The sequence below is a fragment of the Xanthomonas sp. 10-10 genome (genome assembly GCF_040182365.1).
GTDB classification, from domain to species: Bacteria; Pseudomonadota; Gammaproteobacteria; order Xanthomonadales; family Xanthomonadaceae; genus Xanthomonas; species Xanthomonas arboricola_F.
In genome coordinates this window covers 1038087-1153429 of the sequence record NZ_CP144460.1, presented here as the reverse complement: position 1 = coordinate 1153429, position 115343 = coordinate 1038087, and the positions used below count along the sequence as shown (strand labels likewise).

Annotated in this window: 94 protein-coding genes, 1 other RNA gene, 1 pseudogene and 1 riboswitch (2 of these 97 cut by a window edge); of the genes and pseudogenes, 20 read left to right on the top strand and 76 right to left on the bottom strand. The window is 66.3% G+C overall.

What is annotated here, in order from left to right:
• A protein-coding gene (locus VZ068_RS04795; protein WP_259154495.1) for a DUF2058 domain-containing protein crosses the window boundary here: on the bottom strand, positions 1-413 show its 5' portion. It extends 133 nt beyond the left edge of the window; 413 of the gene's 546 nt are visible here — the first part of the coding sequence; it begins with the start codon at positions 411-413; its stop codon lies beyond the left edge, outside the window.
• Positions 414-582: 169 nt separating this feature from the next.
• Here VZ068_RS04795 and VZ068_RS04790 point away from each other — a divergent pair, with 169 nt between their 5' ends.
• The 3 genes from VZ068_RS04790 (at position 583) to VZ068_RS04780 (ending at position 5454) form a co-directional block, all read left to right on the top strand.
• On the top strand, positions 583-1221 hold the full coding sequence (locus VZ068_RS04790) for a hypothetical protein (RefSeq protein WP_349657056.1): 639 nt from the start codon (positions 583-585) through the stop codon (positions 1219-1221).
• 575 nt (positions 1222-1796) lie between these two features.
• Positions 1797-3167, top strand: a complete 1371-nt coding sequence (locus tag VZ068_RS04785; protein WP_349657654.1) for an alpha-amylase family protein — start codon at positions 1797-1799, stop codon at positions 3165-3167.
• 616 nt (positions 3168-3783) lie between these two features.
• Positions 3784-5454, top strand: coding sequence for a histidine phosphatase family protein (locus VZ068_RS04780; RefSeq protein ID WP_349657055.1), 1671 nt, complete (start codon positions 3784-3786; stop codon positions 5452-5454).
• 144 nt (positions 5455-5598) lie between these two features.
• Here VZ068_RS04780 and VZ068_RS04775 read toward each other — a convergent pair whose 3' ends face one another.
• The gene (locus tag VZ068_RS04775) at positions 5599-6534 is read right to left on the bottom strand and encodes a Gfo/Idh/MocA family oxidoreductase (RefSeq protein WP_259168207.1); all 936 of its coding nucleotides are present in this window, start codon (positions 6532-6534) and stop codon (positions 5599-5601) included.
• A gap of 370 nt (positions 6535-6904) precedes the next feature.
• On the opposite strand from VZ068_RS04775, the gene VZ068_RS04770 reads away from it, so the two are divergent.
• A complete protein-coding gene (locus VZ068_RS04770; protein WP_349657054.1) occupies positions 6905-7303 on the top strand; it encodes a VOC family protein in 399 nt (132 codons plus the stop codon).
• A gap of 67 nt (positions 7304-7370) precedes the next feature.
• Here VZ068_RS04770 and VZ068_RS04765 read toward each other — a convergent pair whose 3' ends face one another.
• From VZ068_RS04765 to VZ068_RS04755, 3 genes are all read right to left on the bottom strand, one after another.
• The gene (locus tag VZ068_RS04765) at positions 7371-9020 is read right to left on the bottom strand and encodes a S53 family peptidase (protein WP_349657653.1); all 1650 of its coding nucleotides are present in this window, start codon (positions 9018-9020) and stop codon (positions 7371-7373) included.
• A 477-nt stretch (positions 9021-9497) separates the two neighbouring features.
• Positions 9498-10475 carry an NAD(P)H-quinone oxidoreductase gene (locus VZ068_RS04760; RefSeq protein WP_259168203.1) on the bottom strand — a complete coding sequence of 326 codons (978 nt, stop codon included), beginning with the start codon at positions 10473-10475 and terminating at the stop codon, positions 9498-9500.
• 243 nt (positions 10476-10718) lie between these two features.
• A complete protein-coding gene (locus VZ068_RS04755) occupies positions 10719-10847 on the bottom strand; it encodes a hypothetical protein (RefSeq protein ID WP_349657053.1) in 129 nt (42 codons plus the stop codon).
• Between the two features lie 203 nt (positions 10848-11050).
• On the opposite strand from VZ068_RS04755, the gene metF reads away from it, so the two are divergent.
• Both metF and VZ068_RS04745 read left to right on the top strand, forming a co-directional pair.
• Positions 11051-11878: a methylenetetrahydrofolate reductase [NAD(P)H] gene (metF, locus tag VZ068_RS04750; protein WP_259168198.1), complete on the top strand. Its 828-nt coding sequence runs from the start codon at positions 11051-11053 to the stop codon at positions 11876-11878.
• A 143-nt stretch (positions 11879-12021) separates the two neighbouring features.
• On the top strand, positions 12022-12609 hold the full coding sequence (locus VZ068_RS04745) for a hypothetical protein (protein WP_349657052.1): 588 nt from the start codon (positions 12022-12024) through the stop codon (positions 12607-12609).
• Between the two features lie 126 nt (positions 12610-12735).
• Here the strand turns inward: VZ068_RS04745 and VZ068_RS04740 are convergent, their stop codons facing one another.
• From VZ068_RS04740 to VZ068_RS04720, 5 genes are all read right to left on the bottom strand, one after another.
• Positions 12736-13140, bottom strand: coding sequence for a tetratricopeptide repeat protein (locus VZ068_RS04740; protein WP_349657051.1), 405 nt, complete (start codon positions 13138-13140; stop codon positions 12736-12738).
• 290 nt (positions 13141-13430) lie between these two features.
• Positions 13431-14378: a Nudix family hydrolase gene (locus tag VZ068_RS04735; RefSeq protein ID WP_349657050.1), complete on the bottom strand. Its 948-nt coding sequence runs from the start codon at positions 14376-14378 to the stop codon at positions 13431-13433.
• A 157-nt stretch (positions 14379-14535) separates the two neighbouring features.
• Positions 14536-14904, bottom strand: coding sequence for a VOC family protein (locus VZ068_RS04730; protein ID WP_259154527.1), 369 nt, complete (start codon positions 14902-14904; stop codon positions 14536-14538).
• A gap of 471 nt (positions 14905-15375) precedes the next feature.
• Positions 15376-18114, bottom strand: a complete 2739-nt coding sequence (gene secA / locus VZ068_RS04725) for a preprotein translocase subunit SecA (RefSeq protein WP_259154529.1) — start codon at positions 18112-18114, stop codon at positions 15376-15378.
• Positions 18115-18279: 165 nt separating this feature from the next.
• Positions 18280-19224, bottom strand: a complete 945-nt coding sequence (locus VZ068_RS04720) for a M23 family metallopeptidase (RefSeq protein WP_259154531.1) — start codon at positions 19222-19224, stop codon at positions 18280-18282.
• Here VZ068_RS04720 and VZ068_RS04715 point away from each other — a divergent pair, their 5' ends adjacent.
• A complete protein-coding gene (locus VZ068_RS04715; RefSeq protein ID WP_259154532.1) occupies positions 19225-19671 on the top strand; it encodes a DUF721 domain-containing protein in 447 nt (148 codons plus the stop codon).
• Between the two features lie 317 nt (positions 19672-19988).
• Here VZ068_RS04715 and lpxC read toward each other — a convergent pair whose 3' ends face one another.
• From lpxC to mraZ, 15 genes are all read right to left on the bottom strand, one after another.
• Positions 19989-20900, bottom strand: coding sequence for a UDP-3-O-acyl-N-acetylglucosamine deacetylase (gene lpxC, locus VZ068_RS04710; protein ID WP_259154535.1), 912 nt, complete (start codon positions 20898-20900; stop codon positions 19989-19991).
• 230 nt (positions 20901-21130) lie between these two features.
• Complete coding sequence (ftsZ, locus tag VZ068_RS04705; RefSeq protein WP_259154542.1) at positions 21131-22366, bottom strand: cell division protein FtsZ; 1236 nt, start codon at positions 22364-22366, stop codon at positions 21131-21133.
• 285 nt (positions 22367-22651) lie between these two features.
• Complete coding sequence (ftsA, locus tag VZ068_RS04700; RefSeq protein WP_003485272.1) at positions 22652-23887, bottom strand: cell division protein FtsA; 1236 nt, start codon at positions 23885-23887, stop codon at positions 22652-22654.
• Complete coding sequence (locus VZ068_RS04695) at positions 23884-24720, bottom strand: cell division protein FtsQ/DivIB (protein ID WP_349657049.1); 837 nt, start codon at positions 24718-24720, stop codon at positions 23884-23886. The genes ftsA and VZ068_RS04695 overlap by 4 nt, the downstream gene beginning before the upstream one ends.
• Positions 24721-24901: 181 nt before the next feature.
• Positions 24902-25858 carry a D-alanine--D-alanine ligase gene (locus tag VZ068_RS04690; RefSeq protein WP_259154621.1) on the bottom strand — a complete coding sequence of 319 codons (957 nt, stop codon included), beginning with the start codon at positions 25856-25858 and terminating at the stop codon, positions 24902-24904.
• Entirely contained in the window at positions 25855-27288 is a 1434-nt protein-coding gene (gene murC, locus VZ068_RS04685; protein WP_046962612.1) for a UDP-N-acetylmuramate--L-alanine ligase, read from the bottom strand. The genes VZ068_RS04690 and murC overlap by 4 nt, the downstream gene beginning before the upstream one ends.
• Entirely contained in the window at positions 27285-28565 is a 1281-nt protein-coding gene (murG, locus tag VZ068_RS04680) for an undecaprenyldiphospho-muramoylpentapeptide beta-N-acetylglucosaminyltransferase (protein ID WP_349657048.1), read from the bottom strand. Before murG ends, murC begins: the two co-directional genes overlap by 4 nt.
• Positions 28562-29941, bottom strand: coding sequence for a putative lipid II flippase FtsW (gene ftsW, locus VZ068_RS04675; protein WP_349657047.1), 1380 nt, complete (start codon positions 29939-29941; stop codon positions 28562-28564). The genes murG and ftsW overlap by 4 nt, the downstream gene beginning before the upstream one ends.
• Complete coding sequence (mraY, locus tag VZ068_RS04670; protein ID WP_259154630.1) at positions 29941-31026, bottom strand: phospho-N-acetylmuramoyl-pentapeptide-transferase; 1086 nt, start codon at positions 31024-31026, stop codon at positions 29941-29943. Before mraY ends, ftsW begins: the two co-directional genes overlap by 1 nt.
• Positions 31016-32509, bottom strand: a complete 1494-nt coding sequence (murF, locus tag VZ068_RS04665) for a UDP-N-acetylmuramoyl-tripeptide--D-alanyl-D-alanine ligase (protein ID WP_349657046.1) — start codon at positions 32507-32509, stop codon at positions 31016-31018. Before murF ends, mraY begins: the two co-directional genes overlap by 11 nt.
• Positions 32506-33981 carry a UDP-N-acetylmuramoyl-L-alanyl-D-glutamate--2,6-diaminopimelate ligase gene (locus VZ068_RS04660; RefSeq protein WP_349657652.1) on the bottom strand — a complete coding sequence of 492 codons (1476 nt, stop codon included), beginning with the start codon at positions 33979-33981 and terminating at the stop codon, positions 32506-32508. The genes murF and VZ068_RS04660 overlap by 4 nt, the downstream gene beginning before the upstream one ends.
• An 8-nt stretch (positions 33982-33989) precedes the next feature.
• Positions 33990-35858: a penicillin-binding protein 2 gene (locus VZ068_RS04655; RefSeq protein ID WP_349657045.1), complete on the bottom strand. Its 1869-nt coding sequence runs from the start codon at positions 35856-35858 to the stop codon at positions 33990-33992.
• Between the two features lie 142 nt (positions 35859-36000).
• Entirely contained in the window at positions 36001-36264 is a 264-nt protein-coding gene (gene ftsL / locus VZ068_RS04650) for a cell division protein FtsL (RefSeq protein ID WP_005991913.1), read from the bottom strand.
• A complete protein-coding gene (gene rsmH, locus VZ068_RS04645; protein WP_349657651.1) occupies positions 36261-37319 on the bottom strand; it encodes a 16S rRNA (cytosine(1402)-N(4))-methyltransferase RsmH in 1059 nt (352 codons plus the stop codon). Before rsmH ends, ftsL begins: the two co-directional genes overlap by 4 nt.
• 14 nt (positions 37320-37333) lie before the next feature.
• Positions 37334-37789, bottom strand: coding sequence for a division/cell wall cluster transcriptional repressor MraZ (gene mraZ / locus VZ068_RS04640; protein ID WP_259154633.1), 456 nt, complete (start codon positions 37787-37789; stop codon positions 37334-37336).
• Between the two features lie 314 nt (positions 37790-38103).
• Between mraZ and VZ068_RS04635 the strand changes: the two genes are divergently transcribed.
• Positions 38104-38871, top strand: coding sequence for an NRDE family protein (locus VZ068_RS04635; RefSeq protein WP_349657044.1), 768 nt, complete (start codon positions 38104-38106; stop codon positions 38869-38871).
• Positions 38872-39138: 267 nt separating this feature from the next.
• Here the strand turns inward: VZ068_RS04635 and rnpB are convergent.
• Positions 39139-39488: RNase P RNA component class A (gene rnpB / locus VZ068_RS04630), an RNA gene on the bottom strand.
• Positions 39489-39631: 143 nt separating this feature from the next.
• Positions 39632-40453, bottom strand: a complete 822-nt coding sequence (gene rsmI / locus VZ068_RS04625) for a 16S rRNA (cytidine(1402)-2'-O)-methyltransferase (RefSeq protein WP_259168179.1) — start codon at positions 40451-40453, stop codon at positions 39632-39634.
• Positions 40454-40535: 82 nt separating this feature from the next.
• Here rsmI and VZ068_RS04620 point away from each other — a divergent pair, with 82 nt between their 5' ends.
• The 4 genes from VZ068_RS04620 to VZ068_RS04605 are packed head-to-tail and all read left to right on the top strand — an operon-like array spanning position 40536 to position 44591.
• On the top strand, positions 40536-42266 hold the full coding sequence (locus VZ068_RS04620) for a penicillin-binding protein activator (RefSeq protein ID WP_349657043.1): 1731 nt from the start codon (positions 40536-40538) through the stop codon (positions 42264-42266).
• Positions 42267-42270: 4 nt separating this feature from the next.
• On the top strand, positions 42271-42639 hold the full coding sequence (locus VZ068_RS04615; RefSeq protein WP_349657042.1) for a YraN family protein: 369 nt from the start codon (positions 42271-42273) through the stop codon (positions 42637-42639).
• A 30-nt stretch (positions 42640-42669) separates the two neighbouring features.
• A complete protein-coding gene (locus VZ068_RS04610) occupies positions 42670-43209 on the top strand; it encodes a metal-dependent hydrolase (RefSeq protein WP_349657041.1) in 540 nt (179 codons plus the stop codon).
• A complete protein-coding gene (locus VZ068_RS04605; protein WP_349657040.1) occupies positions 43206-44591 on the top strand; it encodes an FAD-linked oxidase C-terminal domain-containing protein in 1386 nt (461 codons plus the stop codon). Before VZ068_RS04610 ends, VZ068_RS04605 begins: the two co-directional genes overlap by 4 nt.
• A 13-nt stretch (positions 44592-44604) precedes the next feature.
• Here the strand turns inward: VZ068_RS04605 and VZ068_RS04600 are convergent, their stop codons facing one another.
• The 14 genes and pseudogenes from VZ068_RS04600 to VZ068_RS04535 all read right to left on the bottom strand — a co-directional run bounded on the left by VZ068_RS04600 (position 44605) and on the right by VZ068_RS04535 (position 61038).
• Positions 44605-45321: a response regulator transcription factor gene (locus VZ068_RS04600; RefSeq protein WP_349657039.1), complete on the bottom strand. Its 717-nt coding sequence runs from the start codon at positions 45319-45321 to the stop codon at positions 44605-44607.
• Positions 45311-47971, bottom strand: a complete 2661-nt coding sequence (locus tag VZ068_RS04595) for a sensor histidine kinase KdpD (RefSeq protein ID WP_349657038.1) — start codon at positions 47969-47971, stop codon at positions 45311-45313. The genes VZ068_RS04600 and VZ068_RS04595 overlap by 11 nt, the downstream gene beginning before the upstream one ends.
• Before the next feature lie 55 nt (positions 47972-48026).
• Positions 48027-48656 carry a potassium-transporting ATPase subunit KdpC gene (kdpC, locus tag VZ068_RS04590; protein WP_349657650.1) on the bottom strand — a complete coding sequence of 210 codons (630 nt, stop codon included), beginning with the start codon at positions 48654-48656 and terminating at the stop codon, positions 48027-48029.
• A gap of 30 nt (positions 48657-48686) precedes the next feature.
• Positions 48687-50735 carry a potassium-transporting ATPase subunit KdpB gene (gene kdpB / locus VZ068_RS04585; protein WP_259154694.1) on the bottom strand — a complete coding sequence of 683 codons (2049 nt, stop codon included), beginning with the start codon at positions 50733-50735 and terminating at the stop codon, positions 48687-48689.
• 10 nt (positions 50736-50745) lie between these two features.
• Positions 50746-52560 carry a potassium-transporting ATPase subunit KdpA gene (kdpA, locus tag VZ068_RS04580; protein WP_349657037.1) on the bottom strand — a complete coding sequence of 605 codons (1815 nt, stop codon included), beginning with the start codon at positions 52558-52560 and terminating at the stop codon, positions 50746-50748.
• 15 nt (positions 52561-52575) lie between these two features.
• Entirely contained in the window at positions 52576-52668 is a 93-nt protein-coding gene (locus VZ068_RS04575) for a potassium-transporting ATPase subunit F (RefSeq protein ID WP_006452907.1), read from the bottom strand.
• A 981-nt stretch (positions 52669-53649) separates the two neighbouring features.
• A pseudogene (locus VZ068_RS04570) lies at positions 53650-53869 on the bottom strand (hypothetical protein).
• A gap of 423 nt (positions 53870-54292) precedes the next feature.
• On the bottom strand, positions 54293-55873 hold the full coding sequence (locus tag VZ068_RS04565) for a CocE/NonD family hydrolase (RefSeq protein WP_349657036.1): 1581 nt from the start codon (positions 55871-55873) through the stop codon (positions 54293-54295).
• Between the two features lie 594 nt (positions 55874-56467).
• On the bottom strand, positions 56468-57442 hold the full coding sequence (thiL, locus tag VZ068_RS04560; RefSeq protein WP_349657035.1) for a thiamine-phosphate kinase: 975 nt from the start codon (positions 57440-57442) through the stop codon (positions 56468-56470).
• A 110-nt stretch (positions 57443-57552) separates the two neighbouring features.
• Positions 57553-58032, bottom strand: coding sequence for a transcription antitermination factor NusB (gene nusB / locus VZ068_RS04555; protein WP_228862505.1), 480 nt, complete (start codon positions 58030-58032; stop codon positions 57553-57555).
• Complete coding sequence (gene ribH, locus VZ068_RS04550) at positions 58029-58493, bottom strand: 6,7-dimethyl-8-ribityllumazine synthase (RefSeq protein WP_003490334.1); 465 nt, start codon at positions 58491-58493, stop codon at positions 58029-58031. The genes nusB and ribH overlap by 4 nt, the downstream gene beginning before the upstream one ends.
• A 246-nt stretch (positions 58494-58739) precedes the next feature.
• Entirely contained in the window at positions 58740-59879 is a 1140-nt protein-coding gene (gene ribB / locus VZ068_RS04545; protein WP_349657034.1) for a 3,4-dihydroxy-2-butanone-4-phosphate synthase, read from the bottom strand.
• Positions 59876-60478: a riboflavin synthase gene (locus tag VZ068_RS04540; RefSeq protein ID WP_259167698.1), complete on the bottom strand. Its 603-nt coding sequence runs from the start codon at positions 60476-60478 to the stop codon at positions 59876-59878. The genes ribB and VZ068_RS04540 overlap by 4 nt, the downstream gene beginning before the upstream one ends.
• Before the next feature lie 167 nt (positions 60479-60645).
• Positions 60646-60819, bottom strand: a riboswitch (FMN riboswitch).
• Between the two features lie 48 nt (positions 60820-60867).
• Positions 60868-61038 (bottom strand): hypothetical protein, encoded by a 171-nt coding sequence (locus VZ068_RS04535; protein WP_349657033.1) that lies wholly within the window; start codon positions 61036-61038, stop codon positions 60868-60870.
• On the opposite strand from VZ068_RS04535, the gene VZ068_RS04530 reads away from it, so the two are divergent.
• On the top strand, positions 61037-61663 hold the full coding sequence (locus VZ068_RS04530) for a hypothetical protein (protein WP_259167735.1): 627 nt from the start codon (positions 61037-61039) through the stop codon (positions 61661-61663). The two genes, VZ068_RS04535 and VZ068_RS04530, sit on opposite strands and share 2 nt — an antisense overlap.
• Positions 61664-61994: 331 nt before the next feature.
• Here VZ068_RS04530 and VZ068_RS04525 read toward each other — a convergent pair whose 3' ends face one another.
• The 7 genes from VZ068_RS04525 to VZ068_RS04495 form a co-directional block, all read right to left on the bottom strand.
• Positions 61995-62186 (bottom strand): isoprenylcysteine carboxylmethyltransferase family protein, encoded by a 192-nt coding sequence (locus VZ068_RS04525; protein WP_349657032.1) that lies wholly within the window; start codon positions 62184-62186, stop codon positions 61995-61997.
• A gap of 334 nt (positions 62187-62520) precedes the next feature.
• Positions 62521-62913: a hypothetical protein gene (locus tag VZ068_RS04520; protein ID WP_349657031.1), complete on the bottom strand. Its 393-nt coding sequence runs from the start codon at positions 62911-62913 to the stop codon at positions 62521-62523.
• A 232-nt stretch (positions 62914-63145) separates the two neighbouring features.
• Complete coding sequence (gene ribD / locus VZ068_RS04515; protein ID WP_349657030.1) at positions 63146-64240, bottom strand: bifunctional diaminohydroxyphosphoribosylaminopyrimidine deaminase/5-amino-6-(5-phosphoribosylamino)uracil reductase RibD; 1095 nt, start codon at positions 64238-64240, stop codon at positions 63146-63148.
• Entirely contained in the window at positions 64237-64713 is a 477-nt protein-coding gene (locus VZ068_RS04510; protein WP_349657029.1) for a GNAT family N-acetyltransferase, read from the bottom strand. Before VZ068_RS04510 ends, ribD begins: the two co-directional genes overlap by 4 nt.
• A 4-nt stretch (positions 64714-64717) precedes the next feature.
• The gene (nrdR, locus tag VZ068_RS04505) at positions 64718-65242 is read right to left on the bottom strand and encodes a transcriptional regulator NrdR (RefSeq protein ID WP_005997276.1); all 525 of its coding nucleotides are present in this window, start codon (positions 65240-65242) and stop codon (positions 64718-64720) included.
• 101 nt (positions 65243-65343) lie between these two features.
• Entirely contained in the window at positions 65344-66597 is a 1254-nt protein-coding gene (gene glyA / locus VZ068_RS04500; RefSeq protein ID WP_349657028.1) for a serine hydroxymethyltransferase, read from the bottom strand.
• Positions 66598-66786: 189 nt separating this feature from the next.
• Positions 66787-67302, bottom strand: a complete 516-nt coding sequence (locus VZ068_RS04495; RefSeq protein WP_349657027.1) for an RcnB family protein — start codon at positions 67300-67302, stop codon at positions 66787-66789.
• Positions 67303-67527: 225 nt separating this feature from the next.
• Between VZ068_RS04495 and ettA the strand changes: the two genes are divergently transcribed.
• A complete protein-coding gene (gene ettA / locus VZ068_RS04490) occupies positions 67528-69189 on the top strand; it encodes an energy-dependent translational throttle protein EttA (protein WP_005997279.1) in 1662 nt (553 codons plus the stop codon).
• Positions 69190-69295: 106 nt separating this feature from the next.
• On the opposite strand, the gene def is transcribed toward ettA, so the two are convergent.
• Both def and arsC read right to left on the bottom strand, forming a co-directional pair.
• A complete protein-coding gene (def, locus tag VZ068_RS04485; RefSeq protein ID WP_046963719.1) occupies positions 69296-69811 on the bottom strand; it encodes a peptide deformylase in 516 nt (171 codons plus the stop codon).
• A 338-nt stretch (positions 69812-70149) separates the two neighbouring features.
• Positions 70150-70572 carry an arsenate reductase (glutaredoxin) gene (gene arsC / locus VZ068_RS04480; protein WP_259154891.1) on the bottom strand — a complete coding sequence of 141 codons (423 nt, stop codon included), beginning with the start codon at positions 70570-70572 and terminating at the stop codon, positions 70150-70152.
• A gap of 635 nt (positions 70573-71207) precedes the next feature.
• Between arsC and VZ068_RS04475 the strand changes: the two genes are divergently transcribed.
• Both VZ068_RS04475 and VZ068_RS04470 read left to right on the top strand, forming a co-directional pair.
• Entirely contained in the window at positions 71208-71621 is a 414-nt protein-coding gene (locus VZ068_RS04475; RefSeq protein ID WP_259154894.1) for a hypothetical protein, read from the top strand.
• A complete protein-coding gene (locus tag VZ068_RS04470; RefSeq protein ID WP_349657026.1) occupies positions 71614-73272 on the top strand; it encodes a PA domain-containing protein in 1659 nt (552 codons plus the stop codon). The genes VZ068_RS04475 and VZ068_RS04470 overlap by 8 nt, the downstream gene beginning before the upstream one ends.
• A gap of 212 nt (positions 73273-73484) precedes the next feature.
• Here VZ068_RS04470 and VZ068_RS04465 read toward each other — a convergent pair whose 3' ends face one another.
• The 12 genes from VZ068_RS04465 to VZ068_RS04410 all read right to left on the bottom strand — a co-directional run bounded on the left by VZ068_RS04465 (position 73485) and on the right by VZ068_RS04410 (position 92635).
• Entirely contained in the window at positions 73485-78014 is a 4530-nt protein-coding gene (locus VZ068_RS04465) for a cellulose synthase subunit BcsC-related outer membrane protein (RefSeq protein ID WP_349657025.1), read from the bottom strand.
• The gene (gene bcsZ / locus VZ068_RS04460) at positions 77996-79177 is read right to left on the bottom strand and encodes a cellulose synthase complex periplasmic endoglucanase BcsZ (RefSeq protein ID WP_349657024.1); all 1182 of its coding nucleotides are present in this window, start codon (positions 79175-79177) and stop codon (positions 77996-77998) included. Before bcsZ ends, VZ068_RS04465 begins: the two co-directional genes overlap by 19 nt.
• Positions 79174-81489: a cellulose biosynthesis cyclic di-GMP-binding regulatory protein BcsB gene (bcsB, locus tag VZ068_RS04455; protein WP_349657023.1), complete on the bottom strand. Its 2316-nt coding sequence runs from the start codon at positions 81487-81489 to the stop codon at positions 79174-79176. Before bcsB ends, bcsZ begins: the two co-directional genes overlap by 4 nt.
• Before the next feature lie 44 nt (positions 81490-81533).
• Entirely contained in the window at positions 81534-83678 is a 2145-nt protein-coding gene (gene bcsA, locus VZ068_RS04450; RefSeq protein ID WP_259167684.1) for a UDP-forming cellulose synthase catalytic subunit, read from the bottom strand.
• 85 nt (positions 83679-83763) lie between these two features.
• On the bottom strand, positions 83764-84261 hold the full coding sequence (locus tag VZ068_RS04445) for a hypothetical protein (RefSeq protein WP_349657022.1): 498 nt from the start codon (positions 84259-84261) through the stop codon (positions 83764-83766).
• 28 nt (positions 84262-84289) lie between these two features.
• Positions 84290-84745, bottom strand: coding sequence for a hypothetical protein (locus VZ068_RS04440; RefSeq protein ID WP_349657021.1), 456 nt, complete (start codon positions 84743-84745; stop codon positions 84290-84292).
• A gap of 190 nt (positions 84746-84935) precedes the next feature.
• Positions 84936-86117, bottom strand: a complete 1182-nt coding sequence (gene pncB, locus VZ068_RS04435; protein ID WP_349657020.1) for a nicotinate phosphoribosyltransferase — start codon at positions 86115-86117, stop codon at positions 84936-84938.
• 303 nt (positions 86118-86420) lie between these two features.
• A complete protein-coding gene (locus tag VZ068_RS04430; protein WP_349657019.1) occupies positions 86421-87389 on the bottom strand; it encodes a glycosidase-like protein in 969 nt (322 codons plus the stop codon).
• On the bottom strand, positions 87371-88663 hold the full coding sequence (locus VZ068_RS04425) for a hypothetical protein (protein ID WP_349657649.1): 1293 nt from the start codon (positions 88661-88663) through the stop codon (positions 87371-87373). The genes VZ068_RS04430 and VZ068_RS04425 overlap by 19 nt, the downstream gene beginning before the upstream one ends.
• A 46-nt stretch (positions 88664-88709) precedes the next feature.
• Entirely contained in the window at positions 88710-90617 is a 1908-nt protein-coding gene (locus tag VZ068_RS04420; protein WP_259154937.1) for a glycosyltransferase family 2 protein, read from the bottom strand.
• Positions 90618-90630: 13 nt separating this feature from the next.
• Complete coding sequence (locus tag VZ068_RS04415; protein ID WP_349657018.1) at positions 90631-91665, bottom strand: hypothetical protein; 1035 nt, start codon at positions 91663-91665, stop codon at positions 90631-90633.
• Between the two features lie 130 nt (positions 91666-91795).
• Positions 91796-92635: a glycosyltransferase family 2 protein gene (locus tag VZ068_RS04410; protein ID WP_259154940.1), complete on the bottom strand. Its 840-nt coding sequence runs from the start codon at positions 92633-92635 to the stop codon at positions 91796-91798.
• A gap of 355 nt (positions 92636-92990) precedes the next feature.
• On the opposite strand from VZ068_RS04410, the gene VZ068_RS04405 reads away from it, so the two are divergent.
• The 4 genes from VZ068_RS04405 to VZ068_RS04390 all read left to right on the top strand — a co-directional run bounded on the left by VZ068_RS04405 (position 92991) and on the right by VZ068_RS04390 (position 98041).
• The gene (locus tag VZ068_RS04405; protein ID WP_259154948.1) at positions 92991-94148 is read left to right on the top strand and encodes an aminoglycoside phosphotransferase family protein; all 1158 of its coding nucleotides are present in this window, start codon (positions 92991-92993) and stop codon (positions 94146-94148) included.
• A 45-nt stretch (positions 94149-94193) separates the two neighbouring features.
• Positions 94194-96365 carry a TonB-dependent receptor gene (locus VZ068_RS04400; RefSeq protein ID WP_349657017.1) on the top strand — a complete coding sequence of 724 codons (2172 nt, stop codon included), beginning with the start codon at positions 94194-94196 and terminating at the stop codon, positions 96363-96365.
• A 266-nt stretch (positions 96366-96631) separates the two neighbouring features.
• Positions 96632-97207 (top strand): nicotinamide riboside transporter PnuC, encoded by a 576-nt coding sequence (pnuC, locus tag VZ068_RS04395; RefSeq protein ID WP_259167675.1) that lies wholly within the window; start codon positions 96632-96634, stop codon positions 97205-97207.
• A gap of 105 nt (positions 97208-97312) precedes the next feature.
• Positions 97313-98041 carry a UTRA domain-containing protein gene (locus tag VZ068_RS04390; RefSeq protein WP_205392446.1) on the top strand — a complete coding sequence of 243 codons (729 nt, stop codon included), beginning with the start codon at positions 97313-97315 and terminating at the stop codon, positions 98039-98041.
• 293 nt (positions 98042-98334) lie between these two features.
• Here the strand turns inward: VZ068_RS04390 and VZ068_RS04385 are convergent, their stop codons facing one another.
• From VZ068_RS04385 to VZ068_RS04320, 14 genes are all read right to left on the bottom strand, one after another.
• On the bottom strand, positions 98335-99174 hold the full coding sequence (locus VZ068_RS04385) for a glycosyltransferase (RefSeq protein WP_205392447.1): 840 nt from the start codon (positions 99172-99174) through the stop codon (positions 98335-98337).
• Positions 99171-101495 carry a type II secretion system secretin GspD gene (gene gspD / locus VZ068_RS04380; protein WP_259167669.1) on the bottom strand — a complete coding sequence of 775 codons (2325 nt, stop codon included), beginning with the start codon at positions 101493-101495 and terminating at the stop codon, positions 99171-99173. Before gspD ends, VZ068_RS04385 begins: the two co-directional genes overlap by 4 nt.
• Positions 101492-102283, bottom strand: coding sequence for a type II secretion system protein XpsN (gene xpsN / locus VZ068_RS04375; RefSeq protein ID WP_349657016.1), 792 nt, complete (start codon positions 102281-102283; stop codon positions 101492-101494). The genes gspD and xpsN overlap by 4 nt, the downstream gene beginning before the upstream one ends.
• Positions 102273-102923, bottom strand: coding sequence for a type II secretion system protein GspM (gspM, locus tag VZ068_RS04370; RefSeq protein WP_349657015.1), 651 nt, complete (start codon positions 102921-102923; stop codon positions 102273-102275). The genes xpsN and gspM overlap by 11 nt, the downstream gene beginning before the upstream one ends.
• Entirely contained in the window at positions 102907-104028 is a 1122-nt protein-coding gene (locus VZ068_RS04365) for a PilN domain-containing protein (protein ID WP_259154961.1), read from the bottom strand. Before VZ068_RS04365 ends, gspM begins: the two co-directional genes overlap by 17 nt.
• Complete coding sequence (locus VZ068_RS04360) at positions 104025-104876, bottom strand: type II secretion system protein GspK (RefSeq protein WP_259167668.1); 852 nt, start codon at positions 104874-104876, stop codon at positions 104025-104027. The genes VZ068_RS04365 and VZ068_RS04360 overlap by 4 nt, the downstream gene beginning before the upstream one ends.
• Entirely contained in the window at positions 104873-105508 is a 636-nt protein-coding gene (locus VZ068_RS04355; protein WP_259154963.1) for a type II secretion system protein J, read from the bottom strand. The genes VZ068_RS04360 and VZ068_RS04355 overlap by 4 nt, the downstream gene beginning before the upstream one ends.
• Entirely contained in the window at positions 105505-105921 is a 417-nt protein-coding gene (locus VZ068_RS04350; RefSeq protein WP_259154964.1) for a prepilin-type N-terminal cleavage/methylation domain-containing protein, read from the bottom strand. Before VZ068_RS04350 ends, VZ068_RS04355 begins: the two co-directional genes overlap by 4 nt.
• Positions 105918-106424 (bottom strand): GspH/FimT family pseudopilin, encoded by a 507-nt coding sequence (locus VZ068_RS04345; protein WP_259154965.1) that lies wholly within the window; start codon positions 106422-106424, stop codon positions 105918-105920. Before VZ068_RS04345 ends, VZ068_RS04350 begins: the two co-directional genes overlap by 4 nt.
• 9 nt (positions 106425-106433) lie before the next feature.
• Positions 106434-106865 carry a type II secretion system major pseudopilin GspG gene (gene gspG, locus VZ068_RS04340; RefSeq protein ID WP_039426219.1) on the bottom strand — a complete coding sequence of 144 codons (432 nt, stop codon included), beginning with the start codon at positions 106863-106865 and terminating at the stop codon, positions 106434-106436.
• Between the two features lie 225 nt (positions 106866-107090).
• Positions 107091-108308 carry a type II secretion system F family protein gene (locus VZ068_RS04335; RefSeq protein ID WP_005988200.1) on the bottom strand — a complete coding sequence of 406 codons (1218 nt, stop codon included), beginning with the start codon at positions 108306-108308 and terminating at the stop codon, positions 107091-107093.
• A gap of 175 nt (positions 108309-108483) precedes the next feature.
• On the bottom strand, positions 108484-110211 hold the full coding sequence (gspE, locus tag VZ068_RS04330) for a type II secretion system ATPase GspE (protein WP_259154982.1): 1728 nt from the start codon (positions 110209-110211) through the stop codon (positions 108484-108486).
• Positions 110212-110340: 129 nt separating this feature from the next.
• Positions 110341-112224, bottom strand: coding sequence for a diffusible signal factor-reguated S8 family serine peptidase (locus VZ068_RS04325; RefSeq protein WP_259155962.1), 1884 nt, complete (start codon positions 112222-112224; stop codon positions 110341-110343).
• Positions 112225-112441: 217 nt separating this feature from the next.
• A protein-coding gene (locus VZ068_RS04320; protein WP_349657014.1) for an ESPR-type extended signal peptide-containing protein crosses the window boundary here: on the bottom strand, positions 112442-115343 show its end. It continues 3599 nt past the right edge of the window; only the last 2902 of its 6501 coding nucleotides appear in the window; the start codon falls outside the window, past its right edge; it ends in the stop codon at positions 112442-112444.

Sequence of the window (115343 nt, the reverse complement as noted above, 5' to 3'; positions counted from 1 at the left end):
GCAGCGCGCGGGATCAGCTCGAATCCCTCGCCATGCCGCACGATCACCAGCGCGCCGCTGGCCAGCTGGCTGCGCAAGATGGAATTGACCAATACGCTGCGAATGACGCTGCCATCGTTGAACCGATAGTCGATCTCGCCTTCCCGCTTGACCTTGCTGGTCTCCACGATCTGCCGCACCTGCGCCAGCACTTCCTGCTTGCGCAGCTGCGCGTTGCGCTCCTCGGCCAGCGCACGATCGCGCTCGGCACGCTCGGCCTGCAGCCGCGCCGCATCCACCTTGTCCGCATCGGCAGGCGTTACCGCCCCGCCCTTGGCATGCCGCTGCTTGACCTGCTCGCGCGCAATCTTGTCCACCTGGGCTTTTTTGACCAGGCCAGCCTTGAGCAGCTGTTCTTGCAGTGGATTACGCATGGGAGACATCGGCAGTGGACCAGCGTCTAGTTTAACGCGACAGCCGCCAGGCACCTTTGCCGCCGGTCCGGGACGCCGCGCATCCGTCGCCGCGGAGCGCCCGGGCAGGTGCGCCACCGGCCACGCAGCGCTTATGATGCGCCACTTCCATACAGTTCAAGGACGAATGATGATCATATGGGGATCGGGCGGCGACGCCATCGCACTCGGAGCCGCCGACGGCGCGCAGTGCGACCAATGCGCGCAACAGCGCAGTTTTCGCAATGTCCTGCATTACCGCTATGCGCACCTTTGGTACATCTTCAGCTGGGTCACCAAGAAGCAGTATCTGCGCGTGTGCGACGGCTGCAACCACAGCACCCCGCTGGACACCAAAACCTTCGAAGCGTCCCGGGGCAAGCCGCCGATTCCTGCCTACCGCCGGTTTGGCGGCCTGGTGCTGCTGGGGCTGATTGCGCTGCTGGTGCTGTTTGGCGCCTATAGCGCATCGCAGGCATCCAAGCAGGACAACGCGCTGCTGGCGCAGCCTGCGGCAGGAGACCTGTACACCGTGGACCTGCAGACGTTAGCGCCCGGCGCCTACGATGGGCATGCCTACGGTGTGGTGCGGGTACACAGCGTCAATGGCGACACCATCAGCTTGGCGCTGCCGCAAAAGGGCTTCAGCAAGTGGAAAGGCGCCGAGCGCGATGCCGGCGGCAGCGCCGCCAAGCAGCCGGCGTACTACACCGACGAGCACATCGACCTACCGCTGACCAAGCTGCAGGAATTGCATACCCGCGATGAGCTCCGCCACGCGTATCGCTGAGCGCTGGCGGCCAGCCGGTGCGGCGTAGGCTGCACCGGCGCAGTGCGTGGCAGCCGCTGTTGCCTGCGACGTTTCTCCTTGAGGCTGGTGCATAGACCGCTCAAGGCAGCTTCAAAACGCGTAGCAAGGTCGAGCGCGCGCTCGTTGCATGGCGAACATCGACAGGGCGCTGCCTGTCGCATTCCAGTCCTGCCACGGCCCTCGTCGATGGCAATACGTCGCTGACCACGCGCGTTAGCCGCCCAAACGCGCCAGCCCGATGCCCTGCGCTCCAGCCGCAGCGGATGCGGCGCAAGTTGTGCGACCCATCGCGCTGTTGCCGTCGAACCCCGCACGCAGTTTGGCGGTCCGGCGCATTGAATACGTATGCACAACACCGATGTTGCGGCGCGATGCGCGCTTAGCATCGCCACGCGCTGCACGCCGTGCGCGCGCTTTCCGGAACAGGGGCCGGAGGCCTTGATGCGGGCATCGCGGACTGCGCGGATGCTCGCGCTTACCGACTGGAGAATCATCCGATGCATAGCACGCCTGCTCATGCTCCACCCTCGCTTACGCAGCGATGCGGCCGCCTGCTGCTGACGGCGGCGGTCTTGCTGCTGACCACCGCCAACGTGCAGGCCGATGTCATCCTGCATGCCTTCAACTGGCCCTATGCCACCGTGGAAGCACGCGCCAAGCAGATCGCCGATGCCGGCTATCGCAAGATTCTGGTGGCGCCGGCCACTCGTTCGCAAGGCAGCGCGTGGTGGGCACGCTATCAACCGCAAGATTTGCGCGTGATCGACGGCCCGCTTGGCGACACGGCCGCGTTCTCGCGCATGGTAAAGGCACTGGCCAACAACGGCGTGGAAACCTATGCCGACGTGGTGCTCAACCACATGGCCAACGAAGCGGCGACCCGCCCGGACCTCAACTACCCAGGCAGTGCGGTGTTGTCGCAGTACGCAGCCAACCCGGGACGTTACGATTCGCTGCGCCTGTTCGGCACCTTGCAGTCGAACTTCCTGAGCGCCAGCGACTTCGGCCCGGCGCAGTGCATCACCAACTACAACGATGCCTTCCAGGTGCGCAATTATCGTATCTGCGGCGGCGGCAGCGACCCGGGCTTGCCGGATCTGGTCGGTAACGACTGGGTGGTGCAACAGCAGCGCGCCTATCTGCAGGCGCTCAAGGGCCTGGGCGTGACCGGCTTCCGCGTGGATGCGGCCAAGCACATGACCTTCGATCATCTGAACCGCGTCTTCGATGCCGGCATCCGCTCCGGTGTCTATGTGTTCGGCGAAGTGATCACCGGCGGCGGCACCGGCAATGGCGATTACGACCAGTTCCTTGCGCCGTATCTGCAATCCACGCCGCATGCTGCATACGATTTTCCGTTGTTCAACGCAGTGCGCAACGCCTTTGCCGTGGGTGCCAGCATGCAGCAGCTGGTGGACCCGGCCAGTACCGGGCAGGCGTTGCCAGGCAATCGCGCGGTGACCTTCGCCATCACGCACGACATCCCCAACAACGCCGGCTTCCGCTACGCCATTCTCGACCCGGTCGACGAAACCCTGGCCTATGCCTATCTGATCGGTCGAAACGGCGGCATGCCGATGGTCTATACCGACAATAACGAGAGCGGCGACAACCGCTGGGTCAACGCCTACCAGCGCGACGACCTGCGCCGCATGATCGGCTTCCACAACGGCGTGCAGGGCACCGACATGCAGGTGCTGTCGTCCAGTTCCTGCCACATCCTGTTCCGTCGCGGCAGCCTGGGCATCGTGGGCATAAACAAATGCGGCAACCCGGTCACCACCACCGTGGGAATGAACAACAGTGTGCTGTACTGGAACGCAGACTACGTGGACGCGCTGGGCTCGGGCAACGTGGTGCGCATCACCAGCGGCTCTTACACGTTCACCCTGCCGGCACGTGGCACGCGGATGTGGCGGCGCTGATCCCGAGCGCAGCAATGCACCCCATCGGCACTGACAGCATGAGCAGGTAATGTAAATCGCACCTGCACACCAGGCAGTGCCCGGATCTCGCACGCACGCCGCCAACACCACACCGGCGTGATCGCCACGCGTGTTGACCGCATCAGTCAACGCCTGCGCCGCATGTAGCGTGCGCAGGCGTCGTGCGTGTGCGCGCGGCGAAATCGCCGCGCTTGACGCAACCACACGGTGCGCATGCGATCACGCGCGGACATGATGCACCCGGATGCGATCGATACATTCTTGGCCCGCGAATGAATCGATCGACAGAAACAGCGCGCGCGTCGCAACGAAATGCTCGGTTTGCCGGACCTACTGGCAACCGGCTGCATGCGGGTCCATTTTCCTGGCATGCAGCCGGCTGACCGCGAGCCGATGGCATCGCCGCCTGAGCAATGATCGACCCAACGTCGCGCGCAACCGTCCAGCGGGATGACGGGGCGAGGCACCGACGGATCCGCGGCCCATACCGCATCCATCGGTGCTCGCCTGACAGCTGCGCAGGCGCCGTGTCGGCAACTCGTGTTGCGGCGCTGTCGGTCTCACCGACCAGTGGTGCATTACCGGAGCACAGCCGATGCCTTTGTACTTCGTCCGTCATGGCGAGTCGCTCGCAAACGAACAGAACTATTTTGCAGGCGCGCAGAATTCGCCGCTCACTCCGCTGGGCCGTCGCCAGGCGCGTCAGGCAGCCGACTACGTCCGCCAACGCGGGCTGCACTTCGATCAGGTCCACGTGTCCACGCTCGAACGGGCGCAGGCAACCGCAGCCATCATCCTGGAAGGCGTCACCGCAACACCGCAGATGATCTCCAGCGCCGCATTGGTGGAACGCGATTTCGGCATCTTCGCCGGCAAGAACAAAACGCTGATCAAGAAGTCGATCGGCCATCGCCTCTACGACGCCTGCTTCCACGATGCCGACGGCGCACCACCCGATGGCGAACACTGGATGGACATGTACGCCCGCTGCAAGCATTACTACGACACCGTGCTTGCGCCGCTGGACCGGCAAGGCAAGCAGGTACTGGTGGTGGCGCACAAATACATCGTCGAGGTATTTGCGCTGATCGCCTCCGGCCTGCCACCTGCCGACTATATCGACTTCCGGCTGCCCAATTCCCGGCCGCTGTCGTGGGACGAGCTCAGGCAGATGACGGCGCGCAGTTCCTCGCGCATGAACTACCTGGGCGAGCAGACCGAAATCCATCTCCTGCAATGGATGCTGATCGCCGCGCTAGGCGGCTTCGCGCTGGCGTGCGCGGGCGTGCGCTTGCCGCATATTGCCAGCACCACGGCCATCGTCGTATTGCTGGCAGTCAATGCGTTCTTCCTGTCGGTACGCATCGAGGCCGGCGCCTTGCGCCTGACCCAGGGGCCGGAAAACATTGCGCTGTGCGTGATCAGCGTGGCACGCGCGTTCTGCGCCATGCTGTTGCTCACACAGTTCCAGAACGAATGGATCCACGTGATCGGCCTGTTGCTGATCGTGCCGCCGGCATTGTCGGTGCCGACCTTGTCGCTCGCGCGCGGCGGCGATTATTTCTTCGCAGCGCGCTACACACTCGTCTTGTCGGTGCTATTGCCGCTGCTCCTGCTGGCGTTGTTTGTGGATCACCGCGCGCTGCTGGGAAGCGCGCATGCGTTGGAGCGGTTCTTCGTGGTGCTGCTGCTTGCATTGGCGCTGCCCTCGCTGGCCGCACAGGGGTGGCGGCGGGCGCGCCCGATCGCGGCTGGCAAGCTCGCGACCAACTGGGGCTGGGTGGGCGCATTGACGATGGTGCCGATGGCCTTGCTGGTCGGGCTACGCACCGAAGGAACCGCGCTCGTCCACGCGTTGACGCATGGCGGTTGGCAGGCCTGGGGAGCGCTGCTGCTGCCGTTCACGCTGCTGCTGGCTTGCCGCGTGGGCAGCGCCGTGTACTTACGCGCACACCAGAGCGTGACCGGCAAGCGTATCGATGCCGGCATCGCGGCGGACATTCACCTGCTGCAGACCTCGCCCAACATCTTCCTGTGGCTCAGTCTGTTGTTGCCGGGCACGTTCACGCATGCGCCCACACTGGTCGCCGGCACCTTGCTGGGCTTCTTCGCGTTTGCCCTGCTCGATGAGACGTGGGTGGTCAGGCGCTTCCGCGCGCAGATCGCCCCAGCGTTGCGCAGGCCGGCGAATCCAAGCATGCCGGCGACGGATGTGCGCAATGCCGAAAACATCGAGCAAGACGACGTGGCACTGGAAAGCCGTTGATCGGCATCGTCGGCAGCCAGGCTGCCGACGAACGTGTAACACCATGGCGCTGCGGCAACCGTGCAGACACGCGATTGCGGCAAGACAACACCGTCCGATGGCCGGTGTTGTTCGTCATCCCGGCTGCCGGGATAGTGCCATCGATTACCAGGCGAACGGAGCGGTGACCGTGCGTGCCCCGAGCAGGAACGCATCGGCGACATGCACGAACGGAGCGACATCCACCTCCGATTCGCCGGCACGCACCAGCTGTACAAACCGCCGGTACAGGCCATCGTACTCGCTGGACGCGGGCACGGCCTGCGCCTGCCCGTCGATATGCAGCTTGGCGCCGCCTTCGCTGAGCATGAGCACGCCCTGGGTGGTTTCCACTTCGATATCCCAGCGCTGATGGCCGGTCTGCAGGAAGTCGAATTCGGCCGTCACCGGCACGCCGGCGGTATCGACAAACGCAAGCCTGGCGTATAGCGGCGCCTGGCGGTTTTGCGGCGTGTGCAGCTCGGCCTCGCGCAGTGCGAAGCTGCGCGGCAGCAGGTGGGTGGCAATGGACAACGCATTGATGCCGGGATCGAACACGCCCATGCCGCCGGGTTCGAGAATCCAGTCCTGTCCCGGATGCCAATGGCGGATGTCTTCCTTCCAGGTGATATGCGCACGCACGACCTGCTTGTCGGCCAACCATGCGCGCGCGGGTTCCACGCCGGCCGCGCAACGCGAATGCCAACTGGTGAACAGGCTGCGCTGTGCGTGCTGCGCCACCTTGCGCAGGTCGTCGATCTCGGCAAGCGTGGCGGCTGGAGGCTTTTCCAGAAAGACATGCCGGCCAGCGTTCAATGCCGCCTGCGCCAATGCATGCCGTCCCACCGGTGGCGTGCACAGCGCGACGGCTTCAAGTTCCGGATGCGCGGCGAATGCCTCATCCAGGGTGTGATACGCCGGGACGCCGTCGACCGTGCCATGCCGGCTCACCGTGGCCACCAACTGCACGTCCGCACGCGCGGCGATGGTCGGCACGTGCTGGTCGCGGGCGATCTTGCCGATACCGACAAGGGCAATGCGCAATGCGTCTGGATGCTTCATCGAAACCTTCGTGCTGGTGAGGAGGGGCGTGCCCGCCGCCTGCGCTGCCTGCGGCAAAGGCGTCGGGCCGACGCAACGTGTAGCCAGACCTGCGACCACACACCTGCGACGGCGCAGTGTACGGTCAGGCCATGGCCCGCTGCGAGACATCGCTCCTGCTTGTTTTGCTATACCTGCACGGGCGCCATGCAGCGGTTCCGCCAGCGCTGCGCAGCTGCAATGCCTGCCGGCCGCTGCGATACAGGCCGCCATGCCGATTGCGACGCGCGTCTTGACGGGCCGCGCCCACGGCAACGATTGACGCACGGCATGCGCACGGCCCAGGATCGCCGGCCGGCACGCAAGTGCTCCTCGTCGCAGGACTGCATCGATGCTGCATCACGTATCCATTGGCGTTGGCAACATCGCGGCCTCGGCCGCGTTTTACGACGCCGTGCTTGGCGCACTCGGCTATGTGCGGGTGTGGTCGGACCTGGAACCGGGAACGCACGATCAGGCCGTCGGCTACGGCCACCCCGGCGGCGAAGACTGCCTGGCACTGAAACAGCAACAGGCGACGCAATGCGCACCGGGCCGCGGATTCCATCTAGCATTCGCAGCCAGCACTGCTGCTGCAGTGGACGCCTTTCATCTGGCCGCACTGCAGCACGGCGGTCTCAGCAACGGCGCGCCCGGTTTACGACCCGACTACGGCGATGGGTATTACGCCGCATTCGTCATCGACCCCGACGGCCACCACATCGAAGCGTTGCTCGACACCACGATGTGACCGCTGGCAGTCGCCTATCGTGCGACACCGATCATGCCGGCGCCGCACACCATGGCAATGCCCAGGATCAGGGTGAGGCGTGGGCCAGGAAACGGTCGAAGTCGGCAATATCCAGGCTGCCCCAACCCGAAGCGAAATCCCAGCCGCTTGCGGCCACATATCCATCGCCATACAGGCCATTGGTCCCTTCCAGCACATCATGTCTGCGCTGCGCAGCGCCGTGCTGGCTCGCATAGCGATAGAGCTGCGGACCGATGAAACCCAGATTCGGGTGCGACTGCAATACCCGCGCGACATAGCCGGCGAAGGTCGGCGTGGCGGCGCTGGTGCCCCAGACGTACCCACGGAATTCGCGACCTTGTGCATCGGTCAGCAGGATCTCTGCGCCGCTGGAAAAAGCGCCGTTGAAACTGACATCCGGTACGGCGCGGCGTCCGGAACCTACCTGTGCGGGGATCGCGGCCTTCTGCCACTGCGGCGCGTCGGCACCCCGGCTCAGGCCGCCCTGGCTGATCTGGCGGCCCACGCCGGTGTTCCAGACGCGCTCGGCCGCATAGGTGCCGGCGCTTCCGGTCCTGGTCTGCAGCTCTGTGGCACCGACCGCGATTGCGTACGGGTCCGATGCGGGAAACGCGACCTGGCGTTGGTCCTGATGACCCAGCAGGCTGTCGTAATACGGCGCACTCGCACGCGCGCTCAAGGGTTGATAGATCCCGTCGTCGCCGCTGCAGATCAGGATGTTCTGCCCCTGCCTGACCGCCTTGGAAACGCTGGCATCGATGGCCTGGAAGATCGTGTCGTTCACTTCGGCTTCCGGTGCGTAGATCGACATGCTGACCACACGCGCAAGGTTGTCGTCGGCCGCACGCGCCAACCCATCGGTCATGCTCTTCCAGGAAAAGTCCGGGATGTTGTAGATGATCAACTGCCTCAGTCCGCCGGCACTGCCGACCAGCAGTTGCGTGTCCATGTCCCACTCGGTTTCGTTGTTCTTGCTATCTGCCGTGGAGCGGAAACCCGGCGCTGCCGGGTCGCCCACCGTCACCACCGTGACCGGCGTATGCAGGCCGTGCAGCGTCTGGAAATGCTGCAGACGTGACAGCGTCTGTTCCAGATTGCCGGCGGCGATAACGGCACCGACAACGCCGCTGGCAGGTGCCAGTGCGTTCGCGCCATAGACGCTGCCCAGCTCTTCCACGCTATGTCGCACCACGTCCGAGGCGCCGGTACTGCGCGCAAGGGCTGCACTTGTACCCAGTGCCTGATCAACAGCGACTCGCGCATCGGCGGGAACGGTCGAGCGCTGGGTCAATCGGGCAGTGCTGCGGTTATCCAGCCCCACCACACCTTGCACGAGTGGACGCAAGGCGTCAGGAAGAACGATCGCATCCTGATTGAAGTACACCGCACGCCCGTCGATGGTGCCGGTGCGTAGCGTCACCGCGAACGCCGACTGCAGCGCGGCCGCCGTTGCAGTGGCCTGCAACACGCGACCATCGGTTACGACCTGCACGTCGCTGATGCCATGCTTGCGCAGGTAGTCCCTGATCTGGGCGATGTCGCTGGCAGCAGCCGCAGCGGCATGGTCCAGCGCGCCGCGCAGCAGCGGGTCGGCCGCGTCGCGCATCAGCCAGTGCTCGATCGCCGCGTGCTGTAGGGCTGCGTCCGTCCGCGGCCTGAGCACGAGACTGATCTGCAAAACGCGCTCCGGCGCCATCGGCGCGCTGGCGCTGACCGCCGGCAACTGGCCGAAGGCCGGCAGATCCGACGTCGCCGCGGACGCGGCGCCCGCGCCGCACACGGTCAGTGTGGATGCCAGCAATGCCATGCCCAGGGACTTCCGCATCGTTCGATTCCTCCGCTGTCGAGAATGAATACATCGGCTGCGGATTGTTACGAGCAGGTGTGACCATTCACTCCGCACCATGCGAAGTTGTTCGGCGTTGAGCGAGGACGCCCAGTGAAGCTCTCGAACGAAGTCTGTGCGCACCTGGAAAGCAGGCAGTCGCGATGGCGAGCGGGTAAGCGAGCGCCAACGCCAATGACACCAGGCCAGCCATGAAGGCACTGCAGGAACAACACCGACGGCTGTTCGGCAGGCGGCAATGCTGCAGCCCTATCGTTACACCCGGCCCGCACAGCGTCGCCAGCTGCCCGCCCCGCACTCGCAGGGCGGGCAGCTGGGCGCGGACGCTCACATTTCCAGCACCACCTTGCCCAGATGGCTGCCCTGCTCCAGATAGCGATGCGCCGCGGCCGCCTCGCCAAGCGGGAAGCGCCTGTCGATCAGCACGCGAATCCGGCCTTGTTCGATCCATGGCCACACCACGCGCTCGACTTCTGCAGCAAGGCGGGCCTTCTCGTCGGCAGTGCGCGGACGCAACGTCGATCCGGTCAGGATGGCCTGCTTGCGCATCAGCTGCGGAATCGGCACCTCGATGGTCGAACCGGCCTGCGAGGCGATATAGACGATGCGCCCGCGCGGGTTGAGCGCTTCCAGCGTATCGGCAAACACCGCGCCACCCACCATGTCGAGCGCCACGTCCACGCCGCCATGCGCCTTGGCCACGTCCACAAACGATTCGCTGGTGGAATCGATAGCCACATCGGCGCCCAGCTCGCGCGCCTGCGCCGCCTTGCCGGCCGAGCGCGCAGTGGCCAAGACATGTGCACCGGCCGCCTTGGCCATCTGGATCGCGGTGACGCCAATCCCTGAAGTTGCCCCATGCAGCAGCAGCCACTCACCGGCCGCCAATCGGCCATGCTCGAACAGATTGGTGTAGGCAGTGAAGAGGGTTTCCGGCAATGCGGCTGCATGCACCAGGTCCATGCCGGCGGGAATCGGCAGCACATGCCGCGCATCGACCGCGGCATATTGCGCATAGCCACCACCGCCAAGTAGCGCGCATACACGGTCGCCCGCCTTCCAGCGACCGGCCGGCTCCACGATCTCGCCGGCCACTTCCAGACCCAGCGTTTCCGGCGCGCCGGGCGGCGGTGGGTAATGCCCGGCGCGCTGCAGCAGATCCGGGCGATTGATGCCCGCCGCATGTACGCGGATCAGCACCTGCCCGGGCGCCGGACGCGGGCGCGGTTGCTCGGTGGCATACAGCGCATCGGCATCGCCCTTGCCATCGCGGATGGCGATGGCGGTCATCGTGGTATCGGACATCAAGGCGCTCCGTCAAAGGGGCGCCCAGTGTAGGCAGGCAGATGTAAATGCCCGGCGTAGGACGGAGATGCCATTGCCGCTGCACACCATGCCTGCATCATGCGCACCTGCATGCAGCAGACACGCGTGGCAATGCTCACTCCTGCTCGGAAGCGACGCCCTGGTCGATGCACGGGCGGATCGCTTCGAACACCCTGAACGTGCCATCGTCCTGGCGCGATCGCAGCCGAGCCGCAAAGTCGCTCAGCAACTTGCTGCCATCCACGCCGGGCTGTTCGGCCAGTGCAACAGCCAGATCGCCGACACTCGCGCCAACGCAACCCGGATGCGGCCCAACGATTCGGCGATGACATCCATTTCCTGCTCTTGCATGCCGCGCTCCGGTCAAGTGGCGCGGAGTGGCCGAGCTTGGCGCGCACGCCGCGCCGCGCTGCGGGCACATGCAAGCAGCCCCGGCCATGCGGTCATCCCTGCACATTGGCATCGCCCGCAATCGATCGGGACACCCGCAACCAAATATGCATTCATCGCGATGAAGCGATATTATGTGGAAACGATCCGCCGGACCCGCCGCGATGACGCATCTCAGCTTCGAGTTTTACCCGCCCAAGACCGACGACCAACGTGCGCAGCTGGACCGCACCGCGACCCGGCTGAAGGGCTATGCGCCCGAATATGTGTCGTGCACCTTCGGCGCCGGCGGCTCCACGCTCAGCTACACCTCCGAGACAGTGCGCCATCTCAAGCAGAAGCACAGCTTCGAGGCAGCGCCGCACCTGTCCTGTGTCGGCGGCAGCCGCGAGGAGATCCGCGAACTGCTCAAGCTGTATCGCGCCATCGGCTGCACCCGCATCGTTGCGCTGCGTGGCGACCTGCCCTCGGGCATGGGACACCCGGGCGACCTGCGCTATGCCTCGGACCTGATCGCCTTCATCCGCGCCGAGCACGGCGATGCCTTCCGGATCGAGGTCGGCGCGTATCCGGAAACCCATCCGCAAGCGGTCGATGCCTTGAGCGACCTGCGCTATTTCAAGGCCAAGGTCGATGCCGGTGCGGATGCGGCGATCACCCAGTATTTCTACAACGCCGATGCCTACTTCCATTTTCGCGATGCAGTGCAGCGCATGGGCGTGGAGGTGCCGATCGTTCCCGGCATCATGCCGATCTCCAATTTCTCGCAGCTGCGGCGTTTTTCCGAGCAATGCGGCGCAGAGATCCCGCGCTGGATCGGCAAGAAGATGCAGTCCTACGGCGACGACGCCGACGCGGTGCGCGCCTTCGGTGCAGAAGTGGTGGCCAGCCTGTGCGAGCGCCTGATCGCCGGCGGCGCACCGGCCCTGCACTTCTACACGCTCAACCTGGCCAAGCCGACCACGCAGGTGCTGCAGCTGCTCGGGCGCTGAGCGCGGCCACAGGCTCTGCCCACTTGCGGCAACCTGCCGGTACACACGATTCAATGCACGCGGGTGCGCCCGGCCACACCACGTACGCGCGCGCGACCCTCGCGTTTCTCGCCAGCTCACGCGTGCCCGGCTAGGCTGCGCTGATGTTTCGCTTCCTGCCAATGATGGTGTTGCTGCTCTGCCTGCCTGCGGCCAATCGCGTGCAGGCACAGGAGATCCGTCGCTGCGTCACGCCGGACGGCCAGACCATGTTCACCGACCGCCGTTGCGAAGACGTGGGCGCCGCAATGCGCGCGCCACCGGCCCCGCGCACGCAAGGCAATACCAGGCTGCACCGCTATGGCTGCCCGCGCCGGCTGAGCGAATTGGTGTCGCTGCTGCAAAGCGCCGTGGACAGTCGCGACGTCAATCGACTGTCCAGCCTGTACCTGTGGAGCGGGCAGTCCGACGCGGCGGCCAACCAGGTACTGAGCCGGCTGGAAGCCATCGTGCAACGCCCGCTGCTGGACATCGCACCGATGTATCCGCAGACCGGGACGCCTACCTGGGATGCAGACACCGCCGCGGCAACTCCATCGCTGGACGGCAGCGCGATCGATGCGCCATTGCCTGCGCCCACACGCCCGCGCCCATGGGGCCTGCGCCTGGAACAGAACCTTGCCAGCGGCACCCCCGCGCGCAGCGTGTTGCGCCTGCGCCGGCAATACAACTGCTTTTGGGTGACGTTTTAAGCCCGACCGAGGCCTGCGGTGGGCCGCTCCCCGCAACGGCATCGGCGCGATGGATGGCGAGCACTCACTTCCAGAACTTCCACCTGGACGTCTTGCGAGGCAATTCAATCCCGTTTGCACGCGCCCTCAGGAACTCCAGATGCTTGGGATCCTCGCTGGCGAAACGTCGGGACCGTCCCCCATGTAAGCCCGCATGAGCTCATCTGCCGAGCGATCAAGATTGCCAGGCTCAAGCTGGCACTGCCCAAGTCGCAGATGGATGCACGGGTTCCCAAGTGCGCCAGGGCACTGCATGGCATGCGACAGGTTGTCCCGACCTGCCGTGAAATCTCCACTGCGGAAATTGGCATCGCCGACCGCAGCGAGTATCCACGTCGCCGCCCGCCAGCCCTGCTTGGGATCGGGCAACACGTTCCAGGCCGACCAATACGCCTCCAGCGCCGAAGGAAAATCGCCTGCTTCGGCATGCCGATCGCCCAGCGCGCCCAGACGGTCGAGTTCCGCGCTCGTTTCCAGCGAGAGTTCAAGCACCTGGTGATCTCCGGTCGGCCCTGACAACACTCAAGTGGGGCAACACTGTTTCACTGCAAGGCGGGCCTAGCCGATGTCGGGGGATCGGTATGCCCACCCTGACTCCACCGTTCCATCAGCACTGCCCGCACCCTCCGATGGCTGCTCAGCGCGTTTGTCGGCCGCTCCTGGCGCAGTCACTGCGATGACCGCAGTCGCCCACGCAAAACGTGAGGTCATTGTCCAACCGATGCGACTGCTTTCGACAATGTCATCAAGCGATAGACGCTAGCGCGCGGATGCTGACACGCTCACTGCGGCCAAAGCGAGCGAATTGCCGCAATGCCTTGCGCGCCATGCGAGCGTGCTTCGCGCAGATCGGCCACCTGCATGCCGCCGAGTGCGTAGATCGGCAACGACACCTGCTCGCGCAGGGTTTCGAAGCCGTCCCATCCCAGCGGTGTCGCATCCGGATGCGATGCAGTGGCCTGCACCGGACCCAGCACCGCAAAATCGCAGCCAAGCCGCTGCGCATGACGCAAGTCCTCCAGCCCATGGCAAGAGGCGGCCACCGGTTGTTCTGCGGGCAGCGGACGTTCCTGCAAAATGGCCAACTGCTCCGATCCCAGATGCACGCCGATTCCAAGTTCCGCGGCCAGTGCGACATCGCGATTGAGCAACAACTGTGCGCGTGCACGGCCGCGCAGGGTCAGCACCTGATGCAACAACGCCTGCCAACGCGCCGGCGCGACCTGGCGCCCGCGCAGCTGGATGCGGGTCACACCGTCCTGCAGCGCGCGCTCCAGGCCCTCCAGCCAGCGCGCATCGTCCTGGGGCTCGGGCGTGATCAGATAGCAGTCGGGCTGACGCAGCACACCCACTACCGGCACATCGGCCGGCGGCATCGAATAGCGGGTGAGCTTGTCGGCGGCCACCCAGGTCATCGCCTGGCCCTCGCGCCCGCGCGGGCTGCCTTTCCAGGACGTGATGTGACGCACCTCCAGGCGCAGGCGCTTGTCCGGATACAGCTGCGGCACGTCCATGACCCACTCGCCAACCTGGGCCTCGATGCCGAGTTCTTCATTGAGCTCGCGCACCAACGCCTGCTCGGAGCTTTCGCCGGGCTCGCGCTTGCCGCCAGGAAATTCCCACAGGCCGGGCATGTCGCGGGTTTCGGTACGACGCGTCAGCAGGATCCGGCCGCGCGGGTCGGTGATCACGCCGGCGACGACGTGGATGGAGCGAAGGGAATCGGGCATGCAACAAGAGTGCCGCGAGTGAGCGGTTCAACGCAATCGCTTGGGGGCTGGGAATAGAGATTCGGAAATCGGGAATCGGGATTGGTCGAAGCACGCACCGTGCCTGCCTTTGCAATTCCGCCTTAGCAGTTCCCCATTCCCGATTCCCGATTCACTCCTACAGCGGCTGCCCGATCCGCCACAGCACGCCACTGGGATCGTGCAGGGTGAAATCGCGCGCGCCCCAGGGCCGGTCTTCCGGCGCGCTAAAGCTCACACCGAACTGCTCATCCAACCCCAGGTCATGCACGTGCTGCCACCACCCATCGGCATCGTCCACCCACAGATGCAGCATCAGGTTTTCGGCCAGCTCACGCACATAGAAATCCTGCAGCAGGAACGCGCAGTGCGCACCGTGCCGAAAGCAGGTCACGTTGCCCACCTCGTCCTCCTGCACGAAGCCCAGCGCACGATAGAACCGCTGCGACAGCGCGTAATCGCGCGCAGGCACGAACACTTTCAATTGCTGGCTGGACAGCAGCGTCATGACCGCACTCCCCGCAGGATATGGATCGAGCATACGCCCCGCGGTGGCGCAGGCGGGGAAGCTTGCATGCAGCGGGGCGCAGTTGGCACCCGTGCGCGATGGACAAGCGGGTAACGAACCTGCCAGGCCGAGGCGCACCGGGACAGAACTCATCGAGCTGCTCGAACTCTTCTGGCGTCTGTGCCGTGGTTTCCAGGCATGACCTGGCAACGATGCAGGCCACGCCGTTGGCAAAGAGGCCGTTGGCAGAAATTTGGCCAAAGGCACGAAACCTAAGTGTGGCCTCGGATCCGGCCTGCGACATCCCCTTTCCTGCTTCAAGCGCCCCCAGGGATCCCATCCGTAAGCAGAGCCCCTTTGGTAAGGGGGCGCGCCAACGGCGCGGGGATCGGAAGCAAGGACCGTGCACCCAGCGTCCGCGCAGCGGACGCTGGGTGTGCAGCCCGCCAAGCGGGCTGCTCCACGGTCAGCTCAGCTGAGCTGACCGTGGCAGTGCTTGTACTTCTTGCCGCTGCCGCACGGGCACGGATCGTTCCGGCCCACCTTGGGCTCGTCGCGGGTGACCTGCGACACCGGCACCGGTGCGTTGCCGCCCTGCATCTGCTCCACTTCCTCGTCGGCGCCGTAGCCGCCGGCATCCTGGTGCTGGAACTGCGAGGCCATCAGGCGTGCTTGCGCCTGCAGACGCTCCTGTTCTTCCAGCTCGGCCACTTCCTCTTCGCTACGGATGCGCACGCGTGCCAGCAGGTTCACCACTTCGCGCTTGACGTTCTCCAGCATCTCGGAGAACAGCTCGAAGGCTTCCTTCTTGTATTCCTGCTTGGGCTGCTTCTGCGCGTAACCACGCAGATAGATGCCCTGGCGCAGGTAATCCATCTTGGCCAGATGCTCCTTCCAGCCCTGATCGAGCACGGTCAGCATCACGTGCTTTTCCAGCGCGCGCATGGTGTCGTTGCCCACCGCCGCTTCCTTCTCGGCGAAGTGCGCATCCACCGCCGCCTGTACCTTGGCGGCGATCTGCTCGGCGTCCAGTTCTTCCTGCGTGCGCGCCATTTCGCGCAACGCCATCGGCATGCCCAGCTCCGATTCCAGCGTGGCTTCCAGCCCCTGCAGGTCCCACTGCTCGTCCACCGAATTGGGCGGCACGAAGCGGGCGACCAGGTCATAGATCACATCGCCGCGGATGCCATCGACGTTGTCCTTCACCGACTCGGCATCCAGCAACTCGTCGCGCTGCGCGTAGATCACCTTGCGCTGATCGTTGTTGACGTCGTCGAAGTCCAGCAGGTTCTTGCGGATGTCGAAGTTATGCGCTTCCACCTTGCGCTGGGCCTTCTCGATCTGCCGGCTGACCAGGCGATCTTCGATGACGTCGTCTTCCTTCATGCCCATCATGCGCATCGCCTTCTGGACCCAGTCCGAGGCGAAGATGCGCATCAGGTTGTCTTCCAGCGACAGATAGAAGCGCGACGAACCCGGGTCGCCCTGACGGCCGGCGCGGCCGCGCAACTGGTTGTCGATACGCCGCGATTCGTGACGCTCGGTACCGATGATGTGCAGGCCGCCGGCCGCCTTGACCGCGTCATGCCGACGCTGCCAATCGGTCTTGATCGTGAAGCGCGCGTCCTCGGTCGCATCCTCGCCCAGCGCGTGATACTCCGACTCCAGCGAACCGCCCAGCACGATGTCGGTACCGCGACCGGCCATGTTGGTGGCGATGGTCACCGCACCCGGCTGGCCGGCGTTGGCCACGATGGTCGCTTCGCGCTCGTGCTGCTTGGCGTTGAGCACTTCGTGCTTCACGCCGGCCTTGCGCAGATGCTCGGACAGCATCTCCGAGGTCTCGATCGAGGTAGTACCCACCAGCACCGGCTGGCCGCGCTTGGCGCAGTCTTCGATGTCGGCCAGCACCGCATTGAACTTGCCCTTGCGGTTGAGGAAGACCTGGTCCGGATGGTCCTTGCGCACGGTCGGGCGGTTGGTCGGGATCACCACCACTTCCAGGCCGTAGATGCTCTGGAATTCGTAGGCTTCGGTGTCGGCCGTACCGGTCATGCCGGACAGCTTCTTGTACATGCGGAACAGGTTCTGGAAGGTGATGCTGGCCAGCGTCTGGTTCTCGCGCTGTACCGGCACGCCCTCCTTCGCTTCGACCGCCTGGTGCAGGCCGTCGGACCAGCGACGCCCGGACAGGGTGCGGCCGGTGAATTCGTCCACGATCACCACTTCGCCATCGCGCACGATGTAATCCACGTCGCGCTGGTAGATCGCATGCGCACGCAGTGCGGCGTTGAGGTGATGCACCACGCTCAGGTTCTGCGCGGCGTACAGGCCGTCTTCGGCGTTTTCCAGGATGCCGGCCTGCATCAGCAGTTCTTCGGCGTGGCCCATGCCCGCCTCTGACAGATGCACCTGCTTGCCCTTCTCGTCGATCCAGTAATCGCCCTCGCCTTCTTCGCTTTCCTGCTTGGTCAGCTGCGGCACGATGCGGTTGACGCGGATGTACAGCTCCGGCGATTCGTCGGCCGGGCCGGAAATGATCAACGGGGTGCGCGCTTCGTCGATCAGGATCGAGTCGACTTCGTCGACGATCGCGTAGTGCAGATTGCGCTGGTAGCGATCGGCGCGCGACAGCGCCATGTTGTCACGCAGGTAGTCGAAGCCGAATTCGTTGTTGGTGCCGTAGGTGATGTCGCTGCCATAGGCCTCGCGCTTGTCACTATGCGGCATGCCCGGATACACCACGCCCACGCTCAGGCCCAGCCAGTTGTACAACTTGCCCATCTGCGCAGCGTCGCGGCGCGCCAGGTAGTCGTTGACCGTGACCACATGCACGCCTTCGCCCTGCAGCGCGTTGAGGTACACCGGCAGGGTCGCCACCAGGGTCTTGCCTTCGCCGGTGCGCATCTCGGCAATCTTGCCCAGATGCAGCACCATGCCGCCGATCAGCTGCACGTCGTAGTGGCGCATGCCCAGCACGCGACGACTGGCCTCGCGGCACACCGCAAAGGCTTCGGGAAGAATCTTGTCCAGGGACTGCCCGGTGGCAAGCCGCTGCTTGAACTCCGGGGTCTTGGCTTGCAGCTCGGCGTCGGAGAGCTTCTCGATCGTCGGCTCCAGCGCATTGATCTGGGCGACGAGGCGGGTGAGCTGGCGCAGCTGGCGTTCGTTACGACTGCCAAAGACACGGGTAAGCAGACTGTTGATCATTGAAGAAACCGGTTGAAAAGGAACGGTTTGACCGACGCCGGTCCCAAGACCCGACCGCCGTAAACGAAACAGGGCGCACTGCGCCCTGTCATGGCAACACCCTATTGTAGCTTGGGGCGAGCCTTCACGAATCAAGCACCTCCGCCGGAGCGTGCCGTGCCTTCGTCAACCGCGCCCTCGGCGCCCTACCGGCGTGTTGGTGTCGCCCAGGAACTTGCGCGGATTGACCACGCGACCATCGGCCCAGACCTCGAAGTGCACGTGCGCACCGGTGGAACGACCACTGGAACCGGCCCTGGCCACCTGCTGCCCGGCGCGCACCAGATCGCCTACCTTCACCACCAGGCGCGAGTTGTGCGCGTAGCGGGTCACGTAGCCGTTGCCATGGTCCACTTCCACCACGTTGCCGTAGCCGCCACGCACACCGGCGTAGCTGACCACGCCATCGGCGACCGACATCACCGGATCGCCCACGTTGGCGTGGAAGTCCACACCCTTGTGGAAGGCCGAGCCGCCGTCGAACGGATCGGCGCGGCCACCAAAGCCCGAGGTGATATAGGTGTTGCGGATCGGCATCCGCGAGGGCACCGAATTCTGCTCGAGCTGATGATCGAACATCAGCGAAGCCAGCACGTTCAGTTGCTGGCCGGAGGCGGAGAACTGCTGTTCGACCTGCCCCAGCGTCTGCTTGAGCGTTTCCACCGGCATGTCGCTGACCGGCTCGTCGCCGCCACCGACGCCGACCGGCGCGTCGAAGTCGAACTCGCCATCCTTCAACTTGCCCATTTCGGTCAGCCGCTCGCCCAACGCGTTGAGGCGGGTGGCCTGCGCCTGCAGCTCGCCCATGCGTGCGGCCAGTGCATTGACCTGCGCCTGCGAGGCGCGCTGCGCCTGGGCCAGCTCGGCCTGTTGCTGCGCGACCTTGGCCTGCAGCGCGGAATTGGTCACCATGCCGGTGGCGGTGCTTGCGCCGACGCCGATCAACATGCCCAGCCCAAGCACGGCGCCGAGGACGACCATCGGTCGATCCGCGGCAAAGCCCTGGAACTGTCGGGCTACACGCTGTACCCGGGTTTCGCGAGATTTGATTACAACTTTCTTCAACGCCATATGAGTGTCATGTCCAAGCCCAAGTCCAACGCACGCAACCCTTCCGCTCCGCAGCAGGCCATCGAGGCCGCGCTGGGTGAAAAGGCTGGCGACCCCTTGCGTCGAGCCTTGTGGCTCGATGCGCTGGACCGGCAGTTGCGCCCCCTGTTACCGCCCCATCTGGCGACCCGTTGCCGGTTGGCCAATGTCCGAGGCGAACAGCTCGTTTTTCTGGTTGATTCACCGATCTGGCATGCCAAGGTGCGGCTCGCCGAGACCCAACTTCTTGATGCCGCCCGATCCATCGGGTTGAAGGCCACCGCAGTGACCGTCAAGACGGCAAGCACTCCGCTGCATTCCCCAACACAGCAGAACCGCGACCGTCCACGGCCGGTGTCCGAAGCCACGCACAAGGGTCTGCGCGAGGCACTGGCATCCCTGCAGGACGTCTTGCCGACCAAGCGGTGACATCCTTGCCGTCGTCTCCGGGCGGCCAGCAGCGCGTGAAAAGATTGCGAAGACCACGCACGACCCGACGCATCCTAGCGGTCATGGCGCCCGCAGGAGTTAGAGAAGTCTTAAATAAAAGTTAAGGCGCGGGACGAAATTCGAGCAGGTTCACACTTTCGATGCCGATTGCGGCATTCCCTGACACATCGTCAGGCAGTGAGCGCAGTCGGCAAGCGGTCGTCAGGCAAGTGCAGGGGTTGGCCGAACGCAGGCGGGGCCAGCGCCGCCTGGCAGGGCCGCATCAACCCGGAAGCGACGCGGCAGAGATGGCGTTCTCAGGCGTAGACGGGGCTGGCGTAGGTCACCGGCGGTTGCTCGGTTCCTTCGGGGAAGCTGACCCATTCCCAGGCGGCCTGATCCGCCAGCAACGCACGCACCAGCTTGTTGTTGAGCGCATGGCCGGATTTGAAACCTTCATAGGCGCCCAGGATGGCGCCGCCAGCCAGATACAGGTCGCCGATGGCATCCAGGATCTTGTGGCGCACGAATTCGTTGGTGTAGCGCAGGCCATCCTCGTTGAGCACGCGGAACTCGTCCAGCACGATGGCGTTGTCCATCGAACCGCCCAGGCCCAGATTACGCTCGCGCATGTACTCAAGGTCGCGCATGAAGCCGAAGGTCCGGGCGCGCGAGATTTCCTTGACGTAGGCCGAGGTGGAGAACTCGATTTCCTGGCGCGATTGCTTGGCCGGGATCATCGGGTGATTGAATTCGATGGTGAAGCCCAACTTGTAGCCGTCGTACGGCTCGAAACGCGCAACCTTGTCGCCCTCTCGCACTTCCACCGTCTGCTTGATGCGGATGAAGCGCTTGGCCTTGTTCTGCTCGACGATCCCTGCAGACTGCAGCAGGAACACGAACGGGCCGGACGAACCGTCCATGATCGGCAACTCGGCCGAGGACAGTTCGACGATGACGTTGTCCACACCCAGGCCGGCCAGTGCCGACATCAGGTGTTCGACGGTCTGGATCTTGGCGCCGTTGCAGGTCAGGCCTGTGCACAGCGTGGTCTCGGTGACCAGCTCGGCATCGGCGGGGACTTCGACGACCGGTTCCAGGTCCACACGCCGGAACACCACGCCATGATCGACCGGGGCCGGTCGTAGCGTCATGTACACCTTGTCGCCGCTGTGCAGGCCGACGCCGGTGGCGCGAATGGTGTTCTTAAGAGTGCGTTGCTGGGTCATGTGCGAAGTCTGGGGGAACGATGCAGACAGACGCTGAACAGACTGTCTAATCCAGTGAGATTATCCGAATTTTAACAAGTTGCGCGTGAGGAAAGGTGTCATACCGCTGTCTTGCCACTGCAAAAGCTGCCGGATCGTGACCGATCCGGCAGAAAAGGACATGACATGGCAGCCCCGACAGCTGTCGGGTCGGACGGGCTACGCCGCCGTGGCGACGTAGCCGACGTCCATCAGTCGGCCTGGCGGCGCAGGAACGCCGGGATATCCAGGTAATCGTTGGGCAGGTCTGCAGCCGGCGGTGCGGCATTGCCGGCACTGTGGCTGCTGCCGACCGAGTCGCTGCTCGGACGGCGCAGGCCCAGGCCCATGCTGCCACCGACGGCCTTGGACACCGCGTCGCCGCTGGTGGTGTCGAAGTCGCCGAATTCCGGCTGGCCGGTGGTGGCGTTGCGCACCAGCTTGATCGGCGCGCGCTGGTCCGGACGCTGGGTCTGGCGGGCGACGGCACGGTTCAGGCCGGTGGCCACCACGGTCACGCGCACTTCGTCCTGCATGTCCGGGTCGAGCACGGTGCCGACGACCACGGTCGCGTCTTCCGAAGCGAACGCTTCGATGGTGCGGCCGATCTCGTCGAACTCGGACATGGTGAAGTCCGGGCCGGCGGTGATGTTGACCAGGATGCCGTTGGCACCGGCCAGGTTGACGTCGTCCAGCAGCGGGTTCTGGATGGCGGCTTCGGCAGCGGCCTGTGCGCGATCGTCGCCGCGAGCCGAACCGGTGCCCATCATGGCCAGGCCCATTTCCGACATCACGGTGCGCACGTCGGCGAAGTCGACGTTGATCAGGCCCGGACGCACGATCAGGTCGGCGATGCCCTGCACCGCGCCCTGCAGCACGTCGTTGGCAGCGCGGAAGGCCTGGATCATGGTGGCGTTGCGGCCGAGCACGGTGATCAGCTTTTCATTGGGAATGGTGATCAGCGAGTCGCAATGCTGGCTCAGCTCCTCGATGCCCTTCAGCGCGACCTGCATGCGGCGACGGCCTTCGAACGGGAACGGCTTGGTGACCACGGCCACGGTCAGGATGCCCATTTCCTTGGCAAGCTGCGCAACGACCGGTGCAGCACCGGTGCCGGTGCCGCCGCCCATGCCGGCGGTGATGAACACCATGTCCGCGCCCTGCAGCGCGTCCATGATGCGCTCGCGATCTTCCAGTGCCGCCTGGCGGCCGACTTCCGGATTGGCGCCGGCGCCCAGGCCCTTGGTGACGTTGGTGCCGAGCTGCAGCTGCAACTTGGCGCCGCAGTTCTTGATCGCCTGCGAGTCGGTGTTGGCGGTGATGAATTCCACGCCATCGACGTTGGTGTTGACCATGTGCGCGACCGCGTTGCCTCCGCCGCCGCCTACGCCAACAACCTTGATGACCGCGTTGGGAGCCATCTTTTCGATCAGTTCAAAATGTGCCATGTCAGTGTCCTCTTGAGCCGGGATTGGGGAGTGGGGAGTGGGGATTCGCAAAAGCGAGGGTCCCTGCCCACTCCGCATCACGGCGAGTGTTGTTGTTTGAAAGTCGGGATTCGTGTGCCTGGGCCATGGATGCGCTGTTGCGCTCCACGACTCACCGCACCTACTCCTCGACGCAATGCCTGCAAAAAAGTTTACCGCCTACCCGCTCACCGCTCTCCACTTATCTTCGCCGCCGCCCTGCTTTTCTTTCGCTCTTGCCAATCCCAAATCCCGAATCCCGGCTCCTCAGAATTCGCCGCGATACCAGTTCTTCAATTTCTTGAACAAGCTGCCCGCGCGTCCGGTCGGGATCGACGGGCGACGCGGGTGTTCGATCTGGCTGCCCATCAGCAGCAGGCCTACGCCGGAGGCGTGCACCGGGTTGCCGACGACCTCACCCAGGCCGGTGACGTGCTGCGGAATGCCCACGCGCACCGGCATCTGCAGCATTTCTTCGGCCAGTTCGACCACGCCTTCCATCTTCGAGGCGCCGCCGGTGAGCACCATGCCGGCGCGCACCATTTCCTCGAAGCCGGAACGGCGCAGTTCGGCCTGCACCATCTCGAAGATTTCTTCGTAACGGCCCTGCACTGCCTGCGCGAGCGCATGCCGCGGCATGCGTCGCGGCGGGCGGTCGCCCACCGACGGCACCTGGATGCTTTCCTCAGCGGTGGCCAGCTGCGCCAGTGCGCAGGCGTAACGCACCTTGATCTGCTCGGCTTCCGGCGTGGGCGTGCGCAGCATGTGCGCGATGTCGTTGGTGACGTGGTCGCCGGCGATCGGCAGCGAAGCGGTGTGGCAGATCGCACCCTGCACGTACACCGCCAGATCGGTGGTGCCGGCGCCGATATCCACCAGCACCACGCCCAGTTCCCGCTCGTCGGCGGTCAACACCGCCACCGAGGAAGCCAGCGACGACAGCACCAGGTCGTCCACCTGCAGGCCGCACTTCTGCACGCACTTGGTGATGTTGGCCGCGGCCGACTGCGCGCACACCACCAGATGCGCGTGCACCTCCAGGCGCACGCCGGTCATGCCGACCGGATTGCGGATGCCTTCCTGCGAATCGTCCAGCACGTATTCGCGCGGGATCGCGTGCAGGATGCGCTGGTCGGCGGGAATGGCCACGGCCTTGGCAGCATCGAGCACGCGCTCAAGATCGCTCCAGGTCACTTCGCCGTCGCGGATCGGCACGATGCCGGGCGAGTTCTTGCACTGCACGTGATTGCCGGAAATGGACGCGTACACCGAGCGGATTTCGCAGCCGGCCATCAGCTCGGCTTCTTCGACCGCGCGCTGGATCGACTGTACGGTGGACTCGATATCCACCACCACGCCGCGCTTGAGACCGCGCGATTCATGCGAACCGATGCCGATCACTTCGATCGGATTGCCGGGCGAGTACTCGCCGACCAGCGCGACGACCTTGGAGGTGCCGATGTCCAGTCCAACGATGAGGGATTTGTCGCCTTTGCGATTCATGTCTTAAAGCCGGGAATAGGGAATAGCGAATGGGGAATGGTCAACAGCGGTGCACGAATACGGGGAGAATTGAGGACAAGTGCGTGAGGCGCAGCGGGCGACGCCGGCTTGGGTTTCTTCTCCATTCCCGATTCCCCACTCTCCATTCGCCGTTCGACCGTGAAGCCGTTGGTGTAGCGCAGGTCGGCGCGGGCGATCGGGCGTTGCGGGTCGGCCAGTTGCGGCAGCACGCGGGCGAAGCGTTGCAGGCGGGCGCGGGCATCGTCACGGCCGATCACGATCTGCACGCCGTTGCTCAGGCCCAGCGACCAGCTGCCGCGGGCGTCCATCTCCAGGCGATCCACATCCAGCCCGGTCGGCGCGAACAGCGCGCGCGACTCGTTGTAGAGCGCCACCACGTCCTGGGTCTTGCTGTCCGGGCCGCCGAGTTGCGGCAGCTTGAAATCCTTCAACAACGGCGGGGTGCGGAACAGCCGGCCCTGCTCGGACAGCATGCGGTCGGTACCCCAGCGCGCGAACGGCTTGTGCTCGGTCACGCGTACTTCCAGCACGTCCGGCCAACGCTTGCGCACCTGCGCGCTTTCCACCCACGGCAGCCGCGCGATGGCGTCTTGTGCGTTCTGCAACTTCACTGCGAAAAAGCCCGAGCGCGCATACGGCAACACCACCGCGCGCAATTCTTCGGCCGGCACCCGCTTGAAATCGCCGGACACCCGCAACTTCGCCAACGGCCATCGCTCCGCACCCACCCACCCGTTGAGCACGGCCACCACCGGCAACGCGACCAGCGCCACCGCGATCAACCAGGCCAGGATGCGCAGGGTGGCGTTCAATGGTGTGCTCCGCACACGGGATTCGGCATTGGGGATTGGGGATTCGCAACGGCGCGCGCTGCGCTCGCGGGATTGGAAATTCGGGATTGGGGATTCGCCACAGCAACGGCAACGGCAATGGCAACGGCGCGCATGGCGTCGCTGTTGGCCAATCCCCAATCCCGAATCCCCAATCCCGGCTTCACAGCGTCTGCTCCAGCACGCGCCAAACCAGTTCTTCGAAATCGATGCCGAGCTGGCGGGCGGCCTTGGGCACCAGCGAGTGGCTGGTCATGCCGGGAGCGGTGTTCACTTCCAGCAGGTAGAGCTGGCCGCTGTTGCGATCGCGCATGACGTCCACGCGGCCCCAGCCGCGGCAGCCGGCAGCACGGAAGGCGTCGAGGGCGAGCTGGCGGATCTGCGCTTCGGCCTCGCCGTCCAGCCCCGGGCACAGATACTGGGTGTCGTCGGCCAGGTACTTGGCGTTGTAGTCGTACCACTGGCCCTTGGGCACGATGCGGATCGACGGCAGCGCAGTCTCGCCCAGAATGGCCACGGTCAGCTCGTCGCCTTCGATCAGTTGTTCCATCAACAGTGCGCCGTCGTAGCGCGCGGCCAGCAGCACGGCTTCTTCGAGCTGCGCCTGATCGAACACGCGGCTGACGCCGACGCTGGAGCCTTCGTTGGCCGGCTTGACGATCACCGGCAACCCGATCTGCCGTGCAGCGGCGTGAATCTGGTCTGCGCTGGCGCCGGCAGCCAGACGCGCGTAACGCGGCGTCGACAGACCCAGCGACAACCACACCTGCTTGGTGCGGATCTTGTCCATGCTCAACGCCGAGCCAAGCACGTCCGAGCCGGTATACGGGACGCCGAAGGCTTCCATCAGGCCCTGCACGATGCCGTCTTCGCCGCCGCCGTTATGGCCGTGCAACACGTTGAACACGCGATCGAAGCGCTGCGCGACCAGCGCCTGCGCCAATGCGGGAATGCCGTCGACCGGCTGCGCATCGACCCCACGCGCGCGCAGTGCGTCCAGCACGTTGCTGCCGGAATTCAACGACACTTCGCGCTCGGACGAGGTGCCGCCAAGCAGCACTGCGACGCGTCCAAACGCGGCCGGATCGTTGCTGCGTGCAGCGGCGATCGGCGCGCTCATGCCTGCTCTCCGACAAAACCGTGATTGATGATGTGCTGGGCGACGTACCCGATATCGCCGGCGCCCATCATCAACAACAGGTCGCCGTCCTGCAGCACGTCCGGCAGCACTTCGGCCAGGCCGGCGATCTGGCCGACCACCACCGGCTCGCTGCGGCCGCGCGCACGGATGGCACGCGCCAGTGCGCGCGAATCGGCGCCGGGAATCGGCGCTTCGCCGGCCGGGTAGACCTCACTCAACACCAATGCATCGACAGTGCTCAGCACGGCGGCGAAGGCATCGAACTGATCGCGGGTACGGCTGTAACGGTGCGGCTGGAAGGCCACCACCAGACGCTTGTCCGGCCAGCCGCCGCGGGCGGCAGCGAACACCGCTTCCAGCTCGCGCGGATGGTGGCCGTAGTCGTCGACCACGCGCACACGCGCGCCGTTGCTGGTGGTGACTTCGCCCAGGTCGTTGAAACGGCGACCGATGCCGGCGAAGTTTTCCAGCGCGCGCGCAATGGTCTGCGGCTCCACGCCGAGCTGCCAGCCGATCGCGGCGGCAGCCAGTGCGTTGAGCACGTTGTGCCGGCCCGGCAAGGCCAACGTCACCGGGGTGGTAGTGCCTTCGGGCAGGCGCAGCGTAAAGCGCATCCGCGGGCCGTCCTGCACCACGTCTTCGGCGCGCACGTCGGCGTTTTCGCTCATGCCGTAGCTCATCACGTGGCGCGGCGTCTTGCCGGCCAGTGCAGCCACTTCCGGGTCGTCGATGCACAGCAGGGCCAGCCCGTAGAACGGCAGGCGCTGCAGAAATTCGGCAAAGGCGGCCTGCACGCGGGCGAAGTCGTTGCCGTAGTTTTCCAGGTGATCCGAATCGATGTTGGTGATCACCGCCATCAGCGGATTCAGGCGCAGGAAGCTGCCGTCGCTCTCGTCGGCCTCGGCCACCAGCCACTGGCCGCCGCCGAGCTTGGCGTTGGCGCCGGCGGCCAGCAACTGCCCGCCGATAACGAAGGTCGGGTCCAGCCCACCTTCGCTCAACACGGCCGCAGCCAGGCTGGTGGTGGTGGTCTTGCCGTGCGTGCCGGCCACCGCGATGCCGCGACGGAAGCGCATCAGCTCGGCCAGCATCGCCGCACGCGGCATGATCGGAATGCGCTGGCTGCGCGCTTCCATCAGCTCGGGGTTGTCTTCGCGGATCGCGCTGGACACCACCACGCAATCGGTGCCGAGCACATTGGCCGCCGAATGCCCGCGCATCACGCGCGCACCGAGCTTGGCCAGGCGGCGCGTGGCCGCATTGTCGGCGTTGTCCGAACCGGAGACCTCATAGCCCAGCGTCAGCATGACCTCGGCAATGCCGCTCATGCCGGTGCCGCCGATGCCGACGAAATGCACGCGCGGAAACGCGCGCACCAGATCGCCGCTGTCCTGCAGACGGCGGATCACGCGGCACCTCCGGCGGAGGTGCGAATCGGGAATCGGGAGTCGGGAATCGTGTAAAGCCAGGCACCGACGGCGTTGAGCGCCTGATCGGTACGCTTGTTTTCTTGCATCACTGTGTGTTCCTGCAGTTGTTTCGAGCTCTGCCCATTCCCCATTCCCGATTCACCACTCCCGGCCTCTTGAAGAATGATGTCGGCGATACGCTCGGCAGCATCCGGCTTGGCCAGGGTGTGGGCGGCTTGCGCCATCGACAGGCGGCGTGCCGGGTCGGCAAGCAAGGTCTGCAAGACCTGCTGCAGGCGCACGGCCAACGTGTCGTCCTGCTTGAGCAGCACGGCGGCGTCGGCGCCAACCAGGTATTCGGCATTGCGGGTCTGGTGATCGTCGACGGCGGCGGCGAAGGGCACCAGCACGCTGCCGATACCGGCGGCGCACAGCTCCGCCAGCGTCGAGGCACCGGCGCGGCACACCACCAGGTCGGCCCAGGCGTAGGCGGCGGCCATGTCGGCAATGAACGGTTCGACGCTGGCATTCACCCCGGCCTGCGCATAGGAAGCCTCGGCTTCGCCGCGCAGCTTCTCGCCGCACTGATGGCGCAGCTCGACATCCGGATGCCCGAGCGCCGCCAGTGCCGCGGGCACTGCCTGATTCAAGACGCGTGCGCCCTGGCTGCCGCCAAGCACCAGGACGCGCACCGGCCCACCACGCCCGACCAGGCGTGCGGCCGGTGCAGGAAGCGCGGCGATTTCCGCGCGCACCGGGTTACCCACCGCTTCCTCGCCAGCGAAGCTGCCTGGAAAACCGGTCAGCACACGCCGAGCAAAACGCGACAGCACCTTGTTGGTCATGCCGGGCGCGCGATTTTGTTCGTGGACGAGCAACGGCACGCCGAGCAGGCGTGCAGCCAGGCCGCCGGGGCCTGCCGCAAAGCCGCCAAAGCTGATCACCGCGCGCGGCTGCCGCTTGCGCAATACGAAGCCGGCAGCGCGCACGGCGCGCATCACCCGCACCGGTGCACCAAGCAACTTGATGACACCCTTGCCACGCAGACCGCTGATGGCCAGCGTGTCGATCTGGAGATCGTGCTGCGGCACCAGCCGCGTTTCCATCGCACCGTCGGCGCCCAGCCAGGTCACCGGCACGCCGCGCGCGCGCAGCACCTTGGCCACGGCCAGGCCCGGGAAAATATGCCCACCGGTGCCGCCAGCCAGGATCATCACGGGGCGGCTGCCCGCAGATGGCGTGGCCGAGGTTTGCGAGGGAGCCGCCTGCACGCTCATGCGATTCTCCCGAAGGTCGGTTCCACACGCGGCTGCATCCTGCTGGTGCCGCGCAGGATGGCCGATGCTGGCGCCACCGAAGGCGGCGCAGCTGGCGTCGCTGCCACCGGTGCCGGTGCTGCAGCGGTCTCGCGCTGCGGCTTGCGCCCCGCCGCATACGCCGGCGGTACGGATTCGACCACCGGCTCGGCCGGCTCCGACGCTGCGGTGCCCGCACCCTGCGGCGACAACTTGCTGCGCAGGCGCTCGGCGCGATCCATCTCGTAGGACACGCGCAGCAGCAGGCCCATGGCCATGCAGGTCATCAGCACCGACGAACCGCCGGAGGAAATCAGCGGCAGGGTCAGGCCCTTGGTCGGCAGAATCCCCAGGTTCACGCCGATCGACACGAAGCTCTGCATCGCCACCCACAGCCCGATACCGAAGGCCACGTAGCCGGAGAAGTGACGCTTCATTTCCACGCAGCGCATGCCCACCCAGAACGCACGGCCGACCAGCAGCGCGTAAAGGCACACGACACCGCAGACGCCGATGAAGCCCAGCTCTTCGGCGATCACCGAGAAAATGAAGTCGGTATGCGCTTCCGGCAGGTAGTTGAGCTTCTGCACCGACGCACCCAGGCCCACCCCGATCCACTCGCCACGGCCGATGGCCATGAGCGCATTGGACAGCTGGTACCCCGAGCCAAGCTGATCGACCCACGGGTCCATGAAGGAGGTCACGCGCCGCATGCGATACGGCTCGAAGATCACCAGCGCCACCAGCGCCGGCAGCAGCAGCAGGATCGGCAGGATGATGCGTCCGATCGGGGCGCCACCGAGCACCAGCATGCAGGCAGTGACACTCAACAGCAGCATCGACGAGCCGAAGTCCGGCTGCAGCAACAGCAGCGCCACCAGAAAGCCGACCACGAACACCGGCTTGAGCATCGCCTGCCAGGTCGCATTGACCTCGTCGCGAAAGCGCACCAGGTAACTGGCCAGCCAGATGATGTAGAGCACCTTGACCGCTTCGACGACCTGGAACCGCGACACGCCCAGGTTGATCCAGCGCCTGGCGCCATTGACGGTGCTGCCCAGGCCAGGCACGAACACCACGATGAGCAGCAGGAAGCAGGCCAGCAGCAGCATCTGGTTGTGCTGCTCGATGGTCTTGAGCTCGGTGCGCATCGCCCAGAACGCCAGCCCGATGCCGACACCCAGGAACAGCAGGTGGCGGGTCAGGTAATAAAAAGGGCTGGCTTCCAGCTCGATCGAACTGGACGCCACCATCACCACGCCCAACGAGGCGAGCGTGACCGCCGCGCCGAGCAGCCACGGGTCGTAACGGCCGCCGATGGCGTCCAGTCGTGTGGCCTGGCGGGACATGTCGTTCATCAGCGCACCTTCAACGTGGCAAGGCCGATCAGCACCAGCACCACCGAAATGATCCAGAAGCGCACGATCACGCGCGGCTCCGGCCAACCCTTGAGTTCGAAGTGGTGATGGATCGGCGCCATGCGGAACACGCGCTTGCCGGTGAGCTTGAAGCTGGCGACCTGGATCATCACCGACAGCGTCTCGATCACGAACACGCCGCCCATGATCACCAGCACCAGCTCCTGGCGCACGATCACCGCGATGGTGCCCAGCACCGCACCCAGCGACAGCGCGCCGATGTCGCCCATGAACACCATGGCCGGATAGGTGTTGAACCACAGAAAGCCCAAGCCTGCCCCGGCGATCGCCGAGCAGATGATGATCAGCTCGCCGGCGCCCGGAATCAGCGGGATTTTCAGGTATTCGGCAAACACCACGTTGCCCGAGGCATAGGCGAACACGCCCAGTGCGCAGGCCACCAGCACGGTGGGCATGATCGCCAGGCCGTCCAGGCCGTCGGTGAGGTTCACCGCGTTGGAGAAACCGACGATCCAGAAGTAGGCGATCACCACGAAGCTCACGCCGGCCAGTGGAAGCGCGATCGACTTGAACATCGGGATGTAGAACGTGATCGCCGCCGGTACGTCGGCGGTGTAGTACAGGAACAGACCGGCGGCCAGGCCGAAGATCGACTGCAGCAGATACTTCCAGCGCGACTTCAAGCCGTTGGGATCGCGGCGCACGATCTTGATCCAGTCGTCGTACCAGCCGATCGCGCCGAAACAGAGCATCACCGCCAGCACCAGCCACACGTAGCGATTGCGCAGGTCGCCCCACAGCAGCACCGACAAGGTCACCGTCAGCAGGATCAGCGAGCCGCCCATGGTCGGCGTACCGGCCTTGGAAAAATGCGTCTGCGGGCCGTCCTGGCGGATCGGCTGGCCGCCCTTGAACTGGGCCAGCTTGCGGATCACCGCAGGGCCCATCCACAACGACAGGAACAACGACGTCAGCGCCGCCAGGATGCCGCGGAAGGTCAGATAGTTGAACAGCCCGAACAGGCTCTCCAGTTGCTGCAGCCAACGCGCCAACTCAAGCAGCATGGGATGCGCCCTCCGCCGGTGCGAGCAGCGCGGTGACGATGCGGTCCATGGCGCTGCCGCGGGAGCCTTTTACCAGCAGCGTGGGCGGGGTGTGCGCCGTGGTGGCGGCAGTCTGCGCCGCCGCACCGGTGTGTTCGTACATCGAAGAAGATTCCTGCGTTGGAGTCTGCGAAACGGCGAGCTGCGCCAGATCCGCCTGCAAGGCCGCGATCAACGCGGCATGGGTGGCGAACACGCGGCCGCCCTCGCCGAATGCCTGCGCGGCGGCGGCACTGAGTTCGCCCAGCGCATACAGGCGCTGCAGCTTGGCCGCGCGTGCGCGACGGCCGGCAGCGGCATGCAGGGCCGCGCCTTCCGGGCCGAGTTCGCGCATGTCGCCGAGCACCAGCCAGCCATCACCCGGCGCGGCGGCCAATGCATCGATGGCCGCATCCAGCGAGCCGGGGTTGGCGTTGTAGCTGTCGTCGATCAGCACCGCGCCATCGGGCAGGCGATGGGCGATCTGCCGGCCGGCTATCGCGCGCGCCTTGGCCAGGCCAGCGGCAATGATCTGCAGTGCGATCCCGGCGCCCAGTGCCAATCCGGTGGCAGCCAGTGCATTGAGGACGTTGTGGCGACCCGGCAATGGCAGCACAACCTGCGCCTCGCCCTGCGGTGTCACCAACGTGAACTGTGCGCCATCGGCCTGCAGTCGCAGCTGACGGGCACGGATGTCGGCGCTGGCCTGCAAGCCGTAGCGCAACACGCGACGGCCCGGCACCGGCTGCGCATGCAGTTGCTGCTCGAACCAGGCGCCGAACGCATCGTCGGCATTGATCACCGCCACGCCATAGGACGGCAGCGCGGTGTAGATCGCGCCCTTGGTCTGCGCGACGCCGAGCAGGCTGCCCAGACGCTCCAGATGCGCCGGCGCGATGTTGTTGACCAGCGCAACATGCGGCCGCGCGATGTCGGTGAGGTAGGCGATGTCGCCCGGCTTGCCGGCACCCATTTCATAGATCGCGACATCCGCGTCGTCGGGCGCTGCGATCACCGCCAGCGGCAAGCCGATTTCGTTGTTGCGGTTGCCCGGGGTGGCGTAGACGGTCGTGCCGTCGACCCGCCCTGCTTCGGTCAGGATGGCCAGCAGCAGCGCCTTGACGCTGGTCTTGCCGTTGGAACCGGTCAAGGCGATCACGCGGGTGGCGCGATCGCGCTGCATGCCGGCGGCAATGCGCGCCAGCGCCAGCTCGGTGTTGTGCACCAGCACCTGCGGCACGCCCAACGTCGGCAACAGGCGGTCCACCAGCAAACCGCTGGCGCCTTGTGCGAGCGCATCGGCAGCGAAGTCGTGCCCATCGAAACGCTCGCCGCGCAGCGCCACATACAGGCTGCCGTGGGACAACGTGCGCGTATCGTTGCCGACCGCATCGATCATGGCATCGTCGCCGTGCAGCTCGCCGCCGGCCCAATGCGCAATCAACGACAACGGGGTGAGCTTCATGCGCGCACTCCCAGCACGGTGCGCGGCAGCAGGGCCTGCGCCGCTACTGCTGCATCGTCGAAGGCGTGCTGCACGCCGGCCACTTCCTGGTACGCCTCGTGGCCCTTGCCGGCGATCAGCACGATATCCGACGCGCTGGCCATGGCGATGGCCTGATGGATCGCCGCGGCGCGGTCGCGCTGCACGATGGCAGCATCCGGGCGCGCAAAGCCGCGCACGATATCGGCAACGATGACATCACCATCTTCGCCGCGCGGGTTGTCGTCGGTGACGATCGCCACATCGGCATTGAGTTCGGCGATGGCGGCCATCTGCGGGCGCTTGCCGGTGTCGCGTTCGCCACCGCAACCGAACACGCAGATCAGCCGGTCCTGCGCGTGCGAGCGCAGGCTGGTCAGCGCCTGTTCCAGCGCGTCGGGCGTGTGTGCGTAGTCGACCACCACCAGCGGTGCGCCATGCGCGCCGCCGAGACGATTCATGCGGCCGTGGATGGGCTGCAGCTGCCCCAGCACCTGGGCGATCTGCACCGGCGCATAGCCCAGCGCGTGCAAGGCACCGGCCACCGCCAGCAGGTTGTCCACGTTGAAGCGGCCCAGCAAGGGCGAATGCACGGCGTGCACGCTGGCATCGATCCGCAGCGCGAAGCTGATGCCGTTGTGATCCAGCTGCAGTGCATCGGCGCGCACCGTGGCGCCACCCTGCCCGCGCGAACTCAGACCGATCTCGCGCAGCGCAGGATCGAGCGAGGCCAACAGCGTGCGGCCGAACGCATCGTCCAGATTCACCACCGCAGCCTGCAACCCGGCACGCGTGAACAGCCTGGCCTTGGCCGCGCCGTACTGCGCCATGTCGCCGTGGTAATCGAGATGATCGCGGGTGAGATTGGTGAACACCGCCACGTCGAAATGCACCGCATCCACGCGGCCCTGATCGAGTGCGTGCGAGCTCACTTCCATCGCTGCGGCCTGCGCGCCTTCGTCGCGCAATTGCGCCAGCAATGCATGCGTGGGCAGCACCAGCGGCGTGGTGAACCCGGTCGGTACGGTCGCGCCGTACAGACCCACGCCCAGCGTGCCGAGCGTGCCGGTGGGCGTACCGAGCAGGGTCAGCGCCTGCGCCAGCAGCTGCACGGTAGAGGTCTTGCCGTTGGTACCGGTAACGCCCACCATCCGCAACGTGCGCGACGGATGACCATGGAACTGGTCGGCCATGCTGCCGAGCCGCGCACGCAGGCCGGGCACGGCGATGGCGTCGGCCGGTGCCGGCAACGCGTCCGGTGCGGGCGGCTCGAACAGCACCGCCACCGCGCCATTGGCGCGCGCCTGCTCGACAAAGCCAAGCCCGTGCGCGCCGAAGCCGGCGATCGCCACGAATGCATCGCCCGGGCGCACCGCACGGCTGTCCATCACCAGGCCGGACACCTGCACATCGCGCGCAAGCGTCAGTTCCGGCAACAGCTGCGACAGCGGCATGCTGCGGCTCACTGACGGCTCTCCTGCAACGGGGCAGGCTGCGCAGGCGCAGGCGCAGGCGGCGGCGCGATCGCGGTCGGAATGCCGGCCGACACTTCGTCCACCGGATCCGGCACCAACGCCGGATCCAGATCGGCCGGCTGCGGCTTGACGATCGGTTGACCGGTCTTGCCGGCGGCCTGCGCGGCCAGCCACGACTGGATATCGTCCGGCGGCACGTCCATCAACCGCAGCGCGCCTTCCATCACCTTGTGGAACACCGGCGCCGACACCAGGCCGCCGTAATACACCTTGCCCTGCGGATCGTTGATGACGATGACGGTGGCAAAGCGCGGCCGCGTGGCCGGCACCAGACCGGCGAACAGCGCGTTGTAATGCCCGCGCTCGTAGCCGTTGGCGCCGTTCTTGCGCGCGGTACCGGTCTTGCCGGCCACGTGATAGCCCAGGATCGCCGCGCCCTTGGCGCCGCCCTGGGTGACCACGGTTTCCATCATGTCGATGACCTGGCGCGCCACCTCGGGGGTGACCACCTGACGGGTCTCGTTGTGCTGGCCGCGCACGAAGGTCGGCGGGGTCAGCTTGCCGCCGTTGCCCAGCGTGGCGTAGGCCTGCGCGATCTGCAGCGGCGTCACCGACAGGCCGTAGCCGTAGGACATGGTGGTCTTGGACGGGCCGCTCCAGCGCGCCGGCTGCAGCACCACGCCGGCCGATTCGCCGGGAAACCCGCTGTGCGGCGCAGCGCCGTAGCCGAAGTTGCGGATCGACTGATAGAAGGTCTGGTCCGGCACCTTGGCCGCGATCTTGGCCGCACCGATGTTGGAGCTGCGCGTGATCACGCCGGTGACGTTGAGGACGCCGTTGTTGCGCGGCACATCGCGGATGGTGAAGCGCCCCACCGACATATAGCCGGGGTTGGTATCGATGACGGTGTCCTTGGTCACCACACCGGCGGTCAGCGCGGTGGCCACGGTCAGCGGCTTCATCGTCGAGCCCGGCTCGACCAGATCGGTGACGGCGCGATTGCGTCGTGCCGACGGATTGATGCCGGTGACCGAATTGGGGTTGTAGGTCGGCAGGTTGACCATCGCCAGCACTTCGCCGGTGGCCACGTCCATCACCACCATCGACCCGCCGGCAGCATTGTTTTCAACCAGCGCGTTGCGCAGTTCCTTGTAGGCCAGAAACTGGATGCGGCGGTCGATGCTCAGCGTCAGGTCCTTGCCCGGTTGCGCCGGACGCACCAGGTCCACGCTCTCCACGATCGCGCCGCGCGCATCGCGCACCACTTTCTTGGAGCCGGGCTTGCCGCGCAGCCATTCGTCGAAGGCCAGCTCCAGCCCTTCCTGGCCGCGGTCGTCGATATTGGTGAAGCCCAGCACATGGGCCATCGCCTCGCCTTGCGGATAGAAACGACGGAACTCGCGCTGCGAGAACACACCCGGGATCTTCAACGCCACGATCGCATGTGCCTTGTCCGGGTTGATCCGGCGCTGCAGGTACATGAATTCCTTGCCGGCCTTTTGCGCCAGCCTGGCGTTCAACTCGTCCAGCGGCTGCCCGAGCGCCTTGGCCAACTCGGCAATGCGGTCGGGGTTGCGCAGCAGTTCCTGCGGATTGACCCAGATCGACTCCACCGGCGTGGACACTGCCAGCGGCTCGCCATTGCGGTCGGTGATCATGCCGCGCGAGGTGGCGATCGGCAGTTCGCGCAGATAACGTGCTTCGCCCTGGCGCTGGTAGAAATCGCGGTTGACCAGCTGCACGAATGCCGCGCGGCCGATCAGCGTCACCGAGCACAGGCCCAGCGCGATGCCGACCAGCGTCAGGCGGCCACGCAGGTTGAAGTTGCTGCGGGGGCGGTTGCGGCCGGCTTTCATGGCGCACCTCCATGTGCGCCACCCTGCGGGCGGCTACGCCGTGCAAAACGGCTGTCCTGCCGTTTTGTCATGGGCGCAACACCTCCATGTGCGCCACCCTGCGGGCGGCTGCGCCGCGCAAAACGGCTGTCCTGCCGCTGCGTCATGGGCGCACCACCACGATGTCGTTGGTCTCCGGGAACTTCATCCCGATGCGCGCACGCGCGACCTGATCGACCCGATTGCTTTCGGCCCAGGTGGCCTGCTCCAGCTGCAGCCGGCCGAACTCGATATTCAACTCGTCGCGCGTGTGCTCGAGCTTGGACAACTGCACGAACAACTTGCGATGCATGTGGCGCATGTACACCACCCCGATCGCCGAGGCGATGCTGCAGGCAAGCAGCACGATGAGCAGCAGGCGGCTCATACGCCGTCTCCGTTCGGAGACGCCGGGAATCGGGATTCGGGATTCGGGAATCGGGAAGCAGCGGCGCTGTTGCCTGTGCCCATTCCCGACTCCCCATTCCCCATTCCCAGCTTCTCAGCCACCCGCAACACCGCGCTGCGGGCGCGGGGGTTGACGTTCAACTCGGCATCGTCGGCCTTGATGGCGCCGCTGATCAGCTGCAGCGTCGGTACGAACGGCTGCGCTTCGGGCAGGCGGCGGTTACTCGGCGGGGCCTTGGCGTAGCGGGCCATGAACTGCTTGACGATGCGGTCTTCCAGCGAATGGAAGCTGATCACCGCCAGGCGGCCGCCCGGCTTGAGCGCGCTCAGGGCAGCGTCCAGGCCGGCTTCCAGATCGTCCAGTTCGCGATTGATGTAGATGCGGATCGCCTGAAAGCTGCGCGTGGCCGGATGGGTCTTGCTGTCGCCACGCGGCATCACCGAGGCGATCAGCTCGGCCAGCTGCGCGGTGCGCAGCAACGGCTGCTCGGCGCGGCGTGCCACGATGGCGCGTGCGATACGGCGGCTCTGGCGCTCTTCGCCATAGGTCCACAGCACATCGGCGATCTCGCGGTCGCTGGCATGCGCCAGCCACTGCGCCGCGCTCTGGCCGCTGTCCGGGTCCATGCGCATGTCCAGCGGGCCGTCCTTGCCGAAGCTGAAACCGCGACCGGCCACGTCCAGCTGCGGCGAGGACACGCCCAGATCCAGCAGAATGCCGTCGACGCTCGCAGTGGCGACCACCTGGCCGAGCCCGGCGAAACTGCCGCGATGGATGGACACGCGCGCATCGCCACCGAACGTCTGTTCGGCCACCGCGATCGCTTCAGGGTCCTTGTCCATCACCAGCAGTCGACCTCCCGGGCCGAGGTGTTGCAGCACGCCGCGTGCGTGTCCGCCACGCCCGAACGTGCCATCGAGATAGGTTCCGCCTTCGGTCACCTGCAGGCCATCCAGAACCTGCGTGTACAGCACCGGCACATGGGCCGCCGGCGGCTGCGACACCGGGTGACCGGGCTGCGCTTCACCGCGCATCCGGGCACCCCGGCTCACAACCTGAGATCGAGCAATTCATCGCCCAGATCCCCGTCAGACAATGTCTGCTGGATCAGTGCGCGATGTGCCTGCTCGCTCCAGAGTTCGAATTTGTCGCCCATGCCCAGCAGCACGGCCTTCTTCTCGATGCCGACCGCGTTGCGGTGGCTGGCCGGAATGCTCAGACGGCCATTGGCGTCCAGCTCCAGCACGGCGGACGAACCCACCAGTTTTTGCTGCAGCGTGCGGACCACGCGCTGGGTGTTGGGCTTGGACATCACATCGTCGCGCACCCGCTCCCACTCCTTCTCCGCATACAGCCACAGGCATCCGGCTTCGAACGGGTTGTAGGTGAGCACAAGGCGGTTGGCACTCACGCGCGCGACCAGGTCGCGATACGCGGTTGGTACCGCCATGCGCCCCTTGTCGTCCACTGTGATGGCAGTCTCGCCCTGAAACACCGAATGCAACCTCGAATACCCGCTGGGGGATCATTGAACCACGAAAAACCACAAAACACCTGGTTTTCCCTCCGATGCCCACCTTAGCAGCGCGCCAAAGGTTGTCAACAGTTTTCAAGATCACAAATCGCCAGTCGCATCAATGAGTTGCAGCACTCTTTAGAGACTTGTTCAAAGCTTATCCACAAGTTGCTGTTTCGTCTCAGATTTTGAGATTGAACGAAAATTCAGGGCCGTGAAGGCCATGTAAACCCGACCCCCGTCTCACTTCACGCTGCGCCAGCTGCACCCAGCTACTGCGCAAACGGGCGACAATCGCGGGCATGTGCCTGGTCGCTCTTGCCTGGAAAACCCACCCGCGCTGGCGCCTGCTGCTGGCCGGCAACCGCGATGAATTCCACGAACGCCCCACCGCCCCGCTCGCGCAGTGGGCGGCGCCTGCCGATACCGTGCTGGCCGGTCGCGACCTGCGCTCGGGCGGGAGTTGGGTCGGACTGGGCAGCGACGGCCGTGTGGCCGTGGTTACCAACGTGCGCGACCCGCTGGCCAGCATGTCCGGGCGCTCGCGCGGGCATCTGATTGCGGACTATCTGTCCGGCAGCCTGGACGCGGCCGGCTACGCCCACGACCTGGCAGGCGCCGGGCACGAGTTCCCGCCGTTCAATCTGTTGCTGTGCGACGCAGACCGCTGCGAACACCTGAGCAACCACCCGCCACTGGCGCGCCAGCTGAAGCCGGGCATCCACGGCATGTCCAACGGCCCGCTGGACATGCCGTGGCCAAAGACGCGTGCATTGACCGGCGCCCTGCACGACTGGTGTGCCCACGGCGACGACGACCCGCAACCCCTGTGGGACGCGCTGGGCAACCCCGCCACCGCGCCTGACCACACCCTCCCGAGCACGGGTGTGGATCTGTCAACCGAACGCCTGCTCTCGGCCGCCTTCATTGCCGGCCCCAGCTACGGCACCCGCGCCAGCACCATCGTGGCGGTGGACCATCACGGTGGCGGCTTCATCCACGAGCGCCGCTTCGGCCCGGATGGCATCTTCCAGGGCGAAACACGGCTGGACATCGCTGGCACGCGCTGACACCCCAAATTCATGCGCATCAAGAGGGTACGAAATGCTCGCCCCCATCCGCCCTTCGGGCACCTTCCCCCGCAAGCGGTGGAAGGAAGTGGATCAGGTAGCCCGCAAGCACCCCAGCCAACCACCTATCTGCAAGCCCCCTTGAGTCAAGGGGGCGCGGCGACAGCCGCGGGGTTGTGGCATGCCTGGAGCGGGACCCGCGCTTTTGTACTGCCGAAGGCGGTACGAAACGTGGGCGCCTTTTTTTGGGCCTACGCCCAAAAAAGGCGGCGGAGCCGGCCGATAAGCCGGGTTCTGTCGTGGACAGTCATTCGTCTAGGCGCTACGTCACCGCAGCGCTCAAGCAACCTACCCGGATCCAGCGCGGGCCACGCCAATGGATCCCTATTTGGTCTTGCTCCAGGTGGGGTTTGCCGTGCCGGTCCGTTACCGGACTCGCGGTGCGCTCTTACCGCACCATTTCACCCTTACCGGCTCCCCGAAAGGAACGTAGGCGGTATCTTTCTGTTGCACTGTCCGTCGGCTTGCGCCGCCCAGGCGTTACCTGGCACCTTGCCCTATGGAGCCCGGACTTTCCTCGGCACCCTTGCGAGTGACGCGACTGTCTGGCCGACTCCGCCGGGGCGCACTATACGCTATCGCCACCGTGCAAAACGGCGCCGAACCAGCCCTGCCATCGCCAGTAGGAGCGCACCTGGGCGCGAACCGGCCTTACCGAGACATCCCACGCGCACGCACACCCGCTCCCGCGATCGCCCTCCTATCCTCCATACAACGCCTTGCGCGGCGCACCGGTCAGTTCGGCGGCCAGCTTGGCGGCGGTGGATGGCGGCAGGTGTTCGGCGAGTTTGGCGTAGACGCGGCGGCCTTCGGCCAACTGGCCGTCGGCGGCGTCGGCGGCGCCCTGCACCATCACCACGAACTCGCCCTTGCGCTGGTTGTCGTCGGCTTCGACCCTGGCCTGCAGCTGCGCCAGGGTGCCGTCGAGCACGGTTTCGAACAGTTTGGTGAGCTCGCGGGCGATCACCGCCGGGCGCTCGTCGCCGAAGGCACCGCGCAGGTCGGCCAGAGAGTCGACGATGCGGTGCGAGGACTCGTAGAACACCAGGGTGCGGGTTTCGCCGGCCAGGTGCGCCAGGCGCTCACGGCGGGCGGCGCTCTTGGCCGGCAAAAAGCCCTCGAAGCCGAAACGGTCGCTGGGCAGGCCGGCGACGCTGAGCGCGGCGATCGCCGCGCAGGCACCCGGCACCGGGCTGACCTTGATGCCGGCGACGCGGGCAGCGCGCACCAGCTTGAAGCCGGGGTCGCTGACCAACGGGGTACCGGCGTCGCTGACGATGGCCAGCGATTCGCCCTCGCGCAGGCGCGCCACGATGCGCTCGGACATGGCCTCTTCGTTATGGTCGTGCAGGGCCAGCAGCGGGCGGTCGATGCCGAAATGACTGAGCAATTGGCGGGTATGCCGGGTGTCTTCGGCGCAGATCGCGGCCACGCCACGCAACACCTCCTGCGCGCGCGGCGACAGGTCGGCCAGGTTGCCGATCGGCGTGGCGACCACGTGCAGGGTTCCAGGGGACATCATCAGCGGTCTTCCGGGGGCAAAGGGTAGAATCGTAGCGGTTTTCAACGGACCGCCCTGGCGGCCCCTGTCCAATGGATCTGAAATGAACAAGCGTGTTGCAAGGATCTCCGCCCTGTCGTTGCTGGTCATGCTGGCTGCCGGTTGCGCCACCAGCAGCGTCACCCAGACCGCCTCGCCGACGCAGAGCGCTGCGTTGGCGTTGCTGGACCAGGGCAAGCCGCGCGAAGCGGCGCAGCAGCTGGAAGCCGAAGCCGCCGGTGCCAGCGGTGCGCAGCGCAGCCGTCTGCTGGCCGCCGCCGCGTTCGGCTGGCACGACGCCGGCGACGATGCCCGCGCACGCACGCTGCTGGCGCAGGTCAACGCACGCCATCTGAGCGGGGAAGAACGCGCCCGCTTCGGGCTGCTGACCGGCGAGCTGGCGGTGATCGACAAGCAGGCCGCGCAGGCGCTGCAGGCACTGGGCGACAGCCCGCAGGGGCTGACCCAGCCGCTGCAGACGCGCTGGCTGCTGGCACGCGCCGCCGCGCTGGAAGCCACCGGCGACCTGTTCGGCGCCGCCGCCGACCGCGCACGCGCCGATGCCAGCCTGGCCGGCACGCCCCGCAGCGAGAACCAGCGCGCCATCGTGCGTCTGCTGGCGGCGCTGGACGATGCCTCGCTCAAGGGCCGTACCGCCGCGCTGCCGGCCGGCGACCCGCTGTACAACTTTGCCGGCCGCGCGTTGATCAGCCGCGGGTTGGCGCTGCCGCGCGCGTTCGACCGCGATGCGCAGTGGGGCTTCGACACCAGCAAGCGCCCGCCGGCGGAGCGCGATGGTTACCGCCCGCCGATCAAGCTGGCCGTCCTGCTGCCGCTCACCGGCAATCTGGCCACCGCCTCTGCCCCGGTGCGCGATGGACTGCTGGCCGGCTACTACGCCGAAACCCGCCGCCGCCCGGAGGTGCAGTTCTTCGACACCGCCGGCACCGCTGCTGGCGCCAACGCCGCCTACGACAAGGCGGTGAGCGCCGGTGTCGATTACGTGGTCGGCCCGCTGGGTCGCGACGAAGTCAGCGCCCTATTCGCGCGAGGCCAGCTTGCCGTGCCGGTGCTGGCGCTCAACCGTCCCACCGACAACAAGGCGCCGCCCAGCGGCAGCGCGGGCTTCTCGCTGGCACCGGAAGACGACGGCATCATGGCCGCCGAATACCTGCTCTCGCGCGAACGCCGCAACGTGCTGATCGTCGGCACCAGCGACGACAACGGCAAGCGCACCATCAAGGCCTTCCGCGACCGCTTCACCGAACGCGGCGGCAGCGTCGCCGGCAGCATCAGCGTGGCCGAGGTACCGGGCGACATCGGTGCGCAGCTGCGCAACTACGGTGCCGCCGATGCGGTATTCCTGGCGGTGCGCGGCAACACCGCGCGCGCGCTGGCGCCGCAACTGGCCTTGAGCGGATTCGCCGGCAAGTCGCGCGTGGGCACCTCGCAGCTGGTGGCCGGCACCGGCAAGGTCGAAGACGACCTGGCCCTGGACGGCATCATCTACCCCATCGAGACCTGGACCGCGCTGGGCGTGTCCGGGCTGCCGGCCTCCACCCAGGTTGCCAGCACGCTGCCCAGCGCACGCGGACCCGGCGCGCGCCTGTTCGCGTTCGGCTACGACGCCTGGAAGATCAGCGCATATCTGGAAAAACTCGCCACCGGCACCGACGGCGGCCTGCGCGGCGCTACCGGCACGCTGCATCTGGATGGCTTCGGCAACGTGCTGCGCACCCCGGCCTGGTCCACCTTCAACGGTGGCCGCCCGGTGCCGATCGCCGACGGCCGTTGACGCCATGCCGGCAGCGCGCCAGCAGCGGGGTGCGGCGGTGGAGGCGGCCGCACGCACGCTGCTGGAGCGGGCCGGGTTGCAGCTGGTGGAGGGCAATGCCAACTACCGCGGCGGCGAACTGGATCTGGTGATGCGCGACGGCCAGGCGCTGGTATTCGTGGAAGTGCGTTATCGCCGCGATAGCCGCTTCGGTGGCGGCGCGGCCTCGGTGGATGTCCGCAAACGCCGCAAGCTGGTGTTGGCCGCGCAGTTGTTTCTTGTTTCTCATCCTGCATTGGCAGCGCTACCGTGTCGCTTCGACGTGGTCGAGGCCAGCGGCGAGCCGCCGCTGCTGCACTGGATCCGCGACGCCTTCCGCGCCGACGATTGCTGAGTGTTCAGAAAGCTCGACTAACGAGATTCGATGCCGACCATCCTGACCCACGCCGCAGTGCCACTGGCGCTTTGGTGCGCCAGCGAACGCGGACGCATTTCCCCGCGACTGCTCGCTGCCGGCATCGTGGCGGCGATGCTGCCCGATGCGGATGTGCTGGCATTTGCGCTGCACGTTCCGTATGCCGATGCGTTTGGCCACCGTGGTGCCAGCCATTCGTTGTTGTTCGCCAGCGTCGTTGCACTGTCCGGCGCGTTGGCGCATCGCAGCCTGCGTGCGGATGTCGTGCAGGCCGCAGTGTGGCTGTTTGTCTGCACCGCCTCGCACCCGCTACTGGATGCGATGACCTCCGGCGGACTTGGCGTTGCGCTGGCGTGGCCATGGAGCGAGGCGCGCTGGTTCGCGCCGTGGCGGCCGATCCGCGTGTCGCCGTTCGCCAACGGGTTCTTCAATGCGCGCGGCCTGGCCACGCTGCTCTCCGAGCTGCGCTGGGTCTGGCTGCCGCTCACCGTCGCAGCGCTGGGATTTAGATGCATCCAGCGCGCCGCACCACAGGATCACCCGCAATGACCGACGTACTTCCCACCCCGCTGGCCGAGCTGTTGGCAGCGCGGCTTGGATCCGATGGCTGGTTGACCGGTGCCGATGCGCGCCGCCGTTACGGCGAAGACGATTCGCATCGCTGGGCATTGCCCGCTGCCGTTGCGCTGCCGCGCGATACTGACGACGTAGTGGCAATCGTGCAGGCCTGCCGCGCGCATGCCGTGCCGATCGTGGCGCGCGGCGCGGGCACCGGCACCACCGGCGCGGCGGTGCCGTTCTCCGGCGGCGTGGTGGTGTCGATGGCACGCATGAACCGCATCCTGGCATTGCGCCCGGAGGACCGCTGCGCCGTGGTGCAGCCTGGCGTGCTCAATGGCGATCTGCAGCAGGCCTTGCAGCCGCATGGCTTGTTCTGGCCGCCGGATCCGTCCAGTGCGGAGATTTGCAGCGTTGGCGGGAATTTGTCCACCAACGCCGGCGGCCCGCGCGCGGTGAAATACGGCGCCACCCGCGACAACGTACTCGGCCTGGTGGCAGTGACCGGCACCGGCGACGTCATCCGCTGCGGCGGCGCATACACCAAAAATTCCACCGGCTACGACCTCACCCATCTGTTGGTCGGCAGCGAAGGCACGCTGGCGATCATCGTCGAAGCGACGTTGAAGCTGACACCGCGCGCAGTCGCGCAGGCCGGACTGCGCGCGTTGTACCGCGATGCCGCCAGCGCTGCGGCAGCGGTGTCGCGGTTGATGGCGCAACCCACCACGCCGACCATGCTGGAATTCATGGATGCCAGTGCGATCGCACTACTGCGCCGCAATGGCAGCGACGTGCCCGAAGCTGGCGCGATGTTGTTGATCGAAGCCGATGGCGATCACGACACGCTGCCTTACGCATTGCAGGCCCTGCACGATGCCGCCGATGGCGAGGGCGTCATCAGCCTGGACATCGCCGCCGATGGCAGTGCGCGCGACAAACTGTGGGCGGCACGCCGTGCGTTGTCGCCGGCGCTACGCACCATCAAGCCCGGCAAGATCAACGAAGACGTGGTGGTGCCGGTGTCGCGCATTCCTGCACTGGTTGCAGGCGTGGAAGCGCTGGCGGCGGAGTTCGCCCTGCCGATCGTCGCCTTCGGCCATGCCGGCAACGGCAACCTGCACGTCAACATCATGTACGACCCGGACGATGCCGACGAACACGCACGCGCGCATGCGGCATTACCGCGCGTGTTCGCGCTGGTGCTGTCGCTGGAAGGCACGCTCTCCGGCGAGCACGGCATCGGCGTGGCCAAACGCGACTTCATGACCCAGGCCTTCAGCGCACCCACGCTGGCGGCGATGCGCGCGATCAAGGCCGCGCTGGATCCGGACGGGATCCTGAATCCGGGCAAGGTGTTGCCGCCGCTCTAGTGGTGCTGTCGCCTCAGCGCGTCACCCCGATAAACCGCAGCCCCACGCCGGGCTCGGTGACGATGTAATGCGGGGCGGCGGCATCGTCGTGCAGTTTCTGGCGTAGCTTGCCGACCAGGATCCGCAGGTAGTGGGTGTCTTCCTCGTGGGTGGGGCCCCACACTTCGCGCAGCAGCTGCGGTTGCGTCACCACACGGCCGGCGTGCTTGAGCAGCAGCGCGAGCAGGGCGTATTCCTTGCGACTGAGCGGGACGGCTTCGCCATCGAGGGTGACTTCGCGCAGGCCCAGATGGATGTGCAGGCGACCATCGTCGAACACGCTTTCTTCCACCGTGCTGCCGGCGCCGGCCTGGCGCAGCAGCGCACGGATGCGCGCCATCAGTTCCTGCACGCCGAACGGCTTGGTGACGTAGTCGTTGGCACCGGCATCGAGTGCGGCGACCTTTTCGGTTTCGCCAGCGCGCACGGTGAGCATGATCACCGGCACGTTGGACCATTGGCGGATCTCGCGCAGCACCTCATGGCCATCGCGGTCGGGCAGGCCGATATCCAGCACCACCAGTTCGGCGCCCTGCCCGGCCAGCAGCGCAAGACCTTCTTCGCCGGTGCCGGCCTGCAGCACGCGATACCCCTGCGCGCGCAGGCTGATGTCGAGAAAGCGGCGGATCTGCGGCTCGTCGTCGACGATCAGCACACGGGCGGGCGGGATGGCAGTGGGGTCAGTCGGCATCGGGGCGAGGTGGCGCGGCGGGAACGAGCAACGGCAGCGTAATGCGGATCGTGGTGCCGTGACCATGCGTCCCTGCCAGCGCCTCCACGCTGCCGCCATGCGCGCCGATCATGCCCTGGCAGATCGTCAGGCCCAGCCCGGTGCCATGACGGCCGCGGTCGCCGCGTTCGACGCTGTAGAACATGTCGAAGATGCGCGCGCGCTCGTCTTCGGGAATGCCGGGGCCCTGGTCGCCGATGTCGATCTGCAGCGCGCCGCTGCGCAGTTGCGCCTGCACGGTGACGGCCATGCCGGGCGGCGAAAATTTCGCCGCATTCTCCAGCACGTTGAAGATGGCCTGCTCCACCAGCGCCGGGTGCACCCAGATCGCCGGCAGGTCGGCGGCCAGCTCCAGCTGCAGGCGCACCTCCGGTTGGTAGCGCTGCAGGCGGCGCGTGGCCGAGCCGACCAACTCGTCCACGCCGATCCAGTCGCGATTCAAGGTCAGCCCGGTGTGGCCGAGCTTGGTCATGTCGAGCAGGTTCTGGATATAGCGATCCAGCCGCTCGCCTTCGAGCTGGATGGTGTCGAGCAAGGCATGGCGATCCTGCGCATCCATCGCGTCGCCGTAGCTGGCCAGGCTGCTGGCCGAGCCGATCATCGAGGCCAGCGGCGAGCGCAGGTCATGCGAAACGGACGACAGCAAGGCAGAGCGCAGGCGCTCGGTTTCGCCACTCACGCGTGCGCCTTCCAGATCGGCGACCAGGCGCGTGCGCAGCGCCGCCTGACCGATATCGTCCACCATCGCTTCGGCCAGCCGGCGTTGCTCCAGCCCGGGGCGCTGTACGCTCTGCCGGAAGCGCAGCGCCGCCACGCCGAGCGTGCCGCGCTCGTGGCGTACCGGCAGGCACCACCACTGCGCACCGGCCAGGGTGTCGGTGAAGCGGCCCGCAGCTTGCCCATGGCGCTGCGTCCACTCCGCCGCGCTGCGGTCAAGTGCGCCGAAGCTGGCCGGTGCGTCGCTTTCGCGCTGCTCCAGGCGCAGCCAGACCTCCGCATCCAGCGCGGTGCTCAATGCACGGCGACCGGCTTCCAATACCTGGCCGAGATCGGCGGCCGTGCTGAGCTGGCGGCCCAGTGCCTGCAGCGCGTTGGCGTGCGCATTGGCGGCGCGCAACGCCAGCACCTGGCTACGCAGACGCGAGGCCAGGCGCCCGGCGACCAGGGCGGCGATCAGGAACAGGCACACCGTCACCACGCCCTGGCGCGCGCTGATGTGCAGGGTGAAGCGCGGTTCGATGAAGAAGAAGTTGTAGGCGACAAAACTCAGTAACGCCGCGATCACCGCTGCGGCCATGCGCGTGCGCGAGGCGACCAGCACCACGGCGACGATGAACACCATCGACAGATCGTCGATATCGGTCCAGCGCTGCAACAGCCACGCCACGCCCACCGCACCGGCGGCGGCGATTGCGGCAAAGGCCAGGTCATAACCTTGCAACCAATGGCGCGGATTGCGCCAGCGTTGCCGCGCGCGCGCGCGTGCATCGGCGGAGCTGACGATGACCAGTTCGTAATGCGCGCCACGCTGCAGCAATTGCTGGGTCAGGGTGCGGTTGAACATGCGCGCCAGGGGACGCTCGCGGGTGCGCCCGAGCACCAGGGTCGACACACCGTTTTGCGATGCGAAATCCAGCAAGGCCTCGGCGACATTGGCGCCATGCAGCAACGCGGTGTCGCCCCCCAGTCGACGCGTCAATGCAAAAGCGCGGTCGATCTCCAGCTGCCAGCCGGCATCGGCCACGGTACGTGTCTGCACGGTGACCACGGTCCATGGCGCATCGCGGCGTTCTGACAGTCGCCGTGCCACCCGCACCAGATACTCCGAGCTGCCACGCCCATCGATGGCCACCACCACGCGACGGCGCAGCGCGGCGGTGCCGGGCAACCCGCGTGCGGCCTGGGTGTCGCGCAGGTCGCTGTCGACGCGGTCGGCGGCGGTCTGCATCGCCAACTCGCGCAGCGCGGTCAGGTTGGATGGCGAAAAAAACGCCTGCAACGCCTGGGTCGCCTGTTCGGGCAGATACACCTTGCCCTGCTGCAGGCGCTCGATCAGTTCGCGTGGCGGCAGATCCACCAGCACGATGTCGCGCAGGCGATCGAACACCGCATCGGGCACGGTTTCGGACACGCGCACGCCGGTGATGCGTAGCACGATGTCGTTGAGGCTTTCCAGGTGCTGGATGTTGACCGTGGTGTAGACATCGATGCCGGCATCGAGCAACTCGACAATGTCCTGCCATCGCCGCTCGTGCCGGCTGCCGGGCACGTTGCGATGGGCCAGCTCGTCGATCAGGGCCAAGCGCGGCTTGCGCGCCAGTAGCGCATCCAGATCGAGCTCTTCCAGCGTGCGGCCCTGGTAGCTCACGCGGATGCGCGGCAACAGTGGCAAGCCGTCCAGCAACGCGGCGGTTTCGCTACGCCCGTGGGTTTCCACAATGCCGGCCACCACGTCCATGCCCTGCCGCAGGCGCTCGCGCGCCCGCGACAGCATGGCGTAGGTCTTGCCCACCCCGGGCGCCGCGCCGAGGAAGACCGTCAGGCGCCCGCCGTGCTCTCGCTGCAGTTCGCCGATCAGCGCATCGGCTTGTTGGGTGCGGGCGTCGATCATCGGGAATGGGGAATGGGGAATGGGGAATCGCAAAGCCTACAGCTGCCCGATGATCCTATTGCTTTTGCTTCACCCCATTCCCGATTCCCGTTTCCCCATTCCCGGCGCGATCCAATGCCAGGTTCAGCGCCAGCACATTCACCCGAGGCTGCCCAAGCAGGCCGAACTGGGGGTGTTCGGTGGCGGCCTGCAGGAGCGCGGCGATGCGTTGTTCCGGCCAGCCGCGGGCGGCGGCGACGCGGCGCACCTGTACCTGGGCGCCGGCCGGGCTCAGGTGCGGGTCCAGGCCGCTGCCGGACTGGGTCAGCAACTCGCCCGGAACCGCATCCGGGGCGATGCCATCGCGTGCGGCAACCTCGGCACGCGCTGTGGCGATGCGCGACTGCAGGTCCGGATTGGAGCGCGCCTGATTGCTGCCGGCGGCAGCGGTGAGGTCGTACTTGGCCGCGGATGGGCGCGGCTGGAAGTAACGCGCATCCGTGAAGGGCTGCGCCACCAGTGCCGAGCCGACCACCTTCGCCTCCGCACGCAGCAGCGAGCCCTGCGCCTGCGCCGGAAACAGCGCGCCAGTGATGCCGGTGGCGACCAGCGAATAGGCCAGGCCCAGGCCGAGCAGCGTGAAAGCTGCCAGGCCGATGGAGGCACGCAGGACGCCATCATCGCGCAATGGCACGGAGGTGGATATGGCAGTGCTCTTGGAAGACGTGGTCATGACTCAGGTACCCAGGGTGGCGACAAGCGCCAGATCGATCAGTTTGATGGCGGCAAACGGCAGCAAGACGCCACCCAGGCCGTAGATCAGCATGTTCCGGCGCAGCAAGGCCGTGGCGCTGGACGGACGGAACCGCACGCCGCGCAAGGCCAGCGGAATCAACGCCGGAATGATCAACGCATTGAAGATCAGCGCCGCCAGCACCGCATGCCGCGGGCTGGACAACTGCATCACGTTGAGCGCGGCCATCGAGGGAATCGCGGCCGCAAACAGCGCGGGCAGGATCGCGAAGTACTTCGACACGTCGTTGGCCAGCGAGAAGGTGGTCAAGGCACCGCGCGTGATCAACTGCTGCTTGCCCACTTCGACCACCGCCAGCAGCTTGGCCGGGTCAGAATCCAGATCCACCATGTTGCCGGCCTCCTTGGCCGCCTGCGTCCCGGAGTTCATCGCCAGGCCCACGTCGGCCTGTGCCAATGCCGGCGCATCGTTGGTGCCGTCGCCGACCATCGCCACCAGCCGACCGCCGGCCTGCTCGGCACGGATGCGCGCCAGCTTGTCTTCCGGGCGCGCCTGCGCGATGTAATCGTCCACGCCGGCTTCGGCGGCAATCGCGGCGGCGGTGAGCGGGTTGTCGCCGGTGATCATCACCGTCTTGATGCCCATCGCACGCAGCTGCGCAAATTTCTCCTTGATGCCCTGCTTGACCACGTCGCTCAACTCGACCACGCCGAGCACATGGCGGCCTTCGGCCACCACCAGCGGCGTGGCACCACCGCGCGCGACTTCTTCGATACGTCCGTTCAATTCCGGCGAGACCGTCGCGCCCATTGCCTGTACATAGGCGACGATCGAGTCGCCGGCGCCTTTGCGGATGCTGCGCCCGGCGATGTCGACGCCGGACATGCGGGTTTGCGCAGTGAAGGCGATGAAATGCGCGCCGTCCGGCTCGACCGCAACCGCACCCTGCTGACGTGCCAGCTTGACGATGGATTTACCTTCCGGCGTCGGGTCGGCCAGCGAGGCCAGCATCGCGGCATCGCGCAGTTGCGTACGATCGATGCCGGCCAGGGGATGGAACGCGGTGGCCTGGCGGTCGCCGTAGGTAATGGTACCGGTCTTGTCGAGCAGCAACACGTCCACGTCGCCAGCCACTTCCACCGCCTTGCCGGACTTGGCCAGCACATTGGCCGACAGCGCGCGGTTCATGCCGGCAATGCCGATCGCCGGCAACAGGCCGCCGATGGTGGTCGGGATCAGGCACACCAGCAATGCGATCAGCAACAACGGATCCAGCGTGACGCCGACGAAGCCGGCAATCGCCGGCAGCGATGCCACCACGATCAGGAAGGTCAACGTCATTGCGGCCAGCAACAAGGTCAGCGCGATTTCGTTGGGCGTCTTCTGCCGGTTGGCGCCTTCCACCAGCGCGATCATGCGATCCAGAAAGCTGTGGCCCGGCTCGGCCGTCACCTTGAACACGATCTCGTCGGACAGCACCCGCGTGCCGCCGATCACGCCACTGCGATCGGTGCCGGCCTCGCGCAGCACCGGTGCCGATTCGCCGGTCACCGCCGCTTCGTTGATGGTGGCAAGACCGCGCACGATCTCGCCGTCGGCCGGGACGAATTCGCCTTCGGACACCATCACGTAGTCGCCCGGGCGCAGTTCGGCAGCCGGTACGCGGGTTTCGCGCCCGCCCAATGCGGTTTCGACGCGACGTGCGACCAGATCCTTGCGCGCACGGCGCAGCGATGCGGCTTGTCCACGCCCGCGCGCTTCGGCGATGGCTTCGGCAAAATTGCCGAACAGCACGGTGACGAACAAGATCACCGTGATCGCCCAGCCAAAGCCGGCATTGCCGTAGCCGCTGGCGGTGATCACTGCCGCCAGCAGCGTGCCGCCCATCACCACCGCCATGACCGGGCTGCGCAGCAGATGCCGTGGCGACAGCTTGATAAAGGCCGCACGCATCGCTGCGATCAGCACCGCAGCATCGAACAACGCTGCGTCACCGCGCTCGCGTTTTTCAGTTGTATCGATCGTAGACATTGCTCAATTCTCAGGATGCCGCCAGGGCGAGGTGTTCAGCGATGGGACCCAGCACCAGTGCCGGCATGAACTGCAGCACGGTCAGCACGAGCACGATCGCCATCAAGGTCAGCGCAAAGGTGGGCGTTTCGACCTGCAGGCTGCCGGCCGATTCGGGCGCACGCCGCTTTACCGCCATGCGCGCGGCCACCATCAACGGCAGGATCAACGCCGGGTAGCGGCCCAGGACCAGCACCACCGAGCAACTCAGGTTCCACCAATACGTGGCATCGCCCAGCCCTTCGAAACCCGAGCCATTGTTGGCGAAGGCCGAGGTGTACTCGTAGAACACCTGGCTGATGCCGTGAAAGCCCGGATTGGAATTGGCTGTCAATGCCGGCACCGCCAATGCCACCGCGGTAAAGCCCAGCACCACCAGCGGCTGCAACAGAATCAACAGTGCCAGCAATTGCACTTCGCGCGCTTCGATCTTGCGGCCGAACAATTCGGGCGTGCGCCCGGTCATCAACCCAGCCAGAAACACGCTCAATAACAGGTACACCACAAACTGCTGCAGGCCGCAGCCGACGCCGCCCCAGATGGCGTTGATCAGCATATCCACCAACGTGACCAGGCCACTCAGCGGCGCCAGCGAGTCGTGCATTGCATTGACCGAACCGTTGGAGGTTTGCGTGGTCAACGCTGCCCACAGTGCGGACGCATCGGCGCCGATGCGCACTTCCTTGCCTTCCATCAAGGCCGGCGAGGCGGCACTGGCCGAATGCGCTTCGGACCACAGCAACAACGCAGTGGAGGCAGCCGACATCGTCAACATGGTGCCGAACACCAACGCGGTGAGTCGCTTGCGCCCGGTCAGGTAGCCGACCATGAACACCACGCTCATCGGCAGCAGCACCAGCGCCAGGGTTTCCAGCAAATTGCTCAACGGCGTGGGGTTTTCCAACGCCACCGAACTATTGGGGCCATACCAGCCGCCGCCATTGGTGCCGAGCTGTTTGACCGCGACCATCGCCGCCACCGGGCCGACCGGAATGGTCTGCTTGGGCATGCCGGCACTGCTGTCCAACGGTGTGGCGGTGGCGGCACCCTGCAATGTGGAGGGAACGCCTTGCCAGCCAAGCAGCACGGTCCACAGCAGGCACAGCGGCAGCAACACACGCACGCTGGCGCGGATCACATCCGCCCAGTAATTGCCGACGTCTGCCTCCGGCAGTGCCTCCAATCCCGAAGCCGACTGCTGCCGTCCCTGGTGTGGCGTGTGAATTTCCGCATCGTACGGCCCGTCCACCGGTGGCTTGGCGCTCGCCGTCGCAGTGGATGCCAGCGAAGCATCTGACACGGTTGCGGCGCCTCGCCCGCCGAACAATGCACGCAAGGTCGCCACCGCCAAGGCCAGGCCCATCATCGGCGTCACCACCTGCAGGCCGACGATGCCGGTCATCTGCGCCAGGTACGACAACTGCGCCTGGCCTGAGTAGTGCTGCTGATTGGTGTTGGTGACGAACGACACCATGGTGTGCAGCGCGGTATCCCAGCGCATGTTCGGGATGGCGTCCGGGTTGAACGGCAGCCATGCCTGGGTCATGAAAACTGCCCAGGTCAGCAGGCCGACAACCAGATTGCTGAGCAAGAACGCCACTGCATAGCCGCGCCACGACATGCCCTGCTGCGGGCGGGTACCGAGTAGTGCATACAACGGCCGTTCGATCCAGCCGAACAGCGCATCGCCGCGCATCGGTGCACCACGCATCACTGCCGCCAGATAACGGCCCAGGGGCCACGCCAGCACGATGGCCAGCGCGTAGACAAGAAAGGTTTCACTCATTGGAGCGCACTCGCATCAGAAGTCTTCGGGCCGCAGCACCACGTACAACAGGTAAGCCGCAGCAACGAGTACGGCCACGCCGCACAGCAGGGACAACCAGGCAGGCATGACGGTTACTCCCCGTCGTGCGCGCAACGCGGCGCGATGGATGCGATGTGCAACGGCGCATGCAGCGTCTGCAGGCCAACAAGGCAAAGCGCTGCCACACCGCGCGCACAGCGCCGATGGAGCAGACAGGTCAAGGGATGCATCGGAATCGTCCAGGGCGGAACCGCTCCGCCAACCTGCGCAGTGTCTTCCCGGGCTGCGTAAAGTCGCTATGGACCTGCGACAGCCGCCGCGTAAATTCCGCATAAATGCTGCGCAGCGACGGTGTGCAGTCACGCCATGCAGTCATTTCCGGGCAACCGCGACCTTGCCCTCACAGTCCAGTCCCCGCTCAGGACAACCAGGTTTTGGATCGGTGCGTTATGAAGCCGTAGCAACGCTCTACTGGTCGAGGGTCCGGCGCCCTCACCGCTCGCGGGACACGCCGTGAACCAGTCCCAGGGGGCATCCATGCCGCCACACGGTCCCGCAAGCGGCGAGCACGCCGCACCAGACTGTTTGCTGGCTGCTTTAGTGAAAGCCATGCACACCGACCATCTCGACGGGTCCTTGCCCGCCCACCGTCACGGGACCTTACGCGGCATGGATGCCGCGTAAGAGCTTACAAGGATGTACTTGCAGCGTGTCCCGCGATGGTGAGCCGGCAAGGGCCTGCAGCAAACGCGCAGCATAGAGGGCGCGGTGCCCTCGCCGCTCGCGGGACACGCCGTAAACCCGTCCATGGGGGCTCAGTGGCGGCATCCATGCCGCCACACGGTTCTCGCAATCGGCGAGGACACCGCACCAGACAGTTTGCTGGCTGCATTACTGAAAACCCTACACACCGACCATCTTGACTGGCCCTTGCCGCCCACCGTCGCGGGACCTTACGCGGCATGGATGCCGCGTAAGAGCTTACAAGGATGTACTTGCAGCGTGTCCCGTGACGGTGGGCGGGCAAGGGCCCTGCAGCAAACTCACAGCGTCGAGGGCGCGGTGCCCTCACCGCTTGCGGGACACGCCGCAAGTACGTCCCTGTAGGCTCGGTGGCGGCATCCATGCCGCCAACGGTCCCGCAATCGGCGAGGACACCGCACCAGACAGTTTGCTGGCTGCTTTGCTGAAAACCATGCACACCGACCATCTTGACTGGCCCTTGCCCGCTCACCGTCGCGGGACCTTACGCGGCATGGATGCCGCGTAAGAGCCTCCATGGACGGATTCACGGCGTGTCCCGCGATGGTGGGCGGGCAAGGGCCCTGCAGCAAACTCACAGCGCCTAGGGCGCAGTGCCCTCACCGCACCAGACAGCTTCCTGGCTGCTTTGTTGAAAACCATGCACACCGACCTTCTCGACAGGTCCTTGCCCGCCCACAGTCGCGGGACCTATGTGGCATGCATGCTGCGTAAGAGCTGCACGGACGTCATGGCAGCGTGTCCCGCAATGGGGGCGAGCGAAGGCCCTGAGCCAGGCTGCAGGACTACCGCCCTATAACTCTCCCGGAATCGGGAATGACATCCTGCCTATCTTGTCGGCTGTGTCTGGATGCACATGCAGTTGCGCACTAATGGACAGGCGATGATTGCCGCACCCGCTCGGATGCACGCGACCTGCAACTCACCGCGCCATCCGCTCAGCACAACGTCATCGCAGCGGCACGTTCAATACTGATGGCGTTGCCAGCGGCGATGTAAACGTCACCGTGCCGCCGCCGTCACTGGCATTGGTATAGCGCACGTCGTGCGTGTCAATCACCAGCACCAGACGCTGCCCGGCCGGAATCTCCGCAGCGGCCGCCTGCAGCGGCCAATCCAGCGTCACTGCGCGGCCCGGCATGGCTCCGCGAAGCGAGTACGGCGCATGCGTGATCAACTGCGCCACGCCCAATGCATCCATGTGATAGAGATAGGCGAACAGGCTCACGTTCGGTTGACTGGGCACCACGGTCACGCGCAACGATGGGCTGCCCGCCAGCCGTTGCGTGCTGCTTGACGGCGCACCCATCCACACCGCGGCGCCGATGCGATTGACCAATGGAATGGACGTGGTGACCGGCACACCGATGCCTTGCAACAGACCGCTGACCAGCACCACGCCCGAGTCGGCCAGTGTCGGCACATCGGTGGCAATGCGCGACTGCCATCCGCTGGCGGTGCCGGCAATCAACCCACCGGTAGGGCTGAGCAACCCGGATGGTGCAGACAGACCCAGGCGCGTGCTGCCCTGCTGCACCGATGTCCAATCCGGATACGCCAGCCATTGCCCGGCGCGCGGCGACAGTCGCACCGGCGCTTCGGTATCCACGCCATTGCGTACTTGCTTGAGATGGCGATCGAACCAACGCGTGGCGGCGGTGTAGACCTCGTTGGGCAGGCCCAAGGCACCGGGTAGTTCCGTGGTGGCGTGATCGCCCTGGCTCAGCAGCAATTGCTTGGGCCCGCGCAGCTGATTGAAGAAGGCGATGGTCTGATTCGGCGGGAACAAGCCGTCGTTGAAGGCATTTCCCAACAGCACTGCGGTACCGCGCACGTTGAGTGCAGCCACGTCGGTGAGCGGGCTGCGCGAAGCGGCCTTGGGCAGAAATCCCCGTACCGCACCGTCGAAATCGCCCTGCGCCACTTTCGTACCGATCTGCGCCAGATCCGGGCCAGCGCGTCCGGTCAACGCGCCTGCGCCGACCAGCAACCCGACGCCTTGCTGGCTGACGGTACGATTGGAATACAGCGAAGCCTCAAGATCGGCCCAGCCACTGAGCGCGGCCACCGCCTTGATACGCGGGTCGCGCTCGGCGGCCAGCAAGCTGATACCCGCGCCGTAGGAGATGCCGGACGCGCCGATCGCATTCGGATTGGCCGGCGTGTGCGCCAGCGCCCAATCGATGACCGCACTGACGTCTTCCACGGTGTCCGGACCGGCGATGTCGATCTGCCCGGCCGAATCCCAGAACCCGCGCGAGGTGTAGCTGACGACAACATAGCCATCGCTGGCCAGCTGGGTGGCGCGGCCCAGATATTCCAGATTGGGCAACGACCAACTGGCCGGCATCACGATCAGCGGAAACGGCCCGCTTCCCTGCCCTTGCGGCACGAGCACCAGCGCCCCCATCGGCGCGCCGTCCCAGCCGGGGATGCGCTCATAAGTCTTGCTGAAGGCGCCCGCCACGGCCGACGCCGACGACACCAGCAACGCAACCGCGGCGATGCCACGGATCCAAGCCTTGTTCATGCTGCTCTCTCCCACGCGGAGCCGGGCCGGGATAGCCCAGCGGCAACTGCCATGCATCCGTGGTTCGGGGGAGAACCTGGCGAACGTACCAGACGGTACGGTATGGCTCAAGGGCGGGGATTCGGGATTCGGGATTCGGGATTCGGGATTCGGGATTCGGGATTCGGGATTCGGGATTCGGGATTCGGGATTCGGGATTCGGGATTCGGGATTCGGGATTCGGGATTCGGGATTCGGGATTCGGGATTCGGGAGTCGGCGGCGAGCAGCGAGCGGCAATTGGAGGCCATCAGTGGATATGCGGGCTGAGCTGCAGCCGGACACATGTCCTGCTGGCATCACGAGACCCACGTTCGAGGGGGGCCGTGCTGCAGACACGGCAATACCGCTTGGCCGTCTATCCCTTCAGGACACCATCAGACCGCCAAAGCCAAGCAGGCGCCTCGCAGCACAGCGCTCACCACAAGATGCAGTGCACAGACACGCAATCCACGTCGATCGATGCGCCTGGCGCGGCTGGCCCTGCAACAACGCACGCAGCGCCTAGGCAGCGGTCGTCACGACCCGCCAGCGCCGCGGCACCAGCCGCCAATCCTCAACCCACGAAGTGCTGATAGCCACGTTGGGGCGGTTGCCAGGGATGGCCGTCGGCGTCGTGCACCACCACGCCCGGTGCGGCAACGATCTGGCCGATGCGCGTGGCAGCCACGCCGGCAAACGCCATCGCCTGCAGCACGGCATCGCGGTGCTGCGGCGCGGCGCTGAAACACAGCTCGTAGTCGTCGCCGCCGCCCAATTGCCAGCCAATGCACTGCACGGCGCTGATTGCATCGCTGCGCGGCATCTGCGGTAAGTCGGTCAACGCCAGCTGCGCGCCCACGCCACTGCGTTCGCACAGATGGCCCAGATCGGCCAGCAGGCCGTCGGAGACATCAACACAGGCATGCGCAAGCCCACGCAGACGCAAACCCGCCTGCACGCGCGGCTGCGGACGCAGCAAGCGGAGGCGCCATGCTTCATGCAGCCGGTCAGCCGCCACATGCGTGACATCCAACGTACCGGCCTGCCACAGCGACAAGGCCGCCGCCGCTTCGCCAAGCTGGCCGGTCACCCACACATCATCGCCCACGCGCGCGCCATCGCGACGCAGCGCAGCCCCCGGCGGCACGCTACCGATCGCGGTGACCGCGCACGACAACGGACCGCGCGTGGTATCGCCGCCGACCAGCGCAATGCCGTGCGCATCGGCGAGCGCAAAGAACCCATCGGCAAATGCGTCCACCCACGCCAGATCGTCGTGCGGCAGGGACAGCGACAAGGTGCACCAGCGCGGTTGCGCGCCCATCGCCGCAAGGTCGGACAGATTCACCGCCAGCGTCTTCCAGCCCAGATCGGCGGGCAGCGTTTCGTGCGGGAAATGCACCCCGGCATTGAGCGTGTCCGCGGTGATTGCCAACTGCTCGCCGGCCGGCGGCTGCAGCAGCGCTGCGTCGTCGCCGATGCCCAACGGCACATCGGCACGCGCAGCGATGCGCGCGCGCAGACGAGCAATCAGATCGAATTCGGGCATGGCAACGGGAATCGGGAAAAGGGAATCGGGAATCGCAAAAGCGCTTCAGGAGATATCGTAAACGGTGCTCTCGCGATTCCCCATTCCCGAATCCCCATTCCCGCGGCGCCTCAGGCGCCGCTCGCGCCGGACTCGACCTTGCGCCACTCCACGGCAGCGCGATCCAGCACGCCGTTGACGTAGGTGTGACCGTGTTCGGAGCCGAAGCGCTTGGCGGTTTCGATCGCTTCGTTGATCACCACGCGGTAGGGCACGTCCTGGCGATACAGCAGCTCGTAGGCAGCCAGGCGCAGCACCGCGCGTTCGATCGCGTCGACCTCTTCCACGCCACGATCCAGGTACGGCGTCAACGCGGTATCCAGTTCGGCGCGATGGGTGAGCACGCCTTCCACCAGACTTTCGAAGTACGCCAGGTCGGCCACTTCGTGCGCCTGCTCATGTGCAAACTGGCCGATCACCTGCTTGGCAAAGCCGCCGGAGATCTGCCAGGCATACACCGCCTGCAGCGCACGGCGGCGTGCACGCGAGCGCAGCACCGGGTCGATGCCGTCGCGACGGCCGTGGCGGGCATGTCCACCGGACTTGCTCATGGCAACAACTCCATCAAATTCACCAGTTCCAGCGCGGCAAGCGCGCATTCCTCGCCCTTGTTGCCATGGCTGCCGCCGGCGCGTGCTTCGGCATCTTCCACCCGCTCGACCGCCAGCACACCGTTGAGCACCGGCACGCCGGTCTGCAGCTGTACGCTCATCAGGCCTTCGGCGCACAGGTCGGCCACGTGTTCGTAGTGACGGGTATCGCCGCGGATCACGCAGCCCAGCGCAATGATCGCGCCGTGCTGGCCAGACTGCGCCACCCGGTTGGCGGCGATCGGAATTTCCCAGGCGCCGGGCACGCGGATCACGTCGATGGCGTCCTCGCCGATGCCGTTGCCGGCCAGGCTCTGGCGCGCGCCGGCAACCAGCACGTCGGTGATACGGGCATTCCAGCGGCTGGCGATGATCGCAAAGCGCGCGGTGGTGGGGCGAAGATCGCCTTCGTAGTGGGTCATGCGGGTCGGCAACTCGAGGGGGCGGGAAGTTTAACAGCTGCCGGGCCCGGACCCGGCCGACATGCACGGCAGCGGCCCGCCGAAGCAGGCACTGCCGGGGCGTCCGGGACGCCAGGGCGCATCACCTGCAGCGCATGGCTGCCAGCGGCAGGCGGTTGGCGATGGGCCACGGGCGACGTCACCGCCACCCGCTTCTTCGATACCCGCACCCGCTGGCAACCACGCGCTGCCGGCACTGGATTGCGCTTACGGCAACGCTGTCGGCGGCACCGAACGCACCGCTTCGCCCGGGTGGCATTCCAGATACTCCACCACCTCCAGCCCGAAACCGGCCAGGCCGACCTGGCGGCGCGGGGTCCCCAGCACGCGCAGCTTGCCCAGACCGAGCTCGGCCAGGATCTGCGCGCCGGCACCATTGCGCCGCCACTGGCTGACGTCCTTGGCATTGGCGGCAGCTTCGGGCTGCTGGCGCAACCGCGCCAACAGCGATTCGCTGTCGCGCGGGGCCGACAGCACCACCATCACGCCCTGCCCTTCGGCGGAGATCGCACGCAAGGCATCGGTAGCGGCCACGCCAAAATCATCGCGCTGCCAATGCAGCAGATCGGCCAATGGGTTTTCCACCTGCACGCGCACCAGCGTGGGCGTATTCGGCTCGGCCACGCCGCGCACCAGGGCAAAGTGCAGGTCGTGCGCAATGCGGTCGCGGTAGGTCACCAGTTTGAACGGGCCGAACTCGGTGGTGATGTCGCGCTCGTCCACCCGTTCGACGGTGTGCTCGTTGGCCAGCCGGTAGGCGATCAGATCGGCGATCGAGCCCATCTTCAGCCCGTGCTCGCGTGCAAACACTTCCAGCTGCGGACGGCGCGCCATGCTGCCATCCGGGTTGAGCACTTCCACCAGCACGCCGGCCGGTTCCAGCCCGGCCAGCATCGGCAGATCGCTGGCGGCTTCGGTATGGCCGGCGCGGGTCAGTACGCCACCGGGCTGCGAAATCAGCGGGAAAATATGCCCTGGCTGGCTCAGATCCTGCGGTTTGGCATCCGGACGTACCGCGGTCCGCACCGTATGCGCACGGTCGTAGGCCGAGATACCGGTGGTAACGCCTTCGGCCGCCTCGATGCTGACGGTGAAGTTGGTCTGGAACTGCGCGGTGTTATTGCGCACCATCGGCGCAAGACCAAGCTGGGCGCAGCGCTCGCGAGTCAGCGACAGGCACACCAGTCCACGCGCGTGGGTCACCATGAAATTGATGTCCGACGGCTTGACCAGCTCGGCGGCCATGATCAGATCGCCCTCGTTTTCGCGGTCTTCGTCGTCGACGATCACCACCATGCGCCCGGCGCGCAACTCTTCGATCAGCTCGGGAACCGGCGCGAAATTCATGCTGCACCCCGCGTGCCGAGCAGGCGCTCGACATAGCGTGCCACCAGATCGATTTCCAGATTCACCGCAGCGCCCACGGCAGTGGCCGCAAACGCGGTATTGGCGACCGTGTGCGGAATCAATGCCACTTCAAAGCCGGCCTCGTCCACGTCGTTGACGGTGAGGCTGACGCCGTCCACGCAGATCGAGCCCTTCTTGGCGACATAGCGCAATACGGCAGGCGCAGCGGCAAACCGCCAGCGCTGCGCACGCGCATCGCCGTGCACCGATTGCACCTGACCCAGACCATCGACGTGACCACTGACAAGATGCCCGCCCAGGCGATCGGTCGGGCGCATCGCACGCTCAAGGTTGATCACCGCGCCTTCCGGCAACGTACCCAAGGTGGTCAGCGACAGGGTTTCGGTGGACGCATCGGCTTGAAAACTGGCTGCGTCGAACGCGATCACGGTCAGGCAGACGCCGTTGACGGCGATGCTTTCGCCGAGCTGCACCGCCTCGAACGGCAAGTTGCCGACAGCGAAGCTAAACCGCACATCGCCGCCCTGCGGCTGGCGCGCCGCCAGACGGCCCACGCCTTCAATGATTCCGGTGAACATCAGCGCACCCCCGTTTGCAGCAACGATCGTGGTGGCTTGGCGCAGTGGAGGGTCGCGATGCAACGCGACAGGTAATGCAAAGACATAGTCGTTTCTCGCAGAAGTTGAGCGAAAAACGCCGCAAGGCAAAGCAAACAGGCGCGCGCGCAGCCGCAAGGCTGCGCGTTGGCCGTCTTCTTTCATCCGGACTATACCGTCGGCTCCGGCATCGGACCGGATCTGCTGACCTTCGCACCACCCCCGCAATGAACTGCCGGGCGCCGCCGCGAAGCGCTCGCGGGCTCGCACGTTTGCACGTGCCTACCGCCGGTGGGGAATCGCACCCCGCCCTGAAGACGTTCGTGAGTACCGGCGAACCGGCTGGCGCAGTTTAACAGCGTGCACCGGCGTCATTGCTGACCACCGGCTAAGGCCGGCGGGACGCTGTGTCGTGTCAGGAATTCCCCCATGGCAAGTTTTGTGAAGAGTCTGTTAAATTGCGCGCCGCGGCGGGAGACGTCGCGCTCTTTTCCAGCCTGTCGGCCGGAAGAAACGGACATCAATTCAGAGAGAACACTCATGCGCACCACCTTGATTCTGGCTGCCCTGCTGGCCGCCGCCCCGTTTGCCGCCACTGCTGAAGGTCTGAGCTACAGCTATGTCGAAGGCGGCTGGAACCGCACCGAAATCACCGTGAACGGCGATTCGGACGACATCGATGGCGGCTACATTCGCGGCTCGTGGCAGATTGCCGAGCCGGTCTACCTGTTCGCGGGCTACCAGCGTGCGTCGAACGACTACGGCCTCGCAAACAACATCACTCTGGAAGCGACGCTGCAACAAGCCAATCTGGGTATCGCTTACCGTCAGGAAATGACCGAGCGCGTCGATTTCATTGCAGACGCCAGCGTGCTGCGCACGAAGATCGAAGCTGAAGCAAAGCAAGCAGGCAGCCGCATCTTCTCGGCCTCATCAGCCAACAGGAACTTCGGCATGGTGAGTCTTGGCCTACGCGGCAAGCCTTCGCCGCGCACGGAGGCATGGATCAAGGCTGGCTACATCGATGGCAATGATCTCGACCAGGGCGAATTTGCCGGCACCTTGGGTGGTCAGGTCAACTTCACTCCCACCTGGGGCTTGGTCGGCGAGGTCGAATTCATCGACGACGCCAACCAATACAAGGTCGGCGTGCGCGCAAGCTTCTGATCGACGCGCTGCAGCTACAAGAAAGGCTCCGCTTGCGGAGCCTTTTTTATGTCCGGCCCTTCCTGGCACGATCGGCCCGACCTGACGGAAAAACGCTTCAACAAGCAACCGGGTACCGATGCTCTACCGTCCGATCGAAACGCTGCTCGCACACCATTCGCAGCTGGAACGTGCGCCCCTGCGAAACGCCGCACATCAGTTTGAAGCGCCCGACGACACTCCAGCGGCGGCGGCACCCGCCCATGTCCAATGTCCAATGTCGACAGGAACACAGGGCGAATCGCAGGGCGCCAGGTCAAACGCACCATTGATCGACGTGCGTGACGCGGGTTCAGAGCCAGCGACGCACCGCTGCGCGGTACACCGCATAGTCGGCCTGGAAGCGTGCCGACAGGCAGCGTTCCTCGGGCAGTATCTGAAAAACCGTGACATAGCCGATAAACAGCGCCACTGCGAGCAAGCCAAGCAGCTGCCCGTGGCAGATGACCCAGCCCAGCAATGCCAGGGCATAGCCCAGGTACATCGGGTGACGCGAATACCGATACAGCGGATGTCACCAAGGCAGAAGATCGCTCTGGGTGCAGTGGATTGACCGTGGTACGCGCAGACCGAAACATGACTTTCGACCACGCATTGATCGAAAGGCCAAGCACAAGGCACGGCACGCCAATGGAAATGCATACCCTCGAGGAGACAGCCCCCGGCAATCGCCAAAGCACTGCTGCAAGCACCACCAGCAGAATGGGCGGTGGAAGCCACGTTTCTAGAGCGTGCAACATCGCACGCACGCTTGCTGCCAGCAGGAAATGCCCATAAACCGGACCACGCATTCGCCCCTCACATCGCCTCGCATCCTGCTACTGATTGATGGTGGTTTCGATGACATCGACGATCTCACTCACGGGGAGTGTGAAGACGCCGGCGTCGCCGTCGTCAAAGGCCGCGCGCCATGTCGTGTAGCCCTCCAGATACTCCGGATTTGCCGGGGCATGCCCCACCAGCGTGGTCACGGAGCTTTCGAGTGTCGTTCTGGACACCGGAAAATGCGGCAACTCCGTCGAAACGGCATTGGGAGCACGCACGTTCCTGACCCGCACGTCGCGGACGCTGATATGGAACACCTCGCCAATGTTCGGTTCGACCTCGATCCTGTTGATCAGCAGCGTCGAACCCGGCTCCTCGGCCCGGTTGCGGTACTCCCAGACTTGTCCTTCCGCAAACTGCCGGGCATGTGCAGCGAGCATGGTCATAACGAGAAATCCGATACGTGAAGAAAGGTGGGTTTCGTCTGTAGAGGCCTGAGAGCACACATTGGTCGGCAGTTGTTCACCCGTCGCCTGCACCGCTTGCCTGCTTCGCACCTGCGCTGCCCCGGGCAGGCCAGGAATTGGGTAACGCCCCCCACTCAGGCTTCAACGCTTGCAGAACACGTGCACTACAGGAACAGCATCCCGTAACGTTCCCTTGCGCCATAGCCAGCATTCATTCGACGACACCAGGCAGATAGCGCAGCCGCAGATCCTGGTCAAGCTGGCGCACATCGGCCAGATGCAGAGCGCGACGTTGCGCCATGGTATCGATGCCAAGCCCGGCCAGCAGCGGTCTGGCGGTATCGCCCAGCAGCACCGGTGCCATGTAGACCAGCAGTTCGTCGACCAGGCCGGCTTGCAGCAGCGCGCCGCTCAGCGTTGCGCCGGCCTCTGCATGTACCTCGTTGATCCCGCGCTCGGCCAGCAGCGCCAGCACCGCTCCCGGATCCAGACGCCCTTCCTGCAGTGGCATCCCGACGAATTCGGCACTCTGCAGCGACGGCGCTCTATCTGCATGGCCATGCAGATAGAGCGTCGGCGCATCGCCCTGGCGAATGTTCCCGCACTCCAGGGTGCGCAAGCGCGCGTCCAGCACGACCCGTAACGGCGGCACGAAGGGCGTGTCATCGCCCAAGCGCACCGTCATCGCCGGATCGTCCGCCAGTACCGTGCCGGCACCGGTCAGGATGGCGCCGGCACGCGCACGCCAGCGTTGCACGTCGGCACGTGCGTGCGCACCGGTAATCCACTTGGAGTGCCCGTTGGCCAGCGCAGTGCGCCCATCCAGGCTGGCGCCCAGCTTGACCCGCAGCCACGGGCGCCCACGCTCTACCCGCGAGAGGAACCCACGATTGAGTTCGCGCGCCTGCGCCTGCAGCACACCTGCGACCACTTCGATCCCGGCCTCGCGCAGCAGTGCAAAGCCACCGCCGTTGACCTGCGGAAACGGGTCGGCCATCGCCGCAACCACGCGCGCCACGCCTGCTTCGATTAAGGCCAGTGCGCACGGCGGCGTGCGCCCGTAATGCGCGCATGGCTCCAATGTCACGTATGCAGTCGCCCCACGTGCATGCTCGCCAGCGGCGCGCAGCGCGAACACTTCCGCATGCGGGCCACCGGCCCGCTGATGGAAGCCTTCGCCCACGCACACGCCATCGCGCACGATCACGCAGCCCACCATCGGATTGGGCCGCGTGGTGTATGCACCACGTTCTGCCAGGCGCAGCGCCTGTGCCATCCAGCGGTGGTCGTCGGCCGTCACCTTCATTGCCTTGCTCCTTCGGGCGCGATGGCCATCACCACGATCTGCATCGGGCCAAGCAACAGCTCGGCATGCGCGTGCCAGCCCAGTCGCCGATAAAACGGCACCAGCGCCGGCTGGCAATACAGATACAGCAGCGGCACACGCAATTGCGCGGCGGCGCGCACGCAGTGCGCCACCAGTGCTTGGCCGATGCCCCGCCCGCGCGCCTGCGGCTGCACGTACAGCGATGCCAGCCAGGGCGACCATTGACGGATGCGGTCGTCGTCGTTCTCCAGCAGGCTGACCGAACCGAGCCAGTGCGACGGATCGAGCGCGACCCAGGTGGTGGGAATCACGCCATCGCGCGTATGCCTGCGCAGTTCGCTCAACGCTTCATCGAACGTCCAGTCCGGCAACAGGCTGCCGAAGGCCTGCAGATGCACCTGTGCGATGGCGGGCAGATGCTCTGGCGTGTCCGCCACGCAGGCGATGCGCATGCGCTCAGCGCTTGCCGGGTTTGCCGGCGCGTTCCAGCGCCGCTTCCAGCAGCGGCAGTTGCTCGCTGCCTACCGGAAGCTCGCGCTCGAGCTTTTCGATTTCTTCGCGGAAGTCGGCCACGTCCTGGAAGCTGCGATACACCGAGGCGAACCGCACATAGCCCACATGGTCGAGTTTGCGCAGCTCCACCATGACGTATTCGCCCACCCGCAGCGAGCCCACTTCGCGCTCGCCTGACATGCGCAGCTGATGCACCACCGCGCGGACCGCCGCTTCGATCTGTTCTTCGGACACCGGGCGTTTCTGCAGCGCGCGGTCGAAACTGGTGCGCAGCTTGCGGGCATCGAAGGCCTCGCGCCCGCCGTCGCTCTTGACCACGGTGGGCAGCTTGAGCTCGATGGTTTCCAGCGTGCTGAAACGCTCGCCACAGGCCTCGCATTCGCGGCGCCGACGAATCGTCGTGCCGTCTTCGGACACCCGCGAATCGATCACGCGGGTGTCGTTGTGCTGGCAGAAGGGGCAGTGCATCGGAAGTCCGGGAATAGGGAGAGGGGAATAGGGAATCGGAACAGCAGAGCTATCGCAGCGTTGCTTTTACCATTCTCGTCTCCCTATTCCCCATTCCCGTCTCAGCCATACACCGGATACTTCTTGCACTGCGCGGTCACTGCGTCACGCACCTTGGCCAGCACGGCTTCGTCGCTGGGGGCGTCGAGCACGTCGGCGATCCAGTTGGCCAGGTCGATGCTGTCCTGCTCCTTGTAACCGCGCGTGGTGATCGCCGGGGTGCCCAGGCGAAGGCCGGAGGTGACGAACGGCGAGCGCGGGTCGTTGGGCACCGAGTTCTTGTTGACGGTGATGTGCGCCTTGCCGAGCGCGGCCTCTGCATCCTTGCCGGAAACATCGCGGCCAATCATGTCCACCAGCATCAGGTGATTTTCGGTGCCGCCGGACACGATCTTGTAGCCGCGCGCGATCAGCGTGTTGGCCATCGCCTGGGCGTTCTTGACCACCTGCTGCTGATAGGTCTTGAACTCCGGCTCCAGCGCTTCCTTGAACGCCACCGCCTTGGCCGCGATCACGTGCATCAGCGGGCCGCCCTGGATACCGGGGAACACGATCGACTGCAGCTTCTTCTGCAGTTCTTCGCTGGCGCCCTTGGCCACGATGATGCCGCCGCGCGGGCCGCGCAGGGTCTTGTGGGTGGTCGAGGTGACCACGTGCGCATGCTCAAGCGGGCTGGGGTACACACCGGCGGCGACCAGGCCGGCCACATGCGCCATGTCCACGAACAGATACGCACCGACGCTGTCGGCGATGGCGCGGAAACGCGCCCAGTCGATCTTCTGCGAATAGGCCGAGAACCCGGCCACCACCATCTTCGGCTTGTGCTCGGTCGCCAGGCGCTGGACCTCGTCGTAATCGATCAGGCCCTGCTCGTTGACGCCGTACTGCACCGCGTTGAACAGCTTGCCGGAGACGTTGACCTTGGCACCGTGGGTCAGGTGACCGCCGTGGGCCAGGCTCATGCCCAGGATGGTGTCGCCGGGCTGCAGCAGCGCCAGATACACCGCCTGATTGGCCTGCGAACCGCTGTGCGGCTGCACGTTCGCGTAGTCGGCGCCGAACACCTGCTTGATGCGGTCGATCGCCAGTTGCTCGGCAATGTCGACGAACTCGCAACCGCCGTAGTAGCGCTTGCCCGGATAGCCTTCGGCGTACTTGTTGGTCAGCTGGCTGCCCTGGGCTTCCATCACCAGGGCGCTGCAGTAGTTCTCGCTGGCGATCAGTTCGACGTGATCCTCCTGGCGGCCGACTTCAGCGGCAATGGCCTTGGCCAGTTCGGGGTCGTAGGTTTCCAGTCGGACGTCGCGCGAGAACATTCGAAACTCCGGGGCAGCTGCAGCCAGTAGGGCCGCCGATTGTAAGCCCCCGCCGCACGGGTGACCAATCGCGCGGCTGGCGGGCATGGGCCCGATCGGTCGGCGCGCCACGCAAACGACAAAGGCGCACCGGAGTGCGCCTTTGCGTGATGACTGGCCCGATTGCTCGGCGAGCGGCCGGCGGCCTGCTCAGTTGTTGAGGACCAGGTCGGCAATCACACCGGTGGCGATGGCGACCAGCAGTAGATTGCCGGTGTTGTCGCGCTGCCAACGGTAGCCATACGGCGGGCGGCGCAGGTTGTAGCGGTCGTAGTCGTTGATCACATAGACCGGGCCGTGGTAACGCTGGCCGCGGGCCCAGTACGGGCGCGGCGGCGGGCCGGCGCGGTAGTAACTGGGGCGATCGTAGACATAGACCCGGTTGCGGTCGTAGCGACGGTCCTGATAGCGGGCATCGCGATAGCCCTCGCGGTAGCCGCTGCTGTAGTAACGGCGATCGTCGCGACGATCGTCCCGCCAGTCGCGGCGATCGTTGCGCCAGTCGCCACGGCGATCGCGGCCGTGGTCGTGGTCGTGACGATCGTCGCGGTCGTGGCCACGACGATCGTGGCCGCGGCCCCAGTCGTCGGCAAACGCTGCCGGAGCCACGGAGCCCAGCGCCAGGATGGAAGAAAGCACAACAGTGACGATGCGTTTGCGGTTCATGACCAGCTCCTGTTTGCGATGTCGCAATTTCATTAAGGCGCTGCCCGCCTTAACGCATTCTTGCTGGAATCGGTTACGAAAATCCCTATTCAGGTAGTAGGTAGGCTGCGGTTTAGCTAGATTCCACCCGGCGCGGCCCCGGGCGCTTGCCCGTATAATCGGCGCAATCCCTTTTCCGCTGCCTCCGGCCCCGGCCGGTGGGCTGCCTGCGTCCACGGAGCACCCATGTCGCAATACATCTACACCATGAACCGCGTCAGCAAGGTGGTCCCGCCCAAGCGGCAGATCATCAAGGACATCTCGCTGAGCTTTTTCCCGGGCGCCAAGATCGGCCTGCTGGGCCTGAACGGCGCGGGCAAGTCCACGGTGCTGAAGATCATGGCCGGCGTGGATACCGATTTCGAGGGCGAAGCCCGTCCGCAGGCCGGCATCAAGGTCGGCTACCTGGCGCAGGAGCCGCAGCTCAACCCCGAGCACACCGTGCGCGAAGCGGTCGAAGAAGGCGTAGGCGACGTGCTGCAGGCACAGGCCGCGCTGGATGCGGTGTACCTGGCCTATGCCGAAGAAGGCGCCGATTTCGACGCGCTGGCCAAGGAACAGGAGCGCCTGGAGGCGATCCTGGCCGCCGGCGATGCGCACACCCTGGAAAACCAGCTGGACGTGGCCGCCGACGCGCTGCGCCTGCCGCCGTGGGACGCCATCGTCGGCAAGCTGTCCGGTGGCGAAAAGCGCCGCGTGGCGCTGTGCCGCCTGCTGCTGCAGAAGCCGGACATGCTGCTGCTCGACGAACCGACCAACCACCTGGACGCCGAGTCGGTGGAGTGGCTGGAACAGTTCCTGGCGCGCTACACCGGCACCGTGGTGGCGGTGACCCATGATCGCTACTTCCTGGACAACGCCGCCGAGTGGATCCTGGAACTGGACCGCGGCCGCGGCATTCCGTGGAAGGGCAACTACACCGACTGGCTGACCCAGAAGGACGAGCGCCTCAAGCAGGAAGACAACCAGGAAAAGTCACGCCAGAAGGCGATCCAGAAGGAACTGGAATGGTCGCGCCAGAACGCCAAGGGCGGGCGCACCAAGGGCAAGGCGCGTCTGGCCCGCCTGGAAGAGCTGCAGTCGGTGGATTACCAGCGCCGCAACGAGACCAATGAAATCTTCATCCCGCCGGGCGAGCGCCTGGGCAACTCGGTGATGGAGTTCAAGAACGTCTCCAAGAAGTTCGGCGACCGCCTGCTGATCGACAACCTGTCGATGATCGTGCCGCCCGGCGCCATCGTTGGCATCATCGGCCCCAACGGTGCCGGTAAGTCGACCCTGTTCAAGATGATCACTGGCCAGGAAAAGCCCGATTCCGGCGAAATCGTGGTCGGCCCCACCGTGCAGCTGTCCTATGTGGACCAGAGCCGCGACGCGCTGGAAGGAAACCACAACGTGTTCCAGGAAATCGCAGGCGGCCTGGACATCCTCAACATCAACGGCGTGGAGATCCAGTCGCGCGCCTACATCGGCCGCTTCAACTTCAAGGGCCAGGACCAGCAGAAGATGGTCGGCTCGCTCTCCGGTGGTGAGCGCGGTCGTCTGCACATGGCCAAGACGCTGCTGCAGGGCGGCAACGTGCTGCTGCTCGACGAACCGTCCAACGACCTGGACATCGAAACGCTGCGTGCGCTGGAAGATGCATTGCTGGAGTTCCCGGGCAACACCTTCGTGATTTCGCACGATCGCTGGTTCCTCGACCGTATCGCCACGCACATCCTGTCGTTCGAAGGCGAGTCGCACGTGGAGTTCTTCCAGGGCAACTACCGCGAGTACGAAGAAGACAAGCGCCGCCGCATGGGCGATGACGCAGGCCCCAAGCGTCTGCGCTTCAAGGCGCTGAAGTAAGTACGACAAGGGCGCCGAACGGCGCCCTTTTTACATCCGAGGTGCAGTGCCGTCTCGCCTCCACCGTGCCGCCGCAGAAGATGAGACGCGCAGCGCGAGCGCTGCGCTACAGGTCGTAGGACAACACGTCTTCGAAACCGAAGGTGTCGAAGTTTTCGATCCGCGAGGGATACAGACGGCCAACCAGGTGGTCGTATTCGTGCTGCACCACGCGCGCGTGGAAGCCTTCGGCCTCGCGTTCGATCGGGCTGCCGTCGGGGGCGAAACCGCGATAGCGGATGTGGCGGTAACGCGGGATCACCGCGCGCAGGCCGGGAATCGACAGACAGCCTTCCCAGCCGTTTTCCATCTCGTCCGACAGCGGCTCGATCTGCGCGTTCGCCAAGGCCGTGCGCGGCACCGTGGGCGCGTCCGGATAACGCTCGCTGACTTCGAAACCGAACACCATCAATTGCAGGTCCACCGCGATCTGCGGCGCGGCCAGACCAACGCCGCGTGCGTCGTCCATGGTTTCGAACATGTCGGCCACCAAGGCATGCAAGTCGGCACTGCCCAGGTCGGTCACCGGTGGCGCCACGCGCAGCAGGCGCTTGTCGCCCATGCGGATAATCTCGCGAATCACGTCGATGCTCCTCAAAACGATACGACGATCTTAGAACGGCCACCACACGCTGGCGAGCGGCTGCCAGGCAGGTGTGGACGGCGCCAGTCGGAGTGTACGAGCGCTACCTGACGCCCTGGCACCGGCCGCGTCTGCCTGTGGTCAGACAGTCGCTCCGTTGGTCGCTTCCAGCGCGGTAGACACGGGGTGGTAGCGGTGCAGTCCATGCCGGCGATGGCGTCGACGTCAAACGCCGATCAGTTGTGCGCGGTCATGGCGCTACCGATTCAGTGGATGCGCTTAGCGCGGCAGACGCAGGACCGGTAGCGGCGCAGTGATGACCACGATCGCTGCCGCGCTCAGGCGCCGATGCGCTGGCCGGTTTCGTCCAGCACGCGTTCGCCGTCTTCCTTGACGAATGCGCCGGTGGCCGCTGGCAACAGGTCGAGCACCTGCTCGGATGGACGGCACAGGCGCGTACCCAACGAGGTCTGCACGAACGGGCGATTGATCAGGATCGGATGCGCGAGCATCGCGCTCAGCAGTGCGGCGTCATCCAGCGCGGGATTGTCGAGTCCCAGCTCCAGATACGGCGTGCCCTTCTGGCGCAGGGCATCGCGCACCGACAGGCCGGCATCGGCAATCAGCGCCTGCAGCGTCTGCCGGTCTGGCGGGTACTGCAGATACTCGATGATCTGCGGTTCGATGCCGACATGCCGGATCAGCGCCAGCGTGTTGCGCGACGTGCCGCAAGCGGGGTTGTGATAGATGACGGCGTACATGGGGACTTGGTGCGCGGAGTAGCCGCGACTGTAACGCGTCGAGGTCCAATGCAACGCGCTGTCGCAGAGTCAGCGCAAGGCACGCACAGAAAGCGCTGATGCCGATGCGGGTGCAGGTGCAGGTGCAGGCATGAGCATCTCTCCGACAACGCACAAACGCACGGCTTGCGGGCATCGTTGCAACCGCGCTGTTTGCGCGGACCGGACCGCTGGCCGGGGTGGACTAAGGCCCTCTCCCGTCGGTAACGGGGTTGGGGGAGGGTCCGAAGCGAAGCTCAGGTGCACTTGAATACCTGCGCTCACCCACAACCAGGCCTCGCTCGTACCCTCATCCGCCCCTTCGGGGCACCTTCTCCCGAGGGGACAAGGGTGGCTTCCGGCCCAGTTGGCTCGCGTCAAAAATCTGGCCGATCCGGGTACCAGCCACCGCTGAATCCCTAAGAATTCCCCCGACGCAAGTGCACCGATAACCGTTTCAGGCTATCGCTTCGCATTCAGCGCGCCACATGTCAAAAGATTGACACACATCACGGATTCATGATTCAGTCATGAACAGACTGAAACGGAAGGATTCCCCCGATGCCGGTGTCTGCACGGCGTCCCTTTTCCCTGTTGGACTCAAGGAAACCCCAACGATGATGAGCGTTCGTAAGCCCGGATGGATGCTGTCCGGTGTGTTGTGCGTCCTCTGCCTGCCGGCCTTGGCCATGGCGCAAGAGGCTGCAACCAGCAGTTCCAAGGTCGGTATCGATCCCGTCACCGGCAAGCTGCGCCCGCTGACCGACGCCGAGAGCGCGGCGCTGGACCAGCAGGCCGGTTCGGCTGCCCGCAGTGCGGCAACGCGCACGACGGTGCCGCAAACCGAGGCGGCCGCCCGTGCCACCGAGCGCCGCCTGCCCAATGGCACCGTGGCGCGCAAGTTGCCGGCCACGCAAATGAGTTCGCTGACCGCGACCCGCCAGGCCGATGGCCGCATCGTGATCGAGCACAGCGACGACGCCGACACCCAACCCGCCCACGCCGAGCACGGAGCGCTGCCGCATGAATAAGCCCTTGTTGCTGCTGTCTCTGGCCGTGGCTGCGGCGATCGCGCCACTGCGTGCAAGCGCCGCCAACGTCACGCTGATCAATGGCGATGCCGGCACCGTGGTTGGGTTGAACGACCCCACCACCGCCGCACCGTTGGGCGGCAATCCCGGGCGCTCGGTCGGCGAACAGCGTCGCATCGCCTACCAGTACGCCATGGACCTGTGGGGCGCGGTGCTGCAGAGCAACGTCGAGATCAAGGTCTATGCCTCGTTCGCGCGGCTGACCTGCACCGCCACCGGCGGCACGCTGGGCCAGGCAGGGCCGAACTGGATCGTCAACAACTTCCCCGGCGCCAAGGCCAATACGCTGTATCCGTCCGCGCTGGGCGACGCGATCGCCGGCCAGGACCTGGTACCGGATCCGGCCGATCCGGCCGACGTGTTTTCGCAATTCAACGGCGACCTGGGCAAGGACGACTGCCTGGCCGGTTCGGGCTGGTACCTGGGCCTGGACGGCAAGACCCCGGAAGGCCAGATCAACTTCCTCAACGTGGTGATGCACGAAATCGGCCACGGCTTGGGCGCTGCCGGGTTCCTCAACAAGACCACCGGCGTGCTCGGCTCGGGCAGCGGGCTGACCGACGTGTACACCTCGCAGGCCTTCGATAACGTGCAGAACAAGCGTTTCGACGACCCGACCATGACCAACGCCTTGCGCGCCGAAGCGATGCGTACGCCCGGCCGCACGGTGTGGGCCGGCACGCGGGTCAACCGCGAGGCAGCCTTGATCCTGGACCCGCGCACGCTGCTGCAGGTCAGCGCGCCGGCCGCTGCGGCCGGCAAGTTCGAAGTGGGCTTTGCCAGCTTCGGGCCGCTGGCCACCGCCGGTAATTTCCCGGCGCGCGCAGTGGTGACCATCAACGACGGCGCTGCGGCCCCCTCGGCCACCGATGGCTGCGAAACCCCGTTCGTCAATGCGGCCGAGGTGGCCGGCAAGGTGGCGCTGATCGACCGCGGCACCTGCGCGTTCGCGATCAAGGTCAAGAACGCCCAGCTCAACGGTGCGGTCGGCGTGATCGTGGCCAACAACGCCGCCGGCGTGCAGACCATGGGCAATGCCGCGCCGCCGATCACCGACATCACCATCCCGGCGATCATGGTGTCGCAGGCCGATGGCGCGCGACTCAAGGGTGCCAGCGCAGTGGTGGCAGGCCTGTACGAGGACCCGGACCTGCTGCAGGGCACCGACACCGCAGGCCGCACGCGGTTGTATTCACCCAGCGTGGTGGCCGGTGGCTCGACGTTCTCGCACTTCGATACCGACCTGCAGCCCAACGCGCTGATGGAGCCGTTCGATACGCCGGAAGTGCAAGCGCATCTGAACATCGACCTGACCCCGGCGATGTTCGCCGATATCGGTTGGACCTTGAACCGCGGCCTGACCCGGCTGGGTAACTGCAACACGCTGGTGCCGACGGTGGAAACCGGCGGTCTGATCGTCGGTGCAAACCTGACCGCCGAGAGCAGCCTGTGCAAGACGCAGAATGCCGGTAACCGCTTCGGCTATCTGACCTGCATGAACGATCACATCCGCGAACTGGAAGACCAGGGTGCGATCAGCCGCGTGCAGCAGGCGGCGACTTTCATCTGCGCCACCAAGGTTCGCCCCTGAGGCGAGCGCGCGTCACTTGATGGGGATGCGAACGGCGCCGAAAGGCGCCGTTCGTTTATGTGGTGCGGGGCGGTGCGCCGCACGCCGCTCGCAAGATCGATGCACGACCGTGACAGGCGTGCGCCCACACAGCAGGGCCGCAGGCATGCATCGCCCGGCCCGCATGCAGCGGCGAGTGCCCGCTGCGAGAGCGAACCGCCAGTGCCGCCGCCTCAGCGATCCGCCGCGTACGGCGAGGTCAGCACCTGCGGTGCGCGGCCCAGTGCGGCGCCCAGGCGATCCATCACAAAGCGCAGATAGAGATTGCTGCTGAACTGGTTGTAGTCGCGTGCGTTATTGAAGGTCATGCGCCCACCCAGAAACAGCTGCGGGGCCACCTGCCATTCGGCTGCGCCACTGAGGTTGTACGACACGCCGGTGCGGCTCTCGCCCGCATATACCGGGTCGGTGTAGCGGTCGACCAGGCCCAGCAGCGCCGCCAGCGATGCGGCATCGTAAGCAGCCTGTTGCAGGGTCGGGTCGGTGGGGAAATACGGCGTTGGATCGGTCTTGAAATGCTGCACGCCCACACTGGCATCGACCTTCCAGTTGACGCTCTGCCCCGCGCTGCGGCCGCTCCAGTGCACCGGGAAGCCAAGGTCCACATACTCCTGCGGGCTGAAGTAACCGCCGTGGCCGTAGGTGAAGCCGCTGAGATTCTTGTCGTACTGCATGGCGGTCAGGTTGACGCCGGCGGTCAGCGATTGATTCTGCGTTTCCAGTGCATGCACGTAGAAGCCCAGGTCGGCCTGGCGGTGGTCGTTGTCGGCCACGTTGTGACCGGTCAAGCGGTGCGCGGCGAGATTGGCATATCCACCGAGCAGGCCGTTATCGGCGGTAGCCGAGAGCGCGATGCCGTTGCTGGCGACGCCGCCCCATTCGCGGCCGCTGCGCGCATCCTGCGCGCCGGCGAACGACAGCACGCTGTCGGTCACCGCGCGCCGCGACGCATCGGCCGACCAGCTCACCGTCTCGCCGAGGTCGCCGCGATAGCCGACGCCACCGACGATGTTCTGCTCCTGGAACCCGATCGGCGTGCTGCCCACGTCGGCGCTGAAACCGCCGTTGCGATAGCGCACGCCCACACCCACGCCGGTGTCGTCCTGGCTGAGCCGGCGCGCACCGTTGCCGGTGGCGGCCATGCTGTTGAGCGTGGCCGCCAGCGAAGTCGGCGTCTGTTGCGCGGCGGCGGAGCTGCTGGCCAGCGCCTGCAACGCGGCACCATCGCCAGCGGCCAGCTGTTCGCTGATCGCGGTATTGCCGAGGATGTCGCGCGCCAGCTGCGCAATCGGCGTGTTGGACGCGTTGACGCTGAGCAAATACGCCGGCAGCGGTTCGTTGGCCAGCGCGGCCAACGCAGCCGGCGTGCTGTTGTTGTTTTCGGTCAGCAGCTCGCCGAACAACCCGGTATTCAAGGCATAACGGCGCAGGCGTTCGCGCGTGGCGACGTTATCGCCCTGGGTGGCGAGCAACTGATACACCGCCGAACCGGTCAGCGTGTCGATCGGGCTGCGGTCGGCGGCAAGCGCGTCGTTGACTGCTGTCTGCGGGCCGGCGCCGAAGCGACTGGCCGTGGCGTAATCGGTGGTCAGCGTACCGGCATCCACCACGGTAGGGGTCAGCGTGACGCCGAGTTTGCCTTCGCCCACCGCGAACTCGGCCTGCACCGGCATTTCGATGTCGTCCAGGCGACCCAGGCCGTCTTCGCCATCGCGCGAGCGGTACAGCGCGCCACCGGCGAGGTTGTCGCTGTTTTCCGATTGCACGGCGCGCAGTTCGTCGAGCACGCTGTTACCGCTACCGGCCGGCGGTAGCGCCTGGGCGGCAGGTCTTGTCAGGCGCGGGCCGGCGTCCGCGCCGATCGGTGCGGCAGCGCGCGTGGCAAGCAGCCTTTCGTCGCGTGCCGATCCGCGCGGGCGGCTGCCGGGCACAGGCAGCATGGCCGGCGCGACGCTGGCGCTGACCGGTTGCGGCAACACATCGCCACCGGTGTCCACGGATGCACCGGCCGGCGCAACCGCGGCGAACCGGGCCGAGGCCGGCGACGCGGCGAGCGGCGCAACCTCGCCATACTTGCCAGCGCCATCCATGCGCTCGGACAGCACCGCCGGCGAGCGCGGCATGGCGCCGGTCATGCCGGAGAACGGATTGAGCGGCCGACCGGCCGAGGCCACCGCTGCCGGGCCACGTGCGCCCGGCAGGCCGTTATCGAGCTGACCGGCCTGGCGTTGCTGCGCAGCCAGCGCCGCGCGGAAATACTGCTCGGCCTTGCGGTTCTTGCCGGCGCTGCGATACACGCGTCCGGCGGCGGCCAGCACCTCCGGCGACTCCGGCGCCTGCGCCAGCGCGCGCTGCAGATAACTCTCGGCGTTGCGCAGATCCGACTGCGCGGCGGCGCTGTTGGCGGCGGCGGTGAGCGTGTCCAGATCGTTGGGGTGGCGCTGCAGGATCTGCTGATAGATCGCCAGCGCCTGGCGCTGATCGCCGGCGGCGGCATACAGCCGTGCCAGTGCCGCCTGGGCGTCGCGGTTGTCCGGTTGCTGTGCCAGGATCGGCGACAGCGCATCGTAGGCGCCTTCCAGATTGCCGAGCTCGCGCAAGGCATCCACCTGGCGCAGCGTGTAGGCGCTGCGCAGGGTTTGATAGCGGCGCAATTGTTCCGGCGTCATGGTGGTGGATTGCAGCTGGCGCAGCACTGCCGACAATTCCGCATCCTGATGCGCACGCAGCAGCACGCCGGCATATTGCAGGCGGTCTTCGGTGCGCGGATTGGCGCCGGTGACCAGGCGCTGCGCCAGCACCAGCGCGCGCGAGGCGTTGCCGGCGTCGGCATGCGCGCCGGCCAGGCTGGCCAGCAACTGCGGATCGTCGAGCTGGTTGCCCAGCGCAGTTTCGGTGCGCGCGAGCAACTGCTGCGCCTCGCCAACCCTGCCCTGCTCCACCAGCAGCCGCGCCTGACGTGCCTGCAGTTCGATCCAGGCGATGGTGCGCAGCTGGGTCATTTCCGGCGTGCGCGCGGCCGCCGGAATGCGATCCAGGCTGTCGTACGCACCCTGCCAGTCGCCGCTTTCCTGCGCGAGCAAGGCGTTGGCGTGCAGCGCTTCGGGCTGGTCCCCGTGCACGGCAAGCAGGCCATCCATGACGCTGCGCGCCTGATCTGGGCGGCCGGCCTGTTGATACAGACGGGCCAGATCCAGGCGAATCCAGGCGTCGCCGGGACGTTCGACCATGGCCGCTTCCAGCTCGGCCTGCGCGCTGACCGCATCGCCGGCCTCCAGCGATTGCCGCGCGCGGGCGCGCTGCACGTTGGAACGCAGCAAGGCTTGCCCGCCGGACTTGGCGCGCTCGGCAGCCGGCAGGCGATTGAACAATTCGCTGGCTTCGGTCATGCGGCCCTGGCGGCTGTACAGCCCGACCAGGCCCTGCAAGGCGCCGGCGTTATCGGCATCGCGCGACAGCGCCTTGCGATAACTGGCTTCGGCCGCGACGGGGTCGCTGGCGCTTTGCAAACCGCCCAGCGCGACATGGCCTGCCGGCTCGTTGGGCAGCAACTGCACCGACTGCTCCACCAACTGGCGTGCCTGCGCGATGTCTCCGCGCGCGCGCGTGGCTTCGGCTTGCTGCAGCTGTTGCCAGTAGCGCGCGCTGTCCAGCGCACCTTTCCATTTGCCGCTGCTGGCCGCGGCCGGGCGCAGCAGCTCCTGCGCTTCGGCAAAGCGTTGCTGACGCAGCCGCACCGAGCCCAGGCCGCCCAATGCTTCCGGGTCGCGCGAGCGGGCGCGCAGCACCTGGGTGAAGCGTTGTTCGGCCGTGCTCAGATTGCCGGCATTGAGCGCGCGAAAACCTTCGCTGAGCGCGACGCCGTTGGGGTCGGCGGGCGCAGCGGCAGCAGCCGCGCGTTGTTCGCGCAATTGACCGAGCTTGGCGGTCACGTCGGCATCGGTCGGCGTACCGGCCAGAAATGCCTGGTACAGCGGTGCATCGGTGGTGCTGGCGTTGAGCCACAGCAACGCCTGGCGCCAGCTGGTGCGTGCCGGGCCGCCGACATCGGCGCGTTGGGCCAGCGCGCGCAATTGCGCGATGCCTTCGCGACGGGTGGGCTCGCGGTAGCTCAACACCTGGGCCAGCGCCAGCTGCACGGACGGGTTGGCCGGGTCGCTGGCCTGCAGCCTGCGCAGCCCGTCGCGCGCACGCTCCCAACCGGTTGGCGTGCCGGCCAACGATTGGTAGTACTCCAGCGCAAGATTGGGCGGCGGCGCCTTGCCGGCAAACACGGCTTCATAGCTGCGCGCGGCTTCCACATAACGTCCGGCCGCGGCGGCGCGGCGTGCATTGCGCAGGTTGGGATCTTCGCCGGCAGTGGCGCTGCCGCGCGCACCGATCGCCACACGCAGGCGCTGCGCCTGCGGCGATTGCGGATGCGCCGCTTCCAGTTGCTGCAGGCGCTTGCGCGCTTCGGACTGGCGGCCCTGCGCCAGGTCGATCTGCGCCAGGCCGAGCAAGGCATCGGGCTGGTCCGGGTCGATGCCGAGCAGCTTTTTCCAGGTGTCGGCGGCCAGGTCGTCGCGACCCTGGTCGTGCCAGTAGTTGCCCTGCCCGACCAGTTGCTGGGTCGCGCTGGTCTGCGCGTGCACCGGGCAGGCAAGCAGGCACAGGTCGATCATGCCGGCCAGGTAGAGCGGCGTCAGGTTTTTGCGGAGCATGCAGGCGTTCTCCAGGCGGGCAGCAGGCGCCCGTCTGCGGCAAAGCGGTAGCGGTTCTCAAGCCAGCCCTGTCCGAACAGGGCCAGCGTGCGTTCGAAATACGGCAGCGCTGCGGCGGCCGGTGTGGCGGCCAGCGGAATCCGCTGCGCCTGCGCCTTGAGCAGCGCAGGCTGCCGCAGCGCGCTCAGATACGGCAGCAACGCGGCGGAAAACCCCACCGGCACGGTGCCAGTGCCCACGCCGCGCGCGGTGTCGATCTTTTCGGCAAACGCGGTGCCTGCGGCGAGCAGGTCGGCCGGGCCGGACAAATCCTGCAGCAACTTCGCGCGCAGCGGCTCGCCGGCGTCCAGCATGCCGGCCCACAGGTACACGCGGATGGCATCGTAGCTGCCGAGATTGCCGCGCTTGGGATCGGCACCGAAGGCCTTGCCGTCCCACACGGTCCAATCCGGCGCAAAGCCGACCGGCGCACTGTCGCGCAGCACGCGCGCCGCGTTGGCGGCGATCGCCGCCCACGGCCCCTTGGGGTCGGCGTTGGCGCAGCGGCGCAGCACCTGGATCGGCAGATAACTGGGATTGAGCGTCCAGCGGCCGGGTTCGACAAAGCCGCTGCGGCCGGGCAACAGCATCGGCCCCAGGCCAGGCAGCGCAGCCACTTCCTGGGTGCGCATCAGTTGCAGGATCTGCTGGCCGGCCTTGCCGTAACCGGGGCGGTTCCACAGCCGGCCGGCTTCCAGCAAGGCGTAAGCGATCCACAACTCGCCATCGCTGGCGGTATTGGCATCGAGCACGCGCCAGTCGCCGCTGCCATCGCGGCCCCACAACCAGGCCGGCAGATTGAGATCCGGGCGGCCACCGCACAGGTTGTGCCGGGTCCAGCCCAGTACCTTGTCGAACAGCACCTGGTCATTGGCCACCAGCGCGAAGAACAGCGCATACGACTGGCCTTCGGAGGTGGAGCGTTGATCGGCGTTGAGGAAGTCCACCACCCGGCCGTCGGGCTGGATGTGCTTGGACACGAATGCGTTCCACAGCGGCCAGGCGCCGCACTGTGCGGGTGCCGCCGTCGCGCCGGCCGGCAACAGCGCGGCCAGCGACGCCAGCGCACCGGCGCGCAGCAGGCCGCGGCGCGTCATGACACTGCCGCGCGTGTGCGCGTTCATGCGCCGTGGCCGTCGTTGAGGCGCTCGGCGGTGTGCCGGCGCAGCAGTACGCGCGCGGCCAGTGCCAGCAGCAGCGCCAGCAGCACCACGGTCAAGGCCAGCCAGACCGGGTGATGCGAGAAGTACCAGCGCAGCCAGGTCGGCAACGGCAGGTGGCCCACGTAATAGGTCTGGTTGCCGACCAGGCTGGTGACCTTCTTCTGCTGCAACAACACCACGCTGCCCTGGAAATCCTTGAGCAACGCCGGGTCGAACCAGGCATCGAACAGACGATTCATGTTGGCCGGGTCTTCGGTCTGAAACGCGACCACGCTGCGGCCGGATTTCAACGGCGATTCGAAGCCCATCAGCAACACGTCGTCGGGCTGCGGCTGCAACGCGATGTCGGTGGTGGTCGGCAGGTCGGTGCGGCGCGCGTCGAACGAGAGAAAACCGGGCAGTTTGTCGAACAGCCAATCGGTCAGGCCGATGCGGCGATTCTGCCCGTCCTGGCCCACCGGCAGCTGCGCGCGCCACTGCTTGAACAGCGGTTGCGACTCGGCGCTGCCCAGCAGCAACAGATCGCGATCGGCATGCTGCTGCACCGCGCTGGCGGCGATGATCTGCGCATGCAGCGCCGGGTAGCCGGTGGACGCACCGAACCGGCCGAGCAAGGTCAGCACGTTGCCCAGATCCTGGTCGCCCGGGTTGTTGGGCAACACGATCGCCGATTCGGACAGATCGGCCAGCCGCGTGAACGGGTAGCCGGCATTGGCGAACGCAGCCAGATTCGGCATCGCCATGTAGTGGTGGAAGCCGCTCAGGTCGATGGTGGAATCGGCATCGATGGCGCCGGACACATCCGGGAAGGTGTTCTTGCAGGCCTCGCCTTGCGGGCGATCGAAGAAGAAATGGAAGCGTAGTTGGCTATTGGCCGAAAACGCGCCCACCGGCAGTTTCAGATCCTGATGCACCGGCATGCTGCCGCGCGTGCCCAGGCTGTTCCACCAGCGCATCGGCGTGGATTCGGCGAACGGGCGGCCGGTCAGCGGCAGCGTGGTCACGAACGACTCGTTGATGCTGACATTGAGCGCGGACTTGTTGTCCTGCTCCGGAAGCGTGTAGCGGTACTTCAGCGCCACCGGAATGCCGTCGCGCTCCCACACGAACAGGTCCGGCGGCAGTTGCAGACCGACCCGGATCAGGTCCGGGTGATAGCCGGTGACGTTGAGCGCGCCTGACTGGGTGACCAGGTCGCCGAAGCGCACCGGATGCTCGCTGGAAACCCATTTGGGCGCGTCGTACGGCCGACGCGGCGTCGGCGCGGACATCTCGCCGATCCGCGCCACCGCACCGGTCAACGGCGCGCGCAGCGCCAGCGCGGTAGCCGCGCGTTGCAGATCGTCGGTGTTGCGGCCAAGCACCAGCAGCAGCTTGCCGTTGGGATCGGTCGGGTTGACCACCACCGCAACCGTCGGCCCGCGGATATCGGCCACGCCGCTGTCGGCGGTGGCGAACTGCGCAGGCAAGGTGTCGGGCGTGGCGAACACCACCGCGTTGCCGGTGGCCGGCAGGGCGCTGGTCGAGGCCGTGAACACCGCGCCGCGATACCCGGCCAGGGTGCCGAACCACGAGGCGACCGTGCCGGCGGCCTGCAGCGTCGCCATATCCGGCTGCTGCGGGAAATAGAACGGCAGCTCCAGACGCCGCGTATCGCGCACATCGAAAAACGGCACCGGCAGCAGCGCCAGGTTGTTGGCCAGCGCCAGCGGCGTGGTGGTCAACGACAGGCTGGTGGCCGCGTCCACATTCGCCCACAGGCTGCTGTGGTCGGGGTCTTCGCACTCGCGCGTGTAATGCCCGATGAGTTGCAGGTTGAGCTGGTTGTAGTCGGTGATCAGCCGCGGATCGACCGGCAGATCGGCCGAGAGCAGCTTGCCGGCGTTGGCCTTGTCGGTGGGCAAGGTCGCAACGGTCACGCCGTTGATGGTGACCTTGACGTGCGACAGGTCCGGCAGCAGAGATGGCGAGTAGCTGTATTTCAGGTTGAGCGTGGCGGCGGTGACGATTTCATCGCTACGCACACTGAAGGGCACACCGGCACTGCCCTGCACGCCGCGCAAGGTGATTTCGTAATCGATGCCGAGATCGCGCAGCGTTGCCGCGCGCGTGCTGCCGGCGGGCAGCGGTGCCGGCGCCGCAGGTGCGATCGCTGTTGCCGCCGCGCTCTGCGCATCGCCGTCGGCCTGCGCAGCCGGCACGGGTTGTTGCGCCTGCGCCAGACCGGCCAGAAGCGTGAGCGCGCAGGTCAACACCGCCGGGGACATTCGCATCAGTTGTTTCTTTGCAGGGGAAAGGGAACTACCACGCATCACGTTCACGACTCCAGATCCACCGCGCGCGCCGGACGGAACCCCTGGCGCGTGCTATCCACCATATGCCGGCCCAGGCGCCCGAACCCGCGCGCACTGGCCGCCAAGACCTGACCCATCGAGCGCCAGAACGAATCGCGATCGTGCTGACCCCATTGCGACAACCAGATATCGGCGCGCGCAAAGGTGGACGCCACCAGCCAGCGCTCCTGCTCCATCGACATCGCGGTGAACTGCACGCTGACCTGGCCATCGCGGTCCTGCCGCACCACGGCCGGCAAGGTCTGCTCGATGCCGCGATGACTGAGTCCGATCTGCACCGCCAGGCCGGGTTCGATCGGCTGCGGCTGCGCGAGCTTGATCGCCATGCCGCCGGTGGAAAAATTCACCGAGCGGCATGCCAGCGCCCCGCCGTCGGGCAGGTACAGATTGACCGGGATATCCAGCGGCACACGGTGCGCGCTGCGCACCTGGCGGGTTTCGCTGGCCGTGGCGATCGTGGCGCCGAGCAGCACCATGTTGTAGAGCGTCCAGGCCAGGTTGAACCAGATCGTCTGCTGCTCGCCGCTGCCGCCGACATAGATCAGCCGCAGCACGCCGGCGATCACGCCGACCACATTGAGCAGCAGCAGGAACAGATACGGCTTGGCGATCTGCGCATCGAAATAACTGCGCGCCACCAGCCCGCCCTTGGGCGTGACGTTGAACTTGCCGAGCTTGGGATTGAGCAAGGCCACCAGCGTGGGGCGGAAGATGTACCAGGCCAGCGTGGTCTCGTAGACCTCGTTCCACAACAGATGGCGGAAGCGGCTCTGCACGCGCAGGTTGGTCAGATTGGCCTGCAGGATGTGCGGCAGCGCATAGGCCAGGATCATCAACGCCGACGCCTGGATCACATGCGCGCCGAAGAACAGGTACGCCAGCGGCGCGGTGAGATAGATGATGCGCGGCAGCCCGTAGAAGAAGTGCAGCATCGCGTTGAGATAGCACAGCCGCTGCGACAGCTTGAGCCCGCGACCGAGCAGGGGATTATCGATGCGCGCGATCTGCGCCATGCCGCGCGCCCAGCGGATGCGCTGCGCCACATGCCCGGACAGGCTCTCGGTGGCCAGTCCCGCCGCCTGCGGCACCGCCAGATACGCGGTGCGATAGCCGCGACGCTGCAATTTGAGCGCGGTGTGCGCATCTTCGGTCACGGTTTCCACCGCCACACCGCCGACCTCTTCCAGCGCGGTGCGCTTGATCACCGCGCACGAGCCGCAGAAGAACGTGGCGTTCCATTGGTCGTTGCCATCCTGCAACAGGCCGTAGAACAGCTCGCCTTCGTTGGGTACCTTGCCGTGCGTATCGAGGTTGCGCTCGAACGGATCCGGCGAGAAGAAGTAGTGCGGCATCTGCACCAGCGCCAGCTTGGTGTCGCGCAGAAACCAGCCCATCGCCACCTGCAGGAACGAGCGGGTCGGGATGTGGTCGCAATCGAAGATGGCCACGTATTGACCGCTGCACTTCTTCAACGCCGCATTGATGTTGCCGGCCTTGGCGTGCGCATTGTTGGTGCGGGTGACGTAGTTGATGCCGACCTCGGCGCAGAACTCGCGGAACTCGTCGCGGCGTCCGTCATCGAGCAGGTGGATGGTGATCTTGCCGGCCGGCCAATCGATCACGCTGGCGGCCAGCACGGTGGTGCGCACTACCGACAACGGCTCGTTGTAGGTGGGGATGAACACGTCCACGCTCGGCCACAGGCTCTGGTCGGCAGGCAAGGGCGCCGGCTTGCGATTGAGCGGCCACAGCACCTGGAAATAGCCGAGCACCAGGATCACGAATGCATACAGCTCCGCGCCGAGCAGGCCCAGGCCGAGAATGAAATCCACCGCGCTGCCCACGCCCATGGTCTGGGTCGTGCGCCACCAGATGTAGCGGCACGACACCGCCAGCGACATGCTCATCATCATCAGGATGACCACCCGCCCGCCACGGTTGCGCACCGCCAGCGCCACCGCGAACAGCACACCGGAAAACACCATCTGCTGGGTGACATCCATCGGCACGGCCACCACGAACACCAGCAGCAGGCCACCCAGCAGCCACAGCGCCCAGGTTGCCAACGTGGGCAACGGTGATGCGGAACGAAGGCGGGCTGTGGTCATCGGGCAATCCTGGAAACGTGGCAGACGTGCGGCAACGCAGCGGCAATCGCCTGACGCGCTTGCCGGGAAGGACGGAAGTGAGGCGTCAACGCGAGCGCAGGCGCTGCAGCGGGCTATGCGCAGAGCTGCGCGCGTCGGCCTGCAGCAGGCGCTGGAACAGTTGTTCCAGCGGTGTCTGCGCCGGTCGCTCCGGCGGCGGCGATGCGCGCACGCCGGGCTCATCGCGCTGCCGCAATTTGCGCAGCGGCGCCAGCGCATCGCCCGGCGATCCGTTGGCTGTCCGGTCGGTGGGTGCTGCGACGTGCATCTCAGGCGACGGTCGGTCGGCAAGCGGCGCGCCTGGTGCGACCGCCGCAACTGAGGGTGCTGCCGGCACGTGCCCCGGCGCCACCACAGCCTCCCGCGCAGCCGGCGCGGCCTGCCCCGTTGCCGGCGCCTCGGCAGGCGTCATGCCCGGCTTGCGCGGCGGCAGCTGGGTGTACGCAAAATCGTGATATCCCTCGCTCGCCTGCGTCCCCAGACGCGCGAACAGGCCCGAGACATCGTCGTGTCCCTGCGCGTTTTTGGTGTTCTTCGGTGCCATCACAGTCCCCTTGCCCGATCGCACATGGTCATGCCGTCCGCGCCAACACAAACAGGCGCAGATCGACGGTATCGGCTGGCGCGCTCTGCACCGCCAGCCCTGCCAGCATCCCCAATTGCTGGAACCATCCCTCATACACACCCTGCAGGAAACCATCGCTCCATGCGGCCCCGTCCAGCGCCACGCTCAACGGCGCACCGCCATGCCGGATCTGCACATGGTCCGGGTGTTCGTCCATCGTGCACCGGCCCCAGTCGCAGCTGTCCCAGATCGCGTTGGCGGCCTGTTGCACCTGGTCCAGCGCGATGCAGGGTGCCAGCCTGTGCTCGCGCGCGAAGCGGCGGCCGATCCGGGCCATCAAGGTGGCCAGGTCATGCTCGGGCAGCGCGGCGCCGAACTCCTCGGCCATCGCCCGCACAAAGCCCAGCCACTGTCGGGAGCAGCTCCGCGTGCGGTACAGCGACAAGGGGTCGAGTGCAGGCATTCAACAGGCTTCGCGAGGGAGGGACGTCACATACGACGGTTGCACCAAAAGTGATGCAAGCGTGATGCCAATGTTAACGTTTGCCAACCAGCGATTGAGAGATGCATCTCACTTTTCCGGGCATTCCCTGACAGCGGCACATACTTTTTGGCAGTTAATGCCGGCCTGCGTCAGTCGTTGCCGCCCCCGGTCAGGCGCCTTCGGGCATCGGCGGCAGACCGAACACGTCGCGCAGGTAGCGCAGGTAGCCGGCGTCCTCACACATGCTCTTGCCCGGCGAATCGCTGAGCTTGGCCACCGGCTGGCCGTTGCAGCGGACCATCTTGATGACGATCTGCAACGGCGTCGGTCCCAGGTCGTTGGTCAGGCTGGTGCCCACCCCGAACGCCAGCCGGCAGCGGGTGTGGAAGTGCGCGTACAGGCGCATCACCTTGTCGATGTTGAGGCCATCGCTGAAGACCAGCACCTTGGTCTTGGGATCGATGCGGTGGGCTTCCAGGTGCGCGATCACCCGCTCGCCCCATTCGAACGGGTCGCCGGAGTCGTGGCGCATGCCGTCGAACAGCTTGCAGAAATACAGGTCGAAATCGCGCAGAAACGCGTCCAGCCCCACGATGTCCGACAGCGCAATGCCCAGATCGCCACGGTACTCGCGCGCCCACGATTCCAGCGCGGCGACCTGGCTGTCGCGCAGCCGCGGCCCCAGCGCCTGGAATGCCTGCAGGTATTCGTGCGCCATCGTGCCCAGCGTGGTCAGCCCGTAGTGCTTGGCGAAATACACGTTGCTGGTGCCCACGAACTGCTCGCCCAGGCCATCGCGCAGCAGCGGCAGCAGCTCGCCGTGCCAGTGCCGCGAGTAACGGCGACGGGTGCCGTAGTCGGCGATCTTGCAGCCGGCCGGCATGTTGCGCAGGCTGCTCACCTTGGCGCGCAGGCGGCTGCGGCCCTCTTCGAAATCCGGCTCGGAGGTGTTGCGGAACCACACCTCGTTGATGATCGCCAGCAGCGGCACTTCGAACAGGATGGTGTGCAGCCACGGGCCGCGGATGGTCAGTTCGATCTCGCCCGGGTGGGTGGCCGACGCCGACAGCTGCAGATACTTGCGGTCCAGATGGAATAGCGCCAGAAAGTCGGCGAAGTCCGGCTTGATGAAACGCAGGCTGCGCAGGTAGTCCACCTCGTCCTCGCGCAGGCGCAGCCGGCACAAGGCATCGATCTCGCGCGAGATCTCATCGATGAACTGCGCCAGATCCACGCCCGGCGTGCGGCATTTGAAGCGGTACTCGACCTGCGCGGCCGGATGCTGATGCAGCACCGCCTGCATCATGGTGAATTTGTACAGGTCGGTGTCGAGCAGCGAATGGATGATCATGCGGCCGGATTATGCCCGCAGCGGCGGTGGCCGCGCGTGCATTGGGCATGACCTGAGCGCCGGCCGCGATGCACCCGCCCTGCGCCCAGGGCGCACGCTCCGGCACGCTGGCCAGGTCGAAGTTTCGAGGGTGTCCGCGGGAGCGAATGGGGCCATCGGCTGTTCGGTGCCACGCACCAGCGGCGCCAGTCAGCTCCACAAGGCCACCGATCGCAGATCCACTCCCCGAGCGCCTGCACAGTAGGATGACCACCCGCAAAGGCCGCGCCGGCTAGTCGCCAGGCACGGCCGCCCGTCGATGCATCAACGTGCCAGCACCTGCTGCGCCGGCTTGCCCTGCACGGTGAAGTCGCTGTCGCCCGGGCCGCCGGCGGCAGGGTCGGTGTACCAGCACCACAGCGCAATGCCGTCCACGCCATGGGCCTGCAACACGGTGCGCCACTGCTGCAGCACCTGCAGTTGCAGGCGGGTATCCACTGCGGCGGTACGTTGCTCCGGGCTTTCCCAGGGCGCTGCCAGGCTGCCGCGCGCCGAGCGCAGGCCCAGTTCGGCCACCCACACCGGCTTGCCCACGCGTTGCCCCAGATCCTGCAGGCGCTGCGCGGCGGCAGTCATTTCCGCAGCGCGCGCGCCGGCAGCGTCGGACAGGCGCGGATACAGGCTGGTGCCGACCGCGTCGAACAGCGACCAGTAACGGAAGGTTTCTGCATGCTCCATCCCGTCGGCCACGTACAGCAGCTTGCCGCGATAGACCTTGCGCACCGCCGCGACCAACTCTGGCCATTGCGGTGCGTCCTGCAGCTTGCGCAGTTCGGTGCCGACCACCAGCGCCTCGGCGTGTTCGTCTTCGGCCAGCTGCGCCAGCGGCAGCAGCGCCTGTCGATACGCCGCAAACCAGGCGGCCTGATCGGCAGGCGCCACCTCGCCGGCCCAGTGACCGGGCACCCACACGTGCACCTTGAGCGTGGGCTGCAGGCCGGAACGATGGCTCTGCCGCAGCGCTGCGCGCATCGCATCCAGGCTGCTGTCGCTGCCCAGCACCGGGTCGTTCGACTGCGGGTTCGCCTGCCAGACGAAGGCCACCAGCAGCGCCTTGCGCGCACCGGTGGCAGCCAGCGCATCCAGCGACTGCGCAGCGGCAGCGCTCTGCCACGGCGCATTGGCGGAGACCTTGACGTTGGCACCCATCCACATCGGCGCGGCCGCGTTGCAGCCATTGGCCAGCAGGCACACGGCGAGCAACGCCGCGAGAATTAAAACGCGCTTGAACATGCGGCGGACACCTCGCTGGTGGGCGCTGCACTGCCCTGCACGCACTTGCCCGTATGCAACCTTGCGTTACCCACGTCCGGCTGAAGCGCGGTGGCGGTTGCAGGGCCGGCTGGCGCGGCGGCGCTCAGCTGCGCTGCCACATGCGCCTGGATCGCCGCATCCGCCTCGGCCAACGGGGTCACTGCGGCCGCAGCGGCCGGCGTCGCCACGCGCGCGACCGGCAGCGACACCGGCGCGGCCACGACCACCGCCTCGCCCCGCAGCAGCGACTGTTCGTCGGCAGGCGCCGCACGCATCCAGCTGCCCCAGCCCTGCGGTTGCACCCAGGCCGCGCCGATCAGGCCGAGCAGCAGCAATCCCGCAGCCTGACTGCGCTGGTCGGCCTGCAGGGCGCGCAGCAACAAGGCCGCCGGCACCCACAGTAGCAACAAGGCATCGAAACCGGCCCAGCCGAGCGCGAACGAGAGTGCGGCCGCACAGATCACCGTGCCGGCGCTGGCCACAACGCCACGCATCAGCGCAGCGTTGTGCGCCCGCGCTACCAACGCCAACACCGGGAAGCAGGCCACCGCCGCCACGCCCCAACGCACCGCCGGCAACCAGCCTTCGGCCTGCTCGGCCAGCGGCAATGGCAGCGGACTGGCCGCGTGCCCGATGCTCGACAAGGTCGGCCACGGCGCGTTGAACACGGTCAGATTGACGTAGGCCCACATGCCAACCAGAAACGCAAACGGCAGATAGCACACCAGGTAAAACGAGCCCGGCGCCTTGCGCAACATCTGCGGCGGCATCACCAGCAGCAGCCACGGCGCCACCATCGTCGACAACGCCAACGTCTGCAGATCCAGGCACAGCAGGATGCACAGCCACCCGGCGATACGCAGGTAGGTGAAGGCTTCCACCGGCGCCTGCAGGCGGCGCAGCGTGCGGCACAAGCCGTAGAACGCCAGCAGGCCCACGGCCTGACTGCCGCCCGCGGCGATCGGCAGCAGGAACAGCGGGTTGCAACCCACCAGCAACGTCAGCCCGCTGGCCCAGCCGCGCCCGAACACGCCAGCCAGATCGCGCCACAGCAACGACAGGAACAGCGCATTGGCAGCCACCGCCAGGAACGGCCATACCTGAAACGGCAGATCCCAACGGTGCAACGCCAGATCCACCGCCCATGCCAGCAACCCGCTGGCCGGCACACCAATGCCGGGCGTGGTGGTCGGTGCAACAGCGCCCAGCGACTGCACCAACAACGGCTGGCTCAGCAGCGACAACGCCACCACGGCCACCAGAAACGCCGGCAAGCCACTGTCGCGACGCGCTACCGGCTCACTCTTCGAGTGCGGCGCGGCGTTCGTTTTCCGAATGCTTGCTGATGCCATGCGTGGTCTTCTCCCAATAGAACGGATTGCGGATCAACTGCCATAGACCCTTGAAGGCGGCGATCGATTGCAACGCCCAGTAAAACGGTACCGTCAACGCGTACGGCGCCAACTTGAAGTAGTCGCGCTTGAACGCGGCCACCAGCGTGATGTAGATGAAGAACGCATTGGCCAGCAGCAGATTGACCATCGAGATCGCGGCCAGCCACGGCGGGAAGATGGCATCGAACACGCGTGCACCGCTCAGCACGCTGACCAGGCACAACGTCCACATCACCGGCACACCCAGTGCGATGAAGAAATTGCCGCCGATAAAGAACTGGAAACCCCAGAATCCCTTGAACCCGGTGCTGCGATACAGATGCACCGGGTCGCGCATGTGCACCAGCCAGGTCTGCATGTAGCCCTTGAGCCAGCGTGAGCGCTGCCGGATCCAGTTGGGAATGCTGACGTTGGCTTCTTCGAACGTGGTGGAATTGACCACGTTGACGCGGTAGCCGTTCTGGATCAGCCGCACGCCCAGGTCGGCGTCTTCGGTCACGTTGTACGGGTCCCATGCGCGCACCTGGCGCAACACATCCAGACGGAAGTGATTGGAGGTGCCGCCCAGCGGAATCGGGATGCGCAGGTATTCCAGCGCCGGCAGGTAGAAGTCGAACCAGAGCGTGTACTCCAGCGTGAACATCCGCGTCAGCCAGTTTTCGTCGGCGTTGTAGTAGTTCAGCCGCGCCTGGATGCACACCACATCCTTTTCGGCCTTGCGGAACGCCGCCACCACGCGCTTGAGCTGATCCGGCTCGGGTTTGTCTTCGGCGTCGTAGATGGTGAGTAGTTCGCCACGCGCAAAGTGCAGCGCGTAGTTGCAGGCCTTGGGCTTGGTCTTGGGCTGCGATGGCGGCACCCGGATGATTTCGAAGAACGCTTCCAGGCCGAGTTTCTTGGCCGCTTCGATGGTGTCGAAGTCGTCGGCTTCCAGCACCAGCTTCACGTCGAGCTTGCTGATCGGGTAATCGAGCTTGCGCAGCGCGTTGGCCAGGATCGGCAACACCTCCGGTTCCTTGTACATCGGCACCAGCACGGTGTAGACCGGCAGGTCGTCGTCGCGCAGCGCGGCCACTTCGTCTTCGGTGACCTTGATGTCGATGCGGTGGCGCGAGCCGAACCACACCAGCAACAGCTTCAAGCCGAAGGTCGCCAGGAAGCCGAACGCCACCAGCACGTTGACGGCGATCAGCGTAGGCACCGGGAACAGCACCATCGCGATCAGCAATACCGCCGCGATCGCCCACAACGTGAACTTCTGCCCGCGCGTGACCACCTGGCGCGCCGAGTAGGTCGGTGCGTGCGAGGCGAGCAGGTTCAAGGCGTTGTCGGTGAGCTGCTCGTCGGCGTAGCGCTGCAGGCTCCAGATGATGTCGAACTTGGCAGTGCCGACAAACCGCACCTCTTCGTCGTAATGCGCACGCGCCCAGGCGAACAACGCCGGGTCGGGGTCGGCCACGGCCAGTACCAGCACGCCGTCTTCGCGCTTCCACGGCAACACCAGGCGTTGCGCATAGCTATCCAGGTCGCCGGGGGTGAGCAGGCTCGGATCCGGCGGCTGCTGCACAAGATCGATGAACTCCAGCCCGAAGTGCGCGGCGACGATGGCGTAGAACCGCTGCGCCGGTACACCGCGCTGGGCCAGGATCACATCGCCCAGCCGCGAATTCCAACGCTGCTGCAAGGCCAGCGCCGAGCGCAGCTGTTCGTCGGTGATGACGCCTGCCGTGACCAGCGCGCGACCCAACAGACCACGTTCGCGGCCGATGTCCGGCGCCCGTCCCAGCGCTTCCATTTCGCAGGTGACCGTCATTGTCGTGGCGTCCTCAGAAACGCCACCAGGCGGCCACGAAGGGCCCGCCTGCGGCGCCGGTATTGCGGCCCATCACCGGCTGTTGGTAGCCCAACTGCCACTGGCTGCCACCCGGCGCGGTGTACAGCGTGGACAACTGCAGCTTGGTGAGGTCGTAGTTGGTGCCGGTGGCGACGAAGCCGACGCCGCCAGCAGAGCCGGGGACATCAAAGTTGCTACGTCCGTTGCCCAGGCCCTGGATCACGTTGAGCTCGCCCAGCAGCAACCAGCTCGGAGTCAGGCTCAGACCGGTGGATGCATCCACCCGCACTTCGTCGGAGGCGGCGCTGCCACGCAGGCGCACTGCGCCACCCAGGTCGACGTAGCCGTTGCGCCCGCCAAGCGTGTAACCGCGGCCACGGCTGTAACGCAGCTCCAGGCCGTAGTCGCCCAGGCCAAGCGCAGGATCGGAATTCGCGTCGGGATTATTCGGATGATAGGTCTTGCTGCGGCCGTAGGCGGGGATGCTGACCAACGCCTGCACCGAGCTGCGCCACACATCGTTCTGCGCGCTCGGCAGCGCATAGCGCAAGCCGATTTCCTGATCGGCAAAGCCGGTGGTCGTGGTCTGCTGCCGTCCGCTCACGGCATCGTGGCTGCTGAAGCCGATGTCGTTGAAATAGAAATTGCCGATGACGCTGAGCATGTCGGTCAGGCCATGCTCGACGTAGACATTGAGCTGGTCCTGGCGACTGCGGCCGTTGCCATCGAATTGCTGGCCGTCGCCAAAGGTCGTGCGGTGATGGCTGTCGTCGAACCATCCTCGGCCATCGCTATGCAGCGCCTTGACGATCACCAACGTGTCGCCCTGCGGCTGGGTCCAGGCACCGGCGATGGCGCTACCCGGTAACGCGGCCAGCGCGCAGCTCAAGGCGAGTGCCGACATCGCGGCCACCGACAGGCGGCGGGCGTTACGGGCAGGAGTAGACGATGCAACAACCGGACTGGACTGCCCGGAGGTGAGGCACGACTGACGTACCCGCGAGCGCGGGTCGTTCTGTAAGGACATTTGTACGATTCCTGATGGGGGACCCGTTAGGGACAGGAAGCACGGGCTGGATCACACTTCGCGGCGAAACGTATCACAGTTTCGCCCGCGCCCTCATCACAGATTTATCACCAATTTAACGCCAGCAACTTCATTTCTGGCGCAACAATCGCGGCACCTGCGCGGCGGCATGGGTCCAGATCGCCAGCCACACCCCGACCCGGGTCAAGGGCCCGCGCTCAGCGGCCTCGAATTTGCGGAAATACCGCCACAATCCACGATGTTTATGCCATTCCACGAAAAATGGCCGCGCACGACTGGAGACGCCGCGCACATGCACCACCTGCAGGTCGTTGGCCACCGCGACCAGCGCGCCGGCCTGACGGGCGCGCCGGCACAGGTCCAGGTCCTCGGCGTGCAGGCGATAACGGCCGTCCCAGCCGTCCAGGCGATCAAACAGGCTGCGCTGCATCAGCATCAAGGCGCCCGAGATCGCATCCACCGGCTGCAGGGCAAGCGACGGATTGGCGGGCACGGCGAGCTGGGCAGCGGCACGCGGCGCGCGCAGCATCGCGGCAAAGTCCGGGTCGCGGCGGCGCACGGCCGCATCCGGCCGACCCTGCTCGTCCACCTGCTCCACCCCCAGCAGCACCGCCGCATGCCCATCGGCGCGCGCGCACAACTGCACCAGGGTATCGGTTTCGACCATCAGATCCGGGTTGATGAAGACCAGCCAGGGCGCCTGCGAGTCGCGCGCCCCCTGATTGCAGGCGGTGGCAAAGCCTGGATTGTCCGGGTTGGCGATGAAGTGCACCCGCGCATCGGCCAGCGCATGCCGCTGCACTACGTCCAGGGTGTCGTCGCTGGACGCGTTGTCGACCACCCGGATCTCGCCGACGCCGTCGGCCGCACGTAGCCGCGACAGGCAGGCATCGATGGTGCTGCTGCTCTGATAGGTGACAACGACGGCGGCGATCTGGACTGGAGTCATCCGGCCATTATCCGGTGCCGGGAGCGCGCAGCGCCATCGCGGCAGCGTGCCGGCATGGCGGCCGGCGGCGGCACGGGGCATACTGCGCGCCCGACGGCCGCCACGCGGCCTGGTTCGGCGCCGCCTGCGGCACTCCCACACTTGATTGTTGAGATGACGGCCAGCGACCTTTCGGTTTCGCGCTGCCCTTCCACTCCATGTCGCGCGAACGCCTGATGGCGCCAGCGCGACAACGACGGCCCGGCAGCGCCGTCCGTGTTGTCGCCGGCCTGCATGCCGGACACATTGGATCGGCCTCGTGCAGCTGGTCTATACCAATCGTGTTTTCGCCAGCATGGCTGCGGAGCGCGCGCCCATGAGTGCGACCCATCAGGTGCATGGCATGAGCCTGGAGCTGGCCCTGCCCGACTGGCCGGCACTGAGCATGGATGAAATCCGCCACGTGCTGCAGCGGTTCGCCGGGCTTGGCGCCGACCAGGGCGTGCATTGGCACAGCGCGCGTCCGTTCTCCGCTGCCGCCTGCGTACAGACCGCGTCCGGCGCGGTGATCGTCAAACGCCACCACCGCAGCGTGCGCAGTGTCGCGGCCTTGCGCGAAGAACACAGCTTCATGGCGCACCTGCGCTGGGCCGGCGCGCCGGTGGTGGAGGTGCTGTACGCGGCTGACGGTCAGACCGCTCTTGCGCAGGACCAATGGGTCTACGAAGTGCAACGCGTCGGGGCGGGACGCGACCTGTATCGCGATGCACTGTCGTGGACGCCGTTTAGCCACGTCGAGCATGCGCAGGCCGCAGGGGCTGCGCTTGCGCAGCTGCACCACGCCGCGCAGGGCTTCGATGCGCCGCCGCGCTCCACCAATGTTCTGGTCGCCAACCTGCGGCTGTTTACCCAGCAGGATCCGGTGCAGGCGCTGCAGCGCGCCTTGCCCGCGCGGCCGCAGCTGGCCGCAGCGTTGCAGGCGCTGCCCTGGCAGCACGATCTGGCCACGCACCTGCTGCCCTGGCATGCGCGTGCCTGGCCGCTGCTGTCTGCGCCGGATGCGATGCCGCCGCTGTGGACGCATGGCGACTGGCATGCGTCCAATCTGCTGTGGAATACCGACCACGGCGCCGGCGAGGTCAGCGCGATCTTCGATTTCGGATTGAGCGATCGCAGCAGTGCCTTGTTCGATCTGGCCACCGCGATCGAACGCAACCTGATCCCGTGGCTGCAGCTGGATACCGGCGCGCGCGCGCAGGCGCAGCTGCAACAACTCGATGCCTTGCTGGATGGCTATGCGCTGCATCGCCCACTCAGTGCAGGACAGCTGCGCTGCCTGGCCGCGCTGCTGCCGATCGTGCATGCCGATTTCGCCTTGAGCGAGATCGAGTACTTCGCCGGCATCACGCGCTCGCCCGACAACGTGGATATCGCCTATCACCGCTATCTGCTGGGCCACGCGGACTGGTTTGCCAGTGCCGATGGTCAAACGCTGCTTGCGCATCTGCATGCGCGCGCGGCGCTGCTGCGATGAGCGGCAACCCCGTCTATTTCCTCCCCCCTTTTGCGAGTTCTGTGCATGTCCCGTCTGTCGCTAGTTGCACTTCCCCGTCGCCCGCTGACGCTCGCCCTGGCGCTGGGCCTGGCCACCCCTGCGTTGGCGCAACAGCAGCAACCCGGCGCGTCCGCGGTGCAGCTGGACACGGTCAACGTGCTGGGCGAGCGCAGCGATAGCAGCACGGCGTTGGGCGGCTTCGGCGCCACGCGCCTGCTCGATGCACCGGCGTCCATCGCAGTGATCGAGCGCCAGCAACTGCTCGATCGCCAGGCGCGCGTGCTCAGCGAGGTGCTGCGCGCCGATGCCTCGACCGGCGATGCGTATGCGCCGATCGGCTATTACGAGAACTTCGTGGTGCGCGGCTATTCGCTCAATGCCGCCAACAGCTATCGCATCAACGGGCTGAGCGCGGTGGGCGAGCAGTCGATTGCGCTGGAAAACAAGCAGCAGGTGCAGATCCTCAAGGGCCTGGCCGGGCTGCAGTCGGGCGTCAACGAGCCGGCCGGCTTGATCGACTACCGCACCAAGCGCCCCGAGCACGTGCGCAGCGTGACCCTGGGCACCGACGAGCAGGGCTCGCGCTATGTCGCCGCCGATCTGGGCGACTGGTTCGGCGCCGAGCGCACGCTCGGCCTGCGGGTGAATGCCGCGCGCGAAGACATCGACAGCTATGTCGATCACGCCGATGGCTACCGCAACTTTCTGTCGCTGGCCGGCGACTGGAAGATCAGCGCGCAATCGCTGCTGCAGCTGGACGTGGAATACCAGCATCGCCAGCAACGCTCGGTGCCCGGCTACCAATTGCTCGGTGGCACGCAGGTGCCGCGCGACATCGATGTGCACCGCCTGCTCGGTTACCAGCCGTGGGCACGACCGGTGGAAATGGACTCGCTCAACGCGCAGTTGCGCTATGCGTATCAGTTCAACGACGACTGGCGCGGCACTGCCGAGGCCTCGCGCAGCCGCTCGGCGATCAACGATTTTTCCGCATTCGCCTGGGGCTGCTACGGCGCGGCAAGCTGTGCCGACATCGCCACGCCCAACTTCTTCAGCGCGCAAGGCGAGTACGACGTCTACGACTATCGCAGCCCCGACGACACCCGCGTGCACGATCAACTACGCGCCACCCTCGAAGGCCATGCGGTCACCGGCGTGCTGGAGCATCACCTGAGCATCGGCGGCGACTGGCTGCGCCGCACCATCGATCGTTTCGGCTCGGTCAACGAGTTCGTCGGCAGCGGCAGCATCGACCGCGACCCTGAGGTCTTTGCACAGACCGATGTGGCGCTGGACCCCAAGCAACGCCGCCTGGATAGCCGTCAACGCGCGCTGGTGCTGGCCGACCGCATCGGCCTGGGCACACAGTGGGAGCTGGCGCTGGGCGCGCGCGCGGTGCGCCTGGACGAGCGCGCCTTCGACCGCGATGGCCTGCTGGAACGGCGCACGCGCAAGGATGCGGTGCTGCCGCAGGCTGCGCTGCTGTTCAAGCCGCAGCAAAACATGTCGCTGTATGCCAGCTACGCCAAGAGCCTTGCCGCCGGTAGCACGGCGCCCTGGTTTGCCGACAACGCCGATGAAATCCTGCCGCCGACCAATGCCTACCAGCTGGAAACCGGCGCCAAGGTGGAGCTGGATGGCCTGCGCCTGGGCGCGGCGCTGTTCGATATCCGGCAGGCGTATCAGTTCACCCAACCGCAGGCCGATGGCGGCCTGCGGTTCGTGCAGCAGGGCCGCCTGCACAACCGCGGGCTGGAACTGTCTGCCGACGGGGCGGCCACCGAGCAGTTGCGTGTGTTCGCCAGCGTCGCCGCCATCCGCGCGCGCGCCGAAGACACCGACATTGCCGCCTACGAAGGCCATCAGGCGATCAATGTGCCCAAGCTGCGTGCCAGCGTGCAGGCCGACTACAGCGTGCCCGGTGTCGATGGCCTGGCGGTGCTGGCAGGCGTGCAATACAGCGGCCGCAAGTTCGCCGACCGGCTCGGCAATGCCAGCGTGCCGGCCTACACCGTGGCCAACCTGGGTGCGCGTTACGCCACTGCGCTGGGCGGGGTGGCGACCACCTGGCGTCTGAACGTGGACAACGTGTTCGACAAACGCTACTGGCGCGATTCCGGCGAATACCAGGGCGATGCCTATCTGTTTCCGGGTGCGCCGCGTACGGCGCGGCTGACGGTGCAGGTGGATTTTTGAGGCCTGCTGCCCCCATCCGCCCTTCGGGCACCCTCCCCCGCAGGCGGAGGAAGGACCTCGAAGCGAGTCAGCCGTGCTTGTGCGTGTTTCAGGCAATGGCTGAAACAGCAGGCACCAGTTGAAGGCAGGGACTCAGCGGTGAGGGCGCTATCGCGTTTCCATCGCACGCAGATTCGGGGCATCGCGCAGCATCCACTTCCGACCGCACCGCTGTTTTGCACGGGTTGCACCTCTCCCACCGCTGTCCCCTTTCCATCAGGCATTGCATGTCGTTGCTCGAATCCATCGCCGTTGTGATCAACCTGCTGGGCGTGTGGCTGACCGCGCGGCGCATCCGCTGGTGCTGGCCGGTGGGCATCGTGGCGGTGGCCGTGTACGCCTGGCTGTTCTATCAGTGGAAGCTGTATTCGGACATGCTGCTGCAAGGGGTCTACGTGCTGACCCAGCTTTATGGATGGTGGCACTGGCGGCGCGGCGCCGCTGCAGAAACGCGGATTCGCCCGCTGCCGATGCCGGCTGCGGAACTGTGGCTGTCGCTGTGCATCGGCGCGGCGTTCGCTGCCGCGCTCGGCGCCTACATGCATCACCGCACCGATGCCGCACTGCCCTGGCTGGACGCGGCACTGGCCAGCTTCAGCCTGGTCGCCAGTGTGTGGGCGGCGCGCAAGCGCATCGCCAACTGGGTGTTGTGGATCGTGCTCGACTGCATCTACGTCGGCGTGTTCGTCAGCAAGGCTCTGTATCCCACTGCCCTGCTCTACGCGGGCTTCGTGGCGTTGGCGGTCTACGGCTGGCGCAGCTGGAAAACCCAACAGACCCGGAACCTGACAACGGCACGCTGAGCCCGGTGCGGTTTGCGTGCGCGTTCTTCTTTACCATCGCGGTATGCACGATCTTCATCTCATTGCCTGGCCGATGGGCCGTATCTCCAAGTGGCGGCGCGCCGCATGACCGCCTCGCGCCAACATGCCATCACCGACATCATCGCCGCGCAGATCGCCGCCGGCGAATGGGGCCCGGACCAGCGCCTGCCGGTGGAGCGCGCGCTGGCCGAGCGCTTCGACTGCACCCGCATCACCCTGCGTGAAGCCTTGCAGCATCTCGAAGCCGAAGGCCGCATCTACCGCGAGAACCGCCGTGGCTGGTTCGTCAGCGCACCACGCGTGCGCTACGACCCCACCAGCATCGCCGGCTTCATGCAGTACGTGGCCGCGCAGGGGCGCAAACCGCGCACCGAACTGCTGAGCGCGACCCGCCAGCCCGCAGGCGCTGCGTTTGCGGCCGCGTTGCGCCTGGACACGCCCTACGAGGACGTCTTCGTGCTGCAGCGCCGGCGCTGGATCGACCGCCGCGCCGTGCTGCTGGAAACCAATGTGGTGCTGGCAGCGTGGGCGCCGGGCCTGCTCGAGCACGAGTTGGCCGGCTCGCTGTCGAGCGTGTTCAACCAGAAGCTCGGGCTGTTCCTGAGCCGCGCGCAGCTGTCGATGCATCCGGCCGGCCTGGACGCCACGCAGGCCCTGCTGCTGCAGTCCACCACCGGCACGCCGTGTTTCCGCCTGCGGCGGATCAGCTTCGCCGAAGACGGCCGCGCGGTGGAGCTGGATATCGAATCCTGGCGCCACGATGCGCTGGACGTCGTGGTACGCACCGATGCGCCGACGCGGGATGCACTTTAGCGCCGGGATTCGGGATTCGGGAATCGGGAATCGGGAATCGGGAATCGATGACGAGCATCGCGTACGCCTTTCTTCGTTGCGTCTGTCGTGCATCGTTGCGACCTGTCCGCGGCTGACAACACGCCAACGGCTGAAGTGGATGCGTCATGCACGCTCAAAGCGTGCATGACGCAGTGAGGGACAACGGCGCTGTGCCTGCCTGGCAACTGCGCAGCCGTTCTTGTCTGTCGCCCTGCAATGATTCCGTCGCTACTGCCGCGCCAACGTATCGGCCAGGCTCGGCCGTGCCATCGCTACGCGTCGAACAACATGCGTTGCGGGTCCGGCGGCGGCAGGTCGGCGAGCAGCTGGGCAAGTTGGTCGCGTTGCGCACGCAGCGGGTCGTGCATCAGGAAATTGGCCAGCCGCGCGTGCCAGGCCGGCCAGCGGGTGGCCAGCGCATCCATGTCGCCATCGGCCGGACGGCCTTCGCGTGGCGAGGCGACGAAGGCGGTATCGCACAGCACATTGCGCCATCCCAGCCCGCCCATGCGCAGGCTCAAATCCACCAGCGCGGCGTACCACGAACCATAACTGCTGGCATCCAGGCCGCCGGCCTTGCGCCGCGCACTGCCGCGCAACAGCACCGCATGGCCGACCGCCGAGGGCAGCTCCGGATGCAGCGGCGGCATCGCCGCGCAGGCGGCGGCGAGCCGTTCCGGCGCATCCGGCATGGGGTTGAGTTCGCCCAGGCGCGGCCAGCTACAGGCTTCGCCCACATTGCTCCATGGCGTCGCCGTGGCGATGGCGGCATCGCGCGCGAAACACGCGCTCAACTGGCCAAGCCAGCCCGGCAGCGGGCAGGCATCCACCCCCAGCACCACCACGTCGGCGTCGCCGCAGGCGCTGAGCATTTCATCCAGATGCGCCACCTCGCCCAGCATGCGCTGGCGACGGGTGTGGTGCGCTTGCAGCTGCGTGCGCGCCAGCCAGTGCTCGATCACCGCGCGGCCGCGCGGGCCGGCCTGCGCATCGTCGGCCAGCCACACCCGCGTGCCGGCCGGCGTGGCTGCATCCAGTGCACCCAGACAGGCATCCAACGCCTCGTCGTCGGTGCCGACCGGCACCAGCACGACGGGCAGTGCCGCACTCATTGCGGCTTCTGGCTGGGTTTCAGCGGCTCCATGGCCTTGAACTTCTGGCCGTACTCATCGGTGAGATTGCGTGCTTCCTGCGGGTTGCGCACGATCGACGGGGTGATCAGCACGATGACTTCGCGGCGGGTGTTGCTCTTTCCCTTGGTTCCGAACAACGCGCCGACTACAGGAAGCTTGCTCAGGAAGGGCACGCCATCGCTCGTATCCGTGGTTGTGTCATCAATCAGACCGGCCAGCATGATCGTGTCACCGCTTTGCACAGCAGCTTCTGTTTTGACACGGCGGGTGTTGATGTCGACGTTACAGGCTGCTGCGTTTACCGTTGCGGTCGCCGAAGTACATGCGGCGGGCCGATCACCGGGGCTACTTACTTCTTGGACGATATCCAAAAACACCATCCCGTCCTTCGTCACACGCGGACGCACCTTCAGAATCACGCCAGTATCAATGTATTGCACAGAAGAGAAACTACTGTCGCTACCAAGGCCGGTGTTGATCGACGTTGAATTGATTGCGATGCGCGAGCCGACGTTGAGCGTTGCCTCTGCATTATTTCGCACAAACACCGAAGGCGTTTGGAGCAGTCGCACATTTGTCACCCGATCCAACGCCGTGATGATGGCAGCCGCATTCTTGCCCAGGAACGTCCACTGAGCGCCACCTGCACCGGTGATTTTCCCCGCGATATCGCCCCAGATGTTTCTCCCCGCCGCGCTCGCCAAGCCGGCACCAGCGCCAATTCCGGTTGCATTGACGGCCGAGTCTGCTGCTGCATTGACTGCGTTTTCGAAGTACCAATTGACGCCGTAGCTCAGGTCACCGGTCAAATTCACCTCGGCCACCTGCGCTTCGATATGCACCTGCATCGGCATCACGTCGAGCTTTTCGATGACGTCGCGGATGGACGTCCATGCCTGCGGGGTGGAGCGCACCAGCAAGGTATTGGTTTCGGCTACTGCCGATACGCCGACCTTGTCGCCTTGCACTTCCAGCGTTACCGCGCCATTGCCGTTGCTGCGCGGCGACAATTGCAGGCTGCCGTTGCCGAGCCCGCCGCCACTGCTGCCACCGGTGCCGCTGCTGCCGAACTCACCGCCCACCGTGCCGCTGCTGCCCCCACTTTCGCCGACGCTGCCGCCGGTCATGCCGGAGCTGCCGCCCATGCTGCTGTCGCGATTACCCAATGCGCCGCCTAGCACGCTGGTTTCCGAGCCCGGCGCCAGCGAAGCGCTGGAGTCGCCGCTGTTGCTGCGCCCACCGAACACTTCCGACAACCGATCGGCCAGGTCCTTGGCCTTGATGTACTTCAATTCGTAGGAGAACAGCCGCACGCCGCCGCCGGCGCTGTCGATGCGGTCCAGCCACTGCTGGATCTGGTCCAGATAGCGCGGCTGCGGGGTGATTACCAGCACCGCATTGGCGTTTTCCAGCGGCATGAAACGGAACATGCCGGCGCTGGGCGTCTTGCTCTGTTCGCCGAACACCTTTTCCAGATCCGCGCTGACCTTTTCGGCCTTGCCGGACTGGATCGGGAACACGCCGACCGACATGCCCGACAACCAGTCCACGTCGAAGATCTGCACGGTGCGCAGGTAGTTTTCCAGCTCGGCGCGGGTGCCGCCCAGGGTGATCACGTTGCGCGCCGGATCGGTACCGACGATGGCGTTCGGGCGCGCGTACGGCTCCAGCACCTTCTTCATTTCGCTGGCGGAGATGAACTTCAACGGCACCACGCGCACTTCGAAACCGCGTGCGGCCGACGGCGACGCGGTGCTGGGCGCGACGGTGCCGGCCAGCGCCTGGTCGGCCGGCACGATGTTGTAGCGGCCACCGCTGAACACCATGCGCGCATTGTTCCAGCCCAGCACCATCTCCAGCAGGTTCAAGGCCTGCGCCGGAGAAACCGGGTTGGGCGTGGCCAGGGTCACGGTGCCCTGCACGCCGGGGGCGATGACGTAGTTCTGCCCGAGCATGTCGCCCAGGATCGCCTTGACCACCGCCTGCACCGATTCGCCTTCGAAGTTGAAGGTGGCGCTGCCGCTGCTGGCCATGCCCAGGGTCGGAGCGGGGGCGCCGGCAGCGCTCTGGTTGATCATGGTGCCGCTGCCGCGCCGGATCACCGGGCTGGGCTTGGCGCTGGCGTTGCCATTGCCGTCGGCGCGTTGATCGGCAGCGGTCTGGGTGGCGCCGGCAGCGCCGACTTGCGGATCCAGGCGCGCATTGCGGCGCACGTCCGGCGGCGGAGTGGTGGCACAACCGGCCAGCAGGCCAATCAGCAGGGACACGGGAAACAGGCGCGGCGTCATGCGTTCACTCATTGGGTCTGACCGGGGGTAGAGCCGCTTTGGCGCTGCTGTTGCAGCTGGCGGCGTCGGGCTTCGATACGTTCGCGGATGGCACGCATCTGATCGTCGGAGGGGCGTGGGGCTTCCTGCGCGCCATCACTGCGTTGCGGCGGCACCGTCGGCGGGGCTTGCCCGCCAGGCTGCTGCTGTGTCGGCGGGGTGGCAGGCTGCGGCTGAGGCGGTTGCACGGTCGCGGCGGCATCGGGTGACGGCAACGGCGGGACCGCGCCCGCAGCACCACGCGCGGCGGCGTTGGCGGTCGGCGGTTGCCCGCCCTGACCGTTGAACACGTGCAATTCCAGGGTCTGGGTGCCGCCGGGGCCTTCGATGGTGGCACTGCGCGGCTGCAGGGCCAGCAGGCGCCAGCCCTTGACTGCTTCGCCGCCGAGCTGCACGCGCACCGAGTCCTGCGGGTCCAGGGTCAGCGTGGCCATCTTGAAGTTTTCGGTCAGCAGCACGCCGGTCAGGCGCACCGTCGAGGCCGCGCCGCTGCCGTCGTTGCCGGACAGGAAGAACGGATGCGGCAGGCGGTCTTCGGCGAAAGCCGGGTGCGCGGCGATCTCCGAATATTTTTCGAAAGCTCCCAGCCGCTCCGGCGCAGGCGCCGGCAAGGTGGGCAGGCGCTGCACCAGCGCCGGGTCGTCCGGGAGCAGTTCCACGCGCTTGCCCAGCCCGGCCACGGCAAGCATGCATACCAGCAGCGCCCAGCCGACCACCGTGGCCAGCAACCAGGTGCGCAACCCGATCAGGTCAAGGCGCATTGCTGGCCTCCCCGGCGGCGGCGGCGGGCGCGGCATCGGTATTCAACGGCGCAGCGCTGGCACCGGGACGCAGATACCCTGCCAGCTCGAACGCGATGTCCAGGCCATTGCCGCTTTCGTTGGGCGAGAGTTGGTAGCGCTGTGCCATCACATTGAGGTTATCCACGAACAGCCGCGGCGTGCCGTTTTCCAGGCTGTACAACACCGAGGCGAGCTCCGGCGTGCCGCAGCGCAAGCGCACCTGCACCGCCACACGGGTGAAGCGGCCCTTGCTCTCCGGCTGCAACGGCGAGCGGTTGCTGATGGCGCAACTGCGATTGCCGGGGCTGGCGTCCACCACTGCGCGTTCCAGCCGCTGCACCAGCCCGGCCGAGGCCAGTTCGGCAGAGGTTTCCGGCAAGAATCCCGGGCGGCTTTCCAGCGTCTGCCGCGCCTGTCGCAGCCGCTGGCTGACCTGTGGCGCCTGCTGCAGTTGCACGCGCACGCGCAGCTCGCGCTCGCGCAGCGATTGCAGCTCGTCCTGCACGGCAATCATCGGCTGGGTGAACCATGGGTGCACCAGCACCAGGTACGCCACGCCGAGCACCAGCAGCAGCAGGCCCAATGCGATCCAGCGATCGCGCTCAACGCTGCGTGGCATCGGCCGCCTCCTTCGCATCGGGGCCGGCCAGCTCGGCAGTGATGGTGAAACGGTCGACATTGCGACCGGCATCGCTCTGCAGCACGCCGGTCAGCGATGGCGTACGCCACAGCGGCGAGCCTTCCAGACGACGCACCAATGACGAGGCTTCGTTGCTCAAACCGATCAGCTGCAACTGCCCGCCTTCGACCGAGAATTTTTCCAGATAGGTGCCTCCGGGCAGGCGCCGGCTCAGCTCGTCCCAGATTTCCACCGAGGTCGGACGCGTGGCGCGCTGCTGCTGGAAGAAGCTGGCACCTTCGACCAGATCCACCAGCTGCTGGCGCTCGGCAGCCACCTGACGCGCGCGCGCGGCGTTGGCCTGGACCTTGGCGCGCAGGTCGTCGGCGGCCTGACGGCGATTGTCCAGCAGCAGCCAGCCGGCCACTGCCAGCAACACCACCGCGGTGGCGGCGAGCAGCAGGTTCCAGCGTTGCATCGGGTCGCTGCGCCGCAACCGGCGTGCCGGCGGCAGCAGGTTCACACCCAATGGGGCGCCCTGCGCATCGGCCACATCGATGCCGGACAACGCGTTGGTCCAGGCGTCGGGCACACCGGCCGGGCCATCGATCATGCGCCGCGGCACCACCACCAGTTCGGCATCGAGCTGGCCGTCTTCGCGCACATCGAGCACGCGCGCATCGAAATACACCTGGTCGGCGGTGAACGGGGTCTGCCGGTCGATTTCAAAACGTGCCACGTCCTGCAGTCGCGCGGCGGCGGCGGCGGGCAGGCGCAACGGGCGCCGCAACGCATGCGCCGACGGCAACAGCCAATGCCGCGGCAGGCCATCCAGCGCCGTCGGCAGCACGGCGTTGACTTCCTGCGGCTGCACCGGCCACGGCAGGCTGGCGATCGCCTCGCGGGTCTGATCGCGGTGACGCAGCAACTGCAAGGTCTGCCCATCGAGTTGCAACAACAGGCGCGCCTGCGACAGGCCCAATTGCCATTGCCAACGCTGCGGCAACCACGCCAGCAGCGAGTGCTGCCACCAACGCCAGAAGCCTCCGGCTCCCGGCATGGCGCGTACGCCGATACGACCCAAGGTATCCCGCCATGCGGTCATTGCACTGCTGCTCCCTCTTCCCAACGCAACACGGTGTAGGCCGATCCCGGAACTGCAGACGCGCTTGTCGACACGACCGCCCGCAATACAGCCTCGCGTCCCTGACTCAGTCGCGCCCGGCTCTCGATACTATAAGTGTCAGACCCACCGACCGTCGCCTCGCTGCCCGGCAAACCCGGCGGCGCGTCACGCTGGGCCAGCAGTTGCTGCGCATCCAGGCCCATCGCGGTCAACACCGGGCCGGGCGCAAAGCGCGCTTCCGGGCGCGAGCGGCCGCTGTACAAGGTGATGTTGGGCAGCAACTTGCGATACAACTCGCTGTCCATGCCCAGCACCAGGCGCAGTTCGCCCAGGGTCTCGAACGGGCTGTCCTTTGCGCCATACGGCAGGCCGGCATCGGCGTAATCGCGGTCTTCCGCGCCGCCGCCGGGCTGGCTCAGCGAATCGCCATCGCGCCAATCGACGATGGCACCGGCAATGCGCGTATCGCGACCCTGCTCGCCGCCCACGGCACGCACCAGCCCGGCCAACAGCGCCGGCTCGGCCATGTTCAGATCCACCTTGCCGCTCTCGTCAGTGATACGGATCTCCACGCTGGCGTCGTCCATCTGCCAACGATAGCGTCGGCCGTCTGCGCGCCAGCGTGCCTGGGTATCGGCGCTCTGCAAGCGCGACAGTGCGTATTCCAGGCCGGCACGCGCGTATTCCTGCGCCTGCGCGCCGTTGCGCAGCATAGTGCCTTGCAGGGCTTCCACGCGCGCGGTGAGCGCAAACGCGCCGATCATCGCGGTGAGCAGGGCGATCAGCCACAACACCAGCACCAAGGCGGCGCCACGTATCCGGCTCATTGCCCCGCTCCAGGATTGCTGGATTGCGGCAACGCCACTATCAACGGCGGCCATGCAGCGCCGCCGCTGCGGATCTCGATACGCACCATCAACGGCAGGCGGTCGTGCCATTCCCACTGCGGCAACCATCCGCTCAGGCGGCCGTTCTGCGGATCCATGCCACGGTAGCGAAAGCTCACCTGCTGCACGCCTTGCGCCAGCGGCTCCGGCGGCAGCTTGCTGCCTTCCTCGATCGACTTGCCCGATTGCAGCATCGTCAACGCAATTTGCAAGGTGCGCTGCTCGCCATCGCCCACCACCGACAACTCGTGCAGGTACGGGCCGCCGCGTCCCAGGTAATCCGGCACATCGGCGGCAAAGCGCATGCGCTGCGGTTCGCCGACGAACAGCATCGGTTGCTGGCTTTGCGGGTCGATGCTCATCGCCAGCGGCAACGCGGCGGCCAACCGACGGCGCAGGAATTCTTCCACCGCGCGCACGCGCTCGCTGCGTTGGGCGATCGCCTCGCCACGCTGGCTCACCGCGCTGGCCGAGCGCAAGGTGGCAAACGCCAATGCCAGCCCGCCGACCAGCAGCATCGTGGCCAGCAGCACTTCGATCAGGGTGAAGCCTGCGCTGCGCGAACGTATCACGGCGCGGTGTCCTGCGCGGTGGCGGCCACCAGGCGCAAGGTGCGCCACTGCAGCAGTTGATTGGGCGCCTCGCCCCAACGCACCACCAGGGTCAGTTGCAGCAGCTTGTGCGCGCCAGGGGCCACCGGCGCCTGCGGATTGCGTCGCGGTTCGTCGTACGGGCGCACATCCATCGACCAACGGAAATGCCCGTCCTCGAACGTGCCTTGCTGCTGCTCGGGCACCAGCGGCTTGTCCATGCCTTGCAACGCCAGCAGCGATTGCGCATGCAGGGTCGCACGCGTGCTGTCGTCAGCCGCGCGCACCTGGCGTGCAGCGCCGGACAACGACCCCAGCAACAGGCTCAATGCCAGGGCAAGCAACGCGAAGGCGACGATCACCTCGATCAGCGTGTAACCGCGTTGACGCTTCATGGCGCAGGCGCCCGCAGCGGGCCGGAACGCACTTCGCCGGTGATCCAGCCTACATCCACGCGCCAGCGCGCGTCCTTGACCTGCAGATCGATGCGGCCGCCGGTGGAAGCGCCATCGGGGAAGAACTGGATGGCGCCCTGATCTTCCCGCGACTGCACCTGACGCGCGCCGGTGAAGCGCACCTGCAGCGACGACGGCAGATCGCCATGATGGCCGCCGGGCGCTTCCCAACGGCGCTGCAGCGGGTCGATCAGGAAGCGTTGCGGGGTGCCGGTGGCGATTGCCTGGGTGCGCGTATAGCGCAGTTGCGATGCGATCGCCTTGCCGGCGGTGCGCAGGCGCATGCCATCGATGCCGCCGTTCAATGCGGCCGCAGCCAGCACACCGGCCATCGCGATCAACGCGATGACCAGCAGCATTTCAAGCAGCGAGCTGCCACGCGTGCGGGTGCGGCCAGGACCGACTCCATGCGGACGACGCAACGGCTGACATGCAACGCGCATGGCGAGGGCTTATTGGTACTTGATGTCCGAGTCGTAGCTGCTGCCGCCAGGGCGACCATCCTTGCCCAGGCTGATCAGGTCGAACGGCTGGCCATCGCCCGGCGCGCGGTACTCGATGGTGTGACCCCACGGGTCGTTGAGTTCCGCCGGCTTGGCGTACGGGCCCAGCCAGCCGCTGCTGCCGCCGGGCTGGGTGACTAGGTCATCCAGCTTGCTCGGCAGCTTGCCGGTGTCGAGCTGGAAGTTTTCGATCTTGCCGGCCAGGGTCTGGATCTGCGACTTGGCCAGATTGGCCTTGCCGCGATCGGCACCACCCAGCACACGGCTACCCACCAGGGTGAGCACCGCGCCGATCAGCACGATGACGATGATGATTTCCAGCAAGCTCATGCCGGCCTGGCCTGCGCGCGACGGACTACGGGTGATGGAGCGCTTGATCATGAACGATTTCCTTGCACGTCGATGAAGGATGCTGCCGCTACCAGATGACACAGCGGCGATTGCATTGGTTCCCGCGTAGGTGTCGAGCGGTCACCGGAACGTTGTTGTGAAGACGCCGCGCAAGTGAAAGCGCTGCGTGCGGTTAAGCCAGTGTACGAGCGATGCGGGCCGCTGCCGAGTCCCGCTTGCGCCCGCCTGGCTGCGCAGTCGTCTCGCCCGCCGCTCTCAGCCGATCGCATTGGTGAGGTCATACAGCGGTACCAGCACCGAAATGATGACAAGCCCCACCACCGACGCCAGGACCAGCGTGATCAGCGGCACCAGTGCGGCCAGCGCACGGTCGATCGCTTGCGCGGTTTCCAGCTCGAAGGTATCGGCGGTCTTGAGCAACATCGTATCCAGCGCACCGGATTCTTCGCCGACCTGGATCATCTGCAGGGCCAGCCGCGGAAAGCGCTTGCCGCGCGCCAGCGACATCGCCAGGCCATGCCCGTTCTTGACGTCGTCGGCCGCGTTGGCCACATCCTCGACCAGGGCCAGATTGGACATCACGTTGCGCGCGATGCCGATCGCCGCCAGCAACGGCACGCCGTTGCGCAACAAGGTGCCCAGGGTACGCGTCAGCCGTGCGGTTTCCAGGCGCGCGATCAGGCTGCCGACCACTTTCTGGCGCAGCAGCCATTCGTCCAGGGATGCGCGGAAGGCGGCATTGCGCCGCTTGCGATCCAGCCATAACCCGAGCACGCCGGGCACCACGATCAGCACGAGCCACCAGTCGCGCACCAGCAAACCCACGCTCAGCACCGCCTGGGTGAACCACGGCAACGCGACATCCAGGCTTTCGTACATCTGCGCGAATTGCGGCACCACGTAGCCCAGTAGAAACAACAGCGCGCAACCGACCACCGCCAGCAGGATCGCCGGATAGATCAACGCGTTGATCACTTTGCCCTTGAGCGCGCGGCTGCGTTCCAGGTAATCGGCCAACCGTTGCAAGGTGTCCTGCATGCTGCCGCCGGCTTCGCCTGCACGCACCATGTTGATGTACAGCTTGGAGAACAACCCGTGCTGCCGCTCCAGTGCAGACGACAGCGGCGCACCGCCGCGCACGGTGTCGCGGATGTCGCCGATGACGCGCCGGCTTTTTTCGTCTTCCGGCAGATCCATCAGGATCGACAACGCACGATCCAGCGGCTGCCCGGCACCGATCAAGGTCGACAGCTGCTGGGTGAACTGTACCAGCGCCGCATTGTCGAACGGCTTCTTGCGCAGCAGCATGCGCAGCGACGGCGAATCGTTTTCGCCGGTGGCCAGCCGCGTTTCCACCGGCAGATGGCCCTGCTCCTGCAGACGCAGCGCCACCTCGGCATCGCTGCCCGCCTCCATCTGGCCGTCGAGCATTTCGCCGTGGGCGTCCAGGGCTTTGTAGCGGTACAGGGGCATCAGGATGGAAGGCCGGGATTCGGGATTCGGGATTCGGGATTCGGTAAAAGCGCGATACCGCGCTGCGTTGGCGCGACTGGGCGCACCTGTGTGCGTGCGCGACGCGTTGCCGAGACCTTGCCCTGCTTATCTTCCGATGCCGAGCATCCGATGCTCATTGTGGCTCCGTTGACTCTCACGCATCCTCCGTCACGCGCAGCACTTCTTCGATGGTGGTTTCCCCGCGCAAGGCCTTGGACAGGCCGTCTTCGTACATGGTGCGCATGCCGGCCTTGCGCGCGAGCTGTTCGATCTCGCCCATGCCGGCGCGGCGCATCACCGCGCGCCGCAGTTCGTCGTTCATCACCAGGAACTCGACGATGGTGGTGCGGCCGAGATAGCCGGTCGGTGCAGCGGCCGAAGCTCGCGGCCGATACAGGTAAATCTCGCCATCGGGCTGCAGACGGCGCAGATCGAACTTGTCGATCTCCTCCGGCGATGCGGCGTAGCGTTCGGCGTTGTCCAGGTCGAGCTTGCGCACCAGGCGCTGCGCCAGGATGCCGTTGATGGTGGAGGTCAGCAGGTAATCTTCCACGCCCATGTCGAGCAGACGGGTGATGCCGCCGGCCGCGTTGTTGGTGTGCAGCGTGGACAGCACCAGGTGGCCGGTGAGCGCGGACTGGATCGCAATGCGCGCGGTTTCCAGATCGCGCATTTCGCCGATCATGATGATGTCCGGGTCCTGGCGCACGATGCTGCGTAGCGCGTTGGCAAAATCCAGCCCGATCTGCGGCTTGGCCTGGATCTGGTTGATGCCTTCGATCTGGTACTCAACCGGGTCTTCGACGGTGATGATCTTCACGTCGGAGGTATTGAGCTGGCTCAGCGCGGTGTACAGCGTGGTGGTCTTGCCCGAGCCGGTGGGGCCGGTCACCAGCATGATGCCGTGCGGTTGCTCGAGCACCTTGCGGAACTGCGGCAGGAAGTCTTCGGTAAATCCCAGCTTGTAGAAATCGAACACCACTGTTTCGCGATCGAGCAGACGCATCACCACGCTCTCGCCGTGCGCGGTCGGCACGGTGCTGACGCGCAGATCCAGCTCCTTGCCCTGTACGCGCAGCATGATGCGACCGTCCTGCGGCAGGCGGCGCTCGGCGATATTGAGCTTGGCCATGATCTTGATGCGGCTGATCACCGCGGCGGTGAGCTTGGCCGGCGGGCTTTCGCCCTCCACCAGCACGCCATCGACGCGGTAGCGCACCTTGAGGCGGCTTTCGAACGGTTCGATATGGATGTCCGATGCGCGCAATTCCACTGCGTGCTGGATCACCAGATTCACCAGGCGAATCACCGGCGCTTCGGAGGCCAGATCGCGCAGCGCTTCGATGTCGTCGCTGCTGTTGGCATCGCCATCGGCGGTCTCGACGATGGTACCCATCGCACTGCGGCCCTGGCCGTACCAGCGCTCGATCAGATCGTCGATTTCCGAACGCAGGCCGACCTGCAGGAACAACGCACAGCCGGTGGCAAGACGCACTGCATCGATGGCGTAATCGTCGTACGGATCGGCGATCCACAGATCCAGCCGGCCATCGCGTTCGCCCACCGGGCACAGATGAAATTGTTTGAGAAAACGCAGCGACAGGCCCTGCACGTCGGGCAGCATTTCCGGAGGTGTATCGCCGAGTTGGCGTGCATCCACCAACGGCAGGCCGAGTACATCGGCGCAGGTCTCGGCATGATCGCGCTCGGACACCAGGCCCAGGCGGCCGAGCAGGGCCAGCAGGCCCATGCCGGATTCGGCCTGCAACTGGCGTGCGCGCAGCAGGTCGGAGTCCTTCAGACGACGGCGTTCAAGCAACGCTTCGACGATGCGCGTTTCCGCACTTCGATGCTCAATTGGATCGACGGCAACCGCGTTCACACTCGTCTCCACTGGTCCGGCGCCGACTGTAGCAGTTTGCCGCGACGATCAACCGCACGCATCTGAATCGTCCTGAAAAACAATGCCCCCGGTGATTGGCCGGGGGCATTGGTCACACTATTGCGCTACTTACTGTCGTGCAACGAGGGTCAGCTTCGCGTAATCGGATGCGCCTACCAGTTTGATGTAGTAGGTGCCCGCCTTCGGTGCAGTGAAACGGACGGTTTCGCTGTTGCCGGGGCGCGTGGACTTGGCATCGAAACTGGTGGCGCTGGGCTCGGCTTCATAGCTGACGTACACCGACACATCGCCGGTACCGCCGTAGGTCATGAAGCTCAGTACCGCACCGGCCTTGGCCTCGAAGCTGTACAGCGTGGAGCTGCCGTAGGTGCCGCTCAGACCGGCCACCGGCGCCTTGTTGGTCAGTGCGATGGCAGTCGGTGCGCAGGTCTCGGTGGCCGGATCGCACGGCTCCACCAGTACCGCTTCGAGCGCAGCCTTGGCATCGACGATGCCGCTGCCGATTGGGGTGCTGGCCGGCGGGGTCACCGGGAAGCGGCGGCTGGTCTGCTTCAGCAACGCCTCGACCGCAGCCGGAGTCAGCGGGCCGTCGCCCAGGCCGATCGCTGCGCTCTGCACCAGGGCCACGACGCCCGCCACGTGCGGGGACGCCATCGAGGTGCCGCCCAAGCCCATATAGGTATAGCTTCCCGAGGTCGGCGTGGTCGCACCGGTGTAACCGGCCTGCCAGATGTAACCACCCGGGTTGCCGTCCACGCTGCCGCCGCCGCCGGGACCGGACAAGTCCACCTTGCTGCCGTAGTTGGAGTAATAGGTGATGCCGCCGGTGATGCGGGTGGCGCCCACGGTGATGGTGTTGTTGCAGCTGGCCGGCGAATGGTTGGCCGCATCTTCGCCGCTATTGCCCGCCGCCACGACCACGGTGGTGCCGCGCGACACCGCACCGTTGATGGCCAGCTGGGTGGCCGAATCGCAGGGCTCGCCCCCACCCAGGCTCATGTTGATCACCTCTGCCGGGTTGGTGTTGGCCGGCACGCCTTCGACCGTACCGCCGGAGGCCCACACGATGGCGTCGGCGATGTCGGAGGTGTAGCCGCCGCAACGGCCGAGCACGCGCACCGGCAGGATGGTCGACTTGGGCGCGACGCCGGCCATGCCGACGCCGTTATTGGTCGCCTCGGCCACGGTGCCGGAAACGTGGGTGCCGTGCCAGGAGCTTTCCTGGGCGACCGAGCCGCTGTAGCAGACGTTGTCGGCCTCTTCCCAATCGCCGTAATCCAGTGCACCCGGGACGCGGGCGTCGGTCGGGCGACGCGAGACTTCGGCGTCGGTGATGAAGTCGTAACCCTGCAGGAGGTTGCCGGCAAAATCGGGATGGCCCGGCAGGATGCCGGTGTCCAGTACCGCCACCACCACGCCGGCGCCCTGGGACAGATCCCATGCGGCCGGCGCATTGATGCCGCCGTTGGGGTTGCTCAGGTGCCACTGGTACTGCGCATACAGCGGGTCGTTGGGAACCAGCTGCGGGCTCACATCGGTGGCGGCAACACTCTTCTTGATCTCGACCGGACGCAACATGCGGTCGATCTGCACGTCGGCGACGGACGGGTCATTCCTGAGCTCGACGACCACCTTGTCCACCTGTGCGGCGGTCAGTGTGCTGGACAGCTTGATCAGGTCCGAGCCGATGCCGAGCTTGCGCACATACGTCGCCTTGGCGGCGGCTGCGCTGCTGCGTGCGCCGGTCGCGGCGCCGACCCGGCCGACCGCGGCCTGCACGGCATTGAGCTTGCTGCCGCGATCGGTCGCAGCGGCGGTGTTGTCCTTGTAGCGCACGATCAGGCGGCTACTGAATGGGGCGCCGGCCGAAGCGGACTGGGTCGGTTCCTTGACCAGCAGTTTCGGTGCGGCAGCCAGGGTGCCGGACGCACCAAGGGCCATCATCAGGATGGCGCCGGTCAGCGGGGTGAGGCGGAAGGTCTTGTCGATCACGGTGAAATCCTCTTCGTGTTTTTCGTGAATCAGGCTTGGAACGGGGTCGACAACACCGCGCAGCCGTGAGCCGGCCTGCGGCAGTTGATCGATCGCTCCTGGTACGGCCATCACTCCATGCGAATCCGTTGGCTGGCCTAGCCACGGTCCTTGCCCGCCCCCTCAGGCCTTACCGCGGCGGCGCAGCTCGGCGCCGCCGCGTTTGATGCAACCCGTGTTACCAGCCGAAACCGGCACCCACGCCGATCGAGCTGTCGTCGCCGCTCAGCGCACCGCCCACGGTCAACGTGGCGCGCGGGCTGATCGCACGCTGGTAGCCCACCGACAACGCCGATTCGCCGTTCTGGAAACCGACACCGGCACCGATGCGGTTTTGCGAGGCGATACCGGCCACGCTGGCGGACATGTTCAACATCGCCGAGCTCATCGCGCCCTGACGATCCAGGCGACGGTTCTGCCGACGCAGACGGTCTTCGATATCGCCCTGATAGCTTTCGAAGCTGTCGGCCATCGCGCTGTAGCGGCTGTCGGTGTAGCTGTTGGCCGCGGCGACGCCGCTGTCCAACTGGCCCTTGTTCACCGCATCGGTGGCACGCGTACCGGCCGCCACATTGGCCACCTGCCGCTCGCCCCCGACGCTGCCCACCGACACCGTGTTGGCGCGATCGGCCACCGAGCCCTGACCCAAGGCCACCGCACCTTGTGCACTGGCGCGTGCGCCCTGGCCGATCGCGGTACCGGACGCCGCACTGACCTGCGCACCCTCGCCCATCGCCACCGCATTGGTCGCCACCGCCGCAATCTGCGTATTGGCACCCACTGCCGTGCTGCCGTCGGCATTGACGCGCGCATTGCTGCCGATCGCGGTGTCGTTGGGGCCGTGCGCGTAGGCGCTACCGCCGATCGCGGTACCGGTCACGTGGTTGGCCACTGCCGACGCACCGACTGCGGTGGAGGTTGCCGCCGGCGTGATGCTGCCGACCACTGCCGCCGTCGGGGTGCCCTGCACGCCGGCAGTCGCGGTGGCGGTGCCGACGTTGCTTGCTGCATCGCTGGCAGCGGGTGCAGCGACAGCCGGCACCGCGGCGGTACGCAGCGACGTGGTGCTGGCAACCGCAGTGCCGCCACGTGCATCCAGTTGGGTGACCTTGGTATCCAGCGCGGTCAATGCCGCGCCCACGTTGTTGTAGCTGGCGCCCTGAATCACGTAGGTCGGCGCAACGAACACGCCTTGCGCGCCGATCGCCGCGCCGCCGCCGAGGAAGCTGGCGGCATTGCTGAGCGACTGGAACAACTGACCGCCGTTGATCGCGTCAAGGCTGGCATCGGCGATCGCGCCGGCGCCCACGTTGACGATGCGGCGCGTGGCCGGACCGCCGCGGCCATTGCCGCTGCCCACCGAGACCGTGTTGGCCTCGTAGGTGCGCGAACCCGAGCCCAACGCCACCGAATCGGCGCCGGTTGCGCCGGCATTGGCGCCCAAGGCGACGCTGTTGACCGCACTCTGGCGGACAAAGGAGTTGTAGCCCAGCGCCACGCTCTTCTCGCCGATGGCGTTGGTCTGCTGACCCATCGCGGTGCTGTTCGTGCCGCTGGCGCTGCTGTCCACGCCCACCGCGCTGGCCCCTGCGCCGCTGGCGCTGCTGCCGGCGGCAATGGCGACACTGCGTGCACCGCTGGCAGTGGCACCGGCACCTGCGGCGGTGGCGCGATCACCGGTTGCCACGGCCACGCCGGTGCCGGTGGTCTTGACCATGCCACTGGTGGTTTGCACATCGGCCGCCAAGGCATCGAGCTGCCCCTTGTTGACGGCATCGCTGGCGGCCTGGCCGTCGCTGACATTGACGATGCGACGCGTCGCCGGACCGCCGCGGCCATTGCCGCTACCCACCGACACCGTGTTGGCATCGTAGGTGCGCGAGCCCGAGCCCAAGGCCACCGAATCGGCACCGCTGGCACCGGCATTGGCACCCAGGGCCACTGCATTGCTGCCGCTTTCGCGCACGAAGGAGTTGTAACCCAGCGCCACGCCGTTTTCGCCGATGGAATTGGTCTGACGGCCCATCGCGGTGCTGTTCACGCCACTGGCGCTGCTGTCCACACCCATCGCACTGGCACCGGTTGCCGAGGCGCTGCTGCCGGAGGCAATGGCAACGCTGCGTGCGCCGGTGGCGACAGCGCCGGAGCCGGCAGCCGTGCTGCGCTCGCCGGTTGCGGTGGCCACTGCATCGCCGGTGGTCTTGAACTTGCTGCTGGTGTTCTGCACATCGGCCGACACCGCATCCAGCTGGCCCTTGTTGACCGCATCGGTCGCCGCCTGGCCATCGCTGACGTTGACGATGCGACGCGTCGCCGGACCGCCGCGGCCGTTGCCGCTACCGATGGACACGGTGTCGGCTTCGTAGGTGCGCGAGCCCGAGCCCAAGGCCACCGAATCGGCACCGGTTGCGCCGGCATTGGCACCCAGGGCCACGCCGTTGACCGCACTCTGGCGAACGAACGAGTTGTAGCCCACCGAGACCGCGTTTTCGCCGATCACATTGACCTGGCGGCCGACACCGGTGCTGTTGACGCCGGTGGCCGACGCATCCACGCCGATCACGCTGGCGCCGACCGCATCGGCGCGGCTGTTGCCGCCCAGTGCGAGCGTGTTGTTGGCCAACGCCGCAGCGCTCTGCCCCAATGCGGTGGCATTGGTGCCGTCCGCATACGAGTTCCAGCCGATCGCGGTGGTGTAGTCGGCGGTTGCCCACGCACCCGCACCGAAGGCGGCCGCGCCGGTTCCCGAGGCACGTGCCGGGATGAAGCCGAAGAACGTGCTGCCGCCGACCGCAACGCTTTCGTCGCCGGTGGCTTCGCTGAACTCACCCACGGCCACCGCGCTGGCACCGGAAGCCAGCGATGCGGCGCCGACGGCGGTGCTGTAATCGCTGGACGCCACCGCGCCGTAACCCAGGGCCGACGACAGCCGGCCGCTGGATTCGCTGTAACCGCCAAATGCCGCACTGCCGACGTTGGAGGCCGCACTGCGGAAACCTGCGGCGGTGGCCTGATTGTCCGATGCCACCGCCTCGCTGCCGAGCGCAGTGGTGTAGGTGGAACTTGCCTGCGCACCCGCG

Bases quoted from the DNA above. Each gene is read 5' to 3' on its own strand.
- VZ068_RS04790 (WP_349657056.1), top strand. From the start codon at position 583: ATGATCATATGGGGATCGGGCGGCGACGCCATCGCACTCGGAGCCGCC.
- VZ068_RS04780 (WP_349657055.1), top strand. From the start codon at position 3,784: ATGCCTTTGTACTTCGTCCGTCATGGCGAGTCGCTCGCAAACGAACAG.
- VZ068_RS04775 (WP_259168207.1), bottom strand. From the start codon at position 6,534: ATGAAGCATCCAGACGCATTGCGCATTGCCCTTGTCGGTATCGGCAAG.
- VZ068_RS04770 (WP_349657054.1), top strand. From the start codon at position 6,905: ATGCTGCATCACGTATCCATTGGCGTTGGCAACATCGCGGCCTCGGCC.
- VZ068_RS04765 (WP_349657653.1), bottom strand. From the start codon at position 9,020: ATGGCGCCGGAGCGCGTTTTGCAGATCAGTCTCGTGCTCAGGCCGCGG.
- VZ068_RS04760 (WP_259168203.1), bottom strand. From the start codon at position 10,475: ATGTCCGATACCACGATGACCGCCATCGCCATCCGCGATGGCAAGGGC.
- VZ068_RS04755 (WP_349657053.1), bottom strand. From the start codon at position 10,847: ATGCAAGAGCAGGAAATGGATGTCATCGCCGAATCGTTGGGCCGCATC.
- metF (WP_259168198.1), top strand. From the start codon at position 11,051: ATGACGCATCTCAGCTTCGAGTTTTACCCGCCCAAGACCGACGACCAA.
- VZ068_RS04745 (WP_349657052.1), top strand. From the start codon at position 12,022: ATGTTTCGCTTCCTGCCAATGATGGTGTTGCTGCTCTGCCTGCCTGCG.
- VZ068_RS04735 (WP_349657050.1), bottom strand. From the start codon at position 14,378: ATGCCCGATTCCCTTCGCTCCATCCACGTCGTCGCCGGCGTGATCACC.
- VZ068_RS04730 (WP_259154527.1), bottom strand. From the start codon at position 14,904: ATGACGCTGCTGTCCAGCCAGCAATTGAAAGTGTTCGTGCCTGCGCGC.
- secA (WP_259154529.1), bottom strand. From the start codon at position 18,114: ATGATCAACAGTCTGCTTACCCGTGTCTTTGGCAGTCGTAACGAACGC.
- VZ068_RS04720 (WP_259154531.1), bottom strand. From the start codon at position 19,224: ATGGCGTTGAAGAAAGTTGTAATCAAATCTCGCGAAACCCGGGTACAG.
- VZ068_RS04715 (WP_259154532.1), top strand. From the start codon at position 19,225: ATGAGTGTCATGTCCAAGCCCAAGTCCAACGCACGCAACCCTTCCGCT.
- lpxC (WP_259154535.1), bottom strand. From the start codon at position 20,900: ATGACCCAGCAACGCACTCTTAAGAACACCATTCGCGCCACCGGCGTC.
- ftsZ (WP_259154542.1), bottom strand. From the start codon at position 22,366: ATGGCACATTTTGAACTGATCGAAAAGATGGCTCCCAACGCGGTCATC.
- ftsA (WP_003485272.1), bottom strand. From the start codon at position 23,887: ATGAATCGCAAAGGCGACAAATCCCTCATCGTTGGACTGGACATCGGC.
- VZ068_RS04690 (WP_259154621.1), bottom strand. From the start codon at position 25,858: ATGAGCGCGCCGATCGCCGCTGCACGCAGCAACGATCCGGCCGCGTTT.
- murG (WP_349657048.1), bottom strand. From the start codon at position 28,565: ATGAGCGTGCAGGCGGCTCCCTCGCAAACCTCGGCCACGCCATCTGCG.
- ftsW (WP_349657047.1), bottom strand. From the start codon at position 29,941: ATGAACGACATGTCCCGCCAGGCCACACGACTGGACGCCATCGGCGGC.
- mraY (WP_259154630.1), bottom strand. From the start codon at position 31,026: ATGCTGCTTGAGTTGGCGCGTTGGCTGCAGCAACTGGAGAGCCTGTTC.
- murF (WP_349657046.1), bottom strand. From the start codon at position 32,509: ATGAAGCTCACCCCGTTGTCGTTGATTGCGCATTGGGCCGGCGGCGAG.
- VZ068_RS04660 (WP_349657652.1), bottom strand. From the start codon at position 33,981: ATGCCGCTGTCGCAGCTGTTGCCGGAACTGACGCTTGCGCGCGATGTG.
- VZ068_RS04655 (WP_349657045.1), bottom strand. From the start codon at position 35,858: ATGAAAGCCGGCCGCAACCGCCCCCGCAGCAACTTCAACCTGCGTGGC.
- ftsL (WP_005991913.1), bottom strand. From the start codon at position 36,264: ATGAGCCGCCTGCTGCTCATCGTGCTGCTTGCCTGCAGCATCGCCTCG.
- rsmH (WP_349657651.1), bottom strand. From the start codon at position 37,319: ATGCGCGGTGAAGCGCAGCCCGGTCACCCGGTGTCGCAGCCGCCGGCG.
- VZ068_RS04635 (WP_349657044.1), top strand. From the start codon at position 38,104: ATGTGCCTGGTCGCTCTTGCCTGGAAAACCCACCCGCGCTGGCGCCTG.
- rsmI (WP_259168179.1), bottom strand. From the start codon at position 40,453: ATGATGTCCCCTGGAACCCTGCACGTGGTCGCCACGCCGATCGGCAAC.
- VZ068_RS04620 (WP_349657043.1), top strand. From the start codon at position 40,536: ATGAACAAGCGTGTTGCAAGGATCTCCGCCCTGTCGTTGCTGGTCATG.
- VZ068_RS04615 (WP_349657042.1), top strand. From the start codon at position 42,271: ATGCCGGCAGCGCGCCAGCAGCGGGGTGCGGCGGTGGAGGCGGCCGCA.
- VZ068_RS04610 (WP_349657041.1), top strand. From the start codon at position 42,670: ATGCCGACCATCCTGACCCACGCCGCAGTGCCACTGGCGCTTTGGTGC.
- VZ068_RS04605 (WP_349657040.1), top strand. From the start codon at position 43,206: ATGACCGACGTACTTCCCACCCCGCTGGCCGAGCTGTTGGCAGCGCGG.
- VZ068_RS04600 (WP_349657039.1), bottom strand. From the start codon at position 45,321: ATGCCGACTGACCCCACTGCCATCCCGCCCGCCCGTGTGCTGATCGTC.
- VZ068_RS04595 (WP_349657038.1), bottom strand. From the start codon at position 47,971: ATGATCGACGCCCGCACCCAACAAGCCGATGCGCTGATCGGCGAACTG.
- kdpB (WP_259154694.1), bottom strand. From the start codon at position 50,735: ATGTCTACGATCGATACAACTGAAAAACGCGAGCGCGGTGACGCAGCG.
- kdpA (WP_349657037.1), bottom strand. From the start codon at position 52,560: ATGAGTGAAACCTTTCTTGTCTACGCGCTGGCCATCGTGCTGGCGTGG.
- VZ068_RS04575 (WP_006452907.1), bottom strand. From the start codon at position 52,668: ATGCCTGCCTGGTTGTCCCTGCTGTGCGGCGTGGCCGTACTCGTTGCT.
- VZ068_RS04565 (WP_349657036.1), bottom strand. From the start codon at position 55,873: ATGAACAAGGCTTGGATCCGTGGCATCGCCGCGGTTGCGTTGCTGGTG.
- thiL (WP_349657035.1), bottom strand. From the start codon at position 57,442: ATGCCCGAATTCGATCTGATTGCTCGTCTGCGCGCGCGCATCGCTGCG.
- nusB (WP_228862505.1), bottom strand. From the start codon at position 58,032: ATGAGCAAGTCCGGTGGACATGCCCGCCACGGCCGTCGCGACGGCATC.
- ribH (WP_003490334.1), bottom strand. From the start codon at position 58,493: ATGACCCACTACGAAGGCGATCTTCGCCCCACCACCGCGCGCTTTGCG.
- ribB (WP_349657034.1), bottom strand. From the start codon at position 59,879: ATGAATTTCGCGCCGGTTCCCGAGCTGATCGAAGAGTTGCGCGCCGGG.
- VZ068_RS04540 (WP_259167698.1), bottom strand. From the start codon at position 60,478: ATGTTCACCGGAATCATTGAAGGCGTGGGCCGTCTGGCGGCGCGCCAG.
- VZ068_RS04530 (WP_259167735.1), top strand. From the start codon at position 61,037: ATGCGCACCACCTTGATTCTGGCTGCCCTGCTGGCCGCCGCCCCGTTT.
- VZ068_RS04535 (WP_349657033.1), bottom strand. From the start codon at position 61,038: ATGAGTGTTCTCTCTGAATTGATGTCCGTTTCTTCCGGCCGACAGGCT.
- VZ068_RS04525 (WP_349657032.1), bottom strand. From the start codon at position 62,186: ATGTACCTGGGCTATGCCCTGGCATTGCTGGGCTGGGTCATCTGCCAC.
- VZ068_RS04520 (WP_349657031.1), bottom strand. From the start codon at position 62,913: ATGACCATGCTCGCTGCACATGCCCGGCAGTTTGCGGAAGGACAAGTC.
- ribD (WP_349657030.1), bottom strand. From the start codon at position 64,240: ATGAAGGTGACGGCCGACGACCACCGCTGGATGGCACAGGCGCTGCGC.
- VZ068_RS04510 (WP_349657029.1), bottom strand. From the start codon at position 64,713: ATGCGCATCGCCTGCGTGGCGGACACGCCAGAGCATCTGCCCGCCATC.
- nrdR (WP_005997276.1), bottom strand. From the start codon at position 65,242: ATGCACTGCCCCTTCTGCCAGCACAACGACACCCGCGTGATCGATTCG.
- glyA (WP_349657028.1), bottom strand. From the start codon at position 66,597: ATGTTCTCGCGCGACGTCCGACTGGAAACCTACGACCCCGAACTGGCC.
- VZ068_RS04495 (WP_349657027.1), bottom strand. From the start codon at position 67,302: ATGAACCGCAAACGCATCGTCACTGTTGTGCTTTCTTCCATCCTGGCG.
- ettA (WP_005997279.1), top strand. From the start codon at position 67,528: ATGTCGCAATACATCTACACCATGAACCGCGTCAGCAAGGTGGTCCCG.
- arsC (WP_259154891.1), bottom strand. From the start codon at position 70,572: ATGTACGCCGTCATCTATCACAACCCCGCTTGCGGCACGTCGCGCAAC.
- VZ068_RS04475 (WP_259154894.1), top strand. From the start codon at position 71,208: ATGATGAGCGTTCGTAAGCCCGGATGGATGCTGTCCGGTGTGTTGTGC.
- VZ068_RS04470 (WP_349657026.1), top strand. From the start codon at position 71,614: ATGAATAAGCCCTTGTTGCTGCTGTCTCTGGCCGTGGCTGCGGCGATC.
- VZ068_RS04465 (WP_349657025.1), bottom strand. From the start codon at position 78,014: ATGCTCCGCAAAAACCTGACGCCGCTCTACCTGGCCGGCATGATCGAC.
- bcsZ (WP_349657024.1), bottom strand. From the start codon at position 79,177: ATGAACGCGCACACGCGCGGCAGTGTCATGACGCGCCGCGGCCTGCTG.
- bcsB (WP_349657023.1), bottom strand. From the start codon at position 81,489: ATGCGAATGTCCCCGGCGGTGTTGACCTGCGCGCTCACGCTTCTGGCC.
- bcsA (WP_259167684.1), bottom strand. From the start codon at position 83,678: ATGACCACAGCCCGCCTTCGTTCCGCATCACCGTTGCCCACGTTGGCA.
- VZ068_RS04445 (WP_349657022.1), bottom strand. From the start codon at position 84,261: ATGGCACCGAAGAACACCAAAAACGCGCAGGGACACGACGATGTCTCG.
- VZ068_RS04440 (WP_349657021.1), bottom strand. From the start codon at position 84,745: ATGCCTGCACTCGACCCCTTGTCGCTGTACCGCACGCGGAGCTGCTCC.
- pncB (WP_349657020.1), bottom strand. From the start codon at position 86,117: ATGATCATCCATTCGCTGCTCGACACCGACCTGTACAAATTCACCATG.
- VZ068_RS04430 (WP_349657019.1), bottom strand. From the start codon at position 87,389: ATGTTCAAGCGCGTTTTAATTCTCGCGGCGTTGCTCGCCGTGTGCCTG.
- VZ068_RS04420 (WP_259154937.1), bottom strand. From the start codon at position 90,617: ATGACGGTCACCTGCGAAATGGAAGCGCTGGGACGGGCGCCGGACATC.
- VZ068_RS04415 (WP_349657018.1), bottom strand. From the start codon at position 91,665: ATGTCCTTACAGAACGACCCGCGCTCGCGGGTACGTCAGTCGTGCCTC.
- VZ068_RS04410 (WP_259154940.1), bottom strand. From the start codon at position 92,635: ATGACTCCAGTCCAGATCGCCGCCGTCGTTGTCACCTATCAGAGCAGC.
- VZ068_RS04405 (WP_259154948.1), top strand. From the start codon at position 92,991: ATGAGTGCGACCCATCAGGTGCATGGCATGAGCCTGGAGCTGGCCCTG.
- VZ068_RS04400 (WP_349657017.1), top strand. From the start codon at position 94,194: ATGTCCCGTCTGTCGCTAGTTGCACTTCCCCGTCGCCCGCTGACGCTC.
- pnuC (WP_259167675.1), top strand. From the start codon at position 96,632: ATGTCGTTGCTCGAATCCATCGCCGTTGTGATCAACCTGCTGGGCGTG.
- VZ068_RS04390 (WP_205392446.1), top strand. From the start codon at position 97,313: ATGACCGCCTCGCGCCAACATGCCATCACCGACATCATCGCCGCGCAG.
- VZ068_RS04385 (WP_205392447.1), bottom strand. From the start codon at position 99,174: ATGAGTGCGGCACTGCCCGTCGTGCTGGTGCCGGTCGGCACCGACGAC.
- gspD (WP_259167669.1), bottom strand. From the start codon at position 101,495: ATGAGTGAACGCATGACGCCGCGCCTGTTTCCCGTGTCCCTGCTGATT.
- xpsN (WP_349657016.1), bottom strand. From the start codon at position 102,283: ATGCGCCTTGACCTGATCGGGTTGCGCACCTGGTTGCTGGCCACGGTG.
- gspM (WP_349657015.1), bottom strand. From the start codon at position 102,923: ATGCCACGCAGCGTTGAGCGCGATCGCTGGATCGCATTGGGCCTGCTG.
- VZ068_RS04365 (WP_259154961.1), bottom strand. From the start codon at position 104,028: ATGACCGCATGGCGGGATACCTTGGGTCGTATCGGCGTACGCGCCATG.
- VZ068_RS04360 (WP_259167668.1), bottom strand. From the start codon at position 104,876: ATGAGCCGGATACGTGGCGCCGCCTTGGTGCTGGTGTTGTGGCTGATC.
- VZ068_RS04350 (WP_259154964.1), bottom strand. From the start codon at position 105,921: ATGAAGCGTCAACGCGGTTACACGCTGATCGAGGTGATCGTCGCCTTC.
- VZ068_RS04345 (WP_259154965.1), bottom strand. From the start codon at position 106,424: ATGCGCGTTGCATGTCAGCCGTTGCGTCGTCCGCATGGAGTCGGTCCT.
- gspG (WP_039426219.1), bottom strand. From the start codon at position 106,865: ATGATCAAGCGCTCCATCACCCGTAGTCCGTCGCGCGCAGGCCAGGCC.
- VZ068_RS04335 (WP_005988200.1), bottom strand. From the start codon at position 108,308: ATGCCCCTGTACCGCTACAAAGCCCTGGACGCCCACGGCGAAATGCTC.